This window comes from Actinokineospora bangkokensis, assembly GCF_001940455.1.
Taxonomy (GTDB): Bacteria; Actinomycetota; Actinomycetes; order Mycobacteriales; family Pseudonocardiaceae; genus Actinokineospora; species Actinokineospora bangkokensis.
This window is the reverse complement of sequence record NZ_MKQR01000026.1, coordinates 430,351-543,278: the sequence shown is the minus strand read 5'-3', so window position 1 is coordinate 543,278 and position 112,928 is coordinate 430,351. Positions and strand designations below refer to the sequence as shown.

The following is a 112,928-nucleotide window of genomic DNA, read 5'->3' as shown; positions in this document are numbered from 1 at the left end:
GAGGACCTGGTCTTCGACGGCCGCGCCCACGTCCCGCTCGCGACCCTGCCGGGCATGGCCGAGCGCACCCTGACCATCTCCAGCGCGGGCAAGAGCTTCAACTGCACCGGCTGGAAGATCGGCTGGGTGTGCGGCCCGCGCGAGCTGGTGGCGGCGGTGCGGGCCGCCAAGCAGTTCCTGACCTTCGTCGGCGGGGCGCCCTTCCAGCCCGCGGTGGCGCACGCCCTGCGCACCGAGGGCCCCTGGGTGGCGGGCCTGCGCGACTCCCTGGCCGCCAAGCGCACCCGCCTGTCGGCCGGGCTGGCCGCGGCGGGCTTCGGGGTGCGGCAGGCGGAGGGCACCTACTTCGTGTGCGCCGACATCCGCCCCTTGGGCTACGACGACGGGGTGGAGTTCTGCTACGCCCTGCCCGAGCGCGCGGGTGTCGCCGCGGTGCCGCTCCAGGTGTTCACGGATTCGCCGGAGCGGTGGAAGCACCTGGTCCGCTTCGCCTTCTGCAAGAAGGACGAGGTCCTGGACGAGGCGGTCGCCCGCCTGGCCAAGCTGGGGTAGCCGACCGGGCCCCGGCCCAGCGGCACTCGTCGGCCGGGCAGATCGTGAGGCGGTCCCACTCCCGCCTGATGGCGAGGTGGACGGCGGCGGAGAGGACGGCCGTCAGGACCCCGTGGGGCACCCGTTCTGTCTCTGCGCCTGCTGAGTGGCCTATTCGTCGTGTGTATACACGTGCTGTAGAGTGCGGGGCATGTCAATCGGACACGCCTTGCTCGGGCTGCTGGAGACCGGCCCGAGGCACGGCTACGACCTCAAGCGGGCCTACGACGAGCGGTTCGGGCACGACCGGCCGCTGGCCTACGGGCAGGTGTACTCGACGCTCTCCCGCCTGCTGCGCAACGGGCTCGTCGTGGAGAGCGGCACCGAGGCGGGGGGTGGCCCGGAGCGCAAGCGGTACGCCATCACCGACGCCGGTGTCACCGACGTGGGGGAGTGGCTCGTCACGCCGGAGAAGCCGCAGGTGTACCTGCAGAGCACCCTGTACACGAAGGTGGTGCTGGCGCTGATGTCCGGGCGCAGCGCCGAGGAGGTGCTGGACTCGCAGCGGGCCGCGCACCTGAAGGTCATGCGCGAGCTGACCGCCCGCAAGCAGGACGGCGACCTGGCCGACCAGCTCATCTGCGACCACGCGCTGTTCCACCTGGAGGCGGACCTGCGCTGGCTGGAGCTGACCGCGGCCCGGCTGGCCGACCTGGCCGAGCAGGTGGGCGCGTGAGCGGCACCGGGGCGCCCGCCGAGCAGCCCCTGCTCCGCGGCGTCGACCTGCGCAAGTCCTTCGGCAGCACGCCCGCGCTCGACGGCGCCGGGATGTCGGTGCGCGCCGGGGAGGTCGTGGCCGTGATGGGCCCGTCCGGGTCCGGCAAGTCGACCCTGCTGCACTGCCTGGCGGGCATCGTGGCGCCGGACTCGGGGTCGGTGGTCTACGCGGGCCGCGACCTCGCCGCGATGGGCGACCGGGAGCGCAGCGCGCTGCGCCGCGGCGAGTTCGGCTTCGTCTTCCAGTTCGGCCAGCTCGTGCCCGAGCTGACCTGCCTGGAGAACGTGGCGCTGCCGATGCGGCTCGGCGGCACCAAGCGCCGGGTGGCCGAGGCGGAGGCGGCGGGCTGGCTGGAGCGCATGGGGATCGCGGAGCTGGCGGGCAAGCGGCCGGGGGAGGTCTCCGGCGGCCAGGGCCAGCGCGCCGCGGTGGCGCGGGCGCTGGTGACCCGGCCGAAGGTGGTCTTCGCCGACGAGCCGACCGGCGCGCTGGACTCGCTCAACGGCGAGCAGGTGATGCGGCTGCTGGTGGGCACCGCCCGCGAGACCGGGGCCGCGGTGGTGCTGGTGACCCACGAGGCCAGGGTGGCCGCCTACTCCGACCGGGAGGTCGTGGTCCGCGACGGGCGGACCAGGGAGCCGGAGCTGGTGTCGTGAGGGCCTGGCTGAACGACCTGGCCATCGGGGTCCGGCTGGCCGTCGGGGGTGGCCGGACCTCGCTGGCCCGGTTCGGGTTGAGCGCGGTCGGGGTGGGCATCGCGGTGGCGGTGCTGCTGCTCGCGGCCTCCGTGGGGCCCGCGTCCGACGCCCGCAAGGTCAGGAGCAGCGCCCTGGTGGGCAACGAGCAGCCGGTGGCGGGGGTGGCGCCGCTGGGCGTGCGGGTGGTGTCGACCGACTACGCGGGGCACGACCTGGTGCTGCGCTACGTGCACCCCACCGGGGACACCTCGCCGGTGCCGCCGGGCATCTCGGCGCTGCCGCTGCCGGGGCAGATGTGGGTCTCGCCCGCGATGGGGGAGCTGATGGCGGAGCCGGGGTCGGGGCTGCTGCGCGACCGGCTCCCGCAGCAGGTGGTCGGCACGATCGACCGCTCGGGCGTGGGCGACCCCGGTGACCTGGTGGCCTACGTGGGCGCCGACGCGGCGGTGCTGACCGACGGCAGCACGGGGTCGGTGTACTCCTACGGCAGGCCGCCGACCCCGCGCGAGCTGGACCCGGCCATCCTGCTGATCATCCTCGTCGGCTTGGTGGCGCTGCTGACGCCGGTGTTCATCTTCACCGCGGCCAGCACCCGCATCGCGGGCGCCGAGCGCGACCGCAGGCTGTCCGCGCTGCGCCTGGTCGGGTCGGGCAGCACGCAGGTGCGCCGGATCGCCGCCGCCGAGGCGCTGGTGAGCGCGGTGGCCGGGCTGGTGCTGGGCACGGTGCTGTTCCTGCTGGGCAGGCAGCTGGCGGGCGGGGTGACCCTCTTCGGGGCGGGCGCCTACCCCGAGGACCTGGTGCCGGAGTGGTGGCTGGCGGCGCTCGTGGTGCTGGTGGTGCCCGTGCTGGCGGTGCTGACCGCCCAGTTCGCGCTGCGCCGCACGATCATCGAGCCGCTGGGGGTGGTGCGGTTCAGCAAGCCGGTCAAGCGCCGCGTGGTGTGGCGGTTGGCGCTGGTCGCGCTCGGCGTGGCGCTGCTGGTGTGGCACGGCGGGGTGGGGTCCGACCACACCCTGTGGGCGGTGAGCATCGCCTCCGGGGCCGCGTTGGTGCTGGTGGGCGTGCCGGTGCTGCTGCCGTGGGTGGTGGAGCGCTCGGTGTCGCGGATGCGCGGCGGCCCGACGTCCTGGCAGCTGGCGATCCGGCGGTTGCAGCTCGACAGCGGCACCTCGGCGCGGGTCGTCGGCGGTGTGGCCGTGGTGCTGGCGGGCGCGATCGCGCTGCAGGGCGTGCTGGCCTCCTTCGCCGACGAGTTCGACGTGCGGGACATCGGCGCCGGGGGAGAGCAGGCGCCGTCGCTGGTGCACCTGTTCGCCGAGGCGTCGGTGGCCGACGACGTGCAGCGCCGGGCGGTCGGGGTGGCGGGCGTGCGCAGCGCGTACCGGGTGGACAACGTCCTGGTCGGCACCGGCCGGGAGGACCTCGACAGCGTCTCGGTGCTGTCCTGCGCGTCGATCGCGGAGCTGTTCGGCGTCCGCGACTGCGCGCCGGGCCAGCTGTTCAGCAGGGGTCAGGGGCTGCCCAGCGTGGCCGTCGAGGGCAAGCGGCTCAGCGTGCTGACCTGGGACGAGCGGGCAGAAGACTACCGGGCGGTCGCGGCGTGGACGGTGCCCGCCATCCGCCCGGTGCCCCCGGGCCCGGACCGGCCGCAGGTCAACTCGGTGTTCGCCGCCGCGGGCGGCGACGTGCTGGTGCCCGAGGCGCAGGGGTACCCCACGGTGGAGGTGGAGGTGGACCCCGAGGACCGGGACGCCCCCGACCGCCTCTACGCCGCGGTGGGCCCGTTGCAGTGGCGGGTGTACGGCTTCGCGGAGAACACCGCGACGTCGTTGAGCGTCAACCAGGAGACGTACCTGGCGGTGCGCCGGGCCCTGCTCGGCGGCTCGGTGTTCACGCTGCTGCTGGCCGGGGTGAGCCTGCTCGTGCTGGCCCTGGAGCACATCCGCGAGCGGCGCAGGCCGCTGGCGGTGCTGGCCGCGAGCGGGGTGCCGACGGGGGCGCTGGCGCGGTCGCTGCTGTGGCAGATCGCGGTGCCGATCGGGCTCGGCGTGGTGATCGCGGTGGGCACCGGGGTGGGCCTGTCCGCGCTGGTGCTGAGCCTGTCCAGCGCGTCGCTGGTGGTCGACTGGGCGGGGATCCTGGTGCTGACCGCGAGCGCGGCGGTGCTGGGGCTGCTCGTCTCGGCGGTCACGCTGCCGTTCCTGCGCGGCGCGACCCGGTTGACCTCCCTGCGCACCGAGTAGCGCTGGGCCGGGGGGACGCCCCGGGTGGCGGGGTCGGGGGCCCGCCACCCGGGGCCTCGCCGTGCCGCGGGAGAGGCGGCGCGGTGAGGTCGCCCCGTCACATCAGCAGGTAGGCCGCGCTGCCCAGGCGGTCGGTGGTGCCGTCGGTGGGCTGCTCGCCGAACAGCGTGGTGGCCGCGCCCCGGCGGTGGAACCCGACGAGGACGGCGTGGCGGGGGTCGGGCGAGTCGTTGCGCGTGCCGGAGTGCCACAGGTGTGAGTTGAACAGCCACGCCGTGCCCGCCGGGCCGACCAGCCGCACCTCGTCGGGGTGGGGGTCGTGGCCGCGCGGCGGGCGGAAGTTGTGGTCGAGGTGGGAGCCGGGCACGACCCGGGTGGAGCCGTTGCGCGGGGTGAAGTCCGCCAGCGCGACGATCGCCGTGCACACCTGCCAGCGCCCCGGCCCGGCCCGCTCCGCGGTGTCGACGTGCAGGGCCTGCCCGCCGTGGTCGGGGGTGCCCGCCCGGTAGCGCACCTCGTCGATGCGGAACTCCGGGCCGAGCAGGTGCCGGACGGCGGCCAGCAGCCGCGGCCGCAGCCACAGCGCGTCGAACACCGGGCCCGCCTCCAGCAGGCCCTTGAGGTGCAGGGTGCCGCCCTGGCGACCGGCGCGCGCCAGCAGCCGCGCCAGCTCCGCCAGCGCGGCGTCGACCTGCCCGGGGCCGAGGAACGAGTCGAACCGGCAGTAGCCCAGCTCGTCCAGCTCCACCAGCTGCTGGGGCGCCAGCAGGTCGGCGCGCACCCCCAGCTCCGAAAGCACCTCGTGCACCCCTCCGGTGTAGCCCACGCGGGGCACCCGTGCCACCGGATTCACCTGATGAGGACGCGGAACCGCGTGCTGGACCACCCGCGTGGCCCACCGCTGCGGGGAGATGAACGGGTACGCGGCCGTTTCCGTTGACTTCCCACGGGGTTGGCTCACCCGGCGAGCCGGTGCAGCCGCAGCGCGAGCTGGATCTCCAGCGCCCGCTCGGGGGCCTGCCAGTCCGCGCCGAGCAGGGTCGCGATGCGGTCCAGCCGCTGCACGACGGTGTTCACGTGGACGTGCAGCAGGTCCTTGGCCCTGGTGAGGTTGCTGCCCGCGGTGAAGTACGCGTCCAGGGTGGCCAGCAGGTCGGTGCCGCGCCGGGCGTCGTAGGCCAGCACCGGGCCCAGGGTGGCCTCGACGTAGGCGGTGGGCGAGCGGTCGCTGCCCAGCAGCAGCCCGACGAAGCCGAGGTCGGCCAGCGCCGCCCCGGTGCCCGCCCGGCCCAGCGCCAGCAGCGCCCGCACGCACCGGGCGGCCTCGTCGTGCGCCGCCACCAGGGCCGCGACGCCCGCGGCGGGCGCGCCCGCGCCGACGGTGACGGGCGCGTCCAGCGCGGTGCCCAGCTCCGCGGCCACCTGCCCGGGGCTCGGACCCTGCGGGGTGACGACGACGACCTGGTCGGCGTGGATGCCGACGAGGCCGCCGTAGCGGGTGGCCACCCCGGCCAGCCGCCGCCGCGACACGTCCGGCGCCGAGCACACGAGCACCGCGTGCGGCGCCGACAGGTCCACCCCCAGCCGCGAGGCGCGCGCCAGCAGGCCCGCGGGGTTGCGGTCGGGCGCGGTCAGCAGGTCCGACAGCAGTTCCCCGCGCACCTCGTCCTCGGCGGCGGCGACGGAGCGGCGCAGCAGCAGCAACAGCGCCGTCACCACCCCCGCGCGCTCGAAGAAGCGCCGGTCGGCGTCCTGGAGCTCCGCGCACCCGGACAGCACCAGGCTGCCCAGCACCTCCGGGCCCGCCTGCACCGCGCACACCCACGACCCGTCGACCAGTTCCGCGCGCCCCGAGGCGTCCACCGGGAACGGCCCGGCCGCGTCGCCCACCCGCGCCAGCACCGCCCCGTCGGCGTCGTGCACGGCGATGGCCCCGCCGAGCACCGACGCCAGCGCCCGCGCCACCGAGTCGACGTCGCCGCCGCGCAGCACCAGGTCCATGAGCTTGTCGTGCGCCTCGGCGGCCTGGCGCAGCGCGGAGACGTGCCCGGAGATGGTCGCGTTGGCGGCGTTGAGGTCGGCGACGGCGGCGCGGGTGGAGTCCAGCAGCCGCGCGGTGTCGATGGCGATGGCGGCGTGGTCGGCCAGCGAGGACAGCAGCGCCACCTCGTCGGGGGAGAAGTCGCGGGGCGTGCGGTCGGCGGCGTAGAGCACCCCGGTGACGCGGCCGCCGGAGGTCAGCGGCACGCCCAGGATCGCCGCCAGCCCCTCGTCGGCGACCGAGGAGTCGATGGGGTCGGTGTGGTGGAAGCGGGGGTCGGCGAAGTAGTCGCGGGTGGCGTAGGGGCGCGAGGTCTGCGCCACCAGCCCGCCCAGGCCCTCGCCCATGCCCAGCTGCACCTGCTGGAACAGCGCCGACACCGACCCGTCGGTGACCCGCATGTGGGTCTTGCCCGCGCGCTCGTCGTTCAGGGTCAGGTAGGACACGTCCACCCCGAGCAGCATCCTGGCCCGGTGCACGATCGAGCGGAGGACCGCGTCGGTGTCGCGCAGCCGGGCCAGGTCGCCCGCGGTGTCGAACAGCGCCACCAGCTCCGCCTCGCGCCGCCGGTGCGACACCAGCCGCCTGCGCACCCGCAGCGCCGAGGACACCGCCCGTTCGACGGCGGCCAGGTCGGCCCCGGCCAGCCCGGCCCGCGCGGCGACGGCGGACAGGTCCTCGGCGGGGGCGCCCGCGGCCAGCAGCTCCAGCAGGTCGGTCACGGCGTCGCGGGCGTCCACACCGGGGATGGTGCCACTCAGCGGGCGCGCTCGGCGGCCAGCGAGGTGCCCGCCGTCTCCCGCGCGGCCAGCAGCGCCACCACCGTCAGCGCGCACATGGCGACGACGTACAGCGACACCGGGAGGGTGGACTTGTAGTGCTGGAACAGTGCCACCGCGACGAGCGGGGCCACCGCGCCCGCCGCGATCGACGACAGCTGCCCGCCCACCGACAGCCCGGTGTAGCGGACCCGGGTCGGGTACTGCTCGGACATGAACGCCGCCTGCGGCCCGTACATCGCCCCGTGCAGCACCAGCCCGACGGTGGCAGCCAGCACGATCACCGGTGTGGAGCGGCTGTCCAGCAGGGCGAAGAAGGCGAACGACCACACCGCCATCGCGATCGCGCCGAACAGGTACACCGGGCGGCGGCCCAGCTTGTCCGACAGCGCGCCCCACAGCGGGATCGACGCGAAGTGCACCGCCGAGCCCACCATCACCGCGGTGAGGCCGACGCCGCGCGCCAGGCCGAGCCCGGTGGTGACGTAGACGAGGATGAACGCGGTCAGCACGTAGTAGGAGACGTTCTCGGCCATCCGGGCGCCGATGGTCACCAGCACCTCGCGCCAGTTGCGCCGGAACACCTCGACGACCGGCACGTGCGCGCGCTGCTCGGCCTTGGCCGCGGCGGCGAGGAACACCGGCGACTCGCTGACGGTTAGCCGGATCCACAGGCCCATGACCACCAGCACGCCGGAGAGCAGGAACGGCACGCGCCAGCCCCAGGAGTTGAACGCCTCGTCGGTCTGCACCGCGGAGAGCACCGCCAGCACGGCGGTGGCCAGCAGGTTGCCGCCCGGGGCGCCGCACTGCGGCCAGGACGCCCAGAAGCCGCGGCGGCGGTCGTCGCCGTGCTCGGAGACGATGAGCACCGCCCCGCCCCACTCGCCGCCGAGCGCGAAGCCCTGCACCAGCCGCAGCAGGGTCAGCAGCAGCGGCGCGCCGACGCCGATGGCCGCGTAGGTGGGCAGCAGGCCCATGGCGAAGGTGGACCCGCCCATGAGCAGCAGGCTGAGCACGAGCAGCTTCTTGCGCCCGAGCTTGTCGCCGAAGTGGCCGAACACCAGCCCGCCGATGGGCCGGGCGAGGAACCCGATGGCGTAGGTGAGGAAGGCCAGCAGGGTGCCGGTGAGCGGGTCGGCGGTGGGGAAGAACAGCTTGTTGAACACCAGGGCCGCGGCCGAGGAGTAGAGGAAGAAGTCGTACCACTCGATCGTCGTGCCGATCAGGCTGGCGCCGACGATGCGGACGAACTTCGAGCTGCTGGTTCTGGACGTCGGCTGCGTCGCCGTCATCGCGGTCACCACTTTCCTGGGCGGGGAGGGACGTGCAGGGCTTCGAGGTCGAACGCGTCCCGCGGACCGCCAACGCAGGCCGGGAACGGTGCGAGCCGGGCCAGGGGAACCGCAGGCCGTCCACGGCGGCCGGGGACGATGCCGGGCGGGGACGTGGGGGCGGGTGGCGGGGGGAATCTTCTAGTTCGCTGTCCAGCCGCCGTCGACGGGCAGGGAGGCGCCGGTGACGTGGCCAGCGTGCGGGCCGCAGAGCCAGACGACCAGGGAGGCGACGTCGGCGGGGTCGATGAGCCGCTTGAGCGGGGCCCGGTCGAGCAGCACCTTCGCGACGACCTCGTCCTCGGGGACGCCGTGCCGCCTGGCCTGGTCGGCGACCTGCCCGGCGACCAGCGGGGTGTCGACGAACCCGGGGTTGACGCAGTTGCTGGTGACCCCGTGCGGCGCGCCCTCGACGGCGGTGACCTTGGACAGGCCCTCCAGGGCGTGCTTGGCGGTGACGTACCCGGCCTTGAAGGCGCTGGCCCGCAGTCCGTGCACGCTGGACAGGTTGACCACCCGGCCCCAGCGCTGCCCGTACATGTGCGGCAGCGCGCGCCGGATGAGCAGGAACGGCGCGGTCACCATCACCTGCTGCAGGTGGGTGAACCGCTCCACGGGGAACTCGTGCAGCGGCGCCACGTGCTGCAACCCGGCGTTGTTGACCAGCACGTCCACCTCGGTGGGCAGCGCGTCGACCGCGGCGGGGTCGGACAGGTCGACCGCGTGCGCCCAGCCGCCGACCTCCTCGGCGGCGCGCCGCGCGCCGACCTCGTCCCGGTCGACCACGTGCACCTTGGCGCCCGCCGCGGCGAGCGCGTGCGCGCAGGCCAGGCCGATGCCGCTCGCCGCGCCGGTGACCAGGGCGGTCCGCCCCGCCAGCGCTTCGTTGTGATCCGGGCCACTCGTCATGGTCGACAACGGTAGGGTTGTCGGTCGGCTCCGACCATGGGTGTGCGGCCCACAAGGCGCCGGTGCTTTGTGGTTGTGTCCCACATGCCCCCGCTGGGGTGGTCGGATGCGTACCCTGTGATCTGTGATTTGTCCGAAGTGTCAAAACGCGATGATCACCGTGGAGCGCCACGGGGTGCACATCGAGCAGTGCCAGGGCTGCCGCGGCATCTTCCTCGACCACGGCGAGCTGGAGGCCATGTCGACGGCGGAGACGCGGCACTACGGCGCGCCCGCGGCCTACCAGCCGGGCCCGGCGTACCCGCCCCAGGGCGGCCACTACCCGCCCCAGGGCGGTCACTACCCGCCGCCGCAGCAGCAGTACTACCGGGACTCGCCCCCCGGGTACCGCGACTCCCCGCCCGGGTACGGCCACCGCGCGGGCTACCGCGACTCGCCCCCCGGGTACGGCCACCACGGCCACAAGCGCCGCAAGAGCTTCCTGGAAGACCTCTTCGACTGAGGTCGGGCCGTGAACCCCATGATCTGCCCCGCGTGCGGCGAGTGGACCGACGCGCCGTGGGTGGCGGCCGATGAGCTGGTGTGCGCGGCGTGCGGGCACCGGGAGCCGTTCCGCAGGCTCCCGGTGTTCGCGCTGACCGGGCCCAGCGGCACCGGCAAGTCGACGGTGTGCGCCCGCCTGCCCGCCCTGCTCGGTGATCGGGCGGTGGTGCTGGAGCAGGACGTGCTGTGGGTCGACGCGCACCAGGACCCGGCCGACGACTTCGCCGCGTTCCGCAAGACGTGGCTGCGGATGCTCGCCGTCATCCACCAGTCCGGCCGCCCGACCGTGCTGTGCGGCACCGTCGCGCCCCCGCAGTTCGAGCGCCTGCCCGAGCGCGCGCTGTTCAGCGGCATCCACTACCTCGCCCTCGTCGCCGACGACGACGCGCTGCGCGCCCGCCTCAAGGCCCGCCCCGCCTGGCGCGAGTGGCAGGACGACGAGCGCGTCGAGGACATGCTCCGCTTCAACGCCTGGGTCAAGGCGCACGCCGACGACCCCCGGGCGCCGATGACCCTGCTCGACACCACCGACGCCGCCCCGGACGCCACCGCCGCCGCGGTCGCCGCCTGGGTCCTGGCCCGCCTCTAGCCCGGTTTCACCCGTTCTGCCAGGTGGTACCCCATCCGGTAGGCACGGACGACGGGCAGTGAGGCCCGCCTTGTGACCCCCCGCACCTCTGCTAGCACTCCGCTTGCAACTGCTAGCACGACGGCGTAGCGTCGGTGGGGCACGAGGAGGAGAGGCGCGATGGGCGACACCGGCGGCGAGCCCACGGCGATCGACAAGGTCGCCGACCTGGGCCGCGACATCGGTGAGTACATCAAGCAGCAGCGCAGCAGCGCGAAGATCTCGCTGCGGCAGCTGTCCAAGCTCGCGGGCGTCTCCAACCCGTACCTGAGCCAGATCGAACGCGGCCTGCGCAAGCCGAGCGCCGAGATCCTGCAGCAGATCGCCAAGGGGCTGCGGATCTCCGCCGAGGCGCTGTACGTGCAGGCGGGCATCCTCGACCGCCCGGTCGGGGGTGCGGTCGCCGACGCGGTGCGCGCCGACGTCGAGCTGACCGAGCGCCAGAAGCAGGTCCTGCTGGACGTGTACGAGTCCTTCCGGCGCGAGAACGACCGCGCGCAGGCCGAGCCGTCCACACCGGAGGGGTCCGATGTGGACACGACAGGACGAGCGGACCCCGAGGAGTGATCATGACCACCACCGAGAAGACCACCGACAAGACCGCGCTGCCCGCCCCGCTGCTGGCCGTGCTCGGCGCGGGCGACCTGGCCGCCAAGGCCGTGGCCGACGCCTTCGCCAAGGCCAAGGAGCGCGCGGAGTCCGCCCGCGGCGCCGTGGAGGAGCTGCCCGCCGAGGTCGCGGGCCTGCGCGAGAAGCTGGACCCGGCCGAGCTGCGCAAGCTGCTCGACGCCTACACCAGCGCCGCGCTGACCCTCTACCAGAAGCTCAGCGAGCAGGGCGAGGACGCCCTGGACAAGCTGCGCGAGCAGCCCCAGGTCAAGCAGCTGGAGGAGGCCATCGAGGCCGCCCAGGCCCGCGCCGCCGGTGTCGCCGGCGACGTGCTGTCCAAGGTCACCTTCCGCACCCGCTCCCTGGGCGAGAAGGCCGCCAGGGCCACCGAGGACCTCACCGAGAACGTCGCCGAGGCCGTCGAGGAGGTCGGCGCCGAGGCCGCCCACGAGGTCCGCAGCACCACCCGCAAGGCCGCCAACAAGACCGCCGCCGCGTCCCGCAGCTCGAACGCGACCGCCGCGCGCAAGGCGCCTGCCGGCGACAAGTGATGTTTCTGGGACGGCCCCCCGGAGTTCTGCTCCGGGGGGCCGTTCTGTGTCTGCTGCCGTGTCGACCACCGCATCGAGCATTGTCGTAGCCGGGCTTTCCGCTGCGTAGGTGGCTGCGCCGTGACCAAAGAAGGGTTGCGCCGTGGGCCGAGAAGGAAGGGCGGGAAGGGCGCGGTGTCCGGCGGCGTGAGCTGAGCCGGCTGAGTTGTCCACAGCCTTTCGGTGGGGGTCGGGTTTTGTCGCTCCCCGCCGGTAACGTTGAAAACAGGGGTCCCCTTTGCCGGGTTACCCCCGCGCCAGCGTGGGTTGTGGGGGGTTGGGCAGTGGCGAAGAGGCATTCGCCTGACCGGGCCACCCATGCCGGTCCCCACCCCGACGAGACCGAACCAGCCCCAGCGGCGCGGTACGTGCTGCGACCCCGGTCCCACCGGGCCGCCCGTGTGTGGTGGACGTGACCGGTTCGCACGTAGGCTGGCGTGGTGCCCGTTCTCGCCGTTCTGATCCTGCAGCTCATCTACTGGGCGTCGGTGCCCGTGGGGGCGTTCGCGTTCATCCACGCGCTGTTGCAGCGGGCGGAGGCGTACTCGGCGGCGGACCGGATGACCAAGCCCGCGTGGGTGGGGATCACCGGGGGTGCCGCCGCGGCGTTGCTGCTGGTGGTGGTGGCGGGGTTCGCCTGGTTGTTCTGGATGGCGGGGCTGGTGGCGGCGCTGGTGTACATCGTCGACGTGCGGCCGCGGTTGATCGAGGTGCAGCGCGGTGGTGGCGGCGGCTGGTGATCCTGGCCCGTCCGCTGGGGGCCGGTGAGCCGCGCACGCTGGTGGTGCCGGGGTTGGGGGCCACGGCGGGGGAGGCGCGCATCCCCGCGTCGGGGGTGGCGGGCACCCGCACGGTCCTGACGCTGCCCTCGCACGCCGACGCCCCGGACGCCGAGGTCGGTTGCTGGCACTACCCGGTCCTCGCCCGCGACGTGGCGCCCTTCCTGGCCGGGCACACCCGGGCCATCGGGGTGTCCCTGGGCGCGGCCGTCCTCTGCGCCGCCCTCGTCGACGACCCGCGGGCCCTCGATCGGCTCGTGCTGCTCTTCCCGGCCGCGCTGTCGGAGCCCCGGGCCGCTGGGTCGGCCGAGCTGGTGCTGGCCATGGCCGACGCGGCGGAGGCGGGGGACCGCGAACGCTTGCGCGAGCTCGTTTCCGCTGGTCTGCCCGCCGGGACCGGTTCCTACGCCGACGACCGCACCGGTGCCCTGCTGCGGCTCGCGCCCGCCCTGCGCGCGGTGGCCGAGCAGGTGCCGGTGCCCGACCCGTCGGCGCTGGCGGGTGTCACCGCGGACGTGCTGGTCGTCGCGGCCACCGGCGACCCCCTGCACCCGGTGAGCGCCGCTGAGGAGGTCGTCGCCGCCTTCCCCCGCGCCCGGCTCGTGCGGTTCGACTCGGCCGCCCCGCTGGTGACCCACCGGCGCGAGGTGCGGGACGTCATCGTGAAGCACCTGGCGGGCTAGCCTCGGGGCCGTGAGCTGGAGCATCGCAGGCAGCCTGACCGTCGTGCCCGCCCTGGAGCGGCCTGACCTGCTCGCGGCGCCCGTGGCGCGGGCGCTGGCCGGGCTCGACGCCGCCCGGGTGGGCGTGGCGGAGATCGACCCGGGGCTGGCCGACACCGCCGAGTTCTCCGCGCACTACGGCAGCCCGCTGTCGGCGGGGGCGAACTGCGTGGTCGTCCTGGGCAAGCGCGGCGAGGCGGAGCGGATGGCGGCGTGCGTGGTGCTGGCGACCGCCCGGGCCGACGTCAACGGCGTGGCGCGCAGGCACCTCGGCGTGCGCAAGGCGTCTTTCGCGCCGATGGACCGGGCGGTGGGCGAGAGCGGCATGGAGTACGGCGGGATCACCCCGATCGGGTTGCCCGCGGGGTGGCCGGTGCTGGTCGACGCGGCGGTCGCGCGGGCCCCTGAGCTGGTCGTGGGCAGCGGGGTCCGGGGCAGCAAGCTGTTCGTCCCCGGCGACCTGCTGGCCGCCCTGTCGTCGGCCGAGGTGGTCGACGGGTTGGGCCGTCCGGTCGGGTGACATCGGCGGGAACCTACCTTCGTCGGTTGTCCCGATATGGCTGTTTCGGGTCCCATCACTGCTGACGACCGAGTGAGGAGAGGCAGATGACGGCGCAGCTGGAGGGTGGCGTGGACACGGCCAGGGCGGTCATCCGGGTCGGCGTCGTCGACGACGAGGCGATGGCCCGCACGTTCGTCGGCAAGATCCTCGGGTCGGCCCCGGACGTGCTGGTGGTGGCCGAGGGCGCGGACGGCACCGAGGCGCTGGAGCTGGTGCGCACCGCCGACCTCGACGTCCTGCTGCTCGACCTGCGGATGCCGCGGATGGACGGCCTGGACACCCTGCGCGAGCTGCGCCGGGTGCCCAAGGCCCCGGCCGTGGTGGTGCTGACCACCTTCAACGCCGACCAGGCCGTCGCCACCGCCCTGCAGCTGGGCGCCAAGGGCTTCCTGCTCAAGCACGTCGACCCCGCCGAGCTGGTGCGCGCGGTGCGGGTGGCGGCCAAGGGCGGCGCGGTGCTCGACCCCGCCCTCACCCACGACCTCATGGGCCACCTGGCCAGCCACCACCTCGACCGGATCGGCGCCGCGGCCGAGGTCGCCCGGCTCTCCGCCCGCCTGCAGGACGTCCTGCGCCTGGTGGGCATGGGCCGCAGCAACAGCGAGATCGCCGAGGAGCTGCGCCTGTCCGACTCCACGGTGCGCGGCTACGTCTCGGAGATCCTGGCCGCCACCGGCTGCGCCAACCGCGTCACCGCCGCCGTCCTCGCCCAGCGCGCGGGCCTGCTCGACTGATCACCCGGGGTCCGCGCTGGGTACCCTGCGGGCATGAACCAGGTGCAGGCGGTGGCTCAGCGGAGCTTCGCCCTCCCCGTGGAGCGGGTGCGGGCTGCGGTGGCGGACTACTCCGGGGTGCGCGGGCAGGTCCTGCCCGACAACTACAGCGAGTACGAGGTGCGCGAGGGCGGCACCGGCGCGGGCACGGTCGTGCACTGGAAGTTGCAGGCCACCAAGAAGCGCGTCCGCGACTGCCTGCTGGACGTCTCCGAGCCCCAGCCGGGCACGCTGGTCGAGCAGGACCGCAACTCCACCCTGGTCACCACCTGGACCGTCGACGGCACCGACGACGCCTCCTCCGTCCGCGTCGTCACCACCTGGGAGGGCGCCAACGGCATCGGCGGCTTCTTCGAGCGCACCTTCGCCCCCGCGGGCCTCAAGCGCATCCACGAGGAACTGCTCGCCAAGCTCGACGCCCGCCTCTCGTCCTGACCCGCTGATCGACAAGAGCGCGAGGGCATGCCCTCGCGCTCTTGTCATTTCCGGTTCCATTCCCCCGGGCGCGGCAGCGCCACTCGGAAAAGAACCAGTTCGGTCGTCGTTGTTGTCAGTGCGTCAGGCAGGCCGGGAATGTGGCCCTTTCCTCCACCGGTGCGGCCGGTGACCCCCGGTCAAACCCATTCCCGGTCGTCGGAGTGGTCGTGGTGCGCGTGCGTGGTGTTCTCCCCCGTGTTCATGGGCAATACGATCCCGCGCCCGTCCACCGTCGGGCAACCGAATTCCCGCATGACCACACGCGACCGAGCGCGGTCGCCCGCGCTGTCCCGACTAGAGGATGACGGTCTTGTTGCCGTGCACCAGGACGCGGCTCTCCAGGTGCGCGCGCAACCCCCGCGCCAGCACCACCTTCTCGATGTCGCGCCCCTTGCGGACCATGTCCGCCACCGCGTCCCCGTGGTCCACCCGGATCACGCCCTGCTCCACGATCGGGCCCGCGTCCAGCTCGGCGGTGACGTAGTGGCAGGTGGCGCCGATGAGCTTGACGCCGCGGCGGTGCGCCTGGTGGTAGGGGCGGGCGCCGACGAACGAGGGCAGGAAGCTGTGGTGGATGTTGAGCGCCTTGCCCGCCCAGTCCGCGCACACCTCCGCGGGCAGGATCTGCATGAAGCGGGCGAGCACGACCGCGTCGGGCTTGGCGGCGTCGACGAGCTGGCGCAGCTGCGCCCAGGACGCGGACTTGCCGTCGGGGTCGGTGGGGAACGGCACGTGGTGGAACGGGATGCCGTGCGCGCGGGTGATGGGGGCGAGGTCGGTGTGGTTGCCGACCACGGCCTTGACGTCGACGTCGAGTTCGCCGCTCTGCACCCGGCCGAGCAGGTCGTAGAGGCAGTGGCCCTCCTTGGACACCAGGATGACCACGCGCCTGCGGTCGCCGGTGTCGATGACCGACCAGTCCGACTGCGGGGACAGGCCCCTGGCGACCTCCCCGAACCGGGCGCGCAGCTCGCCCACCCCGAACGGCAGCGAGTCCGCGCGGACCTCCTGGCGGGTGAAGAACCAGTTGGTCTCCGGGTCGGTGTGGTAGGCGGCCTCCACGATCCAGCCGCCCACCTCGGCCAGGAAGCCCGCGATGGCGGCGACGATGCCCGTGCGGTCGGGGCAGGCGAGGCGGATGACGTAGCGGCGTTCGGTGGTCACCCGCGTGATTGTCGCAGCACCCGCCACCGGCCACGACACCCTTCAGCCCGGCGGGCGGCGCGGCGCAAGCGCGCCGTGCGCCGCCCGTCAGCGGCTCAGCCCAGGTTGTCCAGCGCCCAGGCCCGCATCGCGGTGCGCAGGAACTCGGCCAGGCGCGGGTCGGTCCGGTCGAACTTCTCCCGGAACCGGGGGTCGTCGGCGTAGACGTCGGCGAGGCCCTGGTAGGACTCCCGGTCGGGGGTCCAGTGCCCGGTGAGCCAGGCGTGGTGGTCCGCGACGGCCCCCTGCACGCGAGGGTCCCCCGGCTCCAGCCCGGCGTCGATCAGCTCGACGAACCGCTCCAGCAGCGCCCCCCAGGCCCGCGCCTTGTCCTCGGACCACCCGCCGCGCTCGGCGGCGGCGTCCACGGCCCGCTCGCCCCACCGCTCCCGCGCCTCGCGCTGGTACTGCTCCTGCGTGCGCTGGTCCAGCCCCGTGAACCAGTGCGCGGTCGACCCGGCGCTCATCTCGTCCCCTCTCTCCACGTCCTCGATCGTCCTGGTGACGGTCTCGATCAACTTCTCGAAGCGCAGCCGCTCGGCGAGCAGTTCGTCGCGGTGGCGGCGCAGCGCGGTGAGCGCGTCGGTCTGCTCCGACAGCACCGCGGCGATGCCGTCGAGCCCCATGCCGAGCTGGCGCAGCAGCAGGATCCGCTGCAACCGCAGCACCTGCTCCTGCTCGTAGTAGCGGTAGCCGTTGGCCCCCACGCGCGAGGGCGGCAGCAGGCCGATCTCGTCGTAGTGGCGCAGGGTCCGCGACGTCACCCCCGACATCCGCGCGACCTGCTGGATCGTCCAGGCCACGGCTCCTCCTCCCTCGTCCGCGCTGGTGGGAACGGTAGGAGTTGACGCAGCGAGAAGGTCAAGCGCGCGCCGGGGCGACCGCGTCCCACGACAGGGTGACCTCGCCGTGGCGCCAGCGCTTGCGGGTGTCGAGCACCGGCCAGCCCTGGGCGTGCAGCTGGTGGACGGCCTCGACCCAGCGGGCCCGGGGGCCGAACGGGGCGTGCGGGGCGGCCGCGGCCCAGCAGGCGTCGAGCGCGGCGAGCAGGTCGTGCACGCGCTCGCCGGGGACGTTGCGGTGGATGAGCGACTTCGGCAGGCGTTCGGCCAGGTCGGAGGGGGTGTCGATGCCCGAGGGCCTGCACGAGAGGGTGAGCGTGCGCGGACCGCCCGCGTCCAGGGTGACCCAGCAGCAGCGGCGGCCGATCTCGTCGCAGGTGCCCTCGACGAGCAGGCCGCCGGGGGCCAGCCGCTCCAGCATGGTCGCCCACGAGGCCGCGGCCTCCGCCTCGGGGTACTGGCGCAGCACGTTGAACGCGCGCAGCAGCACCGGGCGGGTGCCCGCCAGCTCGAAGCCGCCGCGGCGGAAGTCCAGCAGCGGCGGGTCGGCGGCCTGCTTTGCGGCGGCGACCCGCTCGGGGTCGATCTCCAGGCCGAGCACCCGCACGTCCCGCCGCACGGCGCGCAGCCGCGCGGCCAGCTCCACGGTGGTGACCGGTGTCGCCCCGTAGCCCAGGTCCACCACCAGGGGGTCGGCCGCGCCGGTGAGCAGCGCGCGGACCGCGGGGGTGGCGGTCATCCAGCGGTCGACGCGGCGCAGGCGGTTGGGGTTGGTGGTGCCCCGGGTGGGCGCGCCCAGCGCCCGGGCCCGGCCCGCGGCCAACCGGGGGGTGCGGGCCACGGGTCAGCCCCGGGCGAGCCAGTCCGCGGTGAACCGGGCCTCGGCGGCCAGCAGCGCGCCGACCTGCTCGGCGATGGCGGCCTCGATCTTGCCGCCGACCAGCGGGATGCGGACCTTGACCTCGCCGGAGGTGGTCCACACGCTGCCGGTCCCGGCGTCCACCAGCGCGAACCGGCCCTTGACGTCGCCGGGCACCCCGGACACCGACGCGCCGGTGTCGCCCGCGAACCCGGTGGCGGCCTGCCGCCAGCTCTCGGTGCGCTCGACGACGAGGTCGCCCTTGATGATGGCGCGCGCGGCGGAGGGCAGCTTCGCGGCGTCGACGCCCTGGCGGAGCTTGAACGCCACTTCACCGCCCCGCTCGGTGTAGTCCAGCAGCTGCGCCCCCTTGCCGCCGAGCACGCGCAGGCGCTCGGCGAGGAAGTCGCGGTCGACGAACGCGGCGTGCACCGCCGCGGCGGGGGCGGCGAACTCGGCGCGGTGCTCGATGCGGCTGGCCATGGCCAGAGGCTACCGTTACCGGCCGTGAGCCTCCGCCCCACCGAGCACCCCGGCACCGCCCGCCGCACGGCCGAACCGCTGCGCGACCACACCACCCTGCGCCTGGGCGGCCCCGCCACCGAGCTGTGGACCGCCACCACCGCCGACGAGGTGGCCGACGCCCTGCGCTCGGCCCCCGGCCCGGTCCTGGTCCTCGGCGGCGGCTCGAACCTGGTGGTCGGTGACCTGGGCTTCGACGGCACCGCCGTGCGCCTGGCCCACCGCGGCACCCGGGTCGACCCCCGCGGCGACGGCACCGTGCACCTGACCGTCGAGGGGGGCGAGGACTGGGACACCGTCGTCGCCTGCGCCGTCGAGGCGGGCCTGGGCGGCCTGGAGTGCCTGTCCGGCATCCCGGGCCTGGTGGGCGCCACCCCCGTGCAGAACGTCGGCGCCTACGGCGTCGAGATCAGCCAGGTCCTCGTCTCGGTCGACCTGCTCGACCGCGCCACCGGCGATGTCCACCACGTCCCGGCCGCCGACCTGGGCCTGACCTACCGCGGCAGCGTCCTCAAGGGCACCGACCGCGCCGTCGTCCTGCGCGCCACCTTCACCCTCACCGACGACGCCACCTCCTCCCCCATCCGCTACACCGAACTGGCCCGCGCCCTCGGTGTCCGCCAGGACGACCGCGTCCCCGCCCAGGCCGCCCGCGACGCCGTCCTCGCCCTCCGCCGCGGCAAGGGCATGGTCCTCGACCCCACCGACCACGACACCTGGAGCGCGGGCTCCTTCTTCACCAACCCCGTCGTCCCCCACCCCGACCTGCCCGCCACCGTCGCCCGCATCGCCACCGTCGTCGGCCCCGACGTCCCGATCCCCCAGTACCCCGCGGGCGAGGGCCACGCCAAGCTCTCCGCCGCCTGGCTCATCGAACGCGCGGGCTTCGCCAAGGGCCACCTCGGCGCGGGCGGCCGCGTGGGGCTGTCCACCAAGCACACCCTCGCCCTCACCAACCGCGGCTCCGCCACCACCGCCGACCTGCTCTCCCTGGCCCAGGACATCCGCGCAGGCGTGGACAACGCCTTCGGCGTCACCCTGCACCCCGAGCCGGTCCTGGTGAACTGCTCCCTGGCCTGACCCCCGCATTCGCCTGCCCGCAGAGCACCCCCCACCCTGCTCAGCCACCTCCCCGCGCCAGCGCAGGGGTCCCCCGGGCAAGGGGACCCCTGTTTTCAACGCTACTGGCGGACGGCGACGAAACCCCAGCCCCCGCAAGGCGCCTGTGGACAGCTTGGTCCCCTGTGGACAAGCCGCTCAGCTGCAACTCCGCGCTGGCGCGGGGGTCCCCCGGGCAAGGGGACCCCTGTTTTCAACGCTAGCGGCGGACGGCGACGAAACCCCAGCCCCCGCGCGACGCCTGTGGACAGCTCAGTCCCTTGTGGACAACTCCGCGCAGCCGCAACCCCGCGCTGGCGCGGAGGTCCCCTGGGCAAGGGGACCCCTGTTTTCAACGCTACTGGCGCGGGGCAACGACACTCGACCCGTGCGCAAGTCCTGTGGACAACCCGGCGGACTGTGGACAACCTCGAAACTCAAGCCCCAGCCCCACCACCGCACCGACCACTGAACGGCCGGTGCTTGTCAAGCGAGCGGAGCCGTCACCGCTCGCGGTGCGCGCGGGACGCCGAAGCCTGGGCCCGCGGCTTGATGACGATCTGGTCCAGGTTCACGTGCGGCGGGCGGGTGGCGGCGAAGGCGATCACGTCGGCGACGTCCTCCGCCGTCAGCGGCGTCAGCCCCTCGTAGACCCCGGCCGCGCGGCCCTCGTCCCCGTCGAAGCGGACCAGGGAGAACTCCGTCTCGACCATGCCCGGGCACACCTCGGTGAGCCGGATCGGCTTGCCGAGCAGTTCGCCGCGCAGGGTGCGGTGCAGGGCGCCCTGGGCGTGCTTGGCGGCGGTGTAGCCGGCGCCGCCGTCGTAGGTCTCCAGGGCGGCGATGGAGGTGACGGTGATGATGTGGCCGTCCTCGGAGGCTTCGAGGGCGGGCAGCAGGGCCTTGGTCATGCGCAGGGTGCCGAGCACGTTGGTCTCGTACATCCGGCGCCACTGCTCGACGTCGGCGTTGGCGACGGGGTCCAGGCCCAGGGCGCCGCCCGCGTTGTTGACGAGCAGGTGGCAGGTGGGGACCTGGGCGGTGAAGGCGTCGACGGACTCCTGGGAGGTGACGTCGAGCACGTGGGCGCGGCCGCCGACCTGGTTGGCCAGGGCGGTGAGGCGCTCGGCCCGGCGGGCGCCGAGCACGACCTCGTAGCCCTCGGCGGCGAGCGCCCGGGCGGTCGCCTCGCCGATGCCTGCGCTGGCCCCTGTCACCACTGCAACGCGTGTGTCCACGCCCCCGATCCTCACCCCGGGCGGCGGCCTGGTGCGCACCGGGGGTTATGACGACGCTCACAGGGTTGTCGGCCCACCGGAGTACCGTCTGGGACGTCTCCCCCAAGAAGGCACGTTCCGGACCTCTCGGGTCCGGCGAGAACCCAGCACGGAGGTTGTGGTGAGAAGCACGCCCACGCGGACCAGGACGACGGCGCTGCTCGGGGGCCTGCTCTCGGCCGCGGTCCTCGTGTCGGGCTGCACCTCCGCCGAGCCGGGGTCGCCCGGCGGCGGGTCGGCGGCCGGGACGAGCGCGTCGGCGCCGCCGGTGGCGAAGATCACCGCCAGCCCGCAGGCCGACTCCGCCGACGTCGCGGTCACCGAGCCGGTCAAGGTCGCCGTGGCCGAGGGCACGCTGGACGCGGTCACCCTGACCAACGCCGAGGGCGCGGCGGTGCAGGGCGCGCTGGCCGAGGACAAGGCGAGCTGGACCTCCTCGGAGGTGCTGGGCTACGCCAAGACCTACACCTACGACGCCACCGCCACGGGCACCGACGGCAAGAAGGTGGAGCTCAAGGGCACCTTCAGCACGCTCAAGCCCGCCAAGACCCCGCGCGCGACGATCAACCCCACCGACGACGCCACCGTGGGCGTGGCGATGCCGATCAGCATCAAGTTCCCCGAGGGCAAGGTCACCGACAAGGCCGCGGTGGAGAAGGCGCTGAAGGTGGAGACCTCGGTGCCGGTGGAGGGGTCGTGGGCGTGGCTCAACGCCCAGCAGGTCGACTGGCGGCCCAAGCAGTACTGGCCCGCGGGCACGAAGGTGACCGTCACCGCCAAGCTCTACGGCGTGGCCTACGGCGGCGGCGCCTACGGCAAGTCCGACCTCACCACCGCGTTCGCCATCGGCCGCAACCAGGTGGTCAAGGTCAACACCCCCGAGCACAAGATGGACGTCTACCGCGACGGCAAGCTGTTCGCCAGCTACCCGTCGAGCAACGGCCGCGACGACGACCCGAACCTGAACACGCCGAACGGCACCATGATCGTGATGCAGAAGGACCCGGTGGGGGACTTCTCCAACCCGCGCTACGGCTACACGAACGTGATGAAGAAGTGGGCCGTGCGGTTCTCCAACCACGGCGAGTTCATCCACGAGAACAACGACAACGCCGCCAACATCGGCAAGCGCAACACCTCGCACGGCTGCGTCAACCTGCTGGAGGCCGACGCCAAGGCCTACTTCGACAGCGCGCTGATCGGGGACCCGGTGGAGGTCAGCGGCTCGAAGGCGAACATGCCGACCACCTCCGACGTCTACGACTGGCTGATCCCGTGGGCGCAGTGGAAGTCCATGTCGGCGCTGAGCTGACTTCAAGCCCGACGCTGACCTCAAGTCCGACGCTGGCCCGAGCCCGACGCTGACCCCGAACCCGACGACCTAGGCTGGCCGGGTGCGGTTCACCGAGGTCACCGGGGCGGGCGGCGTGCGGTTGGCCGTGCGCGAGGCGGGCGACCCGGCCCGCCCCACCATCGCGTTCGTGCACGGCTGGGCCCAGTCCGGCGAGGTCTGGGCCCACCAGCTGCGCGACCTGGCGGCCGACTTCCACCTGCTCGCGGTGGACCTGCGCGGTCACGGGCGCTCGGCGGTGCCCGCGGACGGCTACGGCGACACCCGGGTGTGGGCCGACGACCTGGCCGCCGTGCTCGCCCTGGCGGGTGGGCCGGCGACCGTGGTGGGCTGGTCCTACGGCGGCCTGGTCATCACCGACTACCTCCGCCACCACGGGTGCGCCGCGCTGTCCGGGATCGTGCTGGTGGGCGCGCTCACCGAGATCGGCCGGGGCCGCCCCGGCGGCGCCACCGGCCCGGTGATGCGCGCGGCCCTGCCGGACGTGCTCAGCGAGGACGCCGACGTGGCCGTGCCCGCGGTGCTCGCCCTCACCCGGGGGATGACGGCCGGGCCCGCCCCGGACGTCCAGGCGCGGGTGGCCGCGACCCTCGCGGTGCCGCCCGCGGTGCGCCGGGCGCTGTTCACCCGCGACGTGGGCAGCGGTGACGTCCTGGCGGACACCCGGGTGCCCGTCGTCGTCGCCCACGGCACCGAGGACGCCGTTGTCGCGCCCGCGGCGGCGGAGTACGCGCTCGGGAAGATTCCGGGGGCCTCGGCGCGTTGGTTCCCGGGGGTGGGGCACCTGCCCTTCGCCGAGCGGGCCGACGCGTTCACCCGGACCGTCGCCGCGCTGGCGGGAGGACGGAAGGAGTGAACGGCGTGACGCAGCTGCACCGGCCGCGCAGGGTGGCGGTGTTGTCGGTCCACACGTCCCCGCTGGAGCAGCCCGGCACGGGCGACGCGGGTGGGCTCAACGTCTACGTGAGCCAGACCACGCGGCGGCTCGCCGCGCACGGCGTCGCCGTGGAGGTCTTCACCAGGGCCACCTCCTCCGACCTGCCCCCGGTGGCCGAGCTGGCGCCCGGGGTGCTCGTCCGGCACGTCACCGCGGGCCCGTACGAGCCGCTGACCAGGGCCGAGCTGCCCGGCCAGCTGTGCGCGTTCACCGCGGGCGTGCTGCGCGCCGAGGCCCGCCAGGAGCCGGGGCACTACGACCTCGTGCACTCCCACTACTGGCTCTCCGGCCAGGTCGGCTGGCTGGCCAGGGACCGCTGGGGGGTGCCGCTGGTGCACACCGCGCACACCCTCGCCAAGGTCAAGAACGCCGCGCTGGCCGAGGGCGACACCCCGGAGCCGCGGGTGCGGGTGATCGGCGAGCAGCAGGTGGTCGACGAGGCCGACCAGCTCATCGCCAACACCGCGGTGGAGGCGGGCCAGCTCACCGACCTCTACGGCGCCGACCCGGACAAGGTGCGCACCATCGCCCCCGGGGTCGACCTGGACTGCTTCCGCCCGGGGGACCGGGCCGCCGACCGGGCCGCGCTGGGGCTGCCCGCCGGCGCGCTGGTGCTGGCCTTCGTCGGCCGGGTGCAGCCGCTCAAGGCCCCGGACGTGCTGCTGCGCGCCGCCGCCGAGCTGCTGGCCCGCGGCGTGGTGGCGCGCTCGGAGCTGCGGGTGCTGTTCGTGGGCGGTCCGTCGGGCACCGGGTTGGAGCAGCCCGCCGCGTTGCAGGAGCTGGCGGTGGCGCTGGGGGTGACCGACGTGGTGCGGTTCCTGCCGCCGCAGGTCGGGCCGGACCTGGCCAGGGTGTACCGGGCCGCGGACGTGGTGGCGGTGCCCAGCCACAACGAGAGCTTCGGCCTGGTGGCCCTGGAGGCGCAGGCGTGCGGCACCCCGGTGGTCGCCGCCGCGGTGGGCGGGTTGCCGGTGGCGGTGGCCGACGGGCGCTCGGGCGTGCTGGTGCGCGGGCACGCCACCGCGGACTGGGCGGACGCGCTGGGCGTGCTGGCCCGCGAGCCGCGCAGGCGGGCCGCGCTGGGGGAGGGCGCGGTGCGCCACGCCCGGTCGTTCTCCTGGGACCGGACCACCGACGCGCTGCTGGCCGCCTACGCCGACGCGGCCCGCGCGCTGCGGAGGTCGCTGCCGCGTGTTGAGGTGGCAGTGTGAGCACCCCACTGGACAGCACCCCACTGGACAAGGTCATCGAGGACGCGCTGGTCGAGCGCGAACTGGCCTTCGACAAGCCCGAGCCCGGCAAGTTCCTGGTCGTGCTGCCGGGGGTGAAGAAGCAGCAGACGAACTGCTGGCTGATCGTCTCCAAGCACGCCCTCATCGTCGAGGCGTTCGTGTGCAGGCGCCCGGACGAGGCGTTCGAGGAGGTCTACCGGTACCTCCTGCGCCGCAACGCCCGCCTCTACGGCGTGCACTACACGATCGACAAGGCCGGGGACATCTACCTGCTGGGCAGGGTCGGGCTGGAGGCGGTGACCGCCGACGAGCTGGACCGGCTGCTCGGGCAGGTGCTGGAGGCCGCCGACGGCGACTTCAACACCCTGCTGGAGATCGGCTTCGCCACCGCGATCCGCCGGGAGTGGGACTGGCGCACCTCGCGCGGGGAGTCCCTAGCAAACCTCAAGGCGTTCGAGCACCTGTTGACGCCCTCGCAACGAGGTCGTGTCTCGGAGGACTCCGAGTCGTGATGGGGTCCGCCCCAACCGGTTGACCCGCTCATCGCGTCCTACCCCCGAGACCACGCGGGACACGAGGGGACGGACGTCGATGGACAGCACGATCGCGAGACCGGGTAGGGCGGGTCGCCGGGTGGCGGCCCTGCTGCTGGCGCTGGCCGCGGCGGGCGGCGCGGCCGCCTGCTCGGCCGACAGCGGTGAGACGGCGTCGGCGGTGGCCCCGGCGCCCGCCGAGCGCGGCGAGGCCGGGGCCGCGGCGCCGGGCACGGGCAACCAGGCGCCGCGCCGCGAGCAGGGCGCCGACCAGGGGCAGAAGCAGGACCAGGGCCAGGAGCAGGACCGGCAGGTCGCCGCGCCGGGGGTGGACCGCAAGCTGGTGCGCACGGCCACGCTGGAACTGGCCTCGTCGGACGTCGCGGCGTCGGCGGACCGGGCCAGGTCCGAGGCGGTGGCGGCGGGCGGCTACTCCGGCCAGGAGTCGGTGACCGAGCGCTCGGCGACGCTGACCCTGCTCGTGCCCTCCGACCGCCTCGACGCGGTGCTGGGCAGGCTCACCGACGGCGGCGCGGGCGAGGTGCGCTCGCGCAGCCAGACCGCCGAGGACGTCACCGAGCAGGTCGTCGACGTCGAGAGCCGCATCAAGACCCAGCGGGCCAGCCTGGAGCGGGTGCGGGCCCTGCTGGCGAACGCCACCTCGGTCTCCGACATCGTCTCGATCGAGGGCGAGGTGACCCGGCGCGAGGCGGACCTGGAATCGCTGCTGTCGCGCCAGCAGACCCTCGCGGGCTCGGTCGCCCTCTCCACGATCACCGTCAAGCTCACCAGGACCGGCACCCCGCCCCCCGCGCCGGTGCAGGACGACGGCGATTCCTTCCTCGACGCCCTGGCCGCGGGCTGGCACGGCTTCACCTCGGCGGGCGCGTTCGTCCTGCGGCTGGTCGGCTACGTCCTGCCCTTCGCCGCGTTGGCCGCCCTCGTCGCCTGGGCCGTGGTGCGGCTGCGCAAGCGGGCTGCCGCACCCGCGCCGCAACCCGCTCCCGAGTCCTGACGCGCGCCGCCCGGCCCGGGGTGCGGCACCGGGGTGGGGGGAGGGGGTGCGCCGCGGGGCGGTCCGAGCGAGGGGGGAGTCGCATTCCCGGACCGGCCCCGCGGCCGAGACCCACCGGGCCGCCCAGGCGGGGGGCACCTGGGGCCGACAGCGGGTTTCGTGCGGCTCGGCAGGGGAGTCGAGCCGCGCGGGTGCCCCTTCGGACCAGGGAGTGCGTGGGAGCTGATCCGGTGAGGCTTGTGCCAACTTGTCAGATCCCGGACAGGCGCACAAGGGTGCTCGTTGGGCCGATCGGGGGCTTGTGGGTGGCCTGGGTCCCAATCCCGTAACGAACACGCCCGTACCAGACGACGCGAGTCCGTTTCAGGACTTCTGCGCCCCCGATCGGGCTTCCCCCGGTGGGGTTACGGTCCAGGATGGACCATCCGGGGCAACCGGTGTCCGCCCACCGGGGCAGCCGCCGTGCACGCGCATCCGCACGCGCTTGTCAAGCCTCCCGCGCTCTCGACCGGCCCCCGCGGCGGCGGTGGGGGCGTGGTGCGGACCCCATTCCCGGGTCGCGGGGGTGGTGGTCTGGCAGGCTGCGCGCATGGCCATCGGAACACTGGTGCTCCTCCGCCACGGCGAGAGCGTGTGGAACGCGCAGAACCTGTTCACCGGGTGGGTGGACGTGCCCCTGTCGGAGAAGGGCGTCGCCGAGGCGACCCGCGGCGGCGCGCTGCTCGTCGAGGCGGGGATCCTGCCGGACGTGGTGCACACGTCGTTGCAGCGGCGCGCGATCACGACCGCCAACCTGGCGCTGGACGCCGCGGACCGGCACTGGATCCCGGTGAAGCGGGACTGGCGGCTCAACGAGCGGCACTACGGCGCGCTCCAGGGCAAGAACAAGAAGCAGACGCTCGCGGAGTTCGGCGAGGAGCAGTTCATGCTCTGGCGCCGCTCCTACGACACCCCGCCGCCGCCGATCGAGAAGGGGTCGGAGTTCAGCCAGGACGCCGACCCGCGCTACGCCGCGCTGGGCGGCGCCGCCCCGCTGACCGAGTGCCTCAAGGACGTCGTGGCCCGGTTGGTGCCCTACTGGGAGGCCGAGATCGTGCCGGACCTGCGCGCGGGCCGCACGGTGCTGGTGGCCGCGCACGGCAACAGCCTGCGCGCGCTGGTGAAGAACCTGGAGGGCATCTCCGACGAGGCGATCGCGGGCCTCAACATCCCCACCGGCATCCCGCTGCGCTACGACCTCGACGACGACCTGACCCCGATCACCCGGGGCGGCACCTACCTCGACCCGGACGCGGCGGCCGACGCCATCGCCGCGGTGGCCAACCAGGGCCGCTGAACGGGCGGTGACGCGCGGGGCCCCGGGGACACCCCCGGGGCCCCGCGCGCGTGACCGGTGGCCCACGACCACCCGGCCGGGACGTTGCCGTCCCGCGTCCGGGGGATCACGAGCACGTTTCTACCCCCCGGTAGGACACGGACGGGTGAACGAGACCTGACACCGGTGCGAACACCCGCGGCGCAGGTGTCGCCACCGTCACGGAAAGCCCGATGAGGCTGGTCAAAACCGCCGCCGGGCTGCTTACGATCCCCCCGTGGCCGCCCCGGTCTGTATCGCCCTGTCCCTCGGCACCCTGCTGATCGGCCTCGTCGTCGGTTCCCTGCACGGCCGCTCCCGCGCCGGCGGGGCCAGGCGCAGGCCGGTCGGGCCGACCGTCGCCGAGCTCATCCGCCGCGTGCTGCACTCGGCGCACTCCGGCGTCGTCGTGCTCAACCGCTTCGGCGACGTCGTGGTGCACAACCCGCGCGCCGAGGCGCTGGGCCTGGTGCGCAACCACCGCGCCGACGACCGGGCCCGCAAGGCCGCCGAGGTGGTCCGCGAGACCGGGGAGCCGCTGGAGGTCGACCTCTCGCCGCTGGAGTCGCGCGGCGGGCGCAGCCCGGAGGCGGTGCTGGGCGAGATCCGCCCGCTCGGCGACGGCTTCACCGTCGTCGACGCCGACGACCACTCCGAGATGGTGCGGCTGGAGGCCACCCGCCGCGACTTCGTGGCCAACGTCTCCCACGAGCTCAAGACCCCGGTCGGGGCGATGGCGCTGCTGGCCGAGGCCGTGCTCGACGCCGCCGACGACCCGGTCGAGGTGCGCCGGTTCACCACCAAGATCCTCAGCGAGGGCAACCGGCTGGGCACCCTGGTCACCGAGCTGATCGCGCTGTCGCGGTTGCAGGGCGCCGAGCGGCTGCCCGACATGCACACCGTCGAGGTGGACGCGGTGGTGGCCGAGGCGATGGGCCGGGCGGGGCCCGCGATGGAGAAGGCCGACATCCGGATCACCACCGACACCGACAGCGGCCTGCTCGTCGAGGGCGACCGGACGCTGCTGGTCACCGCCCTGTCGAACCTGCTGGAGAACGCGCTGGCGTACTCCCCGGCGGGCAGCCCGGTGTCGGTGACCCGCAAGGCGGTGGGGGCGCGGGTGGAGATCTCGGTCACCGACCGGGGCATCGGCATCGCCGAGGAGGAGCAGCAGCGGGTGTTCGAGCGGTTCTACCGCCTGGACAAGGCGCGCTCGCGGGCCACCGGCGGCACCGGCCTGGGGCTGGCCATCGTCAAGCACGTCGCGGCCAACCACGGCGGCGAGGTGCGGCTGTGGAGCAAGCCGGGGCTCGGCTCGACCTTCACCCTCAGCATCCCGGCGCACAAGGGCGGCGAGCCCGCGGGCGTGGGGGCGACCAGGACAGACACCGGCGCGCTGTCGAAGGCCGACGGCGCGGTGAGCGACCACGGAGGACCGGCATGACGAGGGTGCTGATCGTCGAGGACGAGGAGTCCTTCGCCGACCCGCTGGCATTCCTGCTGCGCAAGGAGGGGTTCACCGCGGCGGTGGCGGGCACCGGCCAGCAGGCGCTGGAGGAGTTCGACCGCAACGGCGCCGACATCGTGCTGCTCGACCTGATGCTGCCCGGGATGAGCGGCACCGACGTGTGCAAGGCGCTGCGCCAGCGCTCGGCCGTCCCGGTGATCATGGTCACCGCCCGCGACAGCGAGATCGACAAGGTCGTGGGCCTGGAGCTGGGCGCGGACGACTACGTGACCAAGCCCTACTCCGCGCGCGAGCTGATCGCCAGGGTGCGCGCGGTGCTGCGCCGCGGCGGGGAGGCCGGTGGCGACGGCGAGCTGCTGCCGCAGGTGCTGGCCGCCGGCCCGGTGCGGATGGACGTCGAGCGGCACGTGGTGACCGTGGGCGGCGCCGAGGTGCCGCTGCCGCTCAAGGAGTTCGACCTGCTGGAGTACCTGCTGCGCAACGTGGGCAGGGTGCTCACCAGGGGCCAGCTCATCGACCGGGTGTGGGGCGCGGACTACGTCGGCGACACCAAGACCCTGGACGTGCACGTCAAGCGCTTGCGCTCGAAGATCGAGCCGGACCCGGCGGCGCCCCGGCACCTGGTGACCGTTCGTGGCCTGGGTTACAAATTCGAGTCCTGAGCGCGCGCGTGTACGGTTCTGACCGTGCGCCTGGGTGTGCTCGACGTCGGGTCCAACACCGTCCACCTGCTCGTGGTGGACGCGCATCGTGGTGCCCACCCGACGCCCGCGCGCTCGGAGAAGACCGTGCTGCGGCTGGCCGAGCGGCTGACCCCGGACGGGCTGCTGTCCCGCCGCGGCGCCGATGAGCTGGTCCGGACGGTGGCCGAGGCGAAGGCCTCGGCGCAGCGGCTGGGCTGCCGGGAGCTGATGGCCTTCGCCACCTCCGCGGTGCGCGAGGCGGGCAACTCCGCCGAGGTGCTGGCCAGGGTGTCCCGGGAGACCGGGGTGGACCTGCGGGTGCTCTCCGGCGAGGACGAGGCGCGGCTGACCTTCCTGGCCGCCCGCCGCTGGTACGGCTGGTCGGCGGGCAACCTGCTGGTGGCCGACATCGGCGGCGGGTCGCTGGAGCTGGCGGCGGGCATCGACGAGGACCCGGACTTCGCCGTGTCGGTGCCGCTGGGCGCCGGGCGCACCACCAGGACCCGCTTCTCCAGCGACCCCCCGACCCGCGACGAGGTGGCCTCGACCGCGGCGTGGCTGGCCGAGCAGCTGGCCCCGGTGGCCAAGCGCGCGGCGAAGTTCGGCAGGCCGGACCGGGCGGTGGCCACCTCGAAGACCTTCCGCACCCTGGCCAGGCTGACCGGCGCGGCGCCGTCGTCGGCGGGGCCGCGGGTGCGCCGGGTGCTGACCGAGGCCGGGCTCGGGCAGCTGATCGCGTTCGTGTCCCGGATGTCGGCCGCCGACCTCGCCGAGCTGGACGGGGTGAGCCCGGGCCGGGCGCCGCAGCTGGTCGCGGGCGCCCTGGTGGCCCAGGCGACGATGCGCGCGCTGGGGCTCGCCGAGCTGGAGATCGGCCCGTGGGCGCTGCGCGAGGGTGTCATCCTGCGGCGGTTGGACCAGACCGGCGGTGAGGACCACACTGGCTATGCGGAGTGACGGCAACTGCGCGGCGGCCGACCAGCCGCCGCGGTGGGAACGCGCGGGCGCCCGGGAGACCGGTACCGGTCCGGTGAGCACTGGACTGTTCGGCCCGCACGGGGCACGGTGGGGTGGATGAGTCAAGAAGGCGGACCGGAGCGCACGCAGCGCACCGTGGCCGAGCTGCTCGCCCAGCACGGGGGCGGCTCGGTCGAAGGCGCGCCCAGGAGGCGGCGGCGCAGGGCCGAGGACCCCTCGGACACCGCGCCGCAGGCCATCATCGACCGCGTCATGTCCGACAGCGGCAAGATGCTGCCGATCCGCGACGACCAGGGCCCGCACGAGCGCGCCTCGCACCGGCCGCGGCGGGCCGACCGCCAGCAGCCGCCGCCCGAGCAGCGCCCCGAGCCCCCGCGCCCGGCCGAGCCGCAGGGCCCCGACCGCGGCAGGCAGCAGCCCTCGCAGCAGCTGCCGAGACCCGCGCAGCCCCCGCAGGCCCCACCGCCCGCGCAGCACCCGCAGCCCTCCCAGCAGCTGCCCCGACCGCCGCAGGCCCCCCAGCCGTCCCAGCAGCTGCCCCGCCCCGGCGCCCCCGAGCAGCAGGGCCCGCCGCCGCGCAGGCGCACGCTGCCCCCGCCGGGGGAGGCGCCGGAGGCGCGCCGCCAGCCGCCGGTGCGCGGTCGCACCGGTGACGCGGGCCTGGCGACGGGCCGCTTCGAGCAGGTGCGCCAGGAACCGGCGCGCGCGGGCCTGGAGCCCGGTGCGGCGCCCCGGCGCGAGCAGCGCCGCGATACCCGGATGGAGGGCACCCGCCCGGACCTGCCGGACGTGGCGGCCCAGCAGGCGACCCCGGAGCTGCCGCGCAGGCCGCGCCGCCAGGACGGCCCGCCGCGCGAGGCGCCGCCGCCGCCCCCGCAGCCACCCCAGCCGGAACCGATGACCGAGCAGCTGCCCCCGGTGCGCGACGAGGCCGGGCGGGCGCGCCGCGGTGCCCCGCTGCTGCCCCGGCGCGCCCCGGGCACGTCCCGGCGCCCCGCGGCCCCCGGCCAGCAGCCCTCGCAGTCGCTGCCGGTGCGCGGCGCCCCGGGTGAGTTCCCCGGCAGCGCCGACGAGACCGCGGTGCAGCAGGACCCGCCTACGGAGTTCCACGAGAAGGTCGAGGGCTTCGACGACAAGGCCGCGGCCCGCTTCGACGACTACGAGGCGCACGACGACTACTCCGGCGAGCGCGTGGCCGAGCCGCGCGGGCGCGCCGCGACCGCCGACCGGCCCTCCGGCGACTTCGACGTCAGCAGGCTCGACGGCGACAGGCTCGACGGTGACGACCTCGACGAGGACGTCGACCGCGACGACCTCGACGACGACCGGGCGGGCGACGAGCCGGACCTCGACGAGCTGGAGGACCTGGCCCCCGACGGCGACGAGGACGACCGGGAGACCTCCCCGGCGCGCGAGTGGCTGGTCATGGGCGGGCAGCTCGCGCTCGGCGTGGTCGGCGGCGCCGCGGTGTGGCTGGGCTTCAACTGGCTGTGGCGGGTGCTCGCCCCGGCCGCCCTGGTCGGCGCGGTGGTGGTGATCGTGGGCCTGGTGCTCATCGTCCGCAAGATCCGCAAGGCCGAGGACCTGCAGACCACGGTGCTGGCCGTGCTGGTCGGCCTGGTGGTGACCGTCTCGCCCGCGGTCCTGCTGCTGCTCGGGCGGTGACCGCGGTCCCGGTCGGGCTCTCGACCGCCTCGGTGTGGCCGCAGACCGCCGCGACGGCGTTCGCCTACGCGGGCGAGCTGGGCTACGACGGCGTCGAGGTGATGGTCTGGGCCGACCCGCTGAGCCAGAGCCCGGCGGAGCTGCGCAGGCGCTCGCGGTCGACGGGGGTGCCGGTGCTGGCCGTGCACGCCCCCTGCCTGCTGATCACCCAGCGGGTGTGGTCGCCGGACCCGCACGTGCGGCTGCGCCGGGCGGTGGCCGCCGCGCAGGAGCTGGAGGCGGCGACGGTGGTGGTGCACCCGCCGTTCCGCTGGCAGCGCCGCTACGCCGACGCCTTCCCGGACCTGGTGGCCGAGCTGGAGGACGGCAGCGGGGTCGCGGTGGCGGTGGAGAACATGTTCCCGGTGCGCCGGGGGTTGGGCGCGGGCCGCGCGGTGGAGGTCTCGGCGTTCCGCCCGTCGATCGACCCCACCGACGGCGGCCACCGGCACTTCACCCTGGACCTGTCGCACGCCTCCGCGGCCGGGGTCGACGCGCTGGAGCTGGCCGACCGGATGGGCCGGGGCCTGCACCACGTGCACCTGGCCGACGGCACGGGCCTGCCCAAGGACGAGCACCTGGTGCCGGGCCGGGGCGACCAGCCGTGCGGGGCGCTGCTGGAGTCGCTGGCGGGCCGCGGGTTCACCGGGCAGGTGGTGCTGGAGGTCAACACCCGGCACGCGCGCGGCCCCGGCGAGCGCAAGCGCGAGCTGGAGGAGTCGCTGCTGTTCGCCCGGTTGCACCTGGACCAGTGACCGGGTGACCGGTCGGCCGGTGCGGTGGGCCCCGAGTCCGTAGTGTCGGGGCGCGTGAACCCACTCCGCTCGCTCATCCTCGCCGCCGCGCGCAGCGCCACCACGCGGCGCGTCGTGGCCGGTGCCCCGGTCAGCCGGGACGTGGTGCGCCGGTTCGTGGCGGGCGAGACCGTCGAGGAGGCCGTCGCCGCGACCCGGCGCCTGGTCGACGCGGGCCTGTCGGTGACCCTGGACCACCTGGGCGAGGACACCAGCGACGCCGCCCAGGCCGCCGCGACCGCCGACGCCTACCTGCGCCTGCTCGACGCCCTGGGCCCGTTGACCGCGGGCGCGGAGGTGTCGGTGAAGCTCTCGGCGGTGGGCCAGGCCGTCGACGAGCAGCTGGCCCTGGAGCAGGCGGCGCGCATCTGCTCGGCGGCCAGGGACGCGGGCACGACGGTGACCCTCGACATGGAGGACCACACCACCACCGACTCGACGCTGCGCGTGCTGGCCGAGCTGCGCGGGACCTACCCGTGGGTGGGCGCGGTGCTCCAGTCGTACCTGCGCCGCACGCTCGACGACGTGGCCGCGCTGTCCGGGCCGGGGTCGCGCGTGCGGTTGTGCAAGGGCGCCTACGCCGAGCCGGAGGCGGTGGCTTTCCAGTCCGCGGCGGAGGTGGACAAGAACTACGTGCGCTGCGTGAACGCCCTGCTCGCCGGGGAGGGGTTGCCCCTGTTCGCCACCCACGACCCGCGGCTGGTGCGGATCATCGGGGAGCGCGCGGTCGCCCACGGCCGCGCCCCCGGCGAGTACGAGCACCAGATGCTGTACGGCATCCGGCCCGAGGAGCAGCTGCGCCTGGCCGCCGACGGCCACACCGTCCGCGTCTACGTCCCGTACGGCGCCCAGTGGTACGGCTACCTGATGCGCAGGCTGGCCGAGCGCCCGGCGAACACGGCCTTCTTCGCCCGCGCCCTGCTCTCCCGCGGCTGACCGTGGCGGGGCGGGAGATCGGCGGGCCCGGGCGTGGCAGGCTGTGCGCATGAGTAGCGCTGCTGGGCACGGCGACGTGCGCGCGGGGGGTGGCCCGGTGCCCCCGCAGCCCGGTGCCTTCGCCGCCGCGGTCCGGGTCCGCCCGCTCGGTGACGGCACCTTCACCGCGGACCTGCCCGCGGCCTGGACGGTCGGCGGCCGCCCGCACGGCGGCTTCCTGATGGCCCTGCTGGCCAGGGCGGCCGTGGCGGCCCAGGCGGGGTCGGGCACCCCCCTGGTCGACCCGGTGGCCGTCAGCGCGCAGTTCCTGCGCCCCCCGGGCGTCGGCCCCGTCCTGCTGCGCACCGACGTCCGCAAGAACGGCCGCCGCACCGCCGTCGTCTCCGTCCACTTGGAACAGAGCGGTCGAAGCTGCGTCGAGGGCGTGGTCACCACCGGCCGCCTCCCCCGCGAGCGCGCCGCCTGGACCGACCTGCCCAACCAGCCCCCCGAACCCCCCGGCAACGCCATCGACCTGGCCGCCACCCCCTCCGCCGCGGTGTTCAAGCTCACCGAGTCCTGCGACGTCCGCCTGGACCCCAACGGCGCGGGCTTCCTCCACGGCCACGTCGGCGACCCCCTGCGCCTGCGCCTGTGGGCCCGCCCCCGCGGCGAGCACCCCGACCCCCTCTTCACCCTCGTCGCGGGCGACATCTCCATGCCCGTCACCTTCAACCTCGGCCGCCTCGGCTGGTCCCCCACGGTCCAGATGACCGCCCACCTCCGCAGCAGGCCCGCCCCCGGCTGGCTGCGCATCCAGGTCGAGAGCAAAGCCGTCCACGGCATGTGGTTCGACGCCGACGCCACCGTCGTCGACTCCACCGGCAGGCTCGTGTGCCAGGCCCGCCAACTGGCCCTCTCCGCCATCAACCAGGGCTAGCCCCCTCCACCCAACCGGACCACCCACCCAAGCCCCCGCGTGTCCGGAGCCCCGCGCAGCGGAGCCCCGGAGGACCTGGTCGGCTGAACTGGGCCGGATGGTGGATAGCCTGGCGGGCATGACTGAGGCGAAGCGGCCCGTTGTCGGGGTTTTCGGGGCGGGCAAGATCGGGGAGGCGCTGCTGTCGGGGCTGCTCTCCGGGGGGCGCGACGCCGGGGAGTTGGTGTTCACGGAGCGGTCGGCGGAGCGGGCGGCGCAGCTGACCTCCGAGTACGGGATCGCCTCGGCCGACGTGCCGACCGCTGCCCGGACGGCGGACGTGCTGGTGGTGGCCGTCAAGCCGCAGGACATCGAGCCGTTGCTCGACGAGCTGGCGGGGGTGGTGACGCCGGACAAGCTGGTGGTGTCGCTGTGCGCGGGGCTGCCGACGGCGCTGTTCGAGCGGAGGCTGGCCGAGGGCGTGCCGGTGGTGCGGGTCATGCCGAACACGCCGATGGTGGTCGGCCAGGCGATGAGCGCGTTGTCCGCGGGTGCCCACGCGAGCCCGGATCACCTGGACCTCGTCTCCGAGGTGCTGGGCGTGGTGGGCAAGGTCGTGGTGGTGCCGGAGTCGCAGCAGGACGCGGTGACGGCGCTGTCGGGGTCGGGTCCGGCGTACTTCTTCTACCTGGTCGAGGCCATGATCGACGCGGGCATCCTGCTGGGCCTGCCGCGCGCGGTGGCCCAGGACCTCATCGTGCAGTCGGCGGTCGGCGCGGCGACGATGCTCGCCCAGGGCGGCAACCACCCGGTGACCCTGCGCGAGGCCGTCACCTCGCCCGCGGGCACGACGATCATGGCCATCCGGGAGCTGGAGAAGCACGGCGTGCGGGCCGCGCTCATCGCCGCGATCGAGGCCGCCCGCGACCGCTCGCAACAGCTCGGCGCGGCCCACGAGCAGGGCTGACCCGGGCGGGGGCGGAATTTCCCCCCGCTGTTCGTCGCACCAGTCACACCAGTCCCGCTACGCTCGACCGAAGCACGTGCGTGTCGATACCGCCGGTGGGGAAGCCGGCGGCGCGACGCGTGTGGAGGTTGCGGTGATCATGGCTGGTTCCAAGCGTGACGACCCGGTGGCGCTGCCGCAGGTGCAGTTCCTCACGGTGGCCGAGGTGGCCGCGGTGATGCGGGTCTCGAAGATGACGGTGTACCGGCTGGTGCACGGCGGTGAGCTGCCCGCGGTGCGGGTGGGCAAGTCGTTCCGGGTGCCGGAGAAGGCGGTGCACGAGTACCTGCAGAACGCCTACTTCGACGCGGGCTGACCCACCTCGGCGGGGCGATCGGACCACCGGGTACTCTGGTCAGCCGTTGTGCCTGGTGTCTTGGCGCGCGTCCTGCGACGTCGCAGCACCGGAGCGCCGGACACCCCGTACGACTACGGAACGGAGCTGAGGTCCCCTATGGGCTCGGTCATCAAGAAGCGCCGCAAGCGCATGTCGAAGAAGAAGCACCGCAAGCTGCTGCGCAAGACCCGCGTCCAGCGGCGCAAGCTCAAGAAGTAGGGCTTCCGCGACACCTGGCAGGGCGGCTTGTGCGCACGTGCGCACAAGCCGCCCTGCGTCGTCTCCCGGCCCGCCCGGACAACGCGTGTGACCTGCGTTAACTCTCGGTTGCCTCGATTCGCGCCGCGCCGGGACCCGCGTACAGTCGAGCGGGCAGCGCCTCACCCCACTAGGGAAGCCCATGACGCCGAAGGTCGTTCTGGTCACCGGTGTGGGCGGCTACCTCGGCGGCCACCTGGCCGCCCGGCTCGCGGCCGACCCCGCCATCGAGCGAGTGCTGGGCGTGGACACCGTCCCCCCGCACCGCGACGTCGTGCGCACGATGGGCCGGGCGGAGTTCGTCCGCGCGGACATCCGCAACCCGCTCATCGCCAAGGTCATCACCTCCGCCGACGTGGACACGGTGGTGCACGCCTCGCTCACCGCGGTGCCCCCGGGCCCGAGCCGCCGCTCGGCGCTCAAGGAGATGAACGTCATCGGCACCATGCAGCTGCTGGCGGCCTGCCAGCGGGCGCCCTCGGTGCGCAAGCTGGTGGTGAAGTCGACGGCGGCGGTGTACGGCGCCGGTGCCCGCTCGCCCGCGGTGTTCACCGAGGAGGACACCCCCAAGGACCTCTCCTCCACCGGTCCGGCCCGCGACGCGGTCGAGGTGGAGCAGTACGTGCGCGGGTTCGCCCGCAGGCGCCCGGACGTCGAGGTCACCCTGATCCGGTTGACCAACCTGATCGGCCCCCGGGTCGACACGGTGCTCACCCGCTACTTCGCGCTGCCGGTGGTGCCCACCGTGCTCGGCTACGACGCCCGCATCCAGCTGCTGCACTCCGAGGACGCGCTGGCCGTGCTGGAGCAGGCGGCGCTGCGCGAGGGCGGCGGGGTGTTCAACGCCGGTGGTGACGGGGTGCTGATGTTGTCGCAGGCGATCCGCCGGGCGGGGCGGCTCCAGCTGCCGATGCCCGCCGCGGCCATGCCCACCGCGGGCAGGCTGCTGCGCGGGGCGCGGCTGGTCGACTTCAACCCCGACCACGTCGCCTTCCTCAACTACGGCCGGGTGGTGGACACGACCCGGCTGCGCACGGTGTTCGGGTTCACCCCGCGGTGGACCACCCGGCAGGCGTTCGACGACTACGTGCACGGCAGCGCGCTGCGGCCCATCCTGGACCCGGCGCCGCTGAAGGCCCTGGAGCGGCGGTTGCTGGGGGTGGGGTCGTGAGACCGGAGCGAGCGGAGGCGGAGGCGAGGATGCAGGAGGCACGGGTCATCCCGCTGCAGCGGTCGGACCGGCACCGCCGGGTGCCGCCGTCGCCGGACGGGCCCGCGGTGGAGCCGGTGCCGCTGCGCCCGGGTGGGCGGCCCGCGCCGGAGGTCGACGGCCTGCGCCGCGGCCTGGCCGACGCGCTGGCCTTCGCCCGCCGCAGGCTCACCGGCGACTACCCGGTGGACCGGTTCGGCTTCGACCCCGAGCTGACCGAGGCCCTGCTGCTGCCGCCGCTGCGCGCGCTGTACCGCAAGTGGTTCCGGGTCGAGGTCAGCGGGGTGGAGAACCTGCCGCTGGAGGGCGGGGCGCTGATCGTGTCCAACCACTCCGGCACGTTGCCGATCGACTCGGTGATGGCGGCCGTGGCGGTGCACGACAACCACCCGCGCTCGCGCTACCTGCGGATGCTCGGCGCCGACCTGGTGTTCCAGGTGCCGCTGCTGGGCGCGCTGGCCCGCAAGTCCGGGCAGACCCTGGCCTGCAACCCCGACGCCGAGCAGCTGCTGCGCTCGGGCGAGCTGGTGGGGGTGTGGCCGGAGGGCTTCAAGGGCATCGGCAAGCCGTTCTCCGAGCGCTACAAGCTCCAGCGCTTCGGCCGGGGCGGGTTCGTCACCGCGGCGCTGAAGACGGGCGTGCCGATCATCCCGTGCTCGATCGTGGGCGCCGAGGAGATCTACCCGAAGATCGCCGACCTCAAGCCGCTGGCCCGGCTGTTCGGCCTGCCGTACTTCCCGGTGACGCCGACGTTCCCGCTGCTGGGCCCGCTGGGGGCGATCCCGCTGCCGTCGAAGTGGCACATCAAGTTCGGCGCGCCGATCCCCACCGACGGCTACGACGCCGACGCCCAGGACGACCCGATGCTGGTGTTCAACCTGACCGACCAGGTGCGGGAGAACATCCAGCAGACCCTCTACCGGATGCTCACCCAGCGCGGGAACCCGTTCCTGGGCTGAGCGGGTCGGGCTGGGCAGGCCGGGCTGAGCGGGCCGGGCCGGGGGCAGGACGGGTCAGGCGGGCGCCAGCCGGTAGCGGGTGAGGCCGCGGATCACGACCGTCCGGCGCCAGCGGGCCCGCCCGCGCGGGCGCAGCTCGGGCAGCCGCTCGGCCAGGGCGGTGAGCGCGACCTCGCCCTCCAGCCGGGCCAGCGGGGCGCCCAGGCAGTAGTGGATGCCCGCGGAGAACGACAGGTGCTCGCCCGCGTTCTCCCGGGACAGGGTGAACCGGTCGGGGTCGGTGAACACCTCCGGGTCCCGGTTCGCCCCGCCGATCAGGCAGATGACCATGCTGTCGGGGCGGATGCGCCGCCCGGCCAGCTCCACGGGCTCGTGCGGGAAGCGCTGGGTGAGCTGCACCGGGGACTGGTAGCGCAGCACCTCGTCGACGGCCCGGCCCGCCAGCGCCGGGTCGGCGCGCAGCGCGGCCCACTCGGCGGGGTGCGCGGCGAAGGTGTGCACGGCGTTGCCGATGAGGTTGGACGTGGTCTCGAAGCCCGCGATGAGCAGCAGCTCGCAGGTGGTGATCAGCTCCCGCTCGGTCAGCTCGCCGCGGCCGAGCGCGCCGACCAGGGTGCTGATGACGTCCGGGCCGGGTGAGCGCTCGCGCTCGGGGATGAGGCCCTGGAAGAGGGTTTCCAGGGCCGTGGTGGCCTCGCGCAGGTTGCGCGCGTCGGACAGCGAGCGGACGCCGTCGAGGGAGGCGCCCAGGGCGCGGCCGTAGCGCAGGAAGCTGCCGTCGTCGCCGGGGGGCAGCCCGAGCAGGTCGCTGATCACGGCGATGGGCAGCGGGACGGCGAAGTCCGCGATGAGGTCGAACTCGGGCTTGGCCAGGGCCGCGTCGAGCAGCCGGTGCGTGGTGGCGGTGACCGACTCGCGGTACCCGGCGATCTTGCCCGCGCCGAAGGCGGGCTGGGCGAGGCGGCGCAACCGGGTGTGGTCGGGCGGGTCCAGCTCCAGGAACGTGGGGCCGACCTCGACCGCGCCGGGCAGCGGCGAGTGGGCGACGGGTTCGGGGCCGCTGAGGTCGGTGGTGCGCACGCCGAAGCGGCGGTCGCGCAGCACCGAGGCGACCAGGGCGTGCGAGCCGACGGTGAGCGCGCCGACTCGGCTGCGGGTGACCCCGCGCATCTTGGCGTACTGGGCGTACGGGTCGCGCCGCGATGCGCCGGAGACCACCCGGGCCAGCGGGTCGCCCGCGAGGGCGACGCCGCCGAGGAGCGCGCGCATGAGTCCCAGCCGGGCGCCGAGCGCCACCTCGTGCCGCAGTGCCATGCCGCCAGCCTAGGCAGCCGGGGCACCGCGGACCAGGGACGTGGCACCGGTGCGCCCCGCGGCGGCGACCGGGTGCCGGGCGCGGGGAATTGGTGAGCGGGTGCGGTCGTGTGGGTTTTCTTTGTTTCAGCCTCCGGTACCGGTCACCCGATGGGCGAACGGTTTGCCTGGTGCGGGGTTGTTCCCTATGGTGCAACAGCGGTCCGGGAGTCGAGTGCCAGTCGTTGTCCGCCCCGCCGGGTGCGCCCACAGCGTAGATTTCCCGCATTGGCGCGCAGGCGCCATTTCGGGGGTGGAAAGGGAAGACGTGCCCGGTCAGAGGAAGAACCCGCAGGCGCGCGACCGCACGATCGGCGCGCAGTTGAAGGCCGTCCGCACCCAGCAGACCACGCTGAGCCTGGAGGACGCGGCGAAGGCGATCGGGTGGTCGGCGGCGACGCTGAGCCGGACGGAGAACGGCAAGCGGACGATCACCAGCGAGGACGTGGCGGTGGTGCTGACCACCTACGGCGTGCCGGTCGAGCAGCGCGAGGAGCTGATCCAGAGCGCCCGCACGGGTGTGCAGGACGGCTGGTGGTCGCGGTTGCTCCCGGGCGTGCCGCCGGACATCGGCACCCTGGCCAGCCACGAGGCATCGGCAAAGGCGATCACCGACTGGTCGTTCAGCTTCATTCCTGGGCTGCTGCAAACCGAGAAGTACGCGATCGGCCTGATGGTCGACGACGGCGTCGAGCCGGACGAGGCCAAGCTGCGCTGGCTGGCCCGCGAGCGGCGACAGGAAGTGCTTCCCAAGCTGGAGTACACGGCTTTTCTGCACGAAACGGCGCTGCGGATGCCTTTCGGCGGCGTCGACGCATTCCGGGAGCAGTTGGCCCACTTGGTGCGCGCATCGGAATTGGGGCGCGCCGTCCGCATTGTGCCGGGGCGTGCGCCGCACCGACTTCTGCTCCACCCGTGGCTGCTGCTGCACTTCGCCGAGGCGCTGCCCATTCTCTACGTCGAGTTGTACGGGAGCAGCGTCTATCTGCACGAGGATGAGGTGCTCAGCTATGAGAACATGCGATCGACGCTCGATCGCATGGCACTCTCGACTGCGGACTCCCGCGCGGCGATCGAGCGCCTACTAGGGAGGTTGTGATCGTGGAGTGGCGCAAGTCTTCTCGTTCGGGCAGCACCGGCAACTGTGTTGAGCTGCGGCAGGACCTCGCGGCTGTTCGGGACAGCAAGCGCCCCGGTGTCGAGCTGCCGGTGTCGCGCGACGCCGTGCGCGAGCTGATCACCCGCCTGGCGCGCTGAGCGTCAGATGATGCGCTTGCGGTGGGCCAGGCCCGCCGCCACGGCCCCCGCGAGCGCGCCCGCCCCCAGCACCGACGGCACGCCGATCCTGGCCGCCTTGCGGCCGGTGCGGAAGTCGCGGATCTCCCACCCGCGCTTGCGCGCGGTCTCCCGCAGGCCGCCGTCGGGGTTCACCGCCACCGCCGTGCCCACCACCGACAGCATCGGCACGTCGTTCGAGGAGTCCGAGTACGCCGTGCACCGGCGCAGGTCCAGGCCCTCCCTGGCCGCCAGCGCCCGCACCGCGTGCGCCTTGGCCGGGCCGTGCAGCATCTCGCCCACCAGCTTGCCGGTGAACACCCCGTCCACGCTCTCGGCCACCGTGCCCAGCGCCCCGGTCAGCCCCAGCCGCCGGGCGATGATCGTCGCCAGCTCCACCGGCGTCGCCGTCACCAGCCACACCCGCTGCCCGGCGTCGAGGTGCATCTGCGCCAGCGCGCGGGTGCCCGGCCAGATCTTGTCGGCCATCAGCTCGTCGTAGATCTCCTCGCCCAGCGAGGTCAGCTCGGCCACGGTGTGCCCGGCCACGAACGACAGCGCCTGCTCGCGGCTGCTGCGGATGCCGTCGGCGGTCTCCTTGCCGCCCACCCGGAACATCACCTGCTGGGCGGCGAACTTCACCAGGTCGGAGTTGGTGAAGAACTTCCGCGCGGCCAAGCCCCTGGCGAAGTGGAAGATCGACGCGCCCATCATCACCGTGTTGTCCACGTCGAAGAACGCGGCGGCGGTCAGGTCCGGCGGCGCGGACGGGGTGGTCAGCGAGTCCGGGGTGGCCGCCTCGATGGCGACCGCCGCCTCCGCGCTCGCCTCACCGGCGACCTTGGCCAGCCGCCGCCGCTCCCGCTCGGGGTCCTGCTCCCCACGCCCCAGGGCCACCGCGAACCTCCCGTCCGATTGGGCCTCTCCCGCCCCAGCCTAGCGCCGAACGGGTCAGCCGATCCGATCAGCCGATCTCGAGGCCGGGCAGGCCCAGCACGGGCGGCACGGCGATCGTCGGCAGGGGGAGGGGCAGCGGCACGGTGAGCGTCGGCGCCGCCGGGGGCGCGGTCGTCCCCGGCGGCGTGGTGCTGGGCAGGCCCGGCAAGCCCGGCAGCCCCGGCAGCCCGGGTGCCACCGTGGTCGGCCCGCCCGGCGGGGTCGTGGTCACCTCCGGCGCCTGCGTCCCACCACCGGTCCCGGGCTGCTGCCCGGTGCCGGGGGCGGGCGCCGGGGAACCGGTGATGTCGCCGCCGGTGGTGGTCTGCCCGGTGCCCGGGATCGTGCCCGCCTGCGACGACGGCGGCAGCACCGCGCCCGGCCGCAGCGCGCACACCGCGCTCGCGGGCAGCGGCCCGATCTCGTCCTGGGCGCCCGAGGTGACCTCGTAGCAGGGCAGCCGCTGCGCCAGCGCCACCGCCCTGTCCTGCACGTTGTCCAGCAGGTTCGCCGTGGTCGCGGCCCGGTAGGCCGCCGCGGTGGGCAGCCGGTCGCGCACCGCGGCCAGCCGCGAGCCCTGCTGCGCCGCCCACCCGCGCAGCACCTCCAGCTGCCCGCCGTCGCCGGTGGTGGCCACGGCCAGCAGCTGCCGGGTGCCCGCGGTGGTGTCGGAGTCGAAGTCCGACAGCGCGGTGAGGTAGTCGGCCACCGGGGCGTCGGCCGGGTCCGGGTGGCGCTGGGTCAGCGTCTCGATCTCGCCCACCCGCGCCGTGGCGAACTCCAGGTGCTTGAACGCCTTGTCCTCGTCGCCGAAGGTCAGGCCCAGCGACGCGGCCTCGCCGGTGCGCTTGATCCCGTACAGCGGGTCGCCCGGCAGCGCGTCGCGCGCCAGCAGCAGGCTCATCCCGCCGAGGGTGAACACCGTCAGCAGCACCACCACGGCGGCCACCGCGAAGCGGCCCCGCACACCGTGGCCCACGGCTCTCGGGGACTCCCCGGGGCGGGTCCCGCCCGGCGCGCGGGACGCGGGCGACCGGCGGGACCGGGGCGCCCGGCCCGCCCCCGGCGAGCGCGGTGTCGGCGACGGCCGCGGCCGGTCGGCCACCACCGCCTCCCGCGCGCCCACCAGCACCCGGTCGCGCATGCGCTCGCGGGCGGCGTCGTCCGGGCCGGTCAGCGACCGCAGCCCGACGAGCCCGCCGACGACCGCGCGGTCGCCCTCGGTCAGCTCGTCGGGGAACTCCTCCGCCAGCTCCGCGAGCAGCGCGGCGAGGTCGGGGTGCGCCGCAGCAGGGCGCGCGCCCGGCGCCCGCCCACCGCGGGGGTTCGACGACCCCGTTCCGTTCTCCACGTCCCGCTCCGGTTCCCCGTTGGATCTTGACCGGTCAAACGACCGCTTGGCCCCGCGGTTACGGCACCGCCGCCGCGCGTCGCGCGGCATCCACCCGGTTGGCGTACCGCGCGCGGCCCCTCGGGTGGTTCATCGCAGCTCGGTGGGCAGCAGTTGCGCGAGCCTGCGCACAGCGCGGTGCTGCAACGCCTTCACCGCGCCCTCGTTCCGCTTCATGATCGCCGCCGTCTCGGCCACCGACAACCCCTGCAGGAACCGCAGCACGATGCACTCCCGCTGGTCCTCCCCGAGCTGGTCGACGCAGCTGAGCAGCGCGTCCCGGGTCACCCGCGACATCACCTGCTGCTCGGGGCCCGCCTCGTCGCGCTCGGAGTCGCGGAACTCCGGGGTGCTCACCTCCAGCCGGTAGCGGGAGGACTTCACGTGGTCGAGCACCAGGTTCCTGGCGATGGTCACGAACCAGGCGCCCACGTCGCGGCCCTGGTAGGTCACCGAGGTGATGCGGCGCAGCGCGCGCAGGAAGGTCTCGCTGGTGACGTCCTCGGCCAGCTCCCGGTCGCCCACCCGGAACAGCACGTACCGGTACACCACGTCCACGTACCGGTCGTAGAGCCTGCCGAAGGCCACGGTGTCCCCGGCCTGCGCGGCGTGCACCAGCTCCCACGACTCGCGGTGCGCCTCGTCGGCGGTGAAGTCCGCCACCGGCTCACCGGCCCCCTCGGGCGCGCTCGACGGCCCGGTCGGCTCGGGGGCCGGTCGGGCGTGCGGCACGGCCGCGGCGGCCGCGTCGGTGCGCGTCGGACGGGTCATCGGGCAGCCGCACACTCCCTCGACAGTCCCAGCGGGCTGGTCCACACGTTGGGGATCCGTTAGAGCTTACGTCTCGTTACTTCGTGGTAGGTGACAAGTCTTCGGGTCGTGACTGGGTGACCGGATGGGGTGAACCCCGTCTGCTGGTGACCGGGGCCACCCTGCGAAAGACTGGACCCGCCCCGATCCCGCGACGAGAGGTCCGCCCCGATGGCAGTGCCGCCCTCCCGATCCCTCGCTGACCTGGTCACCACGGCCGCCGCGAACGTACCGGGCCACCTCGCGCTGGTCGAGGCCCGCACCGGTGCGACCCTCGACTGGCGCTCCCTGGACGCCGCCAGCACCGCCTACGCCCGCGTCCTGCGTGACCAGGGTGTGACCCCCGGTGACCGTGTGGTGCTGGTACTACCCAATGGGGTGAAGTTCGTCGTCGCCCTCTTCGGCGTCCTCCGCGCGGGCGGGGTGGCCGTGCCGGTCAACCCCGACTCCGCCGCCCCCGAGGTCGCCAGGGTCGTCGAGCACAGCGGCGCCGCCCTCGTCCTCGGCACCGACCTCCCCGGCGCCACCACCCTGCCCGACCCGGTGCCCGACGCCCCGGCGGGCGAGCCGCTGCCCCCCGCCGCGGGCGGCGAGGACCTGGCGCTGCTCTGCTACACCTCCGGCACCGCGGGCGTGCCGCGCGGGGTGATGCTGTCGCACCGCGCCCTGCTGGCCAACGCCGAGCAGTGCGCCGCCCTGCGCCCGGCCCCGGTCACCCCCACCGACCGCGTCCTGCTGGCCGTGCCGCTCTCGCACGCCTACGGCCTCTCCGCCCTCTGGCAGGTCGCCGCCGCGGGCGCCACCGGCGTCCTGCTCGACCGGTTCTCCGTCGACGCGGCCCTGGCCACCTGCCAGGACCGCCGGGTCACCACCGTCGTCGGCGTGCCCACCATGTTCCAGGCGTTCACCGCCGCCGGGGCCGAGCGGCTGGGCGAGGCCCTGTCCACCGTCCGCCTCGCCACCTCCGGCGCCGCCCCGCTGGACCCGCGCACCCTCGCCGAGTTCCGCCGCGAGACCGGCCTGTCCATCTACGAGGGCTACGGCCTCACCGAGACCGGCCCCGTCCTCACCTCCACCCTGGTCAGCGGGGTCGCCAAGCCCGGCTCGGTCGGCAAGGCCCTGCCCGGGGTCGAGGTCCGCCTGGTCGACACCGACGGCAGCACCCTGGAGGTCGTCCCCGACGAGGACGAGGTCACCTACGTCGAGTCCGAGTCCGAGACCGGCCTGGTCGCCGCCCGCGGCCCCAACCTGTTCAGCGGCTACTGGCCCGACGGCGCCCACGGCCCCGACGCCCACGGCTGGTTCCGCACCGGCGACGTCGGCTACCTCGACACCGAGGGCGACCTGCACCTGGTCGACCGCGCCAACGACCTGATCATCGTCAACGGCTTCAACGTCTACCCGCACGAGGTCGAGCACGTGGTCAAGCGGCTCCCGGGCGTCGCCGACGCCGCCGCGGTGGGCGTGCCGGACGACCGGGCGGGCGAGCGCGTGAAGCTGGTGGTCGTGCGCGGCACCGAGGCGTCGCTGGGGGAGTCGGAGGTGCTGGCGCACTGCGGGGCGAACCTGGCCCGGTTCAAGGTGCCCGCGGTGGTGGAGTTCGTCGACTCGCTGCCGCTGTCGGTGACCGGCAAGGTGCGGCGGGCCGGGCTGCGGGGAGTGCGGTAGCCGGTCGCCCGTGCCCCCGGCGGTAGCGTCGGGGGCATGGGTCAGAGGGTGACGGTGGTGACGCGGCAGGGGTGCCACGCCTGCGAGCAGGCCGAGGCCGACGTGGCGCGGATCTGCGGCGACCTGGGCGTCGGGTGGGGCACCGAGGACGTCGACGGCGACGCCGAGCTGCGGGTGGAGTTCGGCGACCGGGTGCCGGTGATCCTGGTCGACGGCGAGGAGCACGGCTTCTGGCGGGTGGACGAGCCCAGGCTGCGCGCGGCGCTGACCTGAGCCACCCTCACCTGACCGGGTGGTTCCGGGAGCCATCCGACCGGACACCGGTGTCGAATACCCCACATGGAAACCACACCCCGGCTGCGCCTGCCGATCGCAGCCCTCATCGGCGTGCTGGCAGTGGCCTCGGCCCTGGCGGCCGGGCACCTGGTGGCCGGGTTCGTCGGGACGAGCGCGTCGCCGTTCCTGGCCGTGGGCAACGCGGCGATCGACCTGACGCCCGAGTGGCTCAAGGAGTTCGCCGTCCGCAACTTCGGCACCCACGACAAGCTCGTGCTGCTGATCGGCATGGCGGTGACGCTGTTCCTCATCGCCGTGGTGGCCGGGCTGCTGTCCCGCCGCACGCCGGTGCCCGGCATGGTGATCGCCGGGGTGTTCGGCGTGGTGGGGATCGTGGCCGTGCTCAACCGGCCCGACACCGCGCAGCTGTCCGTCCTGGCCCCGATCGCCAGCCTCCTCGCCGGCGTCGGCGTCTTCAAGTGGCTGCACGGGATCGCGGCCAAGCGGGCCGCCGGTGAGGCGGGCGAGGGCATGTCCCGCCGCAAGTTCCTGTACTCCTCCGCCGGGGTCGCCGTGGGCGCGGGCCTGTTCGGCGGGGCAGGCCAGCTGCTCTCCGGCAGCAAGGACATCGAGGCGTCCCGGGCGGCCATCGGCCAGCTGCGCCCCAAGGTGCCCGCCCCGCCCATCCCCGCGGGCGCGGACTTCCACGCCATCGGCGCGCCGACCTTCCTCACGCCCAACAAGGACTTCTACCGCATCGACACCGCCTTCACCCTGCCCCGCGTGCTCGCCGAGGAGTGGCAGCTGCGCATCCACGGCAAGGTCGACCGCGAGCAGATCATCCGCTTCGACGACATCCGCCGCCGCGACCTGATCGAGAAGACGATCACCATGACCTGCGTGTCCAACGAGGTCGGCGGCCCGTACGTCTCGACGGCGAACTTCATCGGCGTCCCCCTGCGCGACCTGCTCATGCAGGCGGGCATCCAGGACCAGGCCGACCAGGTCTTCTCCACCAGCGCCGACGGCTGGACCACCGCCACCCCCGTCGCCGACCTGCTCGACGAGGAGCGCGGCGCGATGCTCGCCATCGGCATGAACGGCGAGGCCCTCCCCCTGGAGCACGGCTTCCCCGCCCGCGTCGTCGTCCCCGGCCTCTACGGCTACGCCTCCGCGATCAAGTGGGTCACCGACATGGAGCTGATCGCCAAGGGCTCCCGCACCTTCTACTGGCAGGACCGCGGCTGGGCCGAGGAAGCCCCCATCAAGCTCCAGTCCCGCATCGACGCCCCCGGCCCCTTCGCCAGCTTCCCCCCCGGCAAGGTCCAGGTCGCGGGCATCGCCTGGGCCCAGACCACCGGCATCAGCAAGGTCGAGGTCCGCGTCGACGGCGGCCCCTGGCAGGAGGCCGAACTCGCCACCGAGGTCAACATCAACACCTGGCGCCAGTGGCGCTCCGAGTTCGACCTCACCAGCGGCAACCACCGCGTCGAGGTCCGCGCCACCGACAAGGCGGGCAACACCCAGACCCAGGACCGGGTCCCCCCCATCCCCGACGGCGCCACCGGCTGGCACTCCATCGCCTTCTCCGTGAGCTGACCCCCGGCCCGGCCCGGCCGACCACCCGGTTTGGCCGGCCGCCCGGCCCGGCCGGGCCGACCTGGCCGACACCCGGCTGGCTGGCCGCCCGGCCTGTCCGACCTGGCCGACCGCCCGGCCAGCCTGTCCGATCACTCGGCCGGCCGACCGGCCTGCCTGGCTGCCCCGCCCTGCCTGGCCTCCCCGCCCTGCCCTGCCTGGCCGACCCGCTCGGCCCGGCTCGGCCCGGCCGAGCCCAGCCCGGCCCAGCCCAGCCCGGCTCGGCCCGGCCGATCACCCGGCCCGGCTCGGCCCGGCTCGGCCCGGCTCGGCCCGGCCCGGCCCGGCTCGGCTCGGCCCGGCTCGGCCCGGCTCGGCCCGGCCCAGCCGATCACCCGGCTCGGCCCAGCCCAGCCCAGCCCAGCCCAGCCCAGCCCGGCCCAGCCCGGCTCGGCTCGGCTCGGCCAGCCGGCCTGTCCGATCACTCGGCCCGCCCGGCCCGGCCGACCAGCCTGGCTGCCCCGCCCGGCCCGGCCCGGCCGATCACTCGGCTCAGCTGGCCAGCCCGGCCCGGGGCCAATTGGCCGCCCTGCCTGGCTGGCCGCTCGACTTGGCCGACCGCCCGGGCTTGTCGCCCGGCTTGGCGGGCTGCCCGGCCTGGTGGTCGCCCGGCCCGGTCGGCTTCGGTCGGGCGGGGACCGCAAGGTCCGAGCCCGACCACCACCGCCCTCTCTCCCAGCACCCTGGGCCCCGGGATCCAGCCCCCGAGGCCCCGGGCCTTGCGCGCCCGGCGCCCCTCCCGCCCCGCCTCGCCCGCCCGCCGCCTGACCCGCCTCGCGTCGCCCCGCCTGCCTCGCGCCGTCTCGCGTCGCCCGCGCCGCCTCGCGCCTCGCGCGGCGCCGCCGCGCCTGCCGACTCGCGCCCTCTCGCCGCGCCGTCCACCTTGCGCCGCCGCCTCGCTTCGCGCGGCACCGCCGCCTCCCTTCACCGCCGCGCCGCCTCTTCGCCGCCTTATCGCCGCCGCGCTGCCAGAGGCCGCGGCGCCGCCGCCGCGGCCTCTTCGCGGCCTTGCCGCCGCGCCGCTGCTGCGTCGCCGTCGTCGCCGTCGTCGCCGCTGCCGCGCTGCCGCTTCGCCGCGCTGCCGCTTCGCCGCGCTGCCGCTTCGCCGCGCTGCCGCTGCCTATTCGCGGCCTTGGCGCCGCCGCGCCGTTGCGTCGCCGTCGCCGTTGCGTCGCCGCCGCTGCCTATTCGCGGCCTTAGCGCCGCCGCGGCGTTGCTGCTGCTGCCGCTGCTGCCGCGGCGCTGCCGCTTCTGCCGCTGCCTATTCGCGGCCTTGCCGCCGCGCCGCTGCTGCGACGGCGCCATCGCCGCTGCCGCGCCGCCGCTTTGCCGCGATGCCGCGTCGCTGCCGCTGCCTATTCGCGGCCTTGGCGCCGCCGCGTCGCTGCTGCGGTTTCTTCGCGGCCTTGCCGCCGCGCCGCCGCCGCCGCTGCCGCGCCGCCGCGCTGCTGCTGCCGCCTCTTCGCGGCCTCGCCGCCGGTCTGTCAGCCCGCGCAGGGCCGCCCGCGTCTCGCCTCCGCGCTTCGGCGCGCCCAGCTGCCTCGGCATCCCCGTACCCCGCCCCGAACGCCCCAGCGCTCGCTCCGCAGCGCCCCGGCATCCCAGCACCCGGCGCTCTCGCGCCCTCGGCGCTCCGGCATCCCACTTCGGGCTCGGCGCCTTGCGGCCCGCAACCCCGCGCACCCTGAGCCCGCCACCCCGCGATCGGTGCGCTCACGCACCCGGCAGCCCGGCGCCCCGCTCTCCAGCCCCTTGGCGCGGCGCCCGTCACCCGCTGCCCGACGCCGCTAGCACCGGCGCCCCGCGCCCACCCATCCCCCGGGGGCGGAGTTGGCGAACACGGCAGCGCCAAACCCGATCGAACACGTGTTCGATCGGGTGTGCTATGCTGGGTTCTCCGGACGTGGTCGACGGGGAAGGTCGACCACGAGTCCGGGTGCCTGGCGCCGGCGGGGGGACGCTCCCGCCGGCTGCCGGCGCCTCCCGCTCCCGCCCCCCTGCGGTCGAGGCGGACCGGCCCGCGCGCTCGACGTCCGCTCGGGTGGGACTGCGCCGATCGGGTGGTGCTCAGGGCCTGGTGTGGCGTGCGTCAAGCCCCTGGCCACTGACTTTGTGCACGCGTTCACAAGCGGTACCGTGGTCACCAACCCGGAGACACTTCCCGTCGAGGAGTACCAGCGTGGCGGCACAGCGAGGCCAGCGGGGCGGGGTCGGCGGCGACACCCCTCCCGCCCCCACCGCCGCTGAGATCACCACCCCGATCCCCCGCGTGGCCGACGTGCCCGCGGCGCGGGAGCGGGCGCGGGCTGTCCCGGAGGCCGCGGTGGCGCGGTTGGCGGTCTACCTGCGGGTGCTCTCGGCGATGCAGGAGCAGGGGGCGGTCACCGTCTCCAGCGAGGAGCTGTCGGCCGCGGCCGGGGTCAACTCGGCCAAGCTGCGCAAGGACCTGTCCTACATCGGCTCGTACGGCACCCGTGGCGTCGGCTACGAGGTCACCGTGCTCATCGAGGAGATCGAGCGGATCCTCGGGCTGACCCGCAAGCACAGCGTGGCCGTGGTGGGCATCGGCAACCTGGGGCACGCGCTGGCCAACTACGGCGGGTTCCCCGGCCGCGGGTTCCCCGTCTCCGCCCTGTTCGACGTCGACCCGGACCTGGTGGGCGTGCCGGTGGGCGGGATCGCGGTGCACCACATCGACGACATCCCCCGGGTGTGCTCCGAGCGCGAGGTGTCCATCGGGGTCATCGCCACGCCCCCGCCCGCCGCGCAGACGGTGTGCGACCGCTTGGTCGAGGCGGGCGTGCAGTGCATCCTGAACTTCGCGCCCGTCGTGCTGCAGGTGCCCGACCACGTCGAGGTGCGCAAGGTCGACCTCGCGGTCGAGCTCCAGGTCCTGTCGTTCCACGTGGCGCGGCGGGCCGACGACGCCGCCGCGACCGGTGGGCGCCAGGTCAACGGGATGGTGGTGTCATGAGCCTGCTCGCGGTCGGGATGTCGCACCGCAGCGCCGACGTCCGCTTGCTGGAGCGCGTGACGGTCGCGGGCGCCGAGGTGCCCAAGGTGCTCGACGAGCTGCTGCGCTGCCCGAACGTCACCGAGGTCGTGCTGGTCTCCACGTGCAACCGCGTCGAGGTCTACGCCACCGTCGAGGCCTTCCACGCCGGCCTGTCCGACGTCGTCGGCGTGCTCGCCCGGCACGCGGGCACCGAGCCCGCCGCCCTCTACGACCACCTGTACGTGCACTACGCCGCCGCCGCCGTCGAGCACCTGTTCACCGTGGCCGCGGGCCTGGACTCGATGGTCGTCGGCGAGTCGCAGATCCTCGGCCAGGTGCGCACCGCCTACGCCACCGCCGCCGAGCGCGGCACCGTCGGGCGCACCCTGCACGAGCTGGTCCAACAGGCGCTGCGCATCGGCAAGCGCGTGCACACCGACACCGGCCTCGACCAGGTCGGCGGGTCGGTGGTCAGCGAGGCGCTGGCCGACGCCGAGCGGGTGCTCGGCGGGCTGGCCGGGCGCCGGGCGCTGGTCGTCGGCGCCGGGTCCATGGGCGGGCTGTCGGCCGCGGCCCTGCGCCGCGCGGGCATCGGCTCGGTCACCATCGCCAACCGCTCCGCGGCCAACGGCGAGCGGCTGGCCGCCGCCCTGGTCGAGCAGGGCGTCCCGGCCCGCGCGGTCGTGGGCCTGGGCGGGCTGCGCGAGCTGGTCGCCGCCGCCGACGTCGTGGTGTCCTGCACCGGCGCGGTCGGCGCGGTGCTCGACGCCGAGGCCGTCGCCCCCCGCACCGCCCCGCTGGCCATCTGCGACCTGGGCATGCCCCGCGACGTCGCCGACGGCGTCGGGGACCTGCCCGGGGTGCACGTGGTCGACCTGGTCAGCCTCCAGCGCAGGCTGGCCGAGGCGCCCAGCGGGCTCGACACCCGCCGGGCCGCCGAGATCGTCGCCGAGGAGCTGCGCGGCTACCTGGCCACCCAGCGCTCCGCCGAGGTCACCCCCACCGTCACCGCCCTGCGCAGGCGGGCCGCCGAGGTCGTCGACGCCGAGCTGCTGCGGCTGGACTCCCGGCTGCCCGACCTCGACCCGGGCACCCGCGGCGAGCTGGCGCGCACCGTCCGCCGGGTCGTCGACAAGCTGCTGCACACCCCGACCGTGCGGGTCAAGGAGCTGGCCTCCGGACCCGCGGGCACCGGCTACGCCGAGGCGCTGCGCGAGCTGTTCCAGCTCGACCCGACCAAGCCCGCCGCCGTGGCCGCGCCCAGTGAGGACACGCCGTGAACCGCACCATCCGCATCGGCACCCGCGGCTCCGCGCTGGCGCTGACCCAGACCCAGACCGTCGCCGACGCCCTGGAGGCCGCGGGCGCGCGCACCGAGGTCGTCGTGGTCAGCACCCCCGGCGACCGCTCGCACGCCCCCATCGCCGAGATCGGCGTCGGGGTGTTCACCTCGGCCCTGCGCGACGCGCTGGCCGACGGCACCGTCGACGTGGCGGTGCACTCCTACAAGGACCTGCCGACCGCCCCGGACCCGCGCCTGTCGCTGGCCGCGGTGCCGCAGCGCCAGGACCCCCGCGACGCGCTCATCGCGCGCGACGGGCTCACCCTGGGCGAGCTGCTGCCGGGCGCGCGGATCGGCACCGGCTCGCCCCGGCGGGCCGCGCAGTTGCACGCGCTCGGCCTCGGTCACGTGATCGTGCCGATCCGCGGCAATGTGGACACCCGGATCACGAAGGTGCGCGACGGCGAGCTCGACGCCGTGGTGCTCGCCCGCGCCGGGCTCGCCCGGCTGGGCAGGCTCGACGAGATCACCGAGACCCTCGACCCCATCCAGATGCTCCCCGCGCCCGCGCAGGGGGCACTGGCGGTGGAGTGCCGGGTCGACGACGTCGACGTCGAGCACCTCCTCCAGTCCACAGTGGATGACCATGCCACCCGGGCGGCGGTCGCCGCCGAGCGCGCCATGCTGGCCGCGCTCGAAGCGGGCTGCTCGGCCCCGGTTGGTGCTTTGGCCGACGTCGTGGAAGACCTCGACCAGGACGACAGGGTGGTCCACCGCCTGTCCCTGCGCGGTGTCGCCGCCGCCACCGCGCGCGGCGCCGAGCCGACGGGTCCGGTCGAGATCATGCGCGCGTCGGCGACCGGTGACCTGACCGCAGGAGAGCAGCTCGGCCGCGCAGTGGCCGCCGAGCTGCTGGAGCTCGGGGCCGGGGTGCTCTCCGGTCCCGAGGCGCAGTAGATGAGGAAGTGTGGCCTGACATGACCACCCGTGCACGCAAGTCCCCAGGGCGAGTCGCCTTCGTCGGCTCCGGCCCCGGCGACGCCGGACTGCTGACCGTTCGGGCGCGCGAGCTGCTCGACCGGGCCGAGCTCGTGGTGACCGACCCCGACGTGCCCTCCGCCGTGCTGGCGCTGGCCAACCCCGACGCCGAGGTGCGCCCGGCCGTTGGCCAACCCGCCGACGTCGCCAAGGACCTCTCCGGCGAGGCCAAGGCCGGGCGCGTCGTCGTCCGCCTGGTCGCGGGCGACCCGCTGACCCACTCGGCCGTGGTGGCCGAGGCGCAGGCGGTCGCGCGCACCAGCGCGGTGTTCGACGTCGTCCCCGGCGTCTCGCCCGCCACCGCCGTGCCCGCCTACGCGGGCATCGCGCTCGGCTCCGGGCACACCGAGGTCGACGTCCGCGGCGAGGTCGACTGGGCGGCGCTGGCCGCCGCGCCCGGCCCGATCGTGCTGCACGCCTCCGCCAGCCACCTGGCCGAGGCGGCGTCCTCGCTGGTCGAGCACGGGCTCGCCGCGCAGACCCCGGTCGCGGTGACCGCCGACGGCACCGCCACCAGCCAGCGCACCGTCGACACCACCCTGGCCTCGCTGGCCGCCGACGCCGGTGAGATCTCCGGTCACCTCGTGGTGACCGTCGGCCAGGCCGCCGCGGCGCGCTCCAAGCTGTCGTGGTGGGAGTCCCGGGCCCTCTACGGCTGGCGCGTGCTGGTGCCGCGCACCAAGGACCAGGCGGGCGAGATGAGCGAGCGCCTGCACCTGCACGGCGCCATCCCCAGCGAGGTCCCCACCATCTCCGTCGAGCCCCCGCGCAGCCCCGCGCAGATGGAGCGCTCGGTCAAGGGCCTGGTGGACGGCCGCTACCAGTGGGTCATCTTCACCTCCACCAACGCCGTGCGCGCGGTCTGGGAGAAGTTCGCGGAGTTCGGCCTCGACGCCCGCGCCTTCTCCGGCGTCAAGATCGCCTGCGTCGGCGAGGCCACCGCGGAGAAGGTCCGCTCGTTCGGCATCAACCCCGAGCTGGTCCCCTCCGGCGAGCAGTCCTCCGAGGGCCTGCTCGCGGACTTCCCGCCCTACGACGACATCCTCGACCCGGTGGAGCGCGTCCTGCTTCCCCGCGCCGACATCGCCACCGAGACCCTCGCCGCGGGCCTGCGCGACCGCGGCTGGGAGATCGACGACGTCACCGCCTACCGCACCGTCCGCGCGGCCCCCCCGCCCGCCGACACCCGCGAGATGATCAAGACCGGCGGCTTCGACGCGGTCTGCTTCACCTCGTCCTCCACCGTCCGCAACCTGGTCGGCATCGCGGGCAAGCCGCACACCCGCACCCTCGTGGCGTGCATCGGCCCCAAGACCGCCGAGACCGCCCGCGAGTTCGGCCTGCGCGTCGACGTCCAGCCCGAGCACGCCACCGTGCCCGCGCTGGTGGACGCCCTGGCCGAGCACGCCGCCCGGCTGCGCGCGGAAGGCGCCCTCCCGCCCCCGCGCAAGACCAAGCGCGCCCGCCGCTGAGGTAGCCCGCTCCCGCCGCCCCCTCGCCCCACCCGGCCTCGTTCCCGGCCCGGTGGGACGAGGGGGCGGCGGCGTCTCCCGGGGCACTGCCTGCGTCCCGGCCTGCTGATCTTGGGCCTGCCCACCAGCGCCACCCGGGGTCGGGGCGGGGGACGGTGGCCGCGGGGTTGCGGGACACTGGAGGGGTGGGTGCCGGATGGTGCCCGCCCGTTCCGCTTCCGCAGGGAGTCCGCATGTTCCCCAACCACCGCCCCCGCCGCCTGCGGCGCACTGCTGCGCTGCGCCGCATGGTGGGTGAGACCGTGCTGGCACCGCACCAGTTGGTGTTGCCGGTGTTCGTCAAGGAGGGCGCTACCGAGCCGGTGCCGATCGCGAGCATGCCCGGGATGGTGCAGCACACCCGGGACAGCCTGCGGAAGGCCGCCGTCGAGGCCGTGGCGGCGGGCGTCGGGGGGATCATGGTCTTCGGGGTGCCGCAGACGCGGGACGCGGTGGGCTCCGGCGGGGTGGACCCGGACGGCATCCTCAACGTCGCGCTGCGGGACCTGCGGGCCGAGCTGGGCGACGACACCGTGCTCATGTCGGACCTGTGCCTCGACGAGTTCACCGACCACGGGCACTGCGGGGTGCTGGACGCCGACGGGCAGGTCGACAACGACGCCACGCTGGCCGTGTACGCGGACATGGCGCGGGCGCAGGCCGACGCAGGGGCGCACCTGGTGGGGCCCAGCGGCATGATGGACGGCCAGGTCGGGGTGGTCCGGGAGGCGCTCGACGCCGCGGGGCACATCGACACCGGGATCCTGGCCTACTCGGCCAAGTTCGCCTCCGCGTTCTTCGGGCCGTTCCGCGAGGCCGTGGAGTCGCAGCTGCGCGGGGACCGCAAGACCTACCAGCAGGACCCCGGCAACGTCCGCGAGGCGCTGCGCGAGGTGCACCTGGACCTGCAGGAGGGCGCCGACCTGGTGATGGTCAAGCCCGCGCTGGCCTACCTCGACGTCATCCGCGCCGTGCACGAGGTGTCGGACGTGCCGGTGGCCGCCTACCAGGTCTCCGGCGAGTACGCGATGGTCGAGGCCGCGGCGGCGAACGGGTGGCTGGAGCGCGAGCGCACCATCATGGAGACGCTGACCGCCATCCGCCGCGCGGGTGCCGAGGTCATCCTCACCTACTGGGCCACCGAGGCCGCCGGGCTGCTGCGCCGCGGCTGAGGCGCGCCGCGGACCGACCGGCGGGTAACCTCGGGGCCGTGAGCACGCCCGATGGCACCGAGGACCGCGCCCGCCGGGAGGCCCCGGTGATGCCGACCGCCGCCGAGGTCGAGGCCGCCGGGGAGGGCAGGCCCCCGGCCCCCCGACCGGTGCGCGCCGCGTTCTGGGTGTTCCTCGCCGCGGGGGTGGTCGGCCTGGTCGGGTCGGTCCTGTTCTTCGCCCTGCGCGACGAGTGGGCCGAGGTGCAGATCCGCAGCAGCCAGGGCCGCGACCTGCCGGACATGCACGAGACCGCCAAGGGCCTGTCCTGGTGGCTGCTCGTCGGCAGCGTCATGTTCCTGGCGTTCTTCGCCCTGCTCGCCCACGCCGCGCGCCGGGGCGAGCGCAAGGCCCGCACCCTGCTGGTGGTGCTGTCTGTGTTCGCCGCGCTGTTCGAGTACACCATCGGCCGCGTCACCATCTACGGCCTCGTCGCCGCCCTGCTGATCATCATCGGCGTCGTGCTGCTGTACCTGCCCGGCTCGCGGGCGTTCTTCGCCGTGGACGACGAGGTATGAGCGCGCCGCTGCTCTACCGCGAACCCGGCTCGACGTGGTGGCCGCTGCTGTGGGGACCCGGGTTCTGCGCCGCCGGGTGGGGCTGGGAGGCGCTGACCGGGCCCAGCCACCCGCTCGCCTGGGCGGGCGCCGCGGTGCTGCTGCTCGGCCTGACCGTGCTGTGGGTGCGCGCCCGCCGGGTCGACCGGGTCGTGGAGCTGACCGAGGAGACCCTGCGGCAGGGCACCGAGGTCATCGCCGTGTCCCGCCTGGCCAGGGTCACCGACGTCGACGCCCCCGAGGTGTGCAGACCGCTGGGTGGCGGGTACGCCATCCCCCGCAAGACCCACCCGGTGCCGCTGGAGCTCGACGACGGCTCCACCGTGCTCGGCTGGGCCCGCTTCCCGGACGACCTGCTGGAGGTCCTGGCACCGGTGGTGGCGGGACGGCAGCGGTGACCGGTGCCGTGATGGGAGTGCCCGCCGCCGCGGCGGGCGGGGAGGACCGACAGCAGTGACCCCACCGATGCCGCCCTACCAGTCCGCGCCCCCGGCGCGCGAGGACGAGCGCACACCCCGCCCCAAGCTGGTCGACCACGCCGTCTGGCTCACCCTCGCTGGCGCGTCCATCGGCGCCGTCGGCACGGTCGTGCGCCTCACCACCGACCGCGCCCAGCTCCAGGCGATGCTCGACGAGATCACCGAGGGCGTGCCCGACGCCCCGCAGATCCCCTTCGCCACCGTCGTCGTCGGCGCGGTCGTCGGCGTGCTGCTCCTGCTCGGCCTCTTCGCCCTGCTGGCCTTCCTGGCCCGCGGCGGCCGCAACTGGGCCCGCGTCGCGCTCGCCGTGCTCGCCGCCATGGGCGCGGCCGGCTTCCTGCTCGCCGTCGCCGCCGACGGCCCCGCGCCCGTGCTCATGTGGGACCTCGCCGACATCGCCTTCCGCGTCGCCGCCGTGGTCTACCTCTTCCGCCCGGAGTCCACCGCCTACTTCCTCCAGCGCCGCAAGCGCTGACGCCCTACGGTCTGCCCATGACCCACCCCGACCGCTTCGAGCCCATGCCCCCCGTGCAGCCCGCCGACGTCGACCCCCCACGGCCGCGGGCCGTCACGGTGTCCTTCGTGCTGTGGGTCGTCAACGCGGGGCTGTGGATCCTCAGCGCAGCCATCGTCATCGCCCTGGGCAGCGACGCCCTCCGCCAGGTCCTGCGCGAGTCCAGCACCGCGACGGGGCAGCCGCTGAGCGAGGCGCAGCTGGACACGGCGGTGACCTCGGCGCAGGTCTTCACCGGCGTGTTCGCGGGGTTGATCCTCGCGCTGACGCTGTTCTTCGGGCTCAAGATGCGCGCGGGGCGGAACTGGGCGCGGACGACGCTGACGGTGCTGGGGGTGATCTACACGCTGTACCTGCTGTACACGCTCGCGACGGGGGCGGCGGGGTTGGTGGACATGGTGATCATCGTGTGCGAGGTGGCCGTGGTGGGGACGGCGGTGTACCTGATGTGGCAGGCGGAGGCTCGGCCTTACTTCGCTCGTCGGTGACGTGCTCGGTGGGGGCGGGGGTTCTTGGCGTGGTGGGGGCCTGTCCTCGCGGCCGCTGAGTGTGCAACTCGGTGGAGGCGGAGTCAAGGGCGCCTTCGGCGTCGCTTCGCGATGGGCTTCGCCCACCCTGGACACCGCCTCCACCGAGCTACGAGCGGCCGGGACTGGGTCAGGCCGGGGTCTGAGCAACGCCGTGACTGTTTGTTCAGTTGAGCGGTGTTGGGTTTGCCGGGCCTGTTGGTAGAGCTGGGCGCGGTGGGTTGCGGGGTGGGCGTGGGGCTGGCCAGACGACGGCTTTTAGGGATGGGCTTCGCCACGGGGCATGGGTTTGCCGGGGGTTTGGTGGGGCTGGGCGCGGTGGGTTGCGGGGTGGGAGTGGGGTTGGCCGAACGACGGCTTGAGGGATGGGCTTCGCCACGGGGCATGGGGGTGCGAGGGGGGCGGGGGAGGGGTGAGGGGGGTGCGAGTTGAGTCGGGTGTGGACGGTGGTGCTCGTGCATTCGGGGCGGGCGGGTGCATGGGCGGTGGCGGGGGTGTTTTGGCTGGCGGGGGTGGTGCGGTGATCTCGACGCCATCCAGTAACACGGGTGGGGGTTGGGCATACATAACGGGCGTGACGGAGTTGCGTGAGGTGGTTGCTGTTCCCGTGCGGCGCAGGCCGGGGGCGGTGGGTGGGGCCTGTGGTGGGGTGGTCGTCGCTGCGGGGATCACCGCGGTGTTGTTGGTGTTCGCGAGTCGGTCGCTCGGGGTGTTGGGGTTGGGGGCCGCGCTTTCGGCTCTGGTGGGGGCTGGGGTGGCGTTCCCGCTGTGGGAGGGGCGGGGGTGGGCTCGGGCCACCGCTGTGGGGGCGGCGTTGTTGGGGGCGTTGTGCGCGCCTGCTGCTGCCAACGCGGTGAGCGGGGGGTTCGCGCCGGTGGCGGGGGGTGCCCTGGTGGTCGTGTGGATGGTGGTGGTCGTGCTGCTGCTGCGGGTGGACGTGGGGGAGTGGGTCGGGCGCAGGGGGTAGGCGGGCGGGGGTGCTGGGGACGCCGGGGGCGTGGGAGGCTGGGGGTATGAGCCACCTCGCCTGGCCTGAGCCGGAGACCGCGCCCCACCAGCCGTGGCGGGGGGTTGTCGCGGGGGTCGAGGCGTTGGTGGTGGTCGGGCTCGGGGTGGTGGCGTGGTGGTTGTGGGACCGGGGGACGCCGTTGAGCTCGCCGGTCGAGGGGCGGCCTGACCTGCTGTTCCACGGGTTCGACGGGCCGTGGGTGGCGGGGGCGGTGGGGGCCGCGGCGCTGGCGGGGTTGGTGCTGGTGGACGCGGTGCGGCAGGCGGTGCTGGCGGTGCGGACCAGGCCGGGGGCGGCGTGAGCGCTGCCACTCGGGGCAGGTTTGGGACACTGGGCAGGTGACCGCAGATGCCCACGAGTCCGACGTCCAGGCCCACGTCCGCAGTTCGGCGGAGTTGTTCGAGCGCGCCAAGGGGGTCACGCCCGGTGGGGTGAACTCACCGGTGCGGGCGTTCTCGGCGGTCGGGGGGACGCCGCGGTTCATGACCCGGGGGGCCGGGGCGTACCTGTGGGACGTCGACGACAACCGGTACGTGGACCTGGTGTCGTCGTGGGGGCCGATGGTGCTGGGGCACGCGCACCCCGAGGTGGTCGAGGCGGTGCGGCGGACCGCCGGGGAGGGGCTGAGCTTCGGCACGCCGACGGCCGGGGAGGTCGACCTCGCCGAGGAGATCATCCGGCGGGTGCGGCCGGTGCAGCGGGTGCGGCTGGTCAACTCCGGCACCGAGGCCACGATGAGCGCCATCCGGCTCGCCCGCGGGTTCACCGGGCGCTCGCGGATCGTGAAGTTCGCGGGCTGCTACCACGGGCACGTCGACGCGCTGCTGGCCGAGGCCGGGTCGGGGGTGGCCACGCTGGGGCTGCCCACCACGCCCGGGGTCACCGGCGCGCAGGCCGAGGACACCCTCGTGCTGCCCTACAACGACCTCGACGCCGTGCGGGCGGTGTTCGCCGAGCACGGCGACACCATCGCCGCCGTCATCACCGAGGCGGCGGCGGGCAACATGGGTGCCATCGCCCCCGTCGAGGGGTTCAACGCCGGGCTGCGCGAGGTCACCGCCGCGCACGGCGCGCTGCTCATCATGGACGAGGTCATGACCGGGTTCCGGGTGTCCGGGGCGGGCTGGTACGGCCTCGACGGGGTGGCGGGCGACCTCTACACCTTCGGCAAGGTCATGTCCGGCGGGCTGCCCGCCGCGGCCTTCGGCGGGCGGGCGGACGTCATGGCCCGGCTCGCCCCCGCGGGCCCGGTCTACCAGGCGGGCACGCTGTCGGGGAACCCGGTGGCCGTCGCCGCGGGCCTGGCCACCCTGCGCGCCGCCGACGACTCCGTCTACGCCGCGCTCGACGCCAACGCCGCCCGGCTGGGCGAGCTGTTCACCTCGGCGCTGACCGCCGCGTCCGTGCCGCACCGGGTGCAGTTCGCGGGCAACCTGGTCAGCGTGTTCTTCACCGAGGACCCGGTGGTCGACTACGCGGGCGCCAAGGCCGCCCAGACCTGGCGCTTCCCCCCGTTCTTCCACGCCCTGCTCGACCACGGCGTCTACGCCCCGCCGAGCGCGTTCGAGGCGTGGTTCGTCAACGCCGCCCTGGACGACGACGCGTTCGAGCGCATCGCCGCCGCCCTCACCCCGGCCGCCGCCGCGGCCGCCGCCGCCGAGGAGCCCGCGTGACCCAGACCACCGTCCACCTGCTGCGCCACGGCGAGGTCCACAACCCGTCCGGCATCCTCTACGGCAGGCTGCCGCACTTCCGCCTCTCCGAGACCGGCAAGCGCCAGGCCCTCACCGTCGCCGAGCACCTGCGCGACCACGACGTCGTGCACGTCGTGGCCTCCCCGCTGCTGCGCGCCCAGGAGACCGCCGCCCCCATCGCCGCATCGCACCGCCTGGAGGTCGCCACCGACGACCGCCTCATCGAGTCGGCGAACGTCTTCGAGGGCCAGAAGGTCTCCGTCGGCGACGGCGCCCTGCGCAGGCCCAAGAACTGGCCCCACCTGCGCGACCCGTTCACCCCCTCCTGGGGCGAGCCCTACCTGGAGGTCGCCCACCGCATGCTCGCCGCCGTGCACCGCGCCCGCGCCGCCGCCGAGGGCCACGAGGCCGTCTGCGTCTCCCACCAGCTGCCCGTGTGGACGATCCGCCGCTACCTGGAGGGCAAGCGCCTCTGGCACAACCCCTCCCACCGCCAGTGCTCCCTGGCCTCCTTGACCTCCCTGGTCTTCGAGGACGAACAGCTCATCGGCCTGCGCTACAGCGAACCGGCCGGCCACAGCGACCCCAAGAACACCGGGGCCTGACGTGCTGCGCAAGCTCGCCGCCCCGCTCGCCCTGCTGCTCGCCCTCACCGCCTGCTCCGCGGAGAAGGGCGCCGTCGCCAACGACACCGAGTTCGTCTTCGTCTCCCCCGGCGGCAAGACCGACATCACCTACGCCGAACCCGACCGCAAACCCCTCGCCCAGGTCGCGGGCCCCAGCCTCATGGACCCCGACAAGCAGATCGCCCTCTCCGACTACCGCGGCAAGGTCGTCGTCCTCAACGTCTGGGGCCAGTGGTGCGGCCCCTGCCGCACCGAGGCCCCCGAACTGGAGAACGTCCAGGAGACCTACGGCCCCAAGGGGGTCCAGGTCCTCGGCATCAACTTCCGCGACAACGACCGCCAAGCCCCCCAGGACTTCGTCACCGACCGCCGGCTGACCTACCCGTCCATCTTCGACCCCCCGGGCCGCACCCTCCTGGCCCTCAAGGGCTACCCCCGCGCGGTGGTCCCCGCCACGTTCCTCATCGACAAGCAGGGCCGCGTGGCAGCCGCCTACATGCGCGACCTGCTGGCCTCTGATCTGACCGGCGAACTGGACAAGCTGGTGGCTGAGTAGCTCTCGCAGGAAGAGTTGGGTGCTTCCTGTCGGGGCACCTGCCTTCGGCCGGTTGTGAGAAGAGCGCCGGATTTGGGAGAAGAGCCCGGCTGGGTGGGGGGCGGCATGCCCGGTCCGGGGTGTGAGCTGGACCGCCTGGGGGTGAGGGGTTGACGGGGGGTTGACGGGCGTTCCTTACGCTGGGTTCGTGGATCCCTTCCAGCTCGCGACCACCGGGCCGCTGATCGTCGCGGGTGGTGTGGCGCTGCTCGCCGGGGTGGTGTCGTTCGCTTCGCCGTGCGTGGTGCCGCTGGTGCCGGGGTACCTGGCGTACCTCGCCGCGCTGGTGGGGGCCGAGGCGCCCGCTGTGGACGCCCAGGAGGGGGTCAAGGCGGGGCGGCGGCGGGTGGTGGGGGCCGTGGCGCTGTTCGTGCTGGGGTTCACCGTCGTCTTCTCGGCGGGGGTGGGGACGTTCGTGTGGTTGGCCGACTCGCTGTGGGAGCGGCAGGACCTGCTCCAGCGGATCGGCGGGGTGGTCACCATCGCGATGGCGCTGGTGTTCATCGGGTTGGTGCCCAAGCTGCAGAAGGACGTGCGGTTCCACGGGGTGCCGCGGATCGGGTTGCTGGGGGCGCCCGTGCTCGGGGGGATCTTCGGGCTGGGGTGGACGCCCTGCCTGGGGCCGACCCTGGCCGGGGTGCTGTCGCTGGCGGCGGCGACCGGGGGGACGGCCGCGCGGGGGCTGCTGCTGGTGGTCGTCTACTGCATCGGGCTCGGGGTGCCGTTCCTGCTCATCGCCATGGGGGCGCGGTGGGCGCTGCGGACGACGACGTGGTTCCGCGAGCACGGGCGGGCCGTGCAACTGTTCGGCGGGGCCATGCTGCTGGTCGTCGGGGTGCTGCTGGTGACCGGGTTGTGGGGCGACCTGGTGGCCTGGCTGCGCAACGGCGTCGTCTCCGACTTCACCCCGTCGCTGTGAGCGCCGCCGTCGCGTTCCTGCGCAACACCTGGCGCGGCCTGACCTCCATGCGGACCGCGCTGGTCCTGCTGTTCCTGCTCGCCCTCGCGGCGCTGCCCGGGGCCCTGCTGCCCCAGCGCAGCCTCAACCCGCCGCGCACCGCCGACTACATCGCCGCGCACGGCTGGTGGGGGACGCTGCTCGACCGGCTCCAGTTCTTCGACGTCTACGCCAGCGTCTGGTTCTCCGCGATCTACCTGATGCTGTTCATCTCGCTCGTCGGCTGCCTGGTGCCCAGGACCGTCGAGTACGCCAAGGCGCTGCGGGCCAAGCCCGTGCTGACCCCGCGCAACCTCGCCCGGATGCCCCACCACGGCAGCGGCGACACCGCCGCGGGCCCCGACGAGGTGATCGCCGCCGCCCAGACCCGGCTCAAGGGCTGGCGGACGGTCGTGCGGGAGGAGGAGGGCGGGGCGCGCACGCTCAGCGCCGAGAAGGGCTACGTCCGCGAGCTGGGCAACCTCGTCTTCCACTTCGCCATGCTCGGCCTGATCGTCGCGCTGGCCATCGGCAAGATGTTCAACTACGAGGGCCAGGTCATCGTGCTGGCCGACGGCTCGGAGTTCTGCAACTCCGGCACCGCCGGCTACGACACCTTCCGCCCCGGCCTGCGCGTCGACGGCACCGACCTCGACCCGTTCTGCGTGCGGGTCAACGACTTCACCGTCGACTACTTCCCCAACGGCCAGGCCGACCAGTTCACCGCGGGCATGGACTACCAGGCGGGCGCCGACCTGGAGACCGGCACCTGGCGGCCCTACCAGCTCCAGGTCAACAGCCCGCTGCGCGTGGTCGGCGACCGGGTCTACCTGCTCGGCCACGGCTACGCGCCGATCTTCACCGTCACCTTCCCCAACGGCGAGAAGCGCACCCAGTCGATCCAGTGGCGCACCGTCGACAACCTGACGCTGCTGTCGCAGGGGGCCACCAAGTTCGACCCGCCCGGCATCACCGACTCCGAGCAGCGGCGCAAGGGCCAGATCGCCGTCACCGGCCTGTTCGCCCCCACCGCCCAGTACGACGGGACGCTGCTCACCTCCAGCTACCCCGAGCTGAAGGACCCGGCCGTCGCCGTGGACGTCATGCGCGGCGACCTGGGCATCGACTCCGGCCGCGGGCAGTCCATCTTCGAGATCGACCAGTCCCTCGTCGACCAGGGCAGGCTCACCCGCGTGGCCAGGGAGAACCTGACCATCGGCCAGTCGCTGCGCCTCGACGACGGCACCACGGTCAGCTTCGACGGCGTGAAGCGGTGGGTGTACCTCCAGGTCTCGCACGACCCCGCGCAGGTGTGGGTGCTCGCGTTCGCCGTCACGATGTTCCTCGGGCTCGGCCTGTCGCTGCTCGTCAAGCGGCGCAGGCTGTGGGTGCGCGCGACACCGGGCGAGGGGGGTCGTACCGTGGTGTCGGTCGGTGGGCTCGCCCGCACCGACCAGGCGGGGTACGGCGAGGAGTTCAGCCGGGTGGCCACCGGGCTGCTCGATCCCAGGAAGGGTGCCTGATGCCGGTCAACGAGACCCTGGCGACCTACAGCGACTGGTGCTTCCGCGCCGCCACGCTCATCTACGTCTTCGCCATGATCGGGTACGCGGTCGAGCAGGCGTTCACCCGCACCGCGAAGCGCTCCGAGGCCGCCGTGCTCGTCGGCGCGGGCGGCCCCGAGGTGGCCGAGGCGCCCAAGTACGGCCGCATCGAGCAGGCCCCCGGGCCCGACCGGGCCGAGCGCTCCGGCCGCGTCGCCGTCGCCCTCACCGTGCTCGGCGCCCTGCTGCACCTGTCCTCGCTGGTCCTGCGCGGGGTCGCCACCGGCCGCGCGCCCTGGGGCAACATGTACGAGTACGGCGCCGCGACGATGTTCATCGCCGTCGCCGCCTGGCTCGTGCTCATGCGCAAGTTCGACGTCCGCCGGATGGGCGTGTTCGTGCTCACCCCGGTCGTCATCCTGATGTTCCTCGGCGGCACCGTCCTCTACACCGAGGCCGCCCCCGTCCAGCCCGCGCTGCGCTCCTACTGGCTGGTCGTGCACGTCTCCGCCGCGATCGTCTCCAGCGGGCTGTTCCTGGTGCCCGGCGTGGTCAGCCTGCTCTACCTGGTCAAGTCCGCGCACGAGGCCAACCCGGCCCGCTTCGCCAAGCTCGGCCCCAAGCTCGCCCCCGCCGACGAGCTCGACCGGCTGGCCTACCGCACCACGATCTTCGCCTTCCCGGTCTACACCTTCGGCATCATCTGCGGCGCCATCTGGGCCGAGGCCGCCTGGGGCCGGTTCTGGGGCTGGGACCCCAAGGAGACCGTCGCCTTCGTCGCCTGGGTGATCTACGCCGGGTACCTGCACTCCCGGGCCACCGCCGGCTGGCGCGGCACCCGGGCCGCGGTGGTCAACTCCGTCGGGTTCGCGGTCATCGTGTTCAACCTGTTCTTCATCAACCTGGTGATCTCGGGCCTGCACTCGTACGCGTCGTGACCGATTTGACGCAGTAGTCGACAACCCCCGTTTCGGTGCGCGGGGCGGTGAGCGACTACCGTCGCGGTCGAGGGTTCGGCGGGACCGCTCGCACACCACGCAGGAGGGGTCGCAGGGGTGACTGGACGCCACGAAGAGTCCGAGCTGGCCTGGGGACCGGGGGCCACCGGCGGGGCCGCGCACGCGGCCGACGACGCCACCCGCGACTTCGGGCCCGCGCCCGAGCTGGCCGAGCGCGCGGGCGCCGCCGAACCGGCCGACGACCCGCTGACCGACGACGGCAGCACCGACCACACCAACTACCCCGACGCCTCCGGCCCGCACCAGGTGCCCGGCGGGTCCGGCCCGCACCACGTCCCCGGTGCCTCCGGCCCGCACCACGTGCCGGGCCCCGGCCAGCTCGGGCCGCAGCCGGTGCCGATGGGGGCTCCGCAGCAGGCGCCCTACGGCGGCGTGCCCTACGCCGACCCCACCCCGTCCGGCCCGCAGCCCCTCGGCTACCAGCCCGGGTACCCGCAGCCCGGCGCCCCGGTGCCCCCGCCCGGCTACCCCGCGGGCGTCCCGCCGCTGGCGCCCTCGCAGAGCGACGAGCTGACCTCGGCGCGGCTGCTCAAGCAGACCAAGCGCGCCCCGCAGTCGGGCTGGCGCAAGGCCGTCTACGTCGCCTCCGGGCACCTGATCAACGTCGGCGAGAGCCCGGCGGACAAGCACCGCCGCGAGCTGATCGCCCGGGTCAACCAGCCGCTGCGCGGCTGCTACAAGATCGCGATGCTCAGCCTCAAGGGCGGGGTCGGCAAGACCACCACCACGACCACCCTGGGCTCCACCTACTCCTCGCTGCGCGGCGACCGCGTCATCGCCGTCGACGCCAACCCCGACCGCGGCACGCTCAGCCAGAAGATCCCGCTGGAGACCACCGCCACCGTCCGCCACCTGCTGCGCGACGCCAGCCGCATCCGCCGCTACAGCGACATCCGCGCCTACACCTCCCAGGGCCCCAGCAGGCTGGAGGTGCTGGCCTCCGAGCAGGACCCGGCCGTCTCCGAGGCCTTCAGCGAGGACGACTACCGGCGCACCGTCGCCCTGCTGGAGCACTTCTACAACATCGTGCTCACCGACTGCGGCACCGGCATGCTGCACTCGGCCATGAAGGGCGTCCTCGACCTCGCCGACTCCCTCGTCATCGTCTCCAGCGGCTCCGTCGACGGCGCCCGCAGCGCCTCGGCCACCCTCGACTGGCTCGACGCCCACGGCTACCGCGACCTCGTCGCCCGCTCCGTCGCCGTCATCAACTCCGTGCGCCCCAAGTCCGGCTCCGTCGACCTCGACAAGCTCGGCCAGCACTTCGCCGCCCGCTGCCGCGCCGTCTGCCGCATCCCCTTCGACCCCCACCTCGAAGAGGGCGCCGAGATCGAGCTCGAACGCCTCCAACCCGCCACCCGCCTCGCCCTGCTCGACATGGCCGCCACCGTCGCCGACGACTTCCCCAACGAGCACCACCGCCTCCGCTGACCCCACCGCGGCCCGGCCTGCTTCCCGCCCGGCCTGTGGATGGATTTCCCCACCGCTCACCCTGACCTGGGAAAATGGAAATCGGGGGTCCCCCTGGGCCTGTGGATGGATTTCCGCGGGCAGGGCCGGGGCGTGGGAGCCTGGGGCTGTGGTGTGCCCAGGCGAGGCGTGGACACGATGTGCCCAGACAGGGCGTGGGCGCGAGGTGCCGAGGCTGGGGTGTGGACGCGCGATGTGCCCCCAGATGGGGCGTGGGCGCGAGGTGCCCAGGCGAGGCGTGGATGCGCGATGTGCCGAAGCGGGGCGTGGACGCGCGAGCGCCGGGGTCAGGTGCGGAAGCTGAGCGGCGGGCGTCCCGGGAACTGAGCGGGAGCAAGGGCCCCGGCAACGGGCCCGGACGCGGGGATGGTGCGCCTGCGTCCGGGCGGGGGCTGCCTGCCTGGCAGGGTCAGGCGGCAGCGGGTGGCGGCTCCGTCAGCCCCGTCAGCCCGTCAGGGGGCGGGGGGCTTGCCCTCGTCCCCGGTGTCCGGGCCCGGGCGGTACTTGTTCAGGCCGCGGAGGAACTCGGGGTCGTCGTCCGGGGCCACCGGGGACGACGAGCGGCGCTGGGCGACGCCCGCGGGGGGCTGTGGGCCCAGCGCCCGCCAGAGCAGCACGGCCACCGTGACGGCGCCGACGGCTGCCAGCAGGTAGATCATCGAAAGCCACCTCCGAACCCTCGGGTTGTCGAGGTTAGCCCGATTGTCGCTTTCGCGGGTCTCGATCCGGTACCGCGGGTCAGGCGCCCAGGCCGCTGGCCTCGGTGGTGAGCTCCGCGAGCAGGGTGCGGACCTCGGACTCGCGGAAGCGGCGGTGGCCGCCCGGGGTGCGGATCGAGCCGATGCGGCCCGCGGTCGCCCAGCGGGTCACGGTCTTGGGGTCGACCCGGAACAGGGCCGCGACCTCACCGGGGGTCAACAGGCGCTCTCCGACGTGCGCAACGGTCATTTCCGCCTCCTCATGAGCTACAACTGTGGTGGAGGGGTTCCGGTGGGAGCCGGGACCGAACCGGGACCATCGTGGCACTTCGACCATCGGGTACTCGAACGGTTGGGTGATGGTAAAGAGGTAGTAAGGGACAAACCGGTGTGATTCGGGCACAACCGGCTCCCGACCCGATCACCGGCGGGCCTCACTACGCTGCTCGACCGTGGACACCGTGGACCGCCGCATCATCGCGGCACTGCGCACCAACGGCCGCGTCACCTACGCCGACCTGGGCAGGCAGGTGGGGCTGTCGGCCTCGGCGGTGCACGAGCGGGTGGGCAAGCTGGAGTCGTCCGGGGTGATCACCGGCTACCACGCCGTCGTCGACCCCAGCGCGGTCGGGCTCGGGGTGACGGCGCTGGTCAGCATCCACCCCACCGACACCGCCGACGACGAGGACGTGGCCGACGCGCTGGCCGGGCTGCCCGAGGTGGAGAGCTGCTACCGGGTGGCGGGCGACGAGGCGTTCGTGGTGAAGGTGCGGGTCGCCACCGTCGACGACCTGGAGCGCTCGCTGGGCAGGCTGCGCCGCATCAACGGCGTGGCGCGCACCCGCTCCACCGTCGTGCTCTCCACCCGGTTCGAGGGCAGGCCCAACACCTCCTACGTCGACGGCCCGGCGGCCGGGGCGGGCGAGTAACCTGGCGGTCGTGGAGCAGCGGAGGCACCTCGGGCGCGACATCGCGCTGTACACGCTGGCCAGGGTCGCCCTGGTCGCGGTGGTCGCGCTCGTGCTGGTGCAGTTCGACATCCCGCTGCTGGTGAGCCTGGCCGTCGCGCTCGTCGTCGGCTTCCCGCTGGGGCTGCTGCTGTTCCGCGGGCTGAACCAGCGGGTGACCGCCGGGCTGGCCGAGCGCGGCGCGGGCCGCGACGCCGAGCGGCAGCGCCTGCGCTCGGAACTGCGCGGCGAAGCGGAGTAGCCCCCGGCCGGGCGCCGGGACAGGGCCGAACCACCTGTCCAGGGTGCCGACACGGCCCGGATAGGGTGCCCGCAACCGTCGGTTGGAGGCATCCGTGCAGGTAGTGGGCTTGGTCCTGGTGGGCTTGGTGGCCCTCATCCACGTCTACATCGTCGTCCTGGAGATGGCGCTGTGGAAGACGCCGCGGGGGCGGGCGGCGTTCGGCACCACGCCCGAGTACGCCGAGCAGACCGCGGTGCTCGCGGCCAACCAGGGGCTCTACAACGGGTTCCTGGTCGCCGGGCTGGTGTACGGCCTGGTCACCGGCTCGTTCGAGTTCCGGGTGTTCTTCCTGGTGTGCGTGGTCGTGGCGGGCCTGTACGGGGCGGCCACGGTGTCGCGGCGCATCCTGCTCGTGCAGGCGGTGCCCGCCGCGCTGGCCCTGGTCGCCACGCTGGTCGGGGGCTGAGGTGACCGCCCTCGACCGCTGCTGCGACACCACCCGCGAGTGGGTCAACGACGCCCTGCGGGTCATCCAGGCCGACGCCAACCGCAGCGCCGACACCCACCTGCTCCCCTTCCCCTTGCCATCGGAGTGGAAAGTCCGGCTTTACCTGAAGGACGAGTCGACCCACCCCACCGGTTCGCTAAAGCACAGACTTGCGCGCTCGCTGTTCCTCTACGCGCTGTGCAACGGCTGGATCGTCGAGGGCACGCCGGTGATCGAGGCGTCCTCGGGCTCGACCGCGGTCTCCGAGGCGTACTTCGCGCGGATGCTCGGCCTGCCGTTCATCGCCGTGATGCCGCGCACCACCAGCCCGGAGAAGGTGCGGCTCATCGAGCACCAGGGCGGCCGCTGCCACTTCACCGACTCCCCCGGGGAGATCTACGCCGAGTCGCACCGGCTGGCCGAGGAGTTGGGCGGGCACTTCCTCGACCAGTTCACCAACGCCGAGCGGGCGACCGACTGGCGCGGCAACAACAACATCGCCGAGTCGATCTTCGAGCAGATGGCGCTGGAGCCGCACCCCGAGCCCGCCTGGGTCGTCGTCGGCGCGGGCACCGGCGGCACCAGCGCCACCATCGGCCGCTACCTGCGCTACCAGCGCCACCGCACCCGGCTGGCCGTGGTGGACCCGGAGAACTCGGTGTTCTTCGACGCCTGGCGCGACACCCGCCCCGACCTCACCGGCACCTGCGGCTCGCGGATCGAGGGCATCGGGCGGCCGCGGGTGGAGCCGTCGTTCCAGGGCCAGGTCGTCGACCGGATGGTCAAGGTGCCCGACGCGGCGTCGGTGGCGGTGATCCGGGTCGTCGAGCAGGTGCTGGGCCGCCGCGTCGGCGGGTCCACCGGGACGAACCTGTGGGGCGCGTTCGAGATCGTCGCCGAGATGGTGGCCGCCGGGCGCGAGGGCAGCGTGGTGACCCTGCTCTGCGACGGCGGCGAGCGCTACTCCCACACCTACTACGACGACGGCTGGCTGGCGGCCAACGGGATCGACATCGAGCCCTACCTGGCCTTCGTGCGCGACTTCCTGCGCACGGGGCAGTGGTTGAACCCTCCCGGGACGTGATTCGCAGAGGAAAACCCCTGCCGGGCCGCGGAACCCGCTGAGCCCGCCCGCCGTCAACCCCGGGGTCAGGCAAGGCCACAGCAGGGAGCCCCGATGAGCCAGTTCCACGTCGAGACCGACCAGTTGCGCGGGTACGCGGGCTTGTTGGAGCGCAACGCGGGCCACCTCTCGGCCATCGAGGGCCACGCGCGCACGGCGGGCGGGGACACCAGCGGGTTCACCGGGCTGCTGGAGCTGCTGGTGCCGGTCGTGGACGGCGCCGTGGCGCTCTACGCGCAGGCCCTGGAGTTCGGGCACGACCGGATGGTCGGGCTCCAGCACTCCCTGGAGGGCGCCGCCGACGCCTACGACAAGGCCGACGCGACCGGTGCCGCGCGCATCGGCGGCGTCGAGACCGTCCGGTCGATCCCGACGGTGGGTGGTCGGTGATGGCGGGCTACGCCGACGTCGCGGACCCGGTCGCCGCGCTGAGCGCCACCGAGAACCTCGACGGCGCGCTGAGCACCAGCGACGCCATCGCGGACGCGGGCGTGCAGGTCCAGGTCGTGAACTGGATCTGGGAGAAGGTCGTCGGGGAGGACCTGGTCAGCTCGATCATCGCCCCGATCACCGGCGACTTCGAGAAGGTCTCCACCACCGGCAAGCAGTGGGCCAACGTCTGCGACGCCCTGCAGGCCGTGCGCGACAACCTCAACGGCGGCCTCGACGAGCTGGCCCCGCGCTGGGACGGCGCCGCCGCCGACGCGTTCGCGCTGCGCGTCCGGACGGTGTGGACGGTCGCGATCGAGGCCGACGCGCAGGCCGCCACGCTCGTGGGTGCGGCGTTCGAGAAGGTGGCCGAGGCGTCGAAGCGGGCCTGCGAGAAGGCCCTGGACCTGATCCGCAAGCTGGTCAACAAGCTGCTGGAGGCCATCGCCCTGCTGCCGATCCCGGTGGTGGGCTGGGGCAAGGCGGTCAAGACCGTCTACGACGCCCTGGAGATCTACAACGCCGTGGTGTCCATCATCGACGGCATCAAGTCGATCATCGAGGGCTGCACCTCGGTGGTCCAGGGCGTGCGCGACGCGGGCAGCGCCATCAGCCGCATCAAGGACGTCCGCAGCGTCAACGACGCCATCAACGTCGGCAACGACCTCAACGACGCCCGCGGCGACATCACCGACGGCGCGGGCCAGGTCAAGGAAGGCGCCGCAGGCGCCAAGGACGGCGCCGCCGACGCCCGCACCGCCGGGCGCAGCGCCCGCGAGCACCACGCCGAGTACCGGGCCGAGCGCGCCGCCCACAACGCCCCGCCGCCCGCCGACGACCAGGGCTCCAGCGGCTCCCAGGGCTCCAGTGGCTCCAGCAGCGCCCAGGGCGACCGCCAGCCCGTCGGGGCGGGTGCCTGACATGGCCCAGGACGACTGGAAGACCCTCCGGATCCGCGCCGCCGAGGCCGAGTTGGACCTCGCCCTGGCCACCCTCGACACCACCATCGCCGAGGCCGACGCCCGCGTCGCCGCCCTCCCCGAGACCACCGTCACCGACCGCGACATCGAGCAGATCGCCGCCCACCACCGCGCCCCCGGCGCCACCCCCGCCGAACGGGCGCTGCAAGCCCGCATCGACGCGGGCGAGCTGAGCTGGCGCGACATCCTCTCCGGCCGCTCCGCCGCCGAACCCGGCGTCCGCGAGGCCCTGGAAGCCGGCGTCCCCCAGCTCCGCCAGGCCTACACCCTCCTGCAGGAGGGCCACCCCCTCACCGAGGTCATCGCCGCAGGCATCCCCCCGGAGGACGACAACCCCGACGACTTCGGCGGCCCGATCCTCCGCAAGCGCTGACCACCCGGGCGGCACCCCCGCGGGCCCGGCCCGCGGGGGTGCTCCGGTCAGCCCGGGGTGATGGCCTCGGCGACGGCGGCCTTGAGGCGGGCGTGCAGGTCCCGGAGGCGGTCGCGGGAGGCGCGGACCTCCAGCACGCGCAGGCCGGGCTGGGGGTCGAGGGCGGCGCGCAGGGCGGCGGGGGTGGTGATGAGCTGGTGCGGGACGCCGAAGCCCGCGCAGAGGGAGCGCAGGTCGGCGCCGGTGGGGGTGCCGAAGACGCGCTCGAAACCGGCCCTGTGCTCGGCGGCGCCCTGCTCCAGCAGCGAGAAGATGCCGCCCCCGTCGTCGTTGAGGACGACCGCGCACAGGTCGGGGCGCTGCTCCTCGGGGCCGATCAGCAGCGCGTTGAGGTCGTGCAGGAACGTCAGGTCGCCCATCAGCGCGTAGGTGGGGGCCCCGCCCGCCAGGGCCACGCCCGCGGCCGTGGACAGGTTGCCGTCGATGCCCGCCACCCCCCGGTTCGCGTGCACGGTGACGTCCGCCCGGTGCGCGGCCACCAGGTCGACGTCCCGGACCGGGTTGGACGAGCCCAGCACCAGCGCGGCACCCGCGGGCAGGCCGTCCACCAGGTCGCGGGCCAGGTGCAGGCCGGTGGGCCACTCCTCGTCCCCGAGCAGCTTCTCCACCGCCAGCGTGGCCGCGCGCTCGGCCTCCCGCCACGCGGGCAGCCACCCCGGGTCCGGCTCCGACACCCAGCGCAGGTCGTCCTCGTCCAGCCACCCGCGCACGTGCTGGGCCACGTACTGCGGGTCCGTCCACTGCGGGTGGTCACCGATCCCGTAGACCGCCACCCGGTCCATCAGCCCGCGCACCCCGCGCGACAGCGTCGGCCTGCCCACCACCACGACGGCGTCCGGGCGCAGCGCCCCGGGCAGCTGCCCGCTGCCCAGCAGCAGCGGCCCGCCCCGCACCACCGGCACCCCGCCCGCCAGCGCCGCCCGCGCCCCCACCGGCTCCGCGATCACCGGCCACCCCGCCCGCGCGGCGATCCGCGCCGCGGCCGCCGCCCGGTTCGGGTCACCGCTGCCCACGACCACCACCACGCGCGCGGGCAGCGGGAAGTCCACCCGGTTGTCCGGGATGGACCGGGGGGCCGAGAACGTCGTCCACCGCACCCCGCCGGGCCGCCCGTCCAGCGAGTCCGGCCACGCCTCGCCGAAGGAGGGCACCAGCGGCTCCCGGAACGGGACGTTGAGCTGCACCGGGATGCCGGTCTCCGCCCGCGCGACCCCCCGGCACACCAACCCGCGCCACACCGGGTTCTGCCCCGGCCGCCGCTCCGCCACCGGGAAGTCCACGGCCACCGCCGCGCTGCCGAAGATCCCGCGCTGGTCGATGGTCTGGTTCGCGCCGCTGCCGTGCAGCTCCGGCGGCCGGTCGGCGGTGATGAGCAGCACCCCCACCCCCGAGTGGTGCGCCTCCAGCACCGCCGGGTGCAGGTTCGCCACCGCGGTGCCGGACGTGCACACCACCGCCGACGGCCGCCCCGACGCGCGGCTCAACCCCAGGGCGAGGAACGCCGCTGCCCGCTCGTCGACCCGCACGTGCAGCGTCAGCCGCCCCGCCAGCGCCGCCTCGTGCAGGGCCAGGCTCAACGCCGCGTTGCGCGAACCCGGGCAGACGACCACCTGACGCACGTCGTTGCGCACCAGCTCGTCGACCACCACCGTGGCCATCGCCGTGGACGGGTTCACCCTGGCGCTCCTCTCGGCCCCCGCCTCGGTGTGGGGTGCGGGGTGCTGCCCACCAGCTAACGCCTGGGGCGGGTGGTGGTGCGCGCCGACCCCTGGGTTGGGGTGTGTGGTCGGCTCGCCTTCGGCTCCGGAGGCGGGAGGGCGGGGGATCTTCGGTGCCGGGAGTGCTTTAGGGCATCGGGCTTCGCCCGATCTTCCCGGGATTCGGGGGGCGGCTCGATGCGGTGGTTGCGCTTGGTCGGGGCCCCTACGGCGATCATGCGCTGCGGGCTGGGAAAAGGCGGGCTGGAAAGACGCCCGCCCGTCCCGTTGGGTAGCACATGATCGCCTCCCCCGACCAAGCACAACCACCCCATCGAGCACCTGGGTCGCCGGGCCGCCGGTTCTGCGGGGGGTTGCGCTGGGGAAGCCGAGGGCGGGGTGGGGGCGGGTGCGGCCTTGGGTGGGTGGTGAGGGCGGGGGTGGGGGGTGTGGTCAGCGGGTGGGGAAGAGGACTCGGGCGCGCAGGGACCAGCGGGCCAGAGCGCGGCCCGCGGGGGTGAGGCCGACGCGGCGGGCGGTGGCGTCGGCGTCGGTGGCGTCGAGGACGCGGAGGTGGGTGAGGAAGGTGGTGGTGTGCAGGCGGGGGTCGCCGGGGAGGCCCTCTTCGGACAGGACGTGGCCGACCTTCTCGGTGATGCGGGCGGGGGCCATGCGGTCTTCCAGGAGCAGGGCGGCCAGGACCGCTTCGGCGGCGGGGCCGGGGATGGTGCGGTCGGCGGTGATGAGGCGCTCGCCGACGGTCATCAGGAGGGAATCGGCGTCGTCGATGAGGCAGGTGCCCTGGTCGGTGGTCCTGAGCCTGCCCGCGGTGCGCTCCACCAGGTGCATGGACTCCGCGAGGGTGCGCAGCAGGGCGACCGGGGGCCAGTGGGACTCGCTGCGGCCCGCGGTGGTGGTGGCGCGGCAGGCGGGCATGGCGGCGGCCAGGGAGGCGACCAGGGCGGTGGGCAGGTAGCCGCTGGCGGTGAGGCGGGCGCCCGCGCCCCGGCAGGACTCCAGGAGCACGAGCAGGGCGGGGAGGCGGTCCTCGGTGGTCTCGGGGGCGCGGCGGACCTCGGGGCGCAGGCGGACCAGCATCTCGCGGCGGGTCTGGCTGCCCCGGCCGGGGATCCAGGCGTCGAGGCGCTCGTCGAGCAGGCGGGCGAACCAGGTCTCCTCGCCCTCGGCCTCCGGGCTGGTGAGCAGGCGCATGACCAGGCCGACGCGCATCGGCTCGCCGGAGCCGTCGGCGGGCAGCGTGCCCGCCTCGACCGCCTCCTCCAGCAGCCTGCCGCAGGCGGCGTGCAGGGCGGTCTCCACCGGGCCGCCCTGGTCGGACCAGGTGAGCACCGGGGTGTCGGGGGGCTGCACGCCGGACTCCGCCCAGGCCCGCGCGACCAGCTCCGGGTAGCGGACCGGGTCGCCCGCCGCGTCCAGGATGCGGTGGGTGACCGGGGAGCGGCACACCTCGGCGTAGCGCTCGTGGCCGAGCAGGTGCAGCAGCTCGGCGAAGGCGTCGCAGGTGCCGTGCAGGTCCTCGAACGCGCCGTCGCCGCCGGGGCGCACGTGCGCGCCGGGCAGCGTCCGCCACACCATCTGCTGCACGTCGTAGCGGGTGACCTTGGTCGGGTGCGCGGCGGTGGCCCGCATCACGTGCCAGAGCGCGTGCGCGTGCTTCGCCGCGGTGTCGTCCCGCGCGCGGATGACGTCCAGCGCCGAGTCCAGGTCGTGCACCGGTTCAGCTTGGCACGCCCCCCGCCCCCACCGCGAACGGTTGTCCACACCCCGGTCCCGACCGCCCCCGGCGCGCGCGGCGGGGGCGCCCTGCGGCATCCTCGGTGCCGTGGCTGACCAGGACGTTCCCCGCCGAAGCGTGTCCGAGCTGTTCGACCCGGCCCAGTGGACCGAGGTGCCCGGCTTCGACTTCACCGACATCACCTACCACCGCGCCACCGACGTCGGCGCGGTGCGCATCGCCTTCGACCGCCCCGAGGTGCGCAACGCCTTCCGCCCGCACACCGTCGACGAGCTCTACCGCGCCCTCGACCACGCGCGGATGAGCTCCGACGTGGGCTGCGTGCTGCTCACCGGCAACGGCCCGTCCCCCCGCGACGGCGGCTGGGCCTTCTGCTCCGGTGGCGACCAGCGCATCCGGGGCCGCACGGGCTACCAGTACGCCAGCGGCGAGACGGCCGAGACCGTCGACCCGGCGCGCGCGGGCCGCCTGCACATCCTGGAGGTGCAGCGGCTCATCCGGTTCATGCCCAAGGTCGTCATCGCCGTGGTGCCCGGCTGGGCGGCGGGCGGCGGGCACAGCCTGCACGTCACCTGCGACCTCACCCTGGCCAGCGCCGAGCACGCCCGGTTCAAGCAGACCGACGCCGACGTGGGCAGCTTCGACGGCGGCTTCGGCTCGGCCTACCTGGCCAGGCAGGTCGGGCAGAAGTTCGCCAGGGAGATCTTCTTCCTGGGCCGCACCTACACCGCAGAGGACATGGTGGCCATGGGCGCGGTCAACCAGGCCGTCCCGCACGCGGAGCTGGAGGCGACCGCGGTGCAGTGGGCGCGGGAGGTCTGCGGCAAGTCCCCGACCGCGCAGCGGATGCTCAAGTTCGCCTTCAACGCCATCGACGACGGCCTGGTCGGCCAGCAGGTGTTCGCGGGCGAGACGACGCGCCTGGCCTACATGACCGACGAGGCGGTGGAGGGCCGGGACTCGTTCCTGGAGAAGCGGGACCCGGACTGGTCGCGCTTCCCCTACTACTACTGAGCCACCGGCCCCGGGGGCCGGCAGGATCGACCCCGTGCTCGTGGTGGAACCGGCGGCGGGGCCGCTGACCCTGGTCGACGCCCTGCGCGCGGCCCTCGACGGCGGCCCCGCGGTCCTGCCGCTCGGCCCGGGGGAGTCCGCGGCGGCCCTGCGGCCCGACCTGCCGGTGGAGCCCGGCACGGCGCTGGTGGTGCAGACCTCCGGGTCCACCGGCGCGCCCAAGGGCGTGCTGCTGCCCGCCGCGTCCCTGCGCGCCTCCGCGACGGCCACGCACGCCCGGCTCGGCGGCCCCGGCACGTGGCTGCTGGCCATGCCCGCCCACCACATCGCGGGCGTGCAGGTGGTCGTGCGCTCGCTACTGGCCGGGACCCCGCTGGCCGTGCTGCCCCCCGGCCCGTTCCGGGGGGCGGCGTTCGTCGAGGCGGCGGCGCCCGTGCTCGCCGCCGACGGCCCCCGCTACACCGCGCTCGTGCCCACCCAGCTGACGCGGCTGCTCACCGAGGGCGGGCCCGCGCTGGACGCCCTGCGCGCCTTCGACGGCGTGCTGGTCGGCGGCGCCGCGACCCCGCCCGCGCTGCTGGCCCGCGCCCGCGACGCCGGTGCCGCCGTGCGCACCACCTACGGCATGAGCGAGACCTCCGGCGGCTGCGTCTACGACGGCGTGCCGCTGGACGGGGTGCGCGTCGAGGTGGTGGACGGGGTGGTCCGGATCGCGGGCCCCACCCTCGCCGCCGGGTACCGGCTCGACCCCGACCACCCCGCGTTCGCCGGTGGCTGGTTCCGCACCAACGACCTCGGCCGCCTCGACGGCGGGGTGCTCACCGTCCTGGGGCGCGCCGACGACGTGATCAACACCGGTGGCGAGAAGGTGCCGCCCGCCGCCGTCGAACGCGTCCTGACCAGCCAGGACGGCGTGCTGGATGCGTGCGTGGCAGGCGTGGCGGACCCGGAGTGGGGGCAGCGCGTCGGCGCGGCGCTGGTGGTCGCGGACGGCGCGGACGTGCCCGCGGCGCTGGCGGCCGTGCGGGCCGAGCTGGGCGCCGCGGCCACCCCCAAGCAGGTGCTCCTGGTGGCGGAGCTGCCGCTGCGCGGGCCCGGCAAGGTCGACCGGTCCGCCGTCGCGGCGCTGCTCGCGGAACCCAGGTGACGCGACCGGGCGGCGGCGGTTAGGTTCGTCCGCTGTGGACCTGGCCATCACCACCCTCGCCGCCCGCCCCGACCTCGAACCGCTGCTGGACGAGTTCCCCAGCGGCTGGCCCACCTTCATGCAGCAGGACGCCACCGGCAGCCTCTACTACGCCGCCACGACCCAGCACTACGCCGAGCACGTCCTCATGGCCTACGACGCCGACCACCCCGAACGGCTCGTCGCCAAGGCCTACACCGTCCCCTTCCACTGGGACGGCGACCTGCCCGCGGGCGGCTGGGACGCGGTCATCACCCGCTCGGCGGTCGACCGGCTCATCGGCCGCGACCCCGACCACGTCTCCGCCCTGGAGATCCTGGTCCAGACCGACCTGCGCGGCACCGGCTTGTCCGCGGTGATGCTCGGCGCCATGCGCGCCAACGCCCGCAGGCTCGGCTTCACCGAACTCGTCGCCCCCGTCCGCCCCAACCACAAGCACAAGCACCCGCACGCCCCCATCGACGAGTACGCCCACCGCGTCCGCGACGACGGCCTGCCCAAGGACCCGTGGCTGCGCGTCCACGTGCGCGCGGGCGGGCGCATCGACTCCGTCGCCCCCTACTCCATGACCATCTCCGCCCCGCTGGCCTCCTGGCGCGAGTGGACGGGCCTGCCCTTCGACACCGACGGGGAGGTCCTGGTCCCCGAGGCCCTGACCCCCGTCCGGGTCGACCCGCGCGACGGCACCGCCACCTACATCGAGCCCAACGTCTGGGTCCGCCACGACTGTTGAATATTTTCCCGCCACCCACCCCCTCGTCCCCGCCCGGCATCGTCCCCGGCTTGGCGCCACGGCCGTCTGTCGGTGGGGGAGGGGTGCCGGGCTTGGCGCGGTGTGTTCTGTCCGCTCCTCGTCCCCGGCTTGGCATCAAGGCCGTCCGTCAGCGGGGTGCCCCCTCGCGGGGCGAGGCCTGGTGCCCCCGGCCACAAAGCGGCGACCACCGGCAGCCGCCCCGGGGCCGCCGGTGGAAGATGACCGGCATGGCGACAGCGGCGCAGTGGATCGAAGGAGCACGGGTCAGGACCCTGCCCAACTCGGTGGCCCCCGTGGTCCTGGGGGCGGGCGCGGCCGCGGCCGCCGACCAGTTCTCCTGGCCCCGGGCCCTGCTCGCGCTCGTGGTCTCCCTGTCCCTGCAGGTGGGGGTCAACTACGCCAACGACTACTCCGACGGCATCCGCGGCACCGACACCGACCGCGTCGGCCCCCTGCGCCTCGTCGGCTCCGGCGCCGCCAACCCCGCCGCGGTCAAGTACGCCGCCTTCGCCTGCTTCGGCGTCGGCGCCCTGGCGGGCCTCGCCCTGGTCGTCCTCTCCGGCTACTGGTGGCTGCTGCTCCTCGGCGCCCTGAGCATCGCGGGCGCCTGGTACTACACCGGCGGCGACAAGCCCTACGGCTACTCCGGCTGGGGCGAGGTCGCCGTCTTCCTGTTCTTCGGCCTGGTCGCCGTCCTGGGCACCGAGTACGTCCAGACCGGCGCCATCAGCTGGATCGGCGTCGGCGGCGCCCTGGCCATGGGCGGCTTCTCCGCGGCCGTCCTGGTGGCCAACAACCTGCGCGACGTGCCCACCGACCGGGTGGCGGGCAAGAACACCCTGGCCGTGCGGCTGGGGGAGGAGCGGACCCGGCTGCTCTACGCCGGGCTGGTGGGGCTGCCGTTCCTGGTGAGCATCGGCCTGGCCTTCTACTCCCCGGTGGCCCTGGTCGCGTTCGTCGCGGCGGTGCTCGTCGTCCCGGCCCTGCAGATCGTGCTGGGGCGGCGCGAGGGGATGGCGCTGATCCCGGTGCTCAAGCAGACCGGGCTGGCGATGCTGCTCTGGGCCGTGGTGACCACCGGCGCCCTCACCCTGTGATCCCCAGCCGCTCCCGCAGGACGCGGACCTGCCTGTCCACGACGTCCCACCGCTCCCCGGGCCGCACCGACTGCCACGCCGACAGCGCCCGCCGGTAGGCGCGCGTCAGCTCCGGCAGGTCCGGCCCGGGCGGGCTGGTCGCCAACCGCTCGCCCAACGACGCGAGCGCGTGCGCGGTCTCGGTCCGGTGGCCCTGCCACTCCTGCCGGGCCCGCTGCCGCGCCGCCACCCCCGACACCACCCGGTCGACGACCAGCGCGGTCACGTGCGCGGCGGCGATCGTCAGCACCAGCAGCACCCCGGCCAGCGCGTACCGCAACCCCGGGAAGCGCAGGGCCCGCGAGTCGCGCAGCACCCGGCCCGCCGCGACCTCCGCGTCGTAGAGCGCCGCCAACTGCTCCGCCTGGGCGCGGTGGTCGCCGTCGAGGAACTGCGTGGTGTCCGCGTGCCGGGCCCAGGTGGCCATGCCCCAGCTGAAGCGGTCGACCGTGGTGGGGAAGTCGGGGCTCTGGCACCCGGCGGCGAAGGCACCGTCGACGAGCACGGCGGTCATGGCGCCGTGCAGGTGGGCGGCGATGGTCGTGCAGGTCTCCTCGGGGTCGAGGGGCGCGCGCGGGTCACCGACCAGCACCGCCATCGTCAGCGGGCGGTCACCGAAAGCGGCCCGCACGCCGTCCGCGTCCACGCCCCCGGAGCCCTCGCCCACGAACACGACGTCGTGGTCGAGGGTGTGCACGGCGGAACGGGCGGGGGAGAACAGCAGGAGCAGGTCGGTGGCGGTGAGCCAGAGGACCACGACCACCCCCGCGGCGGTGAGCCACCGGCGCACCACCGTCCGGCGCTGCGCCCGCGCGCCCCGCTCGGTCACACCGACACCCCGAAGCGCACCTCGTCCAGCGCCGCGCGGGCGGCTGCCACCGCCGCCTGGACCGCGGCGGGGTCGGCGCCGTCGAGTAGCAGGTCCCGGGCCCTGGCGTGCTCGACGGCGGCATCCGCGAGCAGGTCAGCGGGGTCGTGGCTGCGCGTGCGCGCCCTGGGCGGGTCGGCGGCTGGGTCGGCGTGGTCGAGCCGCAGGCCGTGGGCTTCGACCTGCTGGTCGGTGACGCTGGTGAGCGGGTCGGTGCCGTGGCCGTGCGTCCTGGTCGCGGCTGCGGTGCCGCCGTGGTGCTCGGCGTGCTGGGTGGTGTCGGTGCGCAGGTCGGCGAGGCCGGGGGCTGGGGCGGTGGCGCGCTGGGTGGCCGCGCTCGTGGGCAGTTCGGCGTGGGGGCGGCTGTGGGCGCGCACCGTGGCCAGGTCGGCGGCCAGGGCGGCGACCTCGGCGGCCAGGTGGTCGCGCAGGAGCAGGTCAGCCTCGGCCCTGGCCAGGCGGCGGCGGGCCGGGCGCAGGCGCAGCGCGGCGGGCACCCCCACCAGCAGCACCGCGGCGCAGGCCAGCGCCCACGGCAGGGCCGCGGAGCGCCACGCGGGCGGCTGGTCGTCGACCGCCGGGGCGGTGGCCGCCGCCGCGCGGGCGGCCAGGGCCTGGTCGACCTCGGCCAGCACCAGCGACCCCAGGGCCAGCGGGTCCGGGCCCCACTCGGCGAGGCGGAAGTAGCTGCGCCCGTAGTAGGCGGTCACCGCCGTGCGCACCAGGTCCGGGTCCGGGCCCGCCACCTCCACCCAGCGCCCCCGCACCACCACGACCCGCTCGCCGGGGAAGCGCTCGCCCAGCCGGGCGGTCAGGTCGGTGGGCTGACCCGCGGGCAGCACCGCGACCAGGGCGTCCGGGGCGGGGCCGACGGGGGCGAGGCCGGGGGCGGTGTAGCGGCCGGTGCTCGCCAGCGCCGCCGCCACCTCGTCCACGCCCCCCGCGGGGACCGGGTCCGGCGTGGCCCGCACGTGGCCGTCGAGCACCGCGGACAGGACGGGCTCGGTGACGTCGGCGGTGCCGAGCACCGCGGCGACCTCCGCCATGTCCCGGGGCCCGATCAGCTGGTGGCTGCGTCCCGCCTCCACGCGCAACCCGCTGACCACCACCAGCCGGTCGTCGCCGCCGAGGGCCGCGCGCAACCGGTCCAGCTCACCGCGGTGGCGCTCCCGGCCGTCCGAGCCGGTGAACGGCAGCAGCAGCACCCGCCACCCGGTGCGGGCCAGCACCGGCCGCAGCGCCGCCTCGTCCACCACCGCGGGCGCCCCGGGCAGCCGGGCGACCGACCCGGCGGCCAACGCCCGCCGAGCCTGCTCGGCCGTCCACGCGATCGGCACCTCGGCGGGCGTCGTCGGGGCGGGGGTGGTGGTCGGCACCGCGACCGCCGGGGCGGCCTGGGCGTGGATGACCCCGATCAACCGCACCGACAGCAGCGGCAGCGCCACCAGCGCGACGAGCACCAGGACACCGGCGACGGTGTCCCGCGTCGACCTCGCCCTCGTGCGCATGGTGCGAGCATAATTCGCCACCCGGACGAGGGCGGCATACCGCCCATTTCGTGCACGACCGCGTGGTCCACCCTGCCCGCCCGCCCCTCGCGCCACCGCGCGTGCCGCCTGCCCGCCCCGCGCCACCTGCCCTGCGGTGCCTTTCCGACCCGTGGTCGCAGGCCGCCCCGCTACCCTCGCCGTGTGCCAGCTGAGCAGGAGGTCCGCGAGCCCACCCCGGTCGACCGCGCGGAGCGCACCCAGCCGGTGCGGCGGGCGGTGGCGATCGCGGCGCTGGCCGTGGCCGGGGTGTTGACCCTGCTCGGCCTGCTGCTGGTCATCGGGGCCTTCACCGAGGACAGGGCCATCGAGTCCAACACCGGCCGCGCTGACGCGGAGGTCCTCAGCGTCGGCTTCAACCGCACCCTCGTCCGCTTCCAGACCCCCGACGGCGCGGACCACACGCCCGGGGTGGGTGTGCTCTACCCCGAACTCCTCGAAGAGGGCCAGGTCGTCCGGGTCGAGTACGACCAGCGCAACCCCGACCTCGTCCGGGTCGCGGGGCGCGGGGCCACCCTCACCGTCCTGCCGGTCAGCACCACGGTGCTCATCGGCTGGGTGGTCGCGGGGGGCCTGGTCTACTGGTTGCGCAGGCAGGGCCCGCTGCGGATCCGCCCCCTCTGGCAGCGACCCATCCGCGTGTAGCTACCGGGCCCCCTCCTGGCGGACGGCTCCCCCGCTCACCCGCGGATGAGGCGCCGGGCGCGTCGGCACAGCGGTGGACGCGCCCGCGCCGCCCTGCTCCGCAGCCCTGTCTAGGACAGGCCCTAGCCCCACCCGGAGTCCGCGAGCACCACCAGCGCGGCCAGCAGACCGGTGCTGCCGACCAGGGCTGACAGGACGAGTCGCAGCACGCGCTGCGCGCGGCGCGACTTCTTCTCGCTCCTGCTGAACACAGCGGTGAAGCCCGCCGCGATCGCCAAGCTGAGCAGCGTCGCCACTCCGCAGGTCAACACCAGCATCACCATGTCCGGTCCTCTCGAAGTCGATTAATCGGTGGTGCGACGACGTCGCTGCATTTCATTCAAGGTGCCGGTGGTCTGCCGGCAAAGGAGTTCCCGGGCGGTGTCCTGGCGCTTTCGCCGCGGATCGACGCCGGGATGTGGCGGGGGTGTGCGGACACCTGCGGACAGTCGCGGCCTGCGGTGGGCGGCACCAGCTCCGCCCGCGCTCCGGTCGGCCATCTCGCGCGGCCGGGCGGTGTTGTCGTGAGCTGGTCGTCTCGGGTGCGAAATCCCGGCGAGACCGGTGTCGGACACTCGCGGCCGGCCGCTCGCGGGCGTCGTGGGCGGTTTCGTGGCGAGAATTCGCCACCCCGCGACGGTCGATCGTGGGAGTGCAATCCGAAATGAACCGTTGTCGGGCATCCGCTACCGTATTGAGCCCACAAGCAGCTTCTCCATTGCCAAGGGCGGTTTGTCGACAATGCCTCCGATGGGATTCCTCTACAAGGGCGCGGGGGTGCGCAGGTCCGACCTGCGGCGCGCGCTGGGGGAGACCGGTGCGCGCCTGTTCCACGCCACCGCCCGGGACACCGCCCACGAACTGCGGGCCAAGGTCATCTGGCAGGTCGGGGGGCTGATCGCCCACCACTGCGGCGACCGCAGGTCGGTGCTGGTGCTGCGCACCTCCTACAACCTCGACCAGGACCCGGAGCTGACCGGGCTGGGCCTCGGGAAGCGCCGCGAGCTCCTCGCCCGGCGGCTCGGCCGCGGGTACGGCGGCCGCAGCGCCGAGCGGGTGCTGGAGGACCACCTCAACGGCTCCTTCGGGCTGGCCCTGGCCGGTCCGCTCCCCCCGCCCGAGGCCGAGGTGGTCCTGCGCATGGCCCAGCAGGAGGCCAGGTACGCCATGGGGACCGAGCCCGCCCAGCGCACCGCGGTCATCACCGCGGCGGGGGAGCGGGTGCCGCTGGTCGACGCCCTGCCGGGCATGGAGCTGCACTTCCTGGCCGAGGGGGACGCCGTCCGGGTCACCCGGACCGACCGGTTCGGCGAGGTGGTCTGCGTCTTCTCCTCGGCCGAGCTGCTGTGGGACTACGAGCGGCGGGTCGGCGCGGGTCCGCGGGAACGGCGCGCCGCGGCCCAGGGGCGGCGCGTCCTCGCGATGGCCAGGGCGAGCGGGGTCGGGCTGGCGTTCGACCCGCTCGGGTCCCGGCTCGCCCCGGCCGGGCGGCACCTGTCCGCGACCGAGCTGCACAGCATCCGGGACTGGCGGGCGTGATGACCGAGCACCAGGGCTTCTCCGTCGACCCGGAAGAGCTGGAGCGCGCCGCCAGGGTTGCGCTGTCGGTGGTGGACGGCGTCCGCGCGGGGTGGAGGGGCGACCGGCTCGACGAGGACGCGTGGCCCGCGGACGACGAGCTGACCGCCGCGGTCCTGCGCTACAGGCACGCGCTGGAGCAGGCCGCGCAGCGGTTGTGCGAGCACACCCGGTGGTACGGCGACGAGCTGGGCGGCACCGCGCGGGGCTACCGCGTCGTCGACGACCACGTGGCGGACGAGCTGCGACGGGCGGGCGGCCGTGACTGAGCTGCCGAGCCCGGGCGGGGAGCGCAACCGGCTCCGCATCCTCGCCGAGACGATGCAGCACCTCGACGGCGTCGTCGCGGAGAGCGAGTCGCTCGGCGAGCGCACCGCCGCGGAGCACTGGTCGGGCCAGGCCCGCGACGCCGCTGACGCGGTTCGACTCGGTCTGGACACCGAGTGGGAGCGGTTGCGCGACACGCACGGTCGGGTCACGCGGGGGGTCACGGGCTTCAGCACTTTCCTCTACGAGCTGCCCAAGCTCGCCGAGGACTTCCCGCACCTGGCCGCCGAGCGCGGTCCCGCCAGGGACCGCGTCATCGCGGAGCTGCTGAGCGCGGCGACCGCGCTCGACGAGCTGGGCGTGCAGCGCCCCCGCCGGTCGCCACCCCCGCCACCCCCGCCACCGAGACCCACCGGTCGGCCACCCGCCGAGCAGGCGATCCGCTGGCCGGAGGTCGACCTCGACCTGCTCCCCGACCCGGAGCCGCCACCCGCCGAACCCGTTCCGGTCGCGGGGCGCACGCCCCCGCCGCCGGACGGCTCGCTCGCAGCGGCGGTGCTCACCAGCCCCCGCGACACCCTCATCCCCTGGCACGGCTGAACTGGAGACCCGCGTGCCCCGCGCCCCGTTGACCGGCCCGCTCACACCAGGGCCCGCCATCGACACCTCGACCGTCCCGCTCGACCGCGTGCGCACGGCCGCGGACCTCGCGCGGTGCCTTGACCAGGTCCGCAGGCTCGCGGGTGCACCGTCGAACCGCGCGATCGCCGCCGCCTCCGGAGGCAGGTTCGGCCGCACCAAGGTCGGTCAGGTGCTGGCGGGGGAACTGCCCCAGCGCGGCTTCCTGGTGGCCTACCTGGCCGTGTGCGGGGTGCCCGAGGACGAGCTGGGCGAGTGGCTCGACGCTTGGGCGCGGTTGATCGCGGTGGACAGCCGCGCCGATGCGGTGGAGTCCCTGCGCGCCGAGGTCCGCCGCCTCACCGCCGACCTCGCGCGCGCGATCGAGACCGGTGCCCGGGACCTGCGCGCCGCCCGCGACGAGCGGGACCGCGCCTTGCAGGAGTGCGCACGCCTGCGGGCCCGGGCGGACGACCAGGCCTGGGGGCAGGTCGGGTCGATGCGCGGAACGCTCGACTGACACCCCAGTCCCCTCCTACGAGAGGGTGGCGTGCCCGGGCAGGGGTGGCCGGGCCGTGGAACGCGACCTACCCGCGGAAGAAGTCCAGGAGGGCTGGGCCCAGGACGGCCTCGTCGACGTGGTGGGTCTGGTCGGGCAGGGGCAGCAGGCGGGAGCCGGGGACGGCCTCGGCGGTGGCCCGGGCCGCGTCGACCATGGTGGTGGGGCTGGCGGTGCCGTGGGCGATGAGGGTGGGGACGGTGGTGGCGGAGAGGTCGGGGAGGGTGCCGTCGCCGACGATGCGGGCGTCGTAGGGGAGGGTGTGGGCGAGGTCGACGAGGTAGGACCAGGCGGGGGTCTGGGCGGTCTGGTCGATGCCCTCGTCGGGGACGCCGGTGACGCGGAGGAAGGCGCGGACGGCGGCGGCGCGGTCGCCCGCGGCGATGCGGGCGGACTGCTCGTCGGCGAAGGTGGGGGAGGACGGCAGGAAGGGCGGCTCGTAGGCGGCCAGCCGCACCACCGGCACGGCGGCCGCCGCGGCGCGCAGGGCCAGGACGGCGCCGGAGGACATGCCGAAGACGCGGGCGCCGCCGCCCGCCGCGCTGATCACCGCCAGCAGGTCCTCGACCTCCCGGTCGACCGCGTAGCGGGGGCTGTCGCCGCTGTCGCCGCGGCCGCGGCGGTCGTAGACGACGGCGGTGAACTCCCCGGCGAGCTGGTGGGCCAGGGCCAGGTGCGAGAGCCGGGTCTGGAACGCCCCGCCCACCAGCACCACCGGCGGGCCGGACCCCAGCACCTCGAACGCGATCTCGGTGCCGTCCGCCGAACTGGTCTTCTCCATGCCCCCAGCCTGCCGCACCCCACCGACACCGCCACCCGGGCTCACCCGCCGCGCCACCACGACAGCGCCTGCTCGGCCACCCCGGGGGCGGCCACCAGCAGGCCGCCGGAGGGCAGGGCGACCGCGTCGTTGCCGCGGCGGTCCAGCACGGCCGCCCCGGACTCGGCGGCGAGGGCGACCGCCGCGGCCACCTCGTGCTCGCGGCAGCCGTGCAGCACGGCGGCGGCGGCGTGGCCCAGGGCGACCTGGGCGACGGCCAGGGCGGCGGAGCCCAGGACGCGGACCCGGGCGGCGGCGGCGCCCGCGCGCTCGATGAAACCGGCCAGCCCCGGCCACGGACCCCCGGACACCAGTTCGGTGCACACGATGGCCCCGCGCACCGAGTGCCGGTCGGGCAGGGCGATGCGGACCCCGTTGACCCGGGCGCCCCGGCCCCGGGCGGCGGCGTAGATGCGGCCCCGGAACGGGTCGGCGACCACGCCCACCACCGGGCCCTCGGCGTCGACCAGGGCCAGGCTGTAGGCGCACCAGGGGATGCCCGCGGCGTAGTTGGCCGTGCCGTCGACCGGGTCGACCACCCAGCGGTAGCGGGCGCCGGGGTCGGCGTCGAACTGGGCGCTGGTGACCGGGATGCCCGGGAACTCCGCGGTGAGCACGCGGCGGGTGTGCCGCTCCAGGGTGTGGTCGGTGTCGGTGACCCAGTCGAACGGCGACTCGGCGGCGGCCGGGAGGGCGCCCTGCCCGGCGGTCGCGGCGAGCACGTCGGTGGCGTCGTTGGCGAGCCTGCCCGCGGTCTCCAGGGCCCGGGAGAGCAGCCCGGGGTCCACCTGGCCGCGCGGCCCGGGCGACATGAGGGTCATGCCGACCTAGGGTGACCACCGCGGGTGACCGCCGCGCGACCGCGAGGTGACGAACGGGCGATGCGCGGGTCACGCTTCGCGGGGGCACCGGCTGTTCGGCGCGCGTTCGCCCCGCTGCCACGCGGGGGTCCCCCGGGGCTGCGACGGTCGGACCCGTGCGCGTCGCCATCGTCACCGAGAGCTTCCTCCCGCAGGTCAACGGGGTCAGCAACTCCGTGCTGCGGGTGGTCGAGCACCTGGAGCGCCGCGGTCACGCCGCGCTCGTCGTCGCCCCCGGCGCCGGTCCGGACCGCTACCGGCACGCCAGGGTCGCGCGGGTGCCCGCCGTCGACGTCCCGATGATCACCTCGCTGCCGATCGGGCTGCCCACCCCCCGGGTGCACGCCGAGATCGCCGCCTTCGACCCCGACGTGGTGCACCTGGCCTCGCCGTTCGTGCTGGGCGCGGGCGGGCTGCGCGCCGCGCACCGGCTCGGCGTGCCCACCGTCGCGGTCTACCAGACCGACGTGGCCGGGTTCGCCGCGTCGTACGGGTTGCACCGCGGGTCGCGCGCGGCCTGGCGGTGGATCCGGCGGCTGCACGCGGGCGCGGACCGCACGCTGGCCCCGTCCACCGCCGCCGTGGCGGACCTGACCGCGCACGGCGTCCCGCGGGTGCACCGGTGGGGCCGGGGCGTCGACCACGCGCGGTTCCACCCCGGCCGCCTCGACCGGCGGCTGCGCGCGGAGCTGGCCCCGGCCGGGGAGCTGCTGGTCGGGTACGTGGGCAGGCTGGCCCCGGAGAAGCAGGTGCACCGGCTGGCCGCGCTCAACGGCGTGCCCGGGGTGCGGGTGGTCGTCGTCGGCGCGGGCCCGGACGAGGCGGCGCTGCGCGCGCGGCTGCCCGGGGCGGCGTTCCTCGGCTTCCGCGGCGGGGTGGAGCTGGCCGAGGCCTACGCGAGCCTGGACGTGTTCGTCCACACCGGCCCGCACGAGACGTTCTGCCAGGCCGTGCAGGAGGCGATGGCCTGCGGGCTGCCGGTGGTGGCCCCGGACGCCGGTGGCCCGCGCGACCTGGTTGACCACGGCCGCACCGGCTTCCTCCTGGACCCGGCGACCTTCGACGTGCGCGCCGCCGTCGAGCGGCTGTCCGACCCGCTGACCCGCCGCCGGATGGGCGCCGCGGCCCGCGCGTCGGTGCGCGACCGGGGCTGGCCCGCGGTGTGCGAGGAGCTGCTGGGCCACTACGCGCAGGTGCGCGGTGGCACCCGGGCCGAGGCCGCCTGACCCGCTTTCGTACGCTGCGGCACATGGCGCGCGCCGGTTTGGACAAGGATCCGCACGACATCGCCCAGATGTTCGACGGGGTCGCCGCGGGGTACGACCGCACGAACACGGTCATGACCCTGGGCTTCGACCGCCGGTGGCGCGAGCAGACCCGCCGCGTCCTCGACGCCCGCCCCGGCGAGGCGGTCCTCGACCTGGCCGCGGGCACCGCCGTCTCCACCGTGGAGTACGCCCGCTCCGGCGCCTGGTGCGTGGCCGCCGACTTCTCCCTGCCGATGCTGCACGGCGGCGCCGCCCGGGGCGTGCCCCGCGTCGCCGCCGACGCCTTCCACCTGCCCTTCGCCACCGGCGCGTTCGACGCGGTCACCGTGAGCTTCGGCCTGCGCAACATGGTGCCGACCGTCGACGCCCTCGCCGAGATGCTGCGCGTGGTGCGCCCCGGCGGGCGCCTGGTCGTCTGCGAGGTGTCCCAGCCGCCGCTGCGCCCGGTCCGCTGGCTCTACCACAACACCGTGCTCAGGGCCCTGCCGCTGGTGACCAAGCCGTTCTCCAGCAACACCGAGGCCTACTCCTACCTGGCGGAGTCCATGCGCGACTGGCACGACCAGCGGTCGGTGGCGGAGATGGTCGCCAAGGCGGGCTGGACCGAGGTCGAGTGGCGCAACCTGACCTTCGGGGTGGTCGCCCTGCACCGCGCCGTCAAGCCCTGAGCCCCGCTGTCGAGCCCTGAGCTCCGCCGTCGTGCCTGAGCCCCGCCGGGGCTCAGCGGACGGGTTCGCGCCCGGTCTGCCACCGGTCGACCCGCCGCATCCCGTAGACGGCGGCGGCCCCGCACACCAGCGTCAGCGGTGTCGACACCGCGTGCCCCCACAGCGGGGTGGGCGCGAACACCACGGCGACCTGCGCCAGCAGGAAGCTCGCCCACGCCACCGCGATGCACCGCCCCCACCGCACGGCCCGCAGGTCGCGCGGGCCCGGGGGCAGGTCGGGGTGGCTGGCGCGCCACACGTCGGAGACGAGCACCGGCGGGACGACGAGGTTGGCGCCGGGGACGAACCAGCACCACGGGATCCAGCGGGCGTCGAGGCGGTGCGGGGCCAGGCTGATGCGCTGGGCGTTGGCCCTGGCCTGCCACAGCCAGCGGCTGAAGCAGGCGAGGGAGGCGAGCACGCCCAGGGCCCAGACCCAGCCGTCGGCGGGGGTGCTGCCGCTGGGGGAGCGCAGGGACTGCCACGAGGTGATCAGGGTGAGGGCGCAGTTGGCGGCGATCACCGCGGTGGTGGCGAGGCGGGCGGCGCTCGCGGGGTGGACGACCGGCAGTTCGGGGGCGGGGGGCTGGTCGTCGTCGTCCGGGTGGGGGTGGAAGGGGTGGGGCACGCGGTCGATGGCGTCGGGGGAACCGGGGTCGAGCAGCTCGGGCATGCGGTGTGCGCCTTCCTGCGGGCGTGCGCCTTCCTGGACCGGTCGGTGCGTGCGGGTGACCGGGCGGTCCACGGGGGAATCGTGGGCCGGTGCGGGGCCGTTTCACAACACCCGGGTCGCACAAGCGCCGTTCCCGTTCTTCCCGCCCGCGGCGGACCGCGCCGACACCCCCTCCCGCGGAACACGCCCTAGACTCGGCGGCATGACGACTTCTCCGATCAGCAGGCGACGGGCGGGCGAGGACGCCGAGGTGATCGTCGTGGGGGCGGGGCCCGCCGGGTCCACCGCCGCGACCTACCTGGCCCGCGCGGGCCTCGACGTGCTGCTGCTGGAGAAGAGCACCTTCCCGCGGGAGAAGGTGTGCGGCGACGGGCTCACCCCGCGCGGGGTCAAGCAGCTCATCGACCTGGGCATCGACACCCGCGAGGAGGCGGGCTGGCTGCACAACCGCGGCCTGCGCGTCGTCGGCGGCGGCACCACGCTGGAGCTGGACTGGCCCGAGCTGGCCACCTTCCCGCCCTACGGCGTCGTGCGCCCCCGCCAGGACTTCGACGAGATGCTGGCCCGCACCGCCCAGCAGGCCGGGGCCCGGCTGCTGGAGCAGACGACCGTCACCGGCGCGGTGACCGACGCCGCGGGCCGGGTGGTCGGGGTGGAGGCCAAGGTCGGCCCGGACAAGCAGCCGGTGACCTACCGGGCGCCACTGGTGCTGGCCTGCGACGGGGTGTCGGCGCGGCTGGCGCTGTCGGTGGGCCTGGACAAGGTGGAGTCGCGGCCGATGGGCGTGGCGGTGCGCCGCTACTACGCCTCGCCGCGGTCCAAGGACGACTACCTGGAGTCGCACCTGGAGCTGTGGGACCGCTCCGACCCGGCGAACCCGGTGCTGCTGCCCGGCTACGGCTGGATCTTCGGCATGGGCGACGGCACCGTCAACGTCGGCCTGGGCATCCTGTCGACGTCGAAGGCCTTCGGCTCCACCGACTACCGCAAGCTGCTGACCTCCTGGTTGGACGGCACCCCCGAGGAGTGGGGCTTCCGCGAGGAGAACGCGCTGGGCAAGATCGGCGGCGCCGCGCTGCCCATGGGCTTCAACCGCACCCCGCACTACCGCGACGGCCTGCTGCTGGTCGGTGACGCGGGCGGCATGGTGAACCCGTTCAACGGCGAGGGCATCGGCTACGCCATGGAGTCGGCCAAGATCGCCGCCCAGTGCGTCGTGCAGGCGATGGCCCGCGCCGAGGGCCCGGCCCGCGAGCGCGCGCTGGAGGGCTACCCGGTGGCGATGAAGCAGGCCCTGGGCAGCTACTACCGGCTGGGCAACGTCTTCTCCAAGCTCATCGGCAACCCGACGGTCATGGGTGTGGCCACCAAGTACGGCCTGCCCCGGCAGACGCTGATGAAGCTGGTGCTCAAGCTGCTGGCGGGCCTGTACGACCCCAAGGACGGCGACGCCTTCGACAAGGTGATCGTCGCGGCCACGAAGCTAGCGCCGAGCGCGTAGCTCGTCGACGCCGGCGAGCGCCGCCCGGACCTCGTCCAGGTCGGGGGAGTCGTCCGCCCGGTCGAGGATGGCGCGCACCTCCGCGCGCAGCGCGTCCGCGCGCGACCACCGCTGCTCCAGGGTGGCGGACAGCGCGAGGTTCACGAGCAAGCGGCCGGTGAGCTTGTCGTCGCCCAGGGCGCGCGCGATGGCCAGCCCCTCCTCGGCCGTGGTCGTCGCCGCGGCGTGGTCGCCGCGCAGTTGGCGGCAGGTGGACAGGGTGAGCAGCGTGACCGCGCGGCTCCAGGTGGGACCCGCCTGCTCCGCGAGCACGCGCAGCAGCAGGGTCTCGGCCGCCGTGTGCTCGCCGGTGTCCAGCAGCGCCATCGCCTGCCTGCTCATCGTCAGGACGTCGTCGCCGGAGACCTCCGCCGCGCGCTCGGCGTGGGCGGCGAGCCCGGCCCTGGCGTGGGCGGCGCCGTCGGCGTCACCGGCCCGGGTGGTGGCGGTGACCAGCCCGCTCCAGGCCATGCGCTCCCAGTGCGGCGCGTGGGGGTCGTCCGGCAGGTGCGCGAGCACCGCTCGGAACTCCTCGGCCGCGGCGTGGTGCTCGCGCGCGTCGAGCAGCGCGTTCCCCAGGTCGACCCGCAGCGTCGCGCGCACCACGGGGTCCTCGGTGGCCGCGACGGCCGCGCGCAGCAGCTCGACCCGTTCGTCGGGGAGGTGGCGCAGGTAGAAGAACTGCCCCATGCCCAGCGCCGCCGCCGGGAAGTCCGGTGACCCCAGCGCCGCGGCCCGCCGGAACACCGCGACCAGCGTGGGCGCCTCGGCGTCGAACCAGCTCAGCGCCTCAGCGGAGGCGGTCTGGAGCTGGCCCGTCCGCTCGAACAGCTCCTGCCCGTAGTGGTGGAGCAGGCGGGCCGTGGCGTCGGGGTCCTCGGGGGAGTGCTCGGTGAAGTAGCGCCGCACCAGGTCGTGCAGGGACCAGCGGCCTGCTGCCTTCTGCGCCAGGTGCGCCTGCTCCAGCGCGCGCAGGACGTGGACGGCCGCGGGTGGCGCGCAGCCGAGCAGGGCCGCCGCGGCGCCGAGGCCGTGGCTGTCGCCGGGGGCGTGGGCGAGGTCGACGAGCAGCTGCGCGGCGGTGTCCTGCCCCCGGGCGAGCAGGCCGCGGTGGGCGGTGGCGAACACCGTGCCGACGTCGAGGTCGCCGTAGGTCAGCGCGCTGGTCGGGGCCGCGCGCAGCTCCGCGGCGAGCGCGGCCGGGGTGAGGTCGGGGTCGGCGTCGAGCAGGGCGGCGGCGACGCGCAGCGCCAGGGGCAGCCGCCCGCAGGCCAGCGCGACGTCGGCCAGGTCGGGGTGCTCGCCCAGGACGGCGTGCGCGTCCGCCAGGGGCAGCACCGGCAGCGGCACCCGCGCGGCGCCGTCGACGAAGAGGGTGTCCCGGCTGGTGATCACGGCCTGGTGCGGCGGCGGGGGCAGCACGTCGCGGACCTGGTCGCGGGAGGCGGCGTTGTCCAGCACCAGCAGCACGCGCTCACCGGTGCCCGCCAGGTGGTGCAGGTAGTCGGGGTAGACCGAGGCCTGTTCGGACCGCTCGGCCGGGATGTCGCCGTGCGGCAGGCCGAGCACGCGCAGCAGCGGGGCGAACAGGTCGGCCGCGCGCACGCCCCCGCCCGGCGCGTACCCGTGCAGGTCGACGAACAGCACCCGGGTGAACGCGCCCGCGTCGAGCGCGGCGGCGGCGGCCCGCCGCGCGAGCGCCGTCTTGCCCACCCCGCCCAGCCCCGAGACGACCACGGGGACCCCGCTGACCAGCGACCGGGAGAGTTCGGACAACTCGGGCGCGCGTCCGACGAAGGCCCCCGGGTCGGCCGTGCGCACCCGCGTCACCTGGGGGACGGGCGCGGGTGGTTCGGGGCCGTTCGGGTGGTGGATCGGTACAGTGCCACCCATCACTTCGCCCTGAGCGACCGGGCGGGGTGGCCCGGGCCCCGGCGGCCGGGCGCGCGGGCGGGGTCGGGGTGCGGCCGATCGATCACGCGGAGCCTCCACCGGGTCGGTCGAACGCGGCTCAGGATATCCGCGCACGCCCTGAACGGGGCCTGTTTCCCGGACCGCCGCACGCCGTTTCCGGTGCCATTGCCGAGGTGTCCCATTACACCCGTACTGGTGAGTCCGCCCAGGTCAGGATCATGAGAATGGTCACGGAGAGTTGTTGAGGGGGCCGGGTTTCGCGCTGTGAGCCACGTCCTACACTGGCCCCCGATGCTTGTGAAGCCGTTCACACCGGGCCGGTCTCGCTTGTGAATGTTTTCACAATCGTCACCCGATCGCATGGGTCGGTTAGGACCGCCTCAGCACGGGCGGTGTGACCGGCGCCCCATAGGGTCGGGCCGGAGGAAGCGGGAAAGGACGGCGGAGTTGCCCATGCTCGTAGCCCAATCTTCGGACGTGTCCACGGACCTGGGGGTCTACCTGCCCCTGGTGGTGATGTTCGTCGTCGCCGCGGCCTTCGCGGTCGGCTCGGCGCTGCTGGGCCCGCTGGTCGGCCCGAGCCGGTACAACCGGGCCAAGCTCTCGGCCTACGAGTGCGGCATCGAGCCCTCGCCGCAGCCGGTGGTCGGCGGCGGCCGCGTCCCGGTCGCCTACTACCTGACCGCGATGCTGTTCATCCTGTTCGACATCGAGATGGTGTTCCTCTACCCGTTCGCCGTGTCGGCGGACGTCCTCGGCCTGTTCGGACTTGTCGAGATCTTCTTGTTCATCGCGACGGTCGGCTTCGCCTACGCCTACGTGTGGCGGCGCGGCGGCCTCGACTGGAACTGACGGGAGGCACGGGGCAATGGGTCTTGAGGAGAAGCTCCCCAACGGCGTCCTGCTGGTCAGCCTGGAGAAGCTGGTCAACTGGGCGCGCAAGAACTCGCTCTGGCCCGCCACCTTCGGGCTGGCGTGCTGCGCGATCGAGATGATGACCAGCGGCGCGCCGCGCTACGACCTGGCCAGGTTCGGCATGGAGGTCTTCCGCGCCTCCCCGCGCCAGGCCGACCTGATGATCGTCGCGGGCCGGGTCACCAACAAGATGGCGCCGGTGCTGCGCCAGATCTACGACCAGATGGCCGAGCCGCGCTGGGTGCTGGCGATGGGCGTGTGCGCGTCCTCGGGCGGCATGTTCAACAACTACGCCGTGGTGCAGGGCGTCGACCACATCGTCCCGGTGGACATGTACCTGCCCGGCTGCCCGCCGCGGCCGGAGATGCTCATCGACGCGATCCTCAAGCTGCACGCCAAGATCGCCGACGAGCCGATCAACGCCGCCCGCGCCGCCCTGCTCGCCGAGCGCGGCCACCGCACCGAGCTGATCGCCTCCTCCAAGAAGTTCGCCAAGAAGTGAGCTGATCCACGACCATGGCTGACGACCCCACCACAGGTTCCGACTCCCCCGAGCCCACCGAGGCGGCCGGGTCCGCCCCGGGCCGCGAGATCGGCGGCGCGGACTCCTCCGCCCACCAGCCCGACAGCGGGCTGGCGGCCACCGGCCCCGGCGACGCCGAGCCCAAGGCCCCGATCGTCACCGGCCGCGAGCGCCAGGGCATGTTCCACATCCGCGGCTCCGGCGACACCTCCGGCTTCGGCGGCCTGCGCCTGCCCGCGTTCAGCCCGGCCCCGGCCGAGCGCCCCTACGGCGGCTGGTTCGACGAGCTGGCCGACGACCTCACCGCCGCGATGGCGGGCCGGGGCATCGCCCCCAGCGCCATCCAGCAGGTGACCGTCGACCGCGGCGAGATCACCTTCTACGTCCGCCGCGAGGACATCGTGGAGCTGTGCCGGACGCTGCGCGACGAACCCGCGCTGCGCTTCGAGCTGTGCAGCTCGGTGTCCGGGGTGGACTACGGGGTGGACGTGCCGCAGCGGCTGCACACCGTCTACCACCTCACCTCGATGACCTACCGCAGGCGCATCCGCCTGGAGGTCGCGGTGGACGTCGACGACCCGCACGTGCCCTCGGTGGTGGAGGTCTACCCCACCGCCGACTGGCACGAGCGCGAGGCCTACGACATGTTCGGCATCGTCTACGACGGCCACCCCGCGCTCACGCGCATCCTCATGCCGGACGACTGGGACGGCCACCCCCAGCGCAAGGACTACCCGCTCGGCGGCATCCCCGTCGAGTACAAGGGCGCGGAGATCCCTCCGCCGGACCAGCGGAGGTCGTACTCGTGACCCCCTCGAACCGCACCGCGGCGGGCGCAGGCCAGGAGAACGTGCTCTCCGACGCCGCCACCGGCACCGACACCAGCGCGCAGGGCGCCGACAGCCGCGACGCCGAGTACGCCCAGGAGCGCGAGACCACCGAGGGCCGGGTCTACACCGTCACCGGCGGCGACTGGGACCAGGTGCTTGAGGACGCCGTCCACGACGAGCGCATCGTGATCAACCTGGGCCCGCAGCACCCGTCCACGCACGGCGTGCTGCGGCTGGTGCTGGAACTGGAGGGCGAGACCGTCACCCAGGCCCGCTCGGTGATCGGCTACCTGCACACCGGCATCGAGAAGAACTGCGAGTACCGCACCTGGACCCAGGGCGTCACCTTCGTGACGCGGATGGACTACCTCGCGCCGCTGTCCAACGAGGCCGCCTACTGCCTGTCGGTGGAGAAGCTGCTCGGCATCGAGGCGCCGACCCGCGCCCAGGTGATCCGGGTGCTGCTGCTGGAGATCAACCGGATCGGCTCGCACCTGGTGGCGCTGGCCACCGGCGGCATGGAGCTGGGCGCGCTCACCGCGATGACCGCGGGCTTCCGCGAGCGCGAGGAGGTGCTGCACCTGCTGGAGCACCTCACCGGCCTGCGGATGAACCACGCGTTCATCCGCCCCGGCGGCGTCGCCCAGGACCTCCCGGACGACTACGAGGAGAAGATCAAGGACTTCCTGCGGGTGATGAACAAGCGCCTGCCGGACTACGACAAGCTCCTCACCGGCCAGCCCATCTGGAAGGGCAGGCTCCAGGGGGTCGGCTACCTGCCCGTCGACGCCTGCCTGGCGCTGGGCATCACCGGCCCGGTGCTGCGCTCCGCGGGCCTGGCCTGGGACCTGCGCAAGGTCGAGCCGTACCTGGGCTACCAGGACTACGACTTCGAGGTGCCCACCGACACCGCGGCCGACTCCTACGCCCGCTACCTGATCCGGGTCGAGGAGATCCACCAGTCGCTGCGGATCATCGAGCAGGCGCTGCGCAAGCTGGAGCCCGGCCCGGTGATGGTCGAGGACCAGAAGGTCGCCTGGCCCGCCAAGCTGTCCATCGGCTCGGACGGCATGGGCAACTCCCTGGAGCACGTCCGCAAGATCATGGGTCAGTCGATGGAGTCGCTGATCCACCACTTCAAGCTGGTCACCGAGGGCTTCCAGGTGCCCGCGGGCCAGGTGTACGTGCCGGTGGAGTCCCCGCGCGGCGAGCTGGGCTACCACGTGGTCTCCGACGGCGGCACCCGGCCGATGCGCGTGCACGTGCGCGAACCCAGCTTCGTCAACCTGCAGGCGATGCCCGCGATGTCCGAGGGCGGCATGGTCGCCGACGTCATCGCGGCCGTGGCCTCGCTCGACCCGGTGATGGGGGGATGTGACCGATGACCGGCAGCAGCACCGGTTCCACCTACGGCGGCTCCGGCGTGGGCGCGGGCGGGACGCACCAGTCGGGGGTGGCCGACACCGACGTCACCGGCATCGCGCCGGTCGAGGCCGGGCACCTGGTGACCGAGGTCGCCGAGGACCTGTCGGTCTTCGACGGAGTGGTGGACAAGGCCGCGGAGATCGTCGTTCGGTACCCGCAGTCGCGCTCCGCGCTGCTGCCGATGCTGCACCTGGTGCAGTCGGTGCAGGGGCGGGTCTCGCAGGCGGGCATCCAGTTCTGCGCCCGCCAGCTCGGCCTCACCGACGCCGAGGTCGCCGCGGTGGCCACCTTCTACACCATGTACAAGCGCAAGACGTGCGGTGAGCACCTGGTCAGCGTGTGCACCAACACCCTGTGCGCGGCGCTGGGCGGCGACGCCATCTACGCCAAGCTCGGGGAGCACCTGGGCACCGACGGCCGCAAGCTCGGCCACAACGAGACGGTCGGGGAGCCGGGCGAGCCCGGTTCGGTGACCCTGGAGCACGCCGAGTGCCTGGCCGCCTGCGACCTCGGCCCGGTCATCCAGGTCAACTACGAGTTCTTCGACAACCAGACCGTCGAGTCCGCGGTGGAGCTGGTGGACGCCCTGCGCGCCGGGCAGCGCCCCGCGCCCACCCGGGGCGCCCCGCTGCGCGACTTCCGCACCGCGGAGCTGGAACTGGCCGGGTTCTGGCCCGAGGACGAGGCCGACTACCGGGCGGGCGTGGACGGGCCGAGCGCGGCGGTGGAGACCCTGCGCGGGGCCAAGCTCGCCGAGGACCGCGGGTGGACCGCCAAGCCCTACCCCGCTGAGGCACCGCTGCCGGAGGTGGAGAAGAAGTGACCAGTCCCCAGGCCGACAACGCCCCCACCATCAACAAGCCCGCGCCGGTCACCCCCGTGCTGACCAAGCGCTGGCTGTCCCCGACCTCGTGGTCGATCCGGACCTACGAGCAGCTGGAGGGCTACACCGCCCTGCGCAAGGCGCTCGCCGGGACCCCGGAGCAGCTCGTCGAGCTGGTCAAGGCCTCCGGCCTGCGCGGCCGCGGCGGCGCGGGCTTCCCCGCGGGCGTCAAGTGGTCGTTCATGCCGCCCAACGAGGACAAGCCGCACTACCTGGTGATCAACGCCGACGAGGGCGAGCCGGGCACGTGCAAGGACATCCCGCTGATGATGGCCGACCCGCACTCGCTCATCGAGGGCTGCGTCATCGCCTCCTACGCCATGCGGGCGCACCACTGCTTCATCTACGTGCGCGGCGAGGCGCTGCACTGCATCCGCAGGCTCAACGCCGCCGTGCGCGAGGCCAAGGCCGCGGGCTACCTGGGCACCGACATCCTCGGCACCGGCTACGACCTGGAGATCGTGGTGCACGCCGGGGCGGGCGCCTACATCTGCGGCGAGGAGACCGCGCTGCTGGACTCGCTGGAGGGCCGCCGCGGCCAGCCGCGGCTCAAGCCGCCGTTCCCCGCCGCCGCGGGCCTCTACAGCGCGCCCACCACGATCAACAACGTCGAGACCATCGCCAGCGTGCCGTTCATCGTCAACGGCGGGTCGGACTGGTTCCGCACCATGGGCACCGAGAAGTCGCCCGGCCCGAAGATCTACTCGATCTCCGGCCACGTCACCAACCCCGGGCAGTTCGAGGCGCCGCTGGGCACCACGCTGCGCGAGCTGCTGGAGCTGGCGGGGGGCATGAAGGACGGCATCCCGCTGAAGTTCTGGACCCCCGGCGGCTCGTCCACCCCGATGTTCACCGCCGAGCACCTCGACGTCCCGCTGGACTTCGAGGGCGCGGCGGGCGCGGGCTCCATGCTCGGCACCACCGCGGTCATGGTCTTCAACGAGACCGTGTCCGTGCCGTGGGCGGTGATGAAGTGGAGCCAGTTCTACGAGCACGAGTCCTGCGGCAAGTGCACCCCGTGCCGGGAGGGCACCTACTGGCTCACCGGCATCCTGGAGCGGATGCTCGACGGCAAGGGCACGCCCGAGGACATCGACACGCTGCTCGACATCTGCGACAACATCCTGGGGCGGTCGTTCTGCGCCCTCGGCGACGGCGCGGTGTCCCCGATCACCAGCGGCATCAAGTACTTCCGGGACGAGTTCCTCGCGCTCTGCCAGCAGCAGCCCGCCGGGAGCGCCCCCGAGCTCGCGGGAGCACGCTCATGACGATCGCGCCGGAGAACCCCACCGGGAACAGCACCGCCACGCCCGTCCCCGACGGCCACGTGCGGCTGACCATCGACGGCGTCGAGGTCGACGCGCCCAAGGGCGAGCTGGTCATCCGCACCGCCGAGCGGCTGGGCATCACCATCCCCCGCTTCTGCGACCACCCCCTGCTCGACCCGGCCGGTGCCTGCAGGCAGTGCCTGGTCGAGGTGGAGATGGGCGGGCGGCCGATGCCCAAGCCGCAGGCCAGCTGCACCATCACCGTCGCCGACGGCATGGTGGTCAAGACCCAGCTGACCTCGCCGCGGGCGGACAAGGCCCAGCAGGGCGTGATGGAGCTGCTGCTCATCAACCACCCGCTCGACTGCCCGATCTGCGACAAGGGCGGCGAGTGCCCGCTGCAGAACCAGGCGATGGCGCACGGCCGCACCGAGTCGCGGTTCGTCGAGACCAAGCGGACCTTCCCCAAGCCGCTGCCGATCAGCACCCAGGTGCTGCTCGACCGCGAGCGCTGCGTGCTGTGCCAGCGGTGCACCCGCTTCTCCGCGCAGATCGCGGGCGACCCGTTCATCGAGCTGCTCGAGCGCGGCGCCCAGCAGCAGATCGGCATCGCCGAGGAGAAGCCCTTCCAGAGCTACTTCTCCGGCAACACCATCCAGATCTGCCCGGTCGGCGCGCTCACCTCGGCGGCCTACCGGTTCCGGTCGCGGCCGTTCGACCTGGTGTCCACCCCGAGCGTGTGCGAGCACTGCTCGTCCGGCTGCGCCGAGCGCACGGACTGGCGGCGCGGCAAGGTCATGCGCAAGCTCGCGGGCGACGACCCCGAGGTCAACGAGGAGTGGCTCTGCGACCGCGGCCGGTTCGCCTTCCGCTACGCCACCGCGGGCGACCGGGTCACCCGGCCGCTGGTGCGCGACGCGGCCACCGGCGAGCTGGTCGAGGCGAGCTGGACCGAGGCGCTGCAGGTGGCCGCCGAGGGCCTGGCCAAGGCCCGCGACGGCAAGGGCGCCGCGGTGCTCACCGGCGGTCGGCTGACCGTCGAGGACGCCTACGCCTACGCCAAGTTCGCCCGGATCGCCCTGCGCACCAACGACATCGACTTCCGGGCCCGCCCGCAGTCGGCCGAGGAGCTGGAGTTCCTGGCGTCGTCGGTGGTCGGCACCACCCCGGAGACCGGGGTCACCTTCACCGGCATCGAGAACGCCCCCACCGCGCTGTGCGTGGCGTTCGAGCCGGAGGAGGAGGCGCCGATCGTGTTCCTGCGGCTGCGCAAGGCGGCCCGCAAGAACGGGGCGAAGGTCTACCACCTCGGGCAGTGGACCACCCCCAGCGTGGAGAAGACGTTCGGCACCCTGCTCTCCGCCGCCCCCGGCACCGAGCCCCACACGCTGCGGAAGCTGGCCACCAACGCCCCGGACATCGCCGCGGCGCTGAGCGCGCCGGGCGCGGTCATCCTGGTCGGCGAGCGCGCGGCCCTGGTGCCCGGCCTGCTGACCGAGGTGCTGCGGCTGGCCGAGCAGACCGGGGCCGGGCTCGCCTGGATCCCGCGCCGCGCCGGTGAGCGCGGCGCGCTCGAAGCGGGCTGCGCCCCGACGCTGCTGCCCGGCGGCAGGCTCGTCACCGACCCCGGCGCCCGCGCCGCGGTCGAGCAGGCCTGGGGCCTGGCCGAGGGCGCGCTGCCCGCGGCACCGGGCCGCGACGTCGACGCCATCCTGTCCGCGGCCGCCGCGGGCGTGCTCGACGGCCTGGTCGTCGCGGGTGTCGACCCCGGCGACCTGGCCGACCCGGAGCTGGCCGAGCGGGCGCTGGCCGCCGCGGGCTTCGTGGTGAGCCTGGAGCTGCGGCACAGCGCGGTCACCGCGCACGCCGACGTCGTGCTCCCCATCGCCCCGGCGGTGGAGAAGGCGGGCAGCTACGTCAACTGGGAGGGCCGGGTCCGCCCGTTCGGCAACACCCTGGAGGGCACCGGCGCGCTGCCGGACTGCCGGGTGCTGGACTCGCTCGCCGTCGAGATGGACGTGGACCTGTTCACCCAGACCCCGGCCGCCAGCGGCGCCGAGCTCACCCGCCTCGGCGCGGTGGCCCGCACCGCCCCCGCCCCGACCGCGACCCCGGACCCCCCGCTCGCGGGCCCCGGCCAGGCGGTGCTGGCGGGCTGGCGGATGCTGCTCGACCTGGGGTCGCTGCAGGACGACGAGCCGCACCTGGCAGGCACCGCCCGCCCGGTCGTGGCCAGGGTGTCCCCGGGCACCGCGGCCGCGCTGGGCCTGACCGCGGGCGGCGGCGTCGAGGTGGCCACCGACCGGGGCGCGCTGCGCCTGCCGCTGGTCCTGGCCGACCTGCCCGACGGCGTGGTGTGGCTGCCGCTGAACTCGCCAGGCTCGCAGACCCGCCGGGTGCTCGGCGCTGGGCACGGCGACCTCGTCTCGGTCAGCGCCGCCGAGGTCAACGCTGGAGGCATCGCATGACCAGGGCAGAACTGCTCGCCGACGACCCGCTCTGGCTGATCGCCGTCAAGGCGGTCGCGCTGCTGCTCATCGGCGCGCTGATGACGCTGTTCATGATCGCCTGGGAGCGCAAGGCGGTCGGGCGCATGCAGCAGCGCCCCGGTCCCAACCGGGTGGGCCCCGGCGGCTGGTTGCAGTCGCTGGCCGACGGCCTCAAGCTCCCGTTCAAGGAGCAGATCATCCCCGACACCGCCGACCGGAAGGTCTACTTCCTGGCCCCGGTGGTCTCGGCGGTCCCGGCGTTCCTGGCCTTCTCGGTGATCCCGTTCGGCCCGGAGGTCTCGATCTTCGGTGAGCGCACCGTGCTGCAGCTGGTCGACCTGCCGGTCGGCGTGCTGGTGGTGCTGGCCTGCTCGTCGATGGGCGTCTACGGCATCGTGCTCGCCGGCTGGGCCTCCGGCTCGCCGTACCCGCTGCTGGGCGGGCTGCGCTCGGCGGCGCAGGTGATCTCCTACGAGATCGCGATGGGCCTGTCGCTGGTCGCGGTGATCCTCTACGCGGGGTCGATGTCCACCGGCGACATCGTCGACGCGCAGTCCGGCGGGTGGTTCTTCTACCTGCTCATCCCCAGCTTCGTCATCTACACCATCTCCATGGTGGGCGAGACCAACCGCGCGCCGTTCGACCTCCCCGAGGCCGAGTCGGAGCTGGTCGGCGGCTTCCACACCGAGTACTCGTCGATGAAGTTCGCGCTGTTCTTCCTGGCCGAGTACGTCAACATGATCATCGTCTCCGGGTTCTGCACCACGCTCTTCCTCGGCGGGTACATGGCCCCGTGGCCGCTGTCGCTCATCGGCGACAACTACCTCAACACCGGCTGGTGGCCGGTGCTGTGGTTCCTGGCCAAGACGCTGGTCTTCCTGTTCATCTTCATCTGGCTGCGCGGCACGCTGCCCCGCCTGCGCTACGACCAGTTCATGCGGCTGGGCTGGAAGGTGCTGGTCCCGGCCAACCTGGTGTGGATCGTGGCCATCGTCGCGATGCGCGCCTTCCGCAACTCCACCGAGGTCTCCACGACCACCGTGCTCATCACCATCGGCGTGGTGCTGGTCGTGCTGATCGGCCTCAGCCTGCTGCTGCCCAGCGGCAAGGCCCCCGAGCAGGACGAGGACCGGGTGCCGATCACCGGCGGCGGCTACCCGATCCCGCCGCTGGACCTGCAGGTGCCGGACAAGGCCGCGCTGGCCAGGTCGGCGCGCCAGCGGCGCAAGCGCCAGACCGCGTCGGTGGGCGCGGGCGCCAAGGAGGAGACAGAGCAGTGAGCATCTTCGACCCCCTCAAGGGGTTCGGCGTCACCTTCTCGACGATGTTCAAGAAGGTCGTCACCGAGGAGTACCCGGAGGACTTCCCCGGCACCGCCCCCCGCTACCACGGCAGGCACCAGCTCAACCGGCACCCGGACGGGCTGGAGAAGTGCGTCGGCTGCGAGCTGTGCGCGTGGGCCTGCCCGGCGGACGCGATCTTCGTCGAGGGCGGCGACAACACCGACGAGGAGCGCTACTCCCCGGGTGAGCGCTACGGCGCCGACTACCAGATCAACTACCTGCGCTGCATCGGCTGCGGCCTGTGCATCGAGGCCTGCCCGACCCGCTCGCTGACCATGCTCAACGACTTCGAGCTGGCCGACGACGACCGGCGGCGGCTGATCTACACCAAGGAGCAGCTGCTCGCGCCGCTGCTGCCGGGCATGGAGCAGCCCCCGCACCCGATGCGCCTGGGCGAGGACGAGCAGGACTACTACGTCAACGGCCCGCAGCTCGCCCGCGGGGAGGGGGTCCAGTGAGCGCCGCGCTCCTGCTCGCCCAGCAGGCCGAGGCCACCGTCTCCACCGGTGAGGCGGTCGCGTTCTGGGTGCTCGGCCCGCTGGCCCTCGCTGGCGGCCTGGGCATGGTCTTCGCCCGCAACGCCGTGCACTCGGCGCTGTTCCTGGTGCTGACGATGCTGTCGCTGGGCTGCCTCTACATGGTCCAGCAGGCGCCGTTCCTCGGCTTCGTGCAGATCATCGTCTACACCGGCGCGATCATGATGCTGTTCCTGTTCGTGCTCATGCTCGTCGGCCGCGACGCCTCCGACTCGGTGGTCGAGGTGCTGCGCGGCCAGCGGCTGTGGGCGGGCGTGCTCGGCGTCGGCCTGGCCGTGCTGGTCGTGGCCGCGGTGGCCCGCGCGCTCACCGGCGTGCGGGACATCGGCCTGGCCGGGGAGGGCGCCAACGGCGGTCGCGGCAACGTGGCCAACATCGGCCAGTCCATCTTCACCAAGTACCTGTTCCCGTTCGAGCTGACCTCGGCGCTGCTCATCACCGCCGCGGTCGGGGCGATGATCCTGGGCTACGTCGACCGCCACCAGCGCGGCCGCCGCACGCAGAAGGAGTTGGTCGAGGCCCGCTTCCGCGGCGAGCACGACCGCCCGTCGCCGCTGCCGGGCCCCGGCGTGTTCGCCACCGCCAACTCGGTGGCCACCCCGGCCCTGCTGCCCGACGGCTCGGTGGCCCCGGAGTCGCTGTCGCGGCTCATCGAGTCCACCGCCGCCGAGCGGCTGGCGGCCGAGCGCAAGGCCGTGGCGGGCACCGGGCCCACCCCCGGCACCCGGTCGCTGGCGCCCCGCGAGGAGGAGGCGGAATGACGCCGACGTACTACCTGCTGCTGTCCGCGCTGCTGTTCACCATCGGCGCGGTCGGCGTGCTGGTCCGCCGCAACGCGATCGTCGTGTTCATGTGCGTGGAGCTGATGCTCAACGCGGTGAACCTGTCCCTGGTGACCTTCGCGCGGCTGTGGGGCCAGCTCGACGGACAGGTGATGGGCTTCTTCGTGATGGTGGTGGCCGCCGCCGAGGTCGTGGTCGGCCTGGCCATCATCCTGTCGATCTTCCGCACCCGCCGCACGGCCTCGGTCGACGACGCCAACCTGCTGAAGTACTAGGGGGAACGGGTGATCACGGGTACCACCACCACTCTCGCCGAGGGCGTGACCGACGCCTCCGGCGCGGCGGGCGCGGCCTGGCTGCTGCTCGCCCTGCCCGCGCTCGGCGCGGCCGTGCTGCTCATCGGCGGCAAGCGCACCAACCGGTGGGGCCACCTGCTCGGGTGCGCCACCGTCGCGGCGGCGTTCGTCTACGGCCTGGTGCTGTTCTTCGAACCCAGCAGCAACCAGCTGCGCAACCTGCACGTGTTCGACTGGATCTCGGTCGGGGCGCTCCAGGTCGACTTCGGGCTGCGGATCGACCCGCTCTCGCTGACCTTCGTGCTGCTGATCACCGGGGTCGGGTCGCTGATCCACGTGTACTCGATCGGCTACATGAGCCACGAGCTCGACGACCGGCGGCGCTTCTTCGCCTACCTGAACCTGTTCGTCGCGGCCATGCTCCTGCTGGTGCTGGGCAACAGCTTCGTGACGCTCTACTTCGGCTGGGAGGGCGTCGGCCTGGCGTCCTACCTGCTCATCGGCTGGTACCAGGGCAAGGACTTCGCGGCCACCGCGGCCAAGAAGGCGTTCCTGATGAACCGCGTCGGTGACGTCGGCCTGGCGCTGGCGATCTTCCTGATGTTCAAGAACTTCGGGACCACCCAGTACACCGAGGTCTTCGAGCGGGTGCAGGGCGCGCCGACCGGCCTGGTCGTCGCGATCGGCCTGCTGCTGCTGCTCGGCGCCTGCGGCAAGTCCGGCCAGTTCCCGCTCCAGGCCTGGCTGCCCGACGCGATGGCGGGCCCGACCCCGGTGTCGGCGCTGATCCACGCCGCGACCATGGTGACCGCGGGCGTGTACCTCATCGCCCGCTCCAGCCCGCTGTACTCGCTGCCGCAGGCCGAGGACGCCCGGCTGGTCGTGATGATCATCGGCGCGTTCACGCTGCTGCTCGGGTGCGTCATCGGCTGCGCCTACGACGACTTCAAGAAGGTGCTGGCCTACTCCACGGTCAGCCAGATCGGCTACATGATCCTGGCCGTGGGCCTGGGCCCGGCCGGGTACGCCTTCGGCATCCTGCACCTGCTCACCCACGGCTTCTTCAAGGCCGGGCTGTTCCTCGGCGCCGGGTCGGTCATGCACGCCATGAACGACGAGGGCGACATCCGCCGGATGGGCGGGCTGTGGAAGAAGATGCCGATCACCTTCTGGACCTGGGTGCTCGGCTACGCCGCGCTGATCGGCTTCCCGTTCCTGTCCGGGTACTTCTCCAAGGACGAGATCATCAACGCCGCGCTCGGCCAGGGCGGGGCGCGCGGGTGGATCTTCGGCGGCATCGCGCTGCTGGGCGCGGGCCTGACCGCGTTCTACATGACCCGCCTGCTCATCCTGGTGTTCCTGGGCAAGCCGCGCTGGGAGAACCTGACCAGCCCGGCGCACGAGGACCCGGAGAGCCCCGAGGTCCCGGCGGGCAAGCCCTACCACCCGCACGAGTCCCCGGCCACCATGACCATCCCGATGGTCGTGCTCTCGCTCGGCTCGGTGTTCGCGGGCGGCATCCTCGCCGCGGTGCTCCCCGGCTGGCTGGAGCCCTCCATCGGCGAGGTCGTCGAGACCCACGGCCCGATCCCGCACGCGCTGGTCGGCGTCCTCGCCGTCGCGCTGGCCGCGGTCGGCGCCGGGATCGCGTTCCTGCTCTTCGGCCGCGGTGAGCAGCCGGTCGAGCGGCCGCGCCGGGTGTCGTTCCCGGTCCGCGCCGCCCGCGCCGACCTCTACGGCAACCACCTGAACGAGGCGCTGTTCGCCCGTCCCGGCACCTGGCTCACCCGGGCACTGGTGTTCGTGGACAACCGCGGCGTCGACGGCCTGGTCAACGGCATCGCGGCGGGCCTGGGCGGCAGCTCCGGGCGGCTGCGCCGGGCGCAGACCGGCTTCGTGCGCTCCTACGCGCTGTCCATGCTCGGCGGGTCGATCCTGGTGGTCGCCGCACTGCTGATGGTGAGGTTCGGATGACAGGCGAGGTCTCGGGGAGCGGCTCCTGGGTGCTGGGCGCCCTGCTGCTGCTCCCGCTGGTGGGCGCGGCGGTGGTGACCGGCCTGCGCCGCGACGACCGGGTGGCCAAGCTGGCCGCGCTGGGCTTCTCGGTGGCCGAGTTCGCCCTCGGCATCGTGTCCTGGGTGCTGTTCCAGGCCGACGGCGCGCGGTTGCAGCAGTACTTCTCCTTCGACTGGATCCCCGCGTTCGGGGTGCACCTGTCCTTCGGCGTCGACGGCATCGCGGTCGTGATGATCGCCGTCATCGGCCTGCTGGTGCCGCTGGTGATCGGCGCCGGGTGGACCGAGAAGCTGCCCGAGGGCCGCACCGCGGGCGGGTTCTTCGCGCTGATCCTGCTGGAGCAGGCGCTGACCGTCGGGGTGTTCGCCGCGACCGACGTGTTCCTGTTCTACGTGCTGTTCGAGATCATGCTGATCCCGATGTACTTCCTCATCGGCTCCTTCGGCGGGGCGCGCAGGCAGTACGCGGCGGTGAAGTTCTTCCTGTACTCCTTCCTCGGCGGCCTGATCATGCTGGCCTCGGTGATCGCGCTCTACTCGATGTCGGTCGACGAGCTGGGCACCGGCACCTTCGAGTGGGCCGACCTGGTCCGGGTGGCCAGCGACGCGCCGCTGTCGACGCAGGTGTGGCTGTGGTTCGGCTTCTTCATCGCCTTCGCGGTGAAGGCGCCGCTGGTGCCGCTGCACACCTGGCTGCCGGACGCGACCGCGGAGGCGCCGATCGGCGTGGCCGTGCTGCTGGTCGGCATCCTGGACAAGGTGGGCACCTTCGGGTTCCTGCGCTACCTGCTGCCGCTGTTCCCCGCGGCCAGCGACACCCTGGCGCCGCTGGTGCTGGTGCTCGCGGTGGCGGGCGTGGTGTACGGCTCGCTGCTGGCGGTGGGCCAGACGGACATGAAGCGGTTCGTCGCCTACGTGTCCATCGCCCACTTCGGCTTCATCGCGCTGGGCATCTTCGCCTTCAGCACCCAGTCGCTGACCGGGTCGGTGACCTACATGGTCAACCACAGCATCGCCACCGGCATGCTGATCCTGGTCATCGGCATGGTGATCGCGCGCGGCGGTTCCACCCGCATCGCCGACTACGGCGGCATGGCCAAGCTGACCCCGCTGCTGGGCGGCATGTTCCTCATCGCGGGGCTGTCCACGCTGTCGCTGCCGGGCACCAACTCGTTCGTCTCCGAGTTCCTGGTGCTCATCGGCTCCTACCCCAAGGCGCCGGTGTACACGATCATCGCCACCGTCGGGATGATCTTCGCCGCGCTCTACGTGCTCTGGCTCTACCAGCGGGTCATGCAGGGCCCGCTGCGCGGCGCCGCCCTCACCGGCGGCGCGGCGGCCGAGCAGGTGGCCGGGGGCGGCTCCGTGGCCACCGCCACCCAGACCGAGACGAAGAAGATCCTCGACCTGTCCAGCCGGGAGAAGTGGGTGCTCGCCCCGATGCTCGTGCTGGTCGTCGGCCTGGGCATCTACCCCAAGCCCGTGCTGGCCACCGTGGAGCCGACCGTGGCGGCCACGATGTGCGCCGCGGGCCAGGCCGACCCGGTCCAGTCCGCAGAGAGGCAGTGCCAGTGACGTCCACGGTCTTGTTCCTCGCGCAGGCCCAGCCCGCCCCGGCCCCGGTGCAGCAGGTCGAGGTGCCGCCGGGCGTCGGGTCCACCTGGCCGATCCTCATCGTGCTGGGCGCGGCCTGCGTCGGGGTGCTGTTCGAGGCCTTCCTGCCCCGCCACCAGCGGTGGGCAGGCCAGGTCGTGCTGTCGCTGCTGGCGCTGGCCGCCTCCGGCGTCGCCCTCGGCATCCACTTCGCCAACGCCCCGGCGGGCGGTGAGCTGGTGCTCTCCGGGGCGCTGGCGGTCGACCGGCCCGCGATGTTCCTCTGGGGCACGCTGCTGGCCCTGGGCCTGGGCTCGGTGCTGCTCATCGCCGACCGGTCGGTCGAGCCGGGCGGCGCGTTCGTGGCCACCGCGGCCATCCGCCCCGGCACCGTGCAGGACCGGGCGCAGGCCACCTCCACCGGCATGCAGACCGAGGTCTTCCCGCTGACGCTGTTCGCCCTCGGCGGCATGATGGTGTTCACCGCGGCCAACGACCTGCTGACGATGTTCATCGCGCTGGAGGTCCTGTCCCTGCCGCTGTACCTGATGTGCGGCCTGGCCCGGCGGCGGCGCCTGCTCTCGCAGGAGGCCGCGGTCAAGTACTTCCTGCTCGGCGCGTTCGCCTCGGCGTTCTTCCTCTACGGCGTCGCCCTGCTCTACGGCTACGCCGGGTCGGTGCAGCTGGCCGACATCGCCGAGGCCGCCGCGGGCTCCGACCGCTCCGACACCCTGCTGTTCGCGGGCATGGGCCTGCTGGTCGTCGGCCTGCTGTTCAAGGGCTCGGTCGGCCCGTTCCACACCTGGACCCCGGACGTCTACCAGGGCGCGCCGACCCCGGTGACCGCGTTCATGGGCGCCTGCACGAAGGTCGCCGCGTTCGGCGGCATCCTGCGCGTGCTCCAGGTGGCGTTCGAGTCGACGCACTGGGAGTGGCGCGGGGTGCTCTGGGGCGTGGCCATCGTGTCCATGCTCATCGGCGCGGTGCTGGGCCTGACCCAGACCGACGTCAAGCGCATGATCGCCTACTCCTCGGTGGCGCACGCTGGCTTCCTGCTGGTCGGCGCGATCGCGCTGACCGAGAAGGGCCTGTCGAGCACGCTGTTCTACCTGCTCACCTACGGCTTCACCACGGTGGCGGCGTTCGGCGTGGTCAGCCTGGTGCGCGACTCCTCCGGCGAGGCGACGCACCTGTCGCAGTGGGCGGGCCTGGCCAAGCGCTCGCCGCTGGTGGCCGGGGTGTTCACCTTCATCCTGCTCGCGCTCGCGGGCATCCCGCTCACCAGCGGGTTCGTCGGCAAGTTCGTGGTGTTCGAGGCCGCGATCGACGACGGGATGGCGCCGCTGGTGGTCGTCGCGCTGATCGCCTCGGCGGTCGCGGCGTTCTTCTACCTGCGGGTGATCGTGCTCATGTACTTCAGCGAGCCCGCCGCCGACGGCCCCACGGTGACCGTGCCGGGGGTGTTCACCACCGCCGCGATCACCCTGGGCGTGCTGGTGACCCTGCTGCTGGGCCTGGCGCCCTCGTTCGCCCTGGACTGGGCGGGCGGCGGCGTGTTCGCCATCCGCTAGCCCGACGCGCACCGGCCGAGGCCGGGCACCCCCACCCGGGGTGCCCGGCCTCGGTCTTTCCCGGGTCTTGTGGCCTGGACCACTTCGCCGCGGGCTGGGGGCACTCGGCGCGGCACCCGGGTACCCGGGCGAAGTACGCTCGACCGCACACCCACCCCCACCAGGAGCGCGCCGCAGTGACAGCCACCGAGAACTCCGCCCTGCCGGACCTGCCCGCCGCGCTCGGGCTCGACGCGGCCGACCCGCAGCTGGTCCAGCGCGTCGTCGCGGGGCTGGGCCGGGTGGAGGAGCTGCTGCGCTCGGTGGTCCACAGCGACGTCGACTTCGTCGACCAGGCCGCGCTGCACCTGGTCAAGGCCGGGGGCAAGCGCTTCCGCCCGCTGTTCACCCTGCTCAGCGCCGAGTTCAACGCCGGGCAGACCGAGCAGGTCGTTGCCGCGGCCGCCGCCGTGGAGCTGGTGCACCTGGCCACGCTCTACCACGACGACGTCATGGACGAGGCCACCATGCGCCGCGGCGAGACCAGCGCCAACGCCCGGTGGGACAACTCGATCGCCATCCTCACCGGCGACTTCCTGTTCGCGCACGCCTCGATGCTGGTGGCCGACCTGGGCCCGGAGGCCACCCGGATCATCGCCGAGACCATGCGCGAGCTGGTCACCGGGCAGATGCGCGAGACCGTGGGCGCCCGCGACGAGGACCCGGTGGAGCACTACCTGGGCGTCATCGGGCAGAAGACCGGGTCGCTGATCGCCACCTCCGGCCGCTTCGGCGGCATGTTCTCCGGCGCCCCCGCCGAGCAGGTGGCGGCGCTGCACCGCTTCGGCGAGGTGATCGGGGCGGCCTTCCAGATCTCCGACGACGTCATCGACATCGCCTCCCCGGCCGCGGAGTCCGGCAAGACCCCGGGCACCGACCTGCGCGAGGGCGTCAAGACCCTGCCGATGCTCTACGCCCTGCAGGACGGCGCCGACGACCGGCTGGTCGCCCTGCTCGCCGGGCCGATCCACGCCGACGCCGAGGTCGAGGAGGCGCTGGAGCTGCTGCGCCGCTCGTCGGGGTTGGAGCGGGCGCGCAAGACCCTGGACAGCTACGTCGACCGGGCCACCACCGAGCTGGCGGCGCTGCCGCCGGGCGAGGCGAACGACGCCCTGCGCGAGCTGACGCGCTACGTGGTCGACCGGACGCGCTGAGCGACACCCCCGTGTCATCGACTGTGACATGCCGGTGAAAAGCCCCTCTGCACACCTCCCGCTCACCCGACCGCAGTAGCCTTCCCTAGGCTTGGGCAACCGTTTCACCCGCGCCACCACGGGCGCGGCGGGAGGGAGACGTCGGCGATGCCGTTCTTCGGGCAGGTGTGGATCTGGAGCCTCGCCGGGTTCCTGGTCGGTGCCCTGCTGTGCTGGTTGCTGATCGCCAACCCCGCGCGCAAGCGGATCGCGCTGCTGGAGGGCAGGCTGGCCGACGCGCGCCGGGCCCAGCCCGAGCCGCCCCGCCGCCCGACCGCCATCCCGGACCCGCCCGCCCGCGACCGGACCGCGCTCGTGCCCGCCCTCGGCGCCGACGAGTTCGACCGCCACGCCGACGACCGCCACGCCGACCGCCGCCCCGACGACGACCGCGGGTACGCCGACCTGGGCGACCTGGGCGCGCTGCGCGACCGCGCGGACTTCGACGAGCCCGGCGCCGCCGAGACCACCACCTACATCCCGGCCGCCCGCGCCGACCGCGCCTTCGACCAGGACGAGTTCGACCAGCGCCGGTTCGACCGCCGCTTCGACGACGACCGGCACGACGACGACCTGGACGACCTCGACGACCTGGACCACCTGGACGACCGCGACCAGCGCGACGACGACCGGCCCGAGGGCACCCGCGCCCGCGGCGACCTCGCGCACTCCGGTGACCTCGGCGACCTGGGCGACCTGGCGGGCGCCCGGCACGACCTCGACGACCGGCGGGACGGGCTCGACGAGCTCGACCGAGTCGACGATGACCGGCTGCCCTCCGCCGAGGACGACCGCGACCTGTCCGGCGACCTCGACGCCGACGGTCAGGACTGGTTCGCGGGCCGCGCGGTCGTCACCGAGGACGACGACACCGAGCGCGCCGACGACGACCGGGTCGACCTGGTGGCGGACGGCGGCCCGGCGGGCACGATCTTCACCCAGCACACCGACCGGATCCCGGCCGCGCTGATCGAGTCCCTCGACGAGCGCGCCACCGACGACCGGCCCGCCGACCACGGTGCTGATCTCCACGCCGACCTCGGTGCTGATCCCCATGCCGAGGACCTGCCCGAGCACGACGACCGCGACGGGCACGACCTCTTCAGCGCCCACGACCGCCACGACGAGCCGGTCGGCGCGCACGGCTTCCGCGACGACCGCGACGACCTGGCCACCCCCGACGACCGCGACAGCCGCGACGACCTGGACGGCCGCGACGACCTGGACGGGGACGCCGACCGCCCGGCCGCGACCGCCGACCCGGCCTTCGTCGACGACCTGGCCGACGACCTCGACCAGGACCTCGACGAGGTGCTGCCCGCCGACCGCCGCCACCGCCTCGCCCCCGAGCAGCCCCTGAGCCCCCGCGCGGCCCACGAGGCGGCGGCGGAGACGAGCATCGTCCCCCGCGTCCCGGCCGTCGACGAGGAACCGCCCGCCCCCGAGCCGCTGCCCGAGCCCGAGCCGGAGCCCGCGGCCGCCGCCGCCCAGGTGCCCGAGGAGGAGGTGCCCGCAGGTTTCACCCCGGGCTTCAGCACCCCCCTCCCGCAGCGCCCCGGCGGCCCCCTGCCCAAGCGCGTCCCGGCCAAGCCCCGCACCCGCGTCCCCTTCGGCGTCCAGACCGACGCCCCCG

General features: G+C 74.2%; 113 protein-coding genes and 1 pseudogene (1 of these 114 running past the window's edge). 89 read left to right on the top strand and 25 right to left on the bottom strand.

The features are described from left to right. The 4 genes from BJP25_RS25215 to BJP25_RS25200 all read left to right on the top strand — a co-directional run. Positions 1 to 552: the 3' end of a pyridoxal phosphate-dependent aminotransferase gene (locus BJP25_RS25215; RefSeq protein WP_269844580.1), read on the top strand. It extends 615 nt beyond the left edge of the window; the window shows 552 of its 1,167 coding nt (coding positions 616-1,167); the start codon falls outside the window, past its left edge; the stop codon is at positions 550 to 552. Between the two features lie 190 nt (positions 553 to 742). Continuing rightward, positions 743 to 1,267, top strand: a complete 525-nt coding sequence (locus BJP25_RS25210) for a PadR family transcriptional regulator (protein ID WP_075977832.1) — start codon at positions 743 to 745, stop codon at positions 1,265 to 1,267. Then, positions 1,264 to 1,965 (top strand): ABC transporter ATP-binding protein, encoded by a 702-nt coding sequence (locus tag BJP25_RS25205; RefSeq protein WP_075977447.1) that lies wholly within the window; start codon positions 1,264 to 1,266, stop codon positions 1,963 to 1,965. Before BJP25_RS25210 ends, BJP25_RS25205 begins: the two co-directional genes overlap by 4 nt. After that, positions 1,962 to 4,253 (top strand): FtsX-like permease family protein, encoded by a 2,292-nt coding sequence (locus BJP25_RS25200; RefSeq protein ID WP_084794476.1) that lies wholly within the window; start codon positions 1,962 to 1,964, stop codon positions 4,251 to 4,253. Before BJP25_RS25205 ends, BJP25_RS25200 begins: the two co-directional genes overlap by 4 nt. Positions 4,254 to 4,350: 97 nt before the next feature. On the opposite strand, the gene BJP25_RS34360 is transcribed toward BJP25_RS25200, so the two are convergent. The 4 genes from BJP25_RS34360 to BJP25_RS25180 form a co-directional block, all read right to left on the bottom strand. After that, positions 4,351 to 5,097, bottom strand: a complete 747-nt coding sequence (locus tag BJP25_RS34360; protein ID WP_158075716.1) for a phytanoyl-CoA dioxygenase family protein — start codon at positions 5,095 to 5,097, stop codon at positions 4,351 to 4,353. A gap of 113 nt (positions 5,098 to 5,210) precedes the next feature. Then, entirely contained in the window at positions 5,211 to 7,043 is a 1,833-nt protein-coding gene (locus BJP25_RS25190) for a helix-turn-helix domain-containing protein (RefSeq protein WP_075977831.1), read from the bottom strand. Positions 7,044 to 7,051: 8 nt separating this feature from the next. Beyond that, the gene (locus BJP25_RS25185; RefSeq protein ID WP_075977830.1) at positions 7,052 to 8,368 is read right to left on the bottom strand and encodes an MFS transporter; all 1,317 of its coding nucleotides are present in this window, start codon (positions 8,366 to 8,368) and stop codon (positions 7,052 to 7,054) included. Between the two features lie 180 nt (positions 8,369 to 8,548). Further along, entirely contained in the window at positions 8,549 to 9,316 is a 768-nt protein-coding gene (locus BJP25_RS25180; RefSeq protein ID WP_075977445.1) for a 3-hydroxybutyrate dehydrogenase, read from the bottom strand. 124 nt (positions 9,317 to 9,440) lie between these two features. On the opposite strand from BJP25_RS25180, the gene BJP25_RS25175 reads away from it, so the two are divergent. From BJP25_RS25175 to BJP25_RS25135, 9 genes are all read left to right on the top strand, one after another. Further along, the gene (locus tag BJP25_RS25175; protein ID WP_075977444.1) at positions 9,441 to 9,818 is read left to right on the top strand and encodes a TFIIB-type zinc ribbon-containing protein; all 378 of its coding nucleotides are present in this window, start codon (positions 9,441 to 9,443) and stop codon (positions 9,816 to 9,818) included. An 18-nt stretch (positions 9,819 to 9,836) separates the two neighbouring features. Then, entirely contained in the window at positions 9,837 to 10,448 is a 612-nt protein-coding gene (locus BJP25_RS25170; RefSeq protein WP_075977829.1) for an AAA family ATPase, read from the top strand. 159 nt (positions 10,449 to 10,607) lie between these two features. Continuing rightward, positions 10,608 to 11,054, top strand: coding sequence for a helix-turn-helix domain-containing protein (locus BJP25_RS25165; RefSeq protein ID WP_198943594.1), 447 nt, complete (start codon positions 10,608 to 10,610; stop codon positions 11,052 to 11,054). A 2-nt stretch (positions 11,055 to 11,056) separates the two neighbouring features. Further along, positions 11,057 to 11,647 carry a hypothetical protein gene (locus BJP25_RS25160; RefSeq protein WP_075977443.1) on the top strand — a complete coding sequence of 197 codons (591 nt, stop codon included), beginning with the start codon at positions 11,057 to 11,059 and terminating at the stop codon, positions 11,645 to 11,647. A 479-nt stretch (positions 11,648 to 12,126) separates the two neighbouring features. After that, positions 12,127 to 12,426, top strand: a complete 300-nt coding sequence (locus BJP25_RS25155; protein WP_075977827.1) for a DUF2516 family protein — start codon at positions 12,127 to 12,129, stop codon at positions 12,424 to 12,426. Further along, positions 12,423 to 13,148: an alpha/beta fold hydrolase gene (locus BJP25_RS25150; protein WP_233158243.1), complete on the top strand. Its 726-nt coding sequence runs from the start codon at positions 12,423 to 12,425 to the stop codon at positions 13,146 to 13,148. The genes BJP25_RS25155 and BJP25_RS25150 overlap by 4 nt, the downstream gene beginning before the upstream one ends. 10 nt (positions 13,149 to 13,158) lie before the next feature. Further along, the gene (locus BJP25_RS25145; protein WP_075977442.1) at positions 13,159 to 13,707 is read left to right on the top strand and encodes a YbaK/EbsC family protein; all 549 of its coding nucleotides are present in this window, start codon (positions 13,159 to 13,161) and stop codon (positions 13,705 to 13,707) included. Between the two features lie 86 nt (positions 13,708 to 13,793). Beyond that, entirely contained in the window at positions 13,794 to 14,483 is a 690-nt protein-coding gene (locus BJP25_RS25140; protein ID WP_075977441.1) for a response regulator, read from the top strand. 33 nt (positions 14,484 to 14,516) lie between these two features. Then, complete coding sequence (locus BJP25_RS25135) at positions 14,517 to 14,957, top strand: SRPBCC family protein (RefSeq protein WP_075977440.1); 441 nt, start codon at positions 14,517 to 14,519, stop codon at positions 14,955 to 14,957. Between the two features lie 336 nt (positions 14,958 to 15,293). Here the strand turns inward: BJP25_RS25135 and purU are convergent, their stop codons facing one another. From purU to BJP25_RS25115, 4 genes are all read right to left on the bottom strand, one after another. Then, positions 15,294 to 16,163 carry a formyltetrahydrofolate deformylase gene (purU, locus tag BJP25_RS25130; protein ID WP_075977439.1) on the bottom strand — a complete coding sequence of 290 codons (870 nt, stop codon included), beginning with the start codon at positions 16,161 to 16,163 and terminating at the stop codon, positions 15,294 to 15,296. Between the two features lie 95 nt (positions 16,164 to 16,258). Further along, a complete protein-coding gene (locus tag BJP25_RS25125; protein ID WP_075977438.1) occupies positions 16,259 to 17,005 on the bottom strand; it encodes a MerR family transcriptional regulator in 747 nt (248 codons plus the stop codon). 58 nt (positions 17,006 to 17,063) lie between these two features. Continuing rightward, positions 17,064 to 17,885, bottom strand: coding sequence for a methyltransferase domain-containing protein (locus BJP25_RS25120; protein WP_075977437.1), 822 nt, complete (start codon positions 17,883 to 17,885; stop codon positions 17,064 to 17,066). Positions 17,886 to 17,888: 3 nt separating this feature from the next. Further along, positions 17,889 to 18,386 (bottom strand): DUF2505 domain-containing protein, encoded by a 498-nt coding sequence (locus BJP25_RS25115; protein ID WP_075977436.1) that lies wholly within the window; start codon positions 18,384 to 18,386, stop codon positions 17,889 to 17,891. Positions 18,387 to 18,410: 24 nt separating this feature from the next. Between BJP25_RS25115 and BJP25_RS25110 the strand changes: the two genes are divergently transcribed. Then, positions 18,411 to 19,505, top strand: coding sequence for a UDP-N-acetylmuramate dehydrogenase (locus BJP25_RS25110; RefSeq protein WP_075977435.1), 1,095 nt, complete (start codon positions 18,411 to 18,413; stop codon positions 19,503 to 19,505). 521 nt (positions 19,506 to 20,026) lie between these two features. Here the strand turns inward: BJP25_RS25110 and BJP25_RS25105 are convergent. After that, on the bottom strand, positions 20,027 to 20,761 hold the full coding sequence (locus BJP25_RS25105; RefSeq protein ID WP_075977434.1) for an SDR family NAD(P)-dependent oxidoreductase: 735 nt from the start codon (positions 20,759 to 20,761) through the stop codon (positions 20,027 to 20,029). Between the two features lie 160 nt (positions 20,762 to 20,921). Between BJP25_RS25105 and BJP25_RS25100 the strand changes: the two genes are divergently transcribed. The 18 genes from BJP25_RS25100 to BJP25_RS25015 all read left to right on the top strand — a co-directional run bounded on the left by BJP25_RS25100 (position 20,922) and on the right by BJP25_RS25015 (position 38,453). Further along, on the top strand, positions 20,922 to 22,112 hold the full coding sequence (locus BJP25_RS25100) for a L,D-transpeptidase (RefSeq protein WP_233158242.1): 1,191 nt from the start codon (positions 20,922 to 20,924) through the stop codon (positions 22,110 to 22,112). Between the two features lie 82 nt (positions 22,113 to 22,194). Continuing rightward, complete coding sequence (locus BJP25_RS25095) at positions 22,195 to 23,007, top strand: alpha/beta fold hydrolase (protein ID WP_075977433.1); 813 nt, start codon at positions 22,195 to 22,197, stop codon at positions 23,005 to 23,007. A 5-nt stretch (positions 23,008 to 23,012) separates the two neighbouring features. After that, positions 23,013 to 24,299 carry a D-inositol-3-phosphate glycosyltransferase gene (mshA, locus tag BJP25_RS25090; protein ID WP_233158241.1) on the top strand — a complete coding sequence of 429 codons (1,287 nt, stop codon included), beginning with the start codon at positions 23,013 to 23,015 and terminating at the stop codon, positions 24,297 to 24,299. Between the two features lie 35 nt (positions 24,300 to 24,334). After that, positions 24,335 to 24,832 carry a type III secretion system chaperone family protein gene (locus tag BJP25_RS25085; protein WP_233158277.1) on the top strand — a complete coding sequence of 166 codons (498 nt, stop codon included), beginning with the start codon at positions 24,335 to 24,337 and terminating at the stop codon, positions 24,830 to 24,832. Between the two features lie 79 nt (positions 24,833 to 24,911). Continuing rightward, positions 24,912 to 25,868 (top strand): DUF4349 domain-containing protein, encoded by a 957-nt coding sequence (locus tag BJP25_RS25080; protein ID WP_075977430.1) that lies wholly within the window; start codon positions 24,912 to 24,914, stop codon positions 25,866 to 25,868. 589 nt (positions 25,869 to 26,457) lie between these two features. Beyond that, positions 26,458 to 27,204, top strand: a complete 747-nt coding sequence (locus BJP25_RS25075) for a phosphoglyceromutase (protein ID WP_075977824.1) — start codon at positions 26,458 to 26,460, stop codon at positions 27,202 to 27,204. Positions 27,205 to 27,460: 256 nt separating this feature from the next. Then, complete coding sequence (locus BJP25_RS25070) at positions 27,461 to 28,666, top strand: sensor histidine kinase (protein ID WP_143219289.1); 1,206 nt, start codon at positions 27,461 to 27,463, stop codon at positions 28,664 to 28,666. Next, entirely contained in the window at positions 28,663 to 29,352 is a 690-nt protein-coding gene (locus BJP25_RS25065) for a response regulator transcription factor (RefSeq protein ID WP_075977429.1), read from the top strand. The genes BJP25_RS25070 and BJP25_RS25065 overlap by 4 nt, the downstream gene beginning before the upstream one ends. 24 nt (positions 29,353 to 29,376) lie before the next feature. Then, positions 29,377 to 30,330 (top strand): Ppx/GppA phosphatase family protein, encoded by a 954-nt coding sequence (locus tag BJP25_RS25060; RefSeq protein WP_075977428.1) that lies wholly within the window; start codon positions 29,377 to 29,379, stop codon positions 30,328 to 30,330. A gap of 117 nt (positions 30,331 to 30,447) precedes the next feature. After that, a complete protein-coding gene (locus BJP25_RS34355; protein ID WP_158075715.1) occupies positions 30,448 to 32,016 on the top strand; it encodes a hypothetical protein in 1,569 nt (522 codons plus the stop codon). After that, a complete protein-coding gene (locus BJP25_RS25050) occupies positions 32,013 to 32,810 on the top strand; it encodes a sugar phosphate isomerase/epimerase family protein (protein WP_075977427.1) in 798 nt (265 codons plus the stop codon). Before BJP25_RS34355 ends, BJP25_RS25050 begins: the two co-directional genes overlap by 4 nt. Positions 32,811 to 32,864: 54 nt before the next feature. Next, positions 32,865 to 33,785, top strand: a complete 921-nt coding sequence (locus tag BJP25_RS25045; protein WP_075977426.1) for a proline dehydrogenase family protein — start codon at positions 32,865 to 32,867, stop codon at positions 33,783 to 33,785. 49 nt (positions 33,786 to 33,834) lie between these two features. Then, the gene (locus BJP25_RS25040) at positions 33,835 to 34,704 is read left to right on the top strand and encodes a thioesterase family protein (RefSeq protein ID WP_075977425.1); all 870 of its coding nucleotides are present in this window, start codon (positions 33,835 to 33,837) and stop codon (positions 34,702 to 34,704) included. Between the two features lie 118 nt (positions 34,705 to 34,822). Continuing rightward, on the top strand, positions 34,823 to 35,650 hold the full coding sequence (proC, locus tag BJP25_RS25035; protein ID WP_075977424.1) for a pyrroline-5-carboxylate reductase: 828 nt from the start codon (positions 34,823 to 34,825) through the stop codon (positions 35,648 to 35,650). Positions 35,651 to 35,789: 139 nt separating this feature from the next. Further along, complete coding sequence (locus BJP25_RS25030) at positions 35,790 to 36,005, top strand: helix-turn-helix domain-containing protein (RefSeq protein WP_075977821.1); 216 nt, start codon at positions 35,790 to 35,792, stop codon at positions 36,003 to 36,005. A 138-nt stretch (positions 36,006 to 36,143) separates the two neighbouring features. Continuing rightward, positions 36,144 to 36,245, top strand: a complete 102-nt coding sequence (locus BJP25_RS25025) for a 30S ribosomal protein bS22 (protein WP_018684825.1) — start codon at positions 36,144 to 36,146, stop codon at positions 36,243 to 36,245. Between the two features lie 181 nt (positions 36,246 to 36,426). After that, positions 36,427 to 37,455 carry an NAD-dependent epimerase/dehydratase family protein gene (locus BJP25_RS25020; RefSeq protein WP_075977423.1) on the top strand — a complete coding sequence of 343 codons (1,029 nt, stop codon included), beginning with the start codon at positions 36,427 to 36,429 and terminating at the stop codon, positions 37,453 to 37,455. A 29-nt stretch (positions 37,456 to 37,484) separates the two neighbouring features. Further along, positions 37,485 to 38,453, top strand: coding sequence for a lysophospholipid acyltransferase family protein (locus BJP25_RS25015; RefSeq protein ID WP_075977422.1), 969 nt, complete (start codon positions 37,485 to 37,487; stop codon positions 38,451 to 38,453). 54 nt (positions 38,454 to 38,507) lie between these two features. On the opposite strand, the gene BJP25_RS25010 is transcribed toward BJP25_RS25015, so the two are convergent. Next, entirely contained in the window at positions 38,508 to 39,767 is a 1,260-nt protein-coding gene (locus BJP25_RS25010; protein WP_075977421.1) for a cytochrome P450, read from the bottom strand. Between the two features lie 292 nt (positions 39,768 to 40,059). On the opposite strand from BJP25_RS25010, the gene BJP25_RS25005 reads away from it, so the two are divergent. Both BJP25_RS25005 and BJP25_RS25000 read left to right on the top strand, forming a co-directional pair. Next, the gene (locus BJP25_RS25005; protein WP_158075714.1) at positions 40,060 to 40,905 is read left to right on the top strand and encodes a helix-turn-helix domain-containing protein; all 846 of its coding nucleotides are present in this window, start codon (positions 40,060 to 40,062) and stop codon (positions 40,903 to 40,905) included. Between the two features lie 2 nt (positions 40,906 to 40,907). Continuing rightward, the gene (locus tag BJP25_RS25000) at positions 40,908 to 41,063 is read left to right on the top strand and encodes a DUF397 domain-containing protein (RefSeq protein ID WP_233158240.1); all 156 of its coding nucleotides are present in this window, start codon (positions 40,908 to 40,910) and stop codon (positions 41,061 to 41,063) included. 3 nt (positions 41,064 to 41,066) lie between these two features. Here the strand turns inward: BJP25_RS25000 and BJP25_RS24995 are convergent, their stop codons facing one another. From BJP25_RS24995 to BJP25_RS24985, 3 genes are all read right to left on the bottom strand, one after another. Next, on the bottom strand, positions 41,067 to 41,978 hold the full coding sequence (locus tag BJP25_RS24995; RefSeq protein ID WP_075977418.1) for an HAD family hydrolase: 912 nt from the start codon (positions 41,976 to 41,978) through the stop codon (positions 41,067 to 41,069). 67 nt (positions 41,979 to 42,045) lie between these two features. Beyond that, on the bottom strand, positions 42,046 to 43,368 hold the full coding sequence (locus BJP25_RS24990) for a DUF5667 domain-containing protein (RefSeq protein WP_075977417.1): 1,323 nt from the start codon (positions 43,366 to 43,368) through the stop codon (positions 42,046 to 42,048). 129 nt (positions 43,369 to 43,497) lie between these two features. Further along, the gene (locus BJP25_RS24985) at positions 43,498 to 44,178 is read right to left on the bottom strand and encodes a sigma-70 family RNA polymerase sigma factor (protein ID WP_075977416.1); all 681 of its coding nucleotides are present in this window, start codon (positions 44,176 to 44,178) and stop codon (positions 43,498 to 43,500) included. A gap of 210 nt (positions 44,179 to 44,388) precedes the next feature. On the opposite strand from BJP25_RS24985, the gene BJP25_RS24980 reads away from it, so the two are divergent. From BJP25_RS24980 to BJP25_RS24970, 3 genes are all read left to right on the top strand, one after another. Further along, entirely contained in the window at positions 44,389 to 45,885 is a 1,497-nt protein-coding gene (locus BJP25_RS24980) for an AMP-binding protein (RefSeq protein WP_075977415.1), read from the top strand. 36 nt (positions 45,886 to 45,921) lie between these two features. Further along, a complete protein-coding gene (locus BJP25_RS24975) occupies positions 45,922 to 46,158 on the top strand; it encodes a glutaredoxin family protein (RefSeq protein ID WP_075977414.1) in 237 nt (78 codons plus the stop codon). Positions 46,159 to 46,224: 66 nt separating this feature from the next. Continuing rightward, positions 46,225 to 47,760: a molybdopterin-dependent oxidoreductase gene (locus BJP25_RS24970; RefSeq protein ID WP_075977413.1), complete on the top strand. Its 1,536-nt coding sequence runs from the start codon at positions 46,225 to 46,227 to the stop codon at positions 47,758 to 47,760. Between the two features lie 990 nt (positions 47,761 to 48,750). Here the strand turns inward: BJP25_RS24970 and BJP25_RS33690 are convergent. Continuing rightward, the gene (locus BJP25_RS33690) at positions 48,751 to 49,347 is read right to left on the bottom strand and encodes a hypothetical protein (RefSeq protein ID WP_143219287.1); all 597 of its coding nucleotides are present in this window, start codon (positions 49,345 to 49,347) and stop codon (positions 48,751 to 48,753) included. A gap of 631 nt (positions 49,348 to 49,978) precedes the next feature. Between BJP25_RS33690 and BJP25_RS24965 the strand changes: the two genes are divergently transcribed. From BJP25_RS24965 to BJP25_RS24880, 17 genes are all read left to right on the top strand, one after another. Continuing rightward, positions 49,979 to 50,773, top strand: coding sequence for a redox-sensing transcriptional repressor Rex (locus BJP25_RS24965; RefSeq protein WP_075977412.1), 795 nt, complete (start codon positions 49,979 to 49,981; stop codon positions 50,771 to 50,773). Further along, positions 50,770 to 52,074, top strand: coding sequence for a glutamyl-tRNA reductase (locus tag BJP25_RS24960; protein ID WP_075977411.1), 1,305 nt, complete (start codon positions 50,770 to 50,772; stop codon positions 52,072 to 52,074). The genes BJP25_RS24965 and BJP25_RS24960 overlap by 4 nt, the downstream gene beginning before the upstream one ends. After that, positions 52,071 to 53,033, top strand: a complete 963-nt coding sequence (gene hemC / locus BJP25_RS24955; RefSeq protein WP_075977410.1) for a hydroxymethylbilane synthase — start codon at positions 52,071 to 52,073, stop codon at positions 53,031 to 53,033. The genes BJP25_RS24960 and hemC overlap by 4 nt, the downstream gene beginning before the upstream one ends. Before the next feature lie 20 nt (positions 53,034 to 53,053). Continuing rightward, on the top strand, positions 53,054 to 54,586 hold the full coding sequence (locus tag BJP25_RS24950) for a bifunctional uroporphyrinogen-III C-methyltransferase/uroporphyrinogen-III synthase (RefSeq protein WP_075977409.1): 1,533 nt from the start codon (positions 53,054 to 53,056) through the stop codon (positions 54,584 to 54,586). Positions 54,587 to 54,819: 233 nt separating this feature from the next. Continuing rightward, complete coding sequence (hemB, locus tag BJP25_RS24945; RefSeq protein WP_075977408.1) at positions 54,820 to 55,797, top strand: porphobilinogen synthase; 978 nt, start codon at positions 54,820 to 54,822, stop codon at positions 55,795 to 55,797. Positions 55,798 to 55,835: 38 nt separating this feature from the next. Then, complete coding sequence (locus BJP25_RS24940) at positions 55,836 to 56,354, top strand: hypothetical protein (RefSeq protein WP_075977407.1); 519 nt, start codon at positions 55,836 to 55,838, stop codon at positions 56,352 to 56,354. After that, complete coding sequence (locus BJP25_RS24935) at positions 56,351 to 56,791, top strand: hypothetical protein (RefSeq protein ID WP_075977406.1); 441 nt, start codon at positions 56,351 to 56,353, stop codon at positions 56,789 to 56,791. Before BJP25_RS24940 ends, BJP25_RS24935 begins: the two co-directional genes overlap by 4 nt. Before the next feature lie 55 nt (positions 56,792 to 56,846). Then, positions 56,847 to 57,347 carry a hypothetical protein gene (locus BJP25_RS24930; RefSeq protein ID WP_143219286.1) on the top strand — a complete coding sequence of 167 codons (501 nt, stop codon included), beginning with the start codon at positions 56,847 to 56,849 and terminating at the stop codon, positions 57,345 to 57,347. A gap of 17 nt (positions 57,348 to 57,364) precedes the next feature. Further along, complete coding sequence (locus BJP25_RS36340) at positions 57,365 to 57,874, top strand: hypothetical protein (protein ID WP_075977404.1); 510 nt, start codon at positions 57,365 to 57,367, stop codon at positions 57,872 to 57,874. 1,052 nt (positions 57,875 to 58,926) lie between these two features. Further along, entirely contained in the window at positions 58,927 to 59,223 is a 297-nt protein-coding gene (locus tag BJP25_RS34350; RefSeq protein ID WP_075977820.1) for a hypothetical protein, read from the top strand. A 37-nt stretch (positions 59,224 to 59,260) separates the two neighbouring features. Then, on the top strand, positions 59,261 to 60,595 hold the full coding sequence (gene hemL, locus BJP25_RS24910; RefSeq protein ID WP_075977402.1) for a glutamate-1-semialdehyde 2,1-aminomutase: 1,335 nt from the start codon (positions 59,261 to 59,263) through the stop codon (positions 60,593 to 60,595). Further along, positions 60,592 to 61,221 carry a histidine phosphatase family protein gene (locus BJP25_RS24905; protein ID WP_075977401.1) on the top strand — a complete coding sequence of 210 codons (630 nt, stop codon included), beginning with the start codon at positions 60,592 to 60,594 and terminating at the stop codon, positions 61,219 to 61,221. Before hemL ends, BJP25_RS24905 begins: the two co-directional genes overlap by 4 nt. A 1-nt stretch (position 61,222) precedes the next feature. Continuing rightward, positions 61,223 to 61,798 (top strand): TlpA disulfide reductase family protein, encoded by a 576-nt coding sequence (locus BJP25_RS24900; RefSeq protein WP_075977400.1) that lies wholly within the window; start codon positions 61,223 to 61,225, stop codon positions 61,796 to 61,798. A gap of 187 nt (positions 61,799 to 61,985) precedes the next feature. Further along, positions 61,986 to 62,756 (top strand): cytochrome c biogenesis CcdA family protein, encoded by a 771-nt coding sequence (locus tag BJP25_RS24895; RefSeq protein ID WP_075977399.1) that lies wholly within the window; start codon positions 61,986 to 61,988, stop codon positions 62,754 to 62,756. Positions 62,757 to 62,803: 47 nt separating this feature from the next. Beyond that, a complete protein-coding gene (resB, locus tag BJP25_RS24890) occupies positions 62,804 to 64,297 on the top strand; it encodes a cytochrome c biogenesis protein ResB (protein ID WP_143219329.1) in 1,494 nt (497 codons plus the stop codon). After that, positions 64,297 to 65,256 carry a c-type cytochrome biogenesis protein CcsB gene (ccsB, locus tag BJP25_RS24885; RefSeq protein WP_075977398.1) on the top strand — a complete coding sequence of 320 codons (960 nt, stop codon included), beginning with the start codon at positions 64,297 to 64,299 and terminating at the stop codon, positions 65,254 to 65,256. Before resB ends, ccsB begins: the two co-directional genes overlap by 1 nt. Positions 65,257 to 65,373: 117 nt before the next feature. Next, a complete protein-coding gene (locus BJP25_RS24880; RefSeq protein WP_233158239.1) occupies positions 65,374 to 66,768 on the top strand; it encodes a MinD/ParA family ATP-binding protein in 1,395 nt (464 codons plus the stop codon). A 491-nt stretch (positions 66,769 to 67,259) separates the two neighbouring features. Here the strand turns inward: BJP25_RS24880 and BJP25_RS24875 are convergent, their stop codons facing one another. Both BJP25_RS24875 and BJP25_RS24870 read right to left on the bottom strand, forming a co-directional pair. Next, positions 67,260 to 67,466, bottom strand: coding sequence for a hypothetical protein (locus BJP25_RS24875; RefSeq protein ID WP_075977397.1), 207 nt, complete (start codon positions 67,464 to 67,466; stop codon positions 67,260 to 67,262). Between the two features lie 79 nt (positions 67,467 to 67,545). Continuing rightward, positions 67,546 to 67,755, bottom strand: a complete 210-nt coding sequence (locus BJP25_RS24870) for a BldC family transcriptional regulator (RefSeq protein WP_075977396.1) — start codon at positions 67,753 to 67,755, stop codon at positions 67,546 to 67,548. A 202-nt stretch (positions 67,756 to 67,957) separates the two neighbouring features. Between BJP25_RS24870 and BJP25_RS24865 the strand changes: the two genes are divergently transcribed. From BJP25_RS24865 to BJP25_RS24835, 7 genes are all read left to right on the top strand, one after another. Then, positions 67,958 to 68,434, top strand: coding sequence for an Lrp/AsnC family transcriptional regulator (locus BJP25_RS24865; RefSeq protein ID WP_075977395.1), 477 nt, complete (start codon positions 67,958 to 67,960; stop codon positions 68,432 to 68,434). 10 nt (positions 68,435 to 68,444) lie between these two features. Next, a complete protein-coding gene (locus tag BJP25_RS24860; protein WP_084794461.1) occupies positions 68,445 to 68,714 on the top strand; it encodes a DUF4229 domain-containing protein in 270 nt (89 codons plus the stop codon). A gap of 94 nt (positions 68,715 to 68,808) precedes the next feature. Then, entirely contained in the window at positions 68,809 to 69,162 is a 354-nt protein-coding gene (locus BJP25_RS24855; RefSeq protein ID WP_075977393.1) for a DUF1304 domain-containing protein, read from the top strand. Position 69,163: 1 nt separating this feature from the next. Then, complete coding sequence (gene cds1 / locus BJP25_RS24850; RefSeq protein ID WP_075977392.1) at positions 69,164 to 70,267, top strand: L-cysteine desulfhydrase Cds1; 1,104 nt, start codon at positions 69,164 to 69,166, stop codon at positions 70,265 to 70,267. A gap of 93 nt (positions 70,268 to 70,360) precedes the next feature. Further along, entirely contained in the window at positions 70,361 to 70,696 is a 336-nt protein-coding gene (locus BJP25_RS24845) for a type VII secretion target (RefSeq protein ID WP_075977391.1), read from the top strand. After that, the gene (locus BJP25_RS24840; protein ID WP_075977390.1) at positions 70,696 to 71,655 is read left to right on the top strand and encodes a WXG100 family type VII secretion target; all 960 of its coding nucleotides are present in this window, start codon (positions 70,696 to 70,698) and stop codon (positions 71,653 to 71,655) included. Before BJP25_RS24845 ends, BJP25_RS24840 begins: the two co-directional genes overlap by 1 nt. Position 71,656: 1 nt before the next feature. Further along, entirely contained in the window at positions 71,657 to 72,088 is a 432-nt protein-coding gene (locus BJP25_RS24835; protein WP_075977389.1) for a hypothetical protein, read from the top strand. 47 nt (positions 72,089 to 72,135) lie between these two features. On the opposite strand, the gene menD is transcribed toward BJP25_RS24835, so the two are convergent. After that, a complete protein-coding gene (menD, locus tag BJP25_RS24830) occupies positions 72,136 to 73,824 on the bottom strand; it encodes a 2-succinyl-5-enolpyruvyl-6-hydroxy-3-cyclohexene-1-carboxylic-acid synthase (RefSeq protein ID WP_075977388.1) in 1,689 nt (562 codons plus the stop codon). Positions 73,825 to 74,298: 474 nt separating this feature from the next. Beyond that, on the bottom strand, positions 74,299 to 75,579 hold the full coding sequence (locus BJP25_RS24825) for a hypothetical protein (RefSeq protein WP_075977387.1): 1,281 nt from the start codon (positions 75,577 to 75,579) through the stop codon (positions 74,299 to 74,301). A 109-nt stretch (positions 75,580 to 75,688) separates the two neighbouring features. Between BJP25_RS24825 and BJP25_RS24820 the strand changes: the two genes are divergently transcribed. The 4 genes from BJP25_RS24820 (at position 75,689) to BJP25_RS24805 (ending at position 79,652) form a co-directional block, all read left to right on the top strand. Next, positions 75,689 to 76,615 (top strand): 1,4-dihydroxy-2-naphthoyl-CoA synthase, encoded by a 927-nt coding sequence (locus BJP25_RS24820; protein WP_075977386.1) that lies wholly within the window; start codon positions 75,689 to 75,691, stop codon positions 76,613 to 76,615. Positions 76,616 to 76,649: 34 nt separating this feature from the next. Beyond that, the gene (gene menE, locus BJP25_RS24815; protein WP_143219285.1) at positions 76,650 to 77,762 is read left to right on the top strand and encodes an o-succinylbenzoate--CoA ligase; all 1,113 of its coding nucleotides are present in this window, start codon (positions 76,650 to 76,652) and stop codon (positions 77,760 to 77,762) included. A 34-nt stretch (positions 77,763 to 77,796) separates the two neighbouring features. Further along, entirely contained in the window at positions 77,797 to 78,534 is a 738-nt protein-coding gene (locus BJP25_RS24810) for an N-acetyltransferase (RefSeq protein WP_075977384.1), read from the top strand. A 248-nt stretch (positions 78,535 to 78,782) separates the two neighbouring features. Further along, positions 78,783 to 79,652: a 1,4-dihydroxy-2-naphthoate polyprenyltransferase gene (locus BJP25_RS24805; protein ID WP_075977818.1), complete on the top strand. Its 870-nt coding sequence runs from the start codon at positions 78,783 to 78,785 to the stop codon at positions 79,650 to 79,652. Here BJP25_RS24805 and BJP25_RS24800 read toward each other — a convergent pair. After that, complete coding sequence (locus BJP25_RS24800; protein ID WP_075977383.1) at positions 79,642 to 80,520, bottom strand: hypothetical protein; 879 nt, start codon at positions 80,518 to 80,520, stop codon at positions 79,642 to 79,644. The genes BJP25_RS24805 and BJP25_RS24800 overlap by 11 nt on opposite strands. After that, entirely contained in the window at positions 80,517 to 82,067 is a 1,551-nt protein-coding gene (locus tag BJP25_RS24795) for a hypothetical protein (protein ID WP_075977382.1), read from the bottom strand. The genes BJP25_RS24800 and BJP25_RS24795 overlap by 4 nt, the downstream gene beginning before the upstream one ends. A gap of 183 nt (positions 82,068 to 82,250) precedes the next feature. Between BJP25_RS24795 and BJP25_RS24790 the strand changes: the two genes are divergently transcribed. Next, positions 82,251 to 82,751, top strand: a complete 501-nt coding sequence (locus tag BJP25_RS24790; RefSeq protein ID WP_233158238.1) for a DUF3592 domain-containing protein — start codon at positions 82,251 to 82,253, stop codon at positions 82,749 to 82,751. A gap of 122 nt (positions 82,752 to 82,873) precedes the next feature. On the opposite strand, the gene BJP25_RS24785 is transcribed toward BJP25_RS24790, so the two are convergent. Beyond that, the gene (locus BJP25_RS24785; RefSeq protein WP_075977381.1) at positions 82,874 to 83,074 is read right to left on the bottom strand and encodes a hypothetical protein; all 201 of its coding nucleotides are present in this window, start codon (positions 83,072 to 83,074) and stop codon (positions 82,874 to 82,876) included. 466 nt (positions 83,075 to 83,540) lie between these two features. Between BJP25_RS24785 and BJP25_RS24780 the strand changes: the two genes are divergently transcribed. Genes BJP25_RS24780 through BJP25_RS24765 form a run of 4 tightly spaced genes read left to right on the top strand, consistent with a single transcriptional unit; the run spans position 83,541 to position 85,773 of the window. Beyond that, positions 83,541 to 84,329, top strand: a complete 789-nt coding sequence (locus BJP25_RS24780) for a hypothetical protein (RefSeq protein WP_075977380.1) — start codon at positions 83,541 to 83,543, stop codon at positions 84,327 to 84,329. After that, positions 84,329 to 84,637: a hypothetical protein gene (locus BJP25_RS24775; RefSeq protein WP_075977379.1), complete on the top strand. Its 309-nt coding sequence runs from the start codon at positions 84,329 to 84,331 to the stop codon at positions 84,635 to 84,637. Before BJP25_RS24780 ends, BJP25_RS24775 begins: the two co-directional genes overlap by 1 nt. Continuing rightward, entirely contained in the window at positions 84,630 to 85,235 is a 606-nt protein-coding gene (locus BJP25_RS34345; protein WP_075977378.1) for a hypothetical protein, read from the top strand. Before BJP25_RS24775 ends, BJP25_RS34345 begins: the two co-directional genes overlap by 8 nt. Before the next feature lie 13 nt (positions 85,236 to 85,248). Beyond that, entirely contained in the window at positions 85,249 to 85,773 is a 525-nt protein-coding gene (locus tag BJP25_RS24765; protein WP_075977377.1) for a hypothetical protein, read from the top strand. A gap of 67 nt (positions 85,774 to 85,840) precedes the next feature. Here BJP25_RS24765 and BJP25_RS24760 read toward each other — a convergent pair whose 3' ends face one another. Then, entirely contained in the window at positions 85,841 to 86,593 is a 753-nt protein-coding gene (locus tag BJP25_RS24760) for an alpha/beta fold hydrolase (RefSeq protein WP_075977816.1), read from the bottom strand. Between the two features lie 41 nt (positions 86,594 to 86,634). After that, positions 86,635 to 87,453, bottom strand: a complete 819-nt coding sequence (locus BJP25_RS24755) for an inositol monophosphatase family protein (RefSeq protein ID WP_075977376.1) — start codon at positions 87,451 to 87,453, stop codon at positions 86,635 to 86,637. Between the two features lie 155 nt (positions 87,454 to 87,608). Between BJP25_RS24755 and BJP25_RS24750 the strand changes: the two genes are divergently transcribed. Continuing rightward, a complete protein-coding gene (locus tag BJP25_RS24750; protein WP_075977375.1) occupies positions 87,609 to 88,718 on the top strand; it encodes a glycosyltransferase family 4 protein in 1,110 nt (369 codons plus the stop codon). Positions 88,719 to 88,741: 23 nt separating this feature from the next. After that, positions 88,742 to 89,428 carry a demethylmenaquinone methyltransferase gene (locus tag BJP25_RS24745; protein WP_075977374.1) on the top strand — a complete coding sequence of 229 codons (687 nt, stop codon included), beginning with the start codon at positions 88,742 to 88,744 and terminating at the stop codon, positions 89,426 to 89,428. Between the two features lie 52 nt (positions 89,429 to 89,480). Here the strand turns inward: BJP25_RS24745 and BJP25_RS24740 are convergent, their stop codons facing one another. Beyond that, positions 89,481 to 90,140: a DUF4328 domain-containing protein gene (locus BJP25_RS24740; RefSeq protein WP_075977373.1), complete on the bottom strand. Its 660-nt coding sequence runs from the start codon at positions 90,138 to 90,140 to the stop codon at positions 89,481 to 89,483. A 202-nt stretch (positions 90,141 to 90,342) separates the two neighbouring features. Here BJP25_RS24740 and BJP25_RS24735 point away from each other — a divergent pair, with 202 nt between their 5' ends. After that, positions 90,343 to 91,641, top strand: coding sequence for a geranylgeranyl reductase family protein (locus BJP25_RS24735; protein WP_075977372.1), 1,299 nt, complete (start codon positions 90,343 to 90,345; stop codon positions 91,639 to 91,641). Here BJP25_RS24735 and BJP25_RS24730 read toward each other — a convergent pair. After that, positions 91,624 to 93,501 carry a hypothetical protein gene (locus BJP25_RS24730; RefSeq protein ID WP_075977371.1) on the bottom strand — a complete coding sequence of 626 codons (1,878 nt, stop codon included), beginning with the start codon at positions 93,499 to 93,501 and terminating at the stop codon, positions 91,624 to 91,626. The two genes, BJP25_RS24735 and BJP25_RS24730, sit on opposite strands and share 18 nt — an antisense overlap. Before the next feature lie 546 nt (positions 93,502 to 94,047). Between BJP25_RS24730 and BJP25_RS24725 the strand changes: the two genes are divergently transcribed. The 16 genes and pseudogenes from BJP25_RS24725 to BJP25_RS34340 form a co-directional block, all read left to right on the top strand. Continuing rightward, complete coding sequence (locus tag BJP25_RS24725) at positions 94,048 to 94,446, top strand: NADH-quinone oxidoreductase subunit A (RefSeq protein ID WP_075977370.1); 399 nt, start codon at positions 94,048 to 94,050, stop codon at positions 94,444 to 94,446. 16 nt (positions 94,447 to 94,462) lie between these two features. Continuing rightward, positions 94,463 to 95,011 carry a NuoB/complex I 20 kDa subunit family protein gene (locus BJP25_RS24720; protein ID WP_075977369.1) on the top strand — a complete coding sequence of 183 codons (549 nt, stop codon included), beginning with the start codon at positions 94,463 to 94,465 and terminating at the stop codon, positions 95,009 to 95,011. Positions 95,012 to 95,025: 14 nt separating this feature from the next. Further along, complete coding sequence (locus BJP25_RS24715) at positions 95,026 to 95,841, top strand: NADH-quinone oxidoreductase subunit C (protein ID WP_084794459.1); 816 nt, start codon at positions 95,026 to 95,028, stop codon at positions 95,839 to 95,841. Positions 95,842 to 95,882: 41 nt separating this feature from the next. After that, positions 95,883 to 97,247: an NADH-quinone oxidoreductase subunit D gene (locus BJP25_RS24710; RefSeq protein WP_075977814.1), complete on the top strand. Its 1,365-nt coding sequence runs from the start codon at positions 95,883 to 95,885 to the stop codon at positions 97,245 to 97,247. Beyond that, complete coding sequence (nuoE, locus tag BJP25_RS24705; RefSeq protein WP_075977368.1) at positions 97,244 to 98,110, top strand: NADH-quinone oxidoreductase subunit NuoE; 867 nt, start codon at positions 97,244 to 97,246, stop codon at positions 98,108 to 98,110. The genes BJP25_RS24710 and nuoE overlap by 4 nt, the downstream gene beginning before the upstream one ends. After that, positions 98,107 to 99,438 (top strand): NADH-quinone oxidoreductase subunit NuoF, encoded by a 1,332-nt coding sequence (gene nuoF / locus BJP25_RS24700; protein ID WP_408607199.1) that lies wholly within the window; start codon positions 98,107 to 98,109, stop codon positions 99,436 to 99,438. The genes nuoE and nuoF overlap by 4 nt, the downstream gene beginning before the upstream one ends. Then, on the top strand, positions 99,435 to 101,906 hold the full coding sequence (locus BJP25_RS24695; RefSeq protein ID WP_075977367.1) for an NADH-quinone oxidoreductase subunit G: 2,472 nt from the start codon (positions 99,435 to 99,437) through the stop codon (positions 101,904 to 101,906). Before nuoF ends, BJP25_RS24695 begins: the two co-directional genes overlap by 4 nt. Continuing rightward, complete coding sequence (gene nuoH, locus BJP25_RS24690) at positions 101,903 to 103,207, top strand: NADH-quinone oxidoreductase subunit NuoH (protein WP_075977366.1); 1,305 nt, start codon at positions 101,903 to 101,905, stop codon at positions 103,205 to 103,207. The genes BJP25_RS24695 and nuoH overlap by 4 nt, the downstream gene beginning before the upstream one ends. Beyond that, positions 103,204 to 103,728, top strand: a complete 525-nt coding sequence (gene nuoI / locus BJP25_RS24685) for an NADH-quinone oxidoreductase subunit NuoI (RefSeq protein WP_075977365.1) — start codon at positions 103,204 to 103,206, stop codon at positions 103,726 to 103,728. The genes nuoH and nuoI overlap by 4 nt, the downstream gene beginning before the upstream one ends. Next, the gene (locus tag BJP25_RS24680) at positions 103,725 to 104,567 is read left to right on the top strand and encodes an NADH-quinone oxidoreductase subunit J (protein ID WP_075977364.1); all 843 of its coding nucleotides are present in this window, start codon (positions 103,725 to 103,727) and stop codon (positions 104,565 to 104,567) included. The genes nuoI and BJP25_RS24680 overlap by 4 nt, the downstream gene beginning before the upstream one ends. Next, the gene (gene nuoK, locus BJP25_RS24675) at positions 104,564 to 104,863 is read left to right on the top strand and encodes an NADH-quinone oxidoreductase subunit NuoK (RefSeq protein WP_075977363.1); all 300 of its coding nucleotides are present in this window, start codon (positions 104,564 to 104,566) and stop codon (positions 104,861 to 104,863) included. Before BJP25_RS24680 ends, nuoK begins: the two co-directional genes overlap by 4 nt. A gap of 45 nt (positions 104,864 to 104,908) precedes the next feature. Then, entirely contained in the window at positions 104,909 to 106,858 is a 1,950-nt protein-coding gene (gene nuoL / locus BJP25_RS24670) for an NADH-quinone oxidoreductase subunit L (RefSeq protein WP_075977812.1), read from the top strand. Further along, a complete protein-coding gene (locus BJP25_RS24665) occupies positions 106,855 to 108,474 on the top strand; it encodes an NADH-quinone oxidoreductase subunit M (RefSeq protein WP_075977362.1) in 1,620 nt (539 codons plus the stop codon). Before nuoL ends, BJP25_RS24665 begins: the two co-directional genes overlap by 4 nt. A 47-nt stretch (positions 108,475 to 108,521) precedes the next feature. Further along, on the top strand, positions 108,522 to 110,063 hold the full coding sequence (gene nuoN / locus BJP25_RS24660) for an NADH-quinone oxidoreductase subunit NuoN (RefSeq protein ID WP_075977811.1): 1,542 nt from the start codon (positions 108,522 to 108,524) through the stop codon (positions 110,061 to 110,063). A gap of 176 nt (positions 110,064 to 110,239) precedes the next feature. Then, entirely contained in the window at positions 110,240 to 111,256 is a 1,017-nt protein-coding gene (locus BJP25_RS24655) for a polyprenyl synthetase family protein (protein WP_075977361.1), read from the top strand. Positions 111,257 to 111,403: 147 nt separating this feature from the next. Further along, positions 111,404 to 112,928, top strand: a pseudogene (locus tag BJP25_RS34340) (hypothetical protein); the annotation flags it as partial.

Coding starts and splice junctions, on each gene's coding strand:
- BJP25_RS25210 (WP_075977832.1), top strand. CDS start 743: ATGTCAATCGGACACGCCTTGCTCGGGCTGCTGGAGACCGGCCCGAGG.
- BJP25_RS25185 (WP_075977830.1), bottom strand. CDS start 8,368: ATGACGGCGACGCAGCCGACGTCCAGAACCAGCAGCTCGAAGTTCGTC.
- BJP25_RS25180 (WP_075977445.1), bottom strand. CDS start 9,316: ATGACGAGTGGCCCGGATCACAACGAAGCGCTGGCGGGGCGGACCGCC.
- BJP25_RS25170 (WP_075977829.1), top strand. CDS start 9,837: ATGATCTGCCCCGCGTGCGGCGAGTGGACCGACGCGCCGTGGGTGGCG.
- BJP25_RS25165 (WP_198943594.1), top strand. CDS start 10,608: ATGGGCGACACCGGCGGCGAGCCCACGGCGATCGACAAGGTCGCCGAC.
- BJP25_RS25160 (WP_075977443.1), top strand. CDS start 11,057: ATGACCACCACCGAGAAGACCACCGACAAGACCGCGCTGCCCGCCCCG.
- BJP25_RS25140 (WP_075977441.1), top strand. CDS start 13,794: ATGACGGCGCAGCTGGAGGGTGGCGTGGACACGGCCAGGGCGGTCATC.
- BJP25_RS25135 (WP_075977440.1), top strand. CDS start 14,517: ATGAACCAGGTGCAGGCGGTGGCTCAGCGGAGCTTCGCCCTCCCCGTG.
- BJP25_RS25115 (WP_075977436.1), bottom strand. CDS start 18,386: ATGGCCAGCCGCATCGAGCACCGCGCCGAGTTCGCCGCCCCCGCCGCG.
- BJP25_RS25080 (WP_075977430.1), top strand. CDS start 24,912: ATGGACAGCACGATCGCGAGACCGGGTAGGGCGGGTCGCCGGGTGGCG.
- BJP25_RS25075 (WP_075977824.1), top strand. CDS start 26,458: ATGGCCATCGGAACACTGGTGCTCCTCCGCCACGGCGAGAGCGTGTGG.
- BJP25_RS25065 (WP_075977429.1), top strand. CDS start 28,663: ATGACGAGGGTGCTGATCGTCGAGGACGAGGAGTCCTTCGCCGACCCG.
- BJP25_RS34355 (WP_158075715.1), top strand. CDS start 30,448: ATGAGTCAAGAAGGCGGACCGGAGCGCACGCAGCGCACCGTGGCCGAG.
- BJP25_RS25040 (WP_075977425.1), top strand. CDS start 33,835: ATGAGTAGCGCTGCTGGGCACGGCGACGTGCGCGCGGGGGGTGGCCCG.
- proC (WP_075977424.1), top strand. CDS start 34,823: ATGACTGAGGCGAAGCGGCCCGTTGTCGGGGTTTTCGGGGCGGGCAAG.
- BJP25_RS25030 (WP_075977821.1), top strand. CDS start 35,790: ATGGCTGGTTCCAAGCGTGACGACCCGGTGGCGCTGCCGCAGGTGCAG.
- BJP25_RS25025 (WP_018684825.1), top strand. CDS start 36,144: ATGGGCTCGGTCATCAAGAAGCGCCGCAAGCGCATGTCGAAGAAGAAG.
- BJP25_RS25020 (WP_075977423.1), top strand. CDS start 36,427: ATGACGCCGAAGGTCGTTCTGGTCACCGGTGTGGGCGGCTACCTCGGC.
- BJP25_RS25015 (WP_075977422.1), top strand. CDS start 37,485: ATGCAGGAGGCACGGGTCATCCCGCTGCAGCGGTCGGACCGGCACCGC.
- BJP25_RS25010 (WP_075977421.1), bottom strand. CDS start 39,767: ATGGCACTGCGGCACGAGGTGGCGCTCGGCGCCCGGCTGGGACTCATG.
- BJP25_RS24985 (WP_075977416.1), bottom strand. CDS start 44,178: ATGACCCGTCCGACGCGCACCGACGCGGCCGCCGCGGCCGTGCCGCAC.
- BJP25_RS24980 (WP_075977415.1), top strand. CDS start 44,389: ATGGCAGTGCCGCCCTCCCGATCCCTCGCTGACCTGGTCACCACGGCC.
- BJP25_RS24975 (WP_075977414.1), top strand. CDS start 45,922: ATGGGTCAGAGGGTGACGGTGGTGACGCGGCAGGGGTGCCACGCCTGC.
- BJP25_RS24970 (WP_075977413.1), top strand. CDS start 46,225: ATGGAAACCACACCCCGGCTGCGCCTGCCGATCGCAGCCCTCATCGGC.
- BJP25_RS33690 (WP_143219287.1), bottom strand. CDS start 49,347: ATGCCGAGGCAGCTGGGCGCGCCGAAGCGCGGAGGCGAGACGCGGGCG.
- BJP25_RS24960 (WP_075977411.1), top strand. CDS start 50,770: ATGAGCCTGCTCGCGGTCGGGATGTCGCACCGCAGCGCCGACGTCCGC.
- BJP25_RS24950 (WP_075977409.1), top strand. CDS start 53,054: ATGACCACCCGTGCACGCAAGTCCCCAGGGCGAGTCGCCTTCGTCGGC.
- hemB (WP_075977408.1), top strand. CDS start 54,820: ATGTTCCCCAACCACCGCCCCCGCCGCCTGCGGCGCACTGCTGCGCTG.
- BJP25_RS24935 (WP_075977406.1), top strand. CDS start 56,351: ATGAGCGCGCCGCTGCTCTACCGCGAACCCGGCTCGACGTGGTGGCCG.
- BJP25_RS36340 (WP_075977404.1), top strand. CDS start 57,365: ATGACCCACCCCGACCGCTTCGAGCCCATGCCCCCCGTGCAGCCCGCC.
- BJP25_RS34350 (WP_075977820.1), top strand. CDS start 58,927: ATGAGCCACCTCGCCTGGCCTGAGCCGGAGACCGCGCCCCACCAGCCG.
- resB (WP_143219329.1), top strand. CDS start 62,804: ATGCGGACCGCGCTGGTCCTGCTGTTCCTGCTCGCCCTCGCGGCGCTG.
- ccsB (WP_075977398.1), top strand. CDS start 64,297: ATGCCGGTCAACGAGACCCTGGCGACCTACAGCGACTGGTGCTTCCGC.
- BJP25_RS24875 (WP_075977397.1), bottom strand. CDS start 67,466: ATGATCTACCTGCTGGCAGCCGTCGGCGCCGTCACGGTGGCCGTGCTG.
- BJP25_RS24870 (WP_075977396.1), bottom strand. CDS start 67,755: ATGACCGTTGCGCACGTCGGAGAGCGCCTGTTGACCCCCGGTGAGGTC.
- BJP25_RS24845 (WP_075977391.1), top strand. CDS start 70,361: ATGAGCCAGTTCCACGTCGAGACCGACCAGTTGCGCGGGTACGCGGGC.
- BJP25_RS24840 (WP_075977390.1), top strand. CDS start 70,696: ATGGCGGGCTACGCCGACGTCGCGGACCCGGTCGCCGCGCTGAGCGCC.
- BJP25_RS24835 (WP_075977389.1), top strand. CDS start 71,657: ATGGCCCAGGACGACTGGAAGACCCTCCGGATCCGCGCCGCCGAGGCC.
- BJP25_RS24805 (WP_075977818.1), top strand. CDS start 78,783: ATGGCGACAGCGGCGCAGTGGATCGAAGGAGCACGGGTCAGGACCCTG.
- BJP25_RS24795 (WP_075977382.1), bottom strand. CDS start 82,067: ATGCGCACGAGGGCGAGGTCGACGCGGGACACCGTCGCCGGTGTCCTG.
- BJP25_RS24785 (WP_075977381.1), bottom strand. CDS start 83,074: ATGGTGATGCTGGTGTTGACCTGCGGAGTGGCGACGCTGCTCAGCTTG.
- BJP25_RS24780 (WP_075977380.1), top strand. CDS start 83,541: ATGGGATTCCTCTACAAGGGCGCGGGGGTGCGCAGGTCCGACCTGCGG.
- BJP25_RS24775 (WP_075977379.1), top strand. CDS start 84,329: ATGACCGAGCACCAGGGCTTCTCCGTCGACCCGGAAGAGCTGGAGCGC.
- BJP25_RS24760 (WP_075977816.1), bottom strand. CDS start 86,593: ATGGAGAAGACCAGTTCGGCGGACGGCACCGAGATCGCGTTCGAGGTG.
- BJP25_RS24755 (WP_075977376.1), bottom strand. CDS start 87,453: ATGACCCTCATGTCGCCCGGGCCGCGCGGCCAGGTGGACCCCGGGCTG.
- BJP25_RS24745 (WP_075977374.1), top strand. CDS start 88,742: ATGGCGCGCGCCGGTTTGGACAAGGATCCGCACGACATCGCCCAGATG.
- BJP25_RS24740 (WP_075977373.1), bottom strand. CDS start 90,140: ATGCCCGAGCTGCTCGACCCCGGTTCCCCCGACGCCATCGACCGCGTG.
- BJP25_RS24735 (WP_075977372.1), top strand. CDS start 90,343: ATGACGACTTCTCCGATCAGCAGGCGACGGGCGGGCGAGGACGCCGAG.
- BJP25_RS24725 (WP_075977370.1), top strand. CDS start 94,048: ATGCTCGTAGCCCAATCTTCGGACGTGTCCACGGACCTGGGGGTCTAC.
- BJP25_RS24720 (WP_075977369.1), top strand. CDS start 94,463: ATGGGTCTTGAGGAGAAGCTCCCCAACGGCGTCCTGCTGGTCAGCCTG.
- BJP25_RS24715 (WP_084794459.1), top strand. CDS start 95,026: ATGGCTGACGACCCCACCACAGGTTCCGACTCCCCCGAGCCCACCGAG.
- nuoE (WP_075977368.1), top strand. CDS start 97,244: ATGACCGGCAGCAGCACCGGTTCCACCTACGGCGGCTCCGGCGTGGGC.
- BJP25_RS24695 (WP_075977367.1), top strand. CDS start 99,435: ATGACGATCGCGCCGGAGAACCCCACCGGGAACAGCACCGCCACGCCC.
- nuoH (WP_075977366.1), top strand. CDS start 101,903: ATGACCAGGGCAGAACTGCTCGCCGACGACCCGCTCTGGCTGATCGCC.
- nuoK (WP_075977363.1), top strand. CDS start 104,564: ATGACGCCGACGTACTACCTGCTGCTGTCCGCGCTGCTGTTCACCATC.
- BJP25_RS24665 (WP_075977362.1), top strand. CDS start 106,855: ATGACAGGCGAGGTCTCGGGGAGCGGCTCCTGGGTGCTGGGCGCCCTG.